This is a genomic window from Glycomyces harbinensis, from assembly GCF_900101745.1.
GTDB lineage: Bacteria > Actinomycetota > Actinomycetes > Mycobacteriales > Micromonosporaceae > Glycomyces > Glycomyces harbinensis.
Window position 1 is genome coordinate 339,537 of record NZ_FNAD01000002.1, and the last position, 115,343, is coordinate 454,879.

The 115,343-nt window shown below is 70.6% G+C and carries 102 protein-coding genes and 2 pseudogenes (2 of these 104 cut by a window edge); 44 read left to right on the forward strand and 60 right to left on the reverse strand.

All coding sequences use genetic code 11. The features are described from left to right. On the forward strand, positions 1-845 hold the 3' portion of the coding sequence (locus tag BLQ63_RS05210; protein ID WP_091029603.1) for an AraC family transcriptional regulator. 31 nt of this gene lie to the left of the window's left edge; only the last 845 of its 876 coding nucleotides appear in the window; its start codon lies beyond the left edge, outside the window; its stop codon occupies positions 843-845. 254 nt (positions 846-1,099) lie between these two features. On the opposite strand, the gene truB is transcribed toward BLQ63_RS05210, so the two are convergent. The 4 genes from truB to BLQ63_RS05230 form a co-directional block, all read right to left on the reverse strand. After that, positions 1,100-1,999 (reverse strand): tRNA pseudouridine(55) synthase TruB, encoded by a 900-nt coding sequence (gene truB, locus BLQ63_RS05215; RefSeq protein ID WP_091029606.1) that lies wholly within the window; start codon positions 1,997-1,999, stop codon positions 1,100-1,102. 226 nt (positions 2,000-2,225) lie between these two features. Continuing rightward, positions 2,226-3,569, reverse strand: coding sequence for an MATE family efflux transporter (locus BLQ63_RS05220; protein ID WP_091029610.1), 1,344 nt, complete (start codon positions 3,567-3,569; stop codon positions 2,226-2,228). Then, the gene (gene rbfA / locus BLQ63_RS05225; protein WP_091029614.1) at positions 3,566-4,021 is read right to left on the reverse strand and encodes a 30S ribosome-binding factor RbfA; all 456 of its coding nucleotides are present in this window, start codon (positions 4,019-4,021) and stop codon (positions 3,566-3,568) included. The genes BLQ63_RS05220 and rbfA overlap by 4 nt, the downstream gene beginning before the upstream one ends. A 90-nt stretch (positions 4,022-4,111) precedes the next feature. Further along, on the reverse strand, positions 4,112-4,408 hold the full coding sequence (locus tag BLQ63_RS05230; protein ID WP_091029618.1) for a DUF503 domain-containing protein: 297 nt from the start codon (positions 4,406-4,408) through the stop codon (positions 4,112-4,114). Positions 4,409-4,565: 157 nt separating this feature from the next. Here BLQ63_RS05230 and BLQ63_RS05235 point away from each other — a divergent pair, with 157 nt between their 5' ends. The 3 genes from BLQ63_RS05235 to BLQ63_RS05245 all read left to right on the forward strand — a co-directional run bounded on the left by BLQ63_RS05235 (position 4,566) and on the right by BLQ63_RS05245 (position 7,156). Beyond that, positions 4,566-5,108, forward strand: coding sequence for a DUF6069 family protein (locus BLQ63_RS05235; RefSeq protein ID WP_091029621.1), 543 nt, complete (start codon positions 4,566-4,568; stop codon positions 5,106-5,108). Positions 5,109-5,184: 76 nt separating this feature from the next. After that, positions 5,185-6,447 carry a sensor histidine kinase gene (locus BLQ63_RS05240; RefSeq protein ID WP_091029624.1) on the forward strand — a complete coding sequence of 421 codons (1,263 nt, stop codon included), beginning with the start codon at positions 5,185-5,187 and terminating at the stop codon, positions 6,445-6,447. A gap of 61 nt (positions 6,448-6,508) precedes the next feature. Beyond that, on the forward strand, positions 6,509-7,156 hold the full coding sequence (locus tag BLQ63_RS05245) for a response regulator (protein WP_091029629.1): 648 nt from the start codon (positions 6,509-6,511) through the stop codon (positions 7,154-7,156). A gap of 83 nt (positions 7,157-7,239) precedes the next feature. Here the strand turns inward: BLQ63_RS05245 and BLQ63_RS05250 are convergent, their stop codons facing one another. The 5 genes from BLQ63_RS05250 to rimP all read right to left on the reverse strand — a co-directional run bounded on the left by BLQ63_RS05250 (position 7,240) and on the right by rimP (position 13,648). Continuing rightward, entirely contained in the window at positions 7,240-8,691 is a 1,452-nt protein-coding gene (locus BLQ63_RS05250; RefSeq protein ID WP_091029635.1) for a methyltransferase, read from the reverse strand. 20 nt (positions 8,692-8,711) lie between these two features. Then, the gene (infB, locus tag BLQ63_RS29565; protein ID WP_091029638.1) at positions 8,712-11,645 is read right to left on the reverse strand and encodes a translation initiation factor IF-2; all 2,934 of its coding nucleotides are present in this window, start codon (positions 11,643-11,645) and stop codon (positions 8,712-8,714) included. A gap of 95 nt (positions 11,646-11,740) precedes the next feature. After that, the gene (locus tag BLQ63_RS29750; protein WP_342673916.1) at positions 11,741-12,070 is read right to left on the reverse strand and encodes a YlxR family protein; all 330 of its coding nucleotides are present in this window, start codon (positions 12,068-12,070) and stop codon (positions 11,741-11,743) included. Positions 12,071-12,077: 7 nt separating this feature from the next. After that, positions 12,078-13,112, reverse strand: a complete 1,035-nt coding sequence (gene nusA, locus BLQ63_RS05265; RefSeq protein WP_091029644.1) for a transcription termination factor NusA — start codon at positions 13,110-13,112, stop codon at positions 12,078-12,080. 74 nt (positions 13,113-13,186) lie between these two features. Continuing rightward, positions 13,187-13,648 (reverse strand): ribosome maturation factor RimP, encoded by a 462-nt coding sequence (rimP, locus tag BLQ63_RS05270; RefSeq protein ID WP_091029651.1) that lies wholly within the window; start codon positions 13,646-13,648, stop codon positions 13,187-13,189. Between the two features lie 82 nt (positions 13,649-13,730). Here rimP and BLQ63_RS28270 point away from each other — a divergent pair, with 82 nt between their 5' ends. From BLQ63_RS28270 to BLQ63_RS05290, 5 genes are all read left to right on the forward strand, one after another. After that, a complete protein-coding gene (locus BLQ63_RS28270) occupies positions 13,731-14,132 on the forward strand; it encodes a hypothetical protein (protein ID WP_177154798.1) in 402 nt (133 codons plus the stop codon). Then, on the forward strand, positions 14,129-14,542 hold the full coding sequence (locus tag BLQ63_RS28275; protein ID WP_177154799.1) for a DUF4439 domain-containing protein: 414 nt from the start codon (positions 14,129-14,131) through the stop codon (positions 14,540-14,542). Before BLQ63_RS28270 ends, BLQ63_RS28275 begins: the two co-directional genes overlap by 4 nt. A 125-nt stretch (positions 14,543-14,667) precedes the next feature. After that, positions 14,668-15,270, forward strand: a complete 603-nt coding sequence (locus BLQ63_RS05280; protein ID WP_091029655.1) for a PadR family transcriptional regulator — start codon at positions 14,668-14,670, stop codon at positions 15,268-15,270. Between the two features lie 20 nt (positions 15,271-15,290). Continuing rightward, positions 15,291-16,010: an ABC transporter ATP-binding protein gene (locus tag BLQ63_RS05285; protein WP_091029657.1), complete on the forward strand. Its 720-nt coding sequence runs from the start codon at positions 15,291-15,293 to the stop codon at positions 16,008-16,010. After that, positions 16,010-18,805, forward strand: coding sequence for an FtsX-like permease family protein (locus BLQ63_RS05290; RefSeq protein ID WP_091029660.1), 2,796 nt, complete (start codon positions 16,010-16,012; stop codon positions 18,803-18,805). The genes BLQ63_RS05285 and BLQ63_RS05290 overlap by 1 nt, the downstream gene beginning before the upstream one ends. Positions 18,806-18,954: 149 nt before the next feature. On the opposite strand, the gene map is transcribed toward BLQ63_RS05290, so the two are convergent. The 10 genes from map to BLQ63_RS05340 all read right to left on the reverse strand — a co-directional run bounded on the left by map (position 18,955) and on the right by BLQ63_RS05340 (position 31,303). Continuing rightward, positions 18,955-19,851: a type I methionyl aminopeptidase gene (gene map, locus BLQ63_RS05295; protein WP_091029663.1), complete on the reverse strand. Its 897-nt coding sequence runs from the start codon at positions 19,849-19,851 to the stop codon at positions 18,955-18,957. Between the two features lie 369 nt (positions 19,852-20,220). Continuing rightward, the gene (locus BLQ63_RS05300) at positions 20,221-20,802 is read right to left on the reverse strand and encodes a hypothetical protein (protein ID WP_218125068.1); all 582 of its coding nucleotides are present in this window, start codon (positions 20,800-20,802) and stop codon (positions 20,221-20,223) included. Positions 20,803-20,980: 178 nt separating this feature from the next. Next, positions 20,981-22,162: a flavodoxin-dependent (E)-4-hydroxy-3-methylbut-2-enyl-diphosphate synthase gene (gene ispG / locus BLQ63_RS05305; protein WP_091029669.1), complete on the reverse strand. Its 1,182-nt coding sequence runs from the start codon at positions 22,160-22,162 to the stop codon at positions 20,981-20,983. A 28-nt stretch (positions 22,163-22,190) separates the two neighbouring features. Continuing rightward, positions 22,191-23,453 carry a site-2 protease family protein gene (locus BLQ63_RS05310; protein ID WP_091030211.1) on the reverse strand — a complete coding sequence of 421 codons (1,263 nt, stop codon included), beginning with the start codon at positions 23,451-23,453 and terminating at the stop codon, positions 22,191-22,193. A gap of 15 nt (positions 23,454-23,468) precedes the next feature. Continuing rightward, entirely contained in the window at positions 23,469-24,653 is a 1,185-nt protein-coding gene (gene dxr, locus BLQ63_RS05315) for a 1-deoxy-D-xylulose-5-phosphate reductoisomerase (protein WP_342673917.1), read from the reverse strand. Between the two features lie 35 nt (positions 24,654-24,688). After that, positions 24,689-25,534, reverse strand: a complete 846-nt coding sequence (purU, locus tag BLQ63_RS05320) for a formyltetrahydrofolate deformylase (protein WP_091029676.1) — start codon at positions 25,532-25,534, stop codon at positions 24,689-24,691. Positions 25,535-25,685: 151 nt separating this feature from the next. Beyond that, positions 25,686-26,999: an ABC transporter substrate-binding protein gene (locus BLQ63_RS05325; RefSeq protein WP_091029679.1), complete on the reverse strand. Its 1,314-nt coding sequence runs from the start codon at positions 26,997-26,999 to the stop codon at positions 25,686-25,688. 44 nt (positions 27,000-27,043) lie between these two features. Then, positions 27,044-27,928: a carbohydrate ABC transporter permease gene (locus tag BLQ63_RS05330; protein ID WP_218125069.1), complete on the reverse strand. Its 885-nt coding sequence runs from the start codon at positions 27,926-27,928 to the stop codon at positions 27,044-27,046. Then, positions 27,921-28,922 (reverse strand): carbohydrate ABC transporter permease, encoded by a 1,002-nt coding sequence (locus BLQ63_RS05335; protein WP_091029687.1) that lies wholly within the window; start codon positions 28,920-28,922, stop codon positions 27,921-27,923. The genes BLQ63_RS05330 and BLQ63_RS05335 overlap by 8 nt, the downstream gene beginning before the upstream one ends. A 215-nt stretch (positions 28,923-29,137) precedes the next feature. Continuing rightward, positions 29,138-31,303, reverse strand: a complete 2,166-nt coding sequence (locus BLQ63_RS05340) for an MMPL family transporter (RefSeq protein ID WP_091029692.1) — start codon at positions 31,301-31,303, stop codon at positions 29,138-29,140. 155 nt (positions 31,304-31,458) lie between these two features. Here BLQ63_RS05340 and BLQ63_RS05345 point away from each other — a divergent pair, with 155 nt between their 5' ends. Further along, on the forward strand, positions 31,459-32,229 hold the full coding sequence (locus tag BLQ63_RS05345; protein WP_091029695.1) for a TetR/AcrR family transcriptional regulator: 771 nt from the start codon (positions 31,459-31,461) through the stop codon (positions 32,227-32,229). A gap of 90 nt (positions 32,230-32,319) precedes the next feature. On the opposite strand, the gene BLQ63_RS05350 is transcribed toward BLQ63_RS05345, so the two are convergent. Next, positions 32,320-33,876, reverse strand: coding sequence for a Rieske 2Fe-2S domain-containing protein (locus BLQ63_RS05350; RefSeq protein ID WP_091029698.1), 1,557 nt, complete (start codon positions 33,874-33,876; stop codon positions 32,320-32,322). A 131-nt stretch (positions 33,877-34,007) separates the two neighbouring features. On the opposite strand from BLQ63_RS05350, the gene BLQ63_RS05355 reads away from it, so the two are divergent. Continuing rightward, positions 34,008-34,226, forward strand: coding sequence for a DUF2631 domain-containing protein (locus tag BLQ63_RS05355; RefSeq protein ID WP_091029701.1), 219 nt, complete (start codon positions 34,008-34,010; stop codon positions 34,224-34,226). Between the two features lie 1,851 nt (positions 34,227-36,077). On the opposite strand, the pseudogene BLQ63_RS29755 reads toward BLQ63_RS05355, so the two are convergent. The 7 genes and pseudogenes from BLQ63_RS29755 to rpsB all read right to left on the reverse strand — a co-directional run. Beyond that, positions 36,078-36,350 (reverse strand): annotated as a pseudogene (locus BLQ63_RS29755) (DivIVA domain-containing protein); the annotation flags it as partial. A gap of 21 nt (positions 36,351-36,371) precedes the next feature. Beyond that, positions 36,372-37,520 carry a dual-specificity RNA methyltransferase RlmN gene (gene rlmN, locus BLQ63_RS05365; RefSeq protein ID WP_091029703.1) on the reverse strand — a complete coding sequence of 383 codons (1,149 nt, stop codon included), beginning with the start codon at positions 37,518-37,520 and terminating at the stop codon, positions 36,372-36,374. Between the two features lie 100 nt (positions 37,521-37,620). Further along, positions 37,621-38,547 (reverse strand): phosphatidate cytidylyltransferase, encoded by a 927-nt coding sequence (locus BLQ63_RS05370; RefSeq protein WP_091029707.1) that lies wholly within the window; start codon positions 38,545-38,547, stop codon positions 37,621-37,623. Continuing rightward, positions 38,547-39,104, reverse strand: coding sequence for a ribosome recycling factor (frr, locus tag BLQ63_RS05375; protein WP_091029710.1), 558 nt, complete (start codon positions 39,102-39,104; stop codon positions 38,547-38,549). Before frr ends, BLQ63_RS05370 begins: the two co-directional genes overlap by 1 nt. A 120-nt stretch (positions 39,105-39,224) precedes the next feature. Beyond that, positions 39,225-39,950: a UMP kinase gene (pyrH, locus tag BLQ63_RS05380; RefSeq protein WP_091029714.1), complete on the reverse strand. Its 726-nt coding sequence runs from the start codon at positions 39,948-39,950 to the stop codon at positions 39,225-39,227. Between the two features lie 182 nt (positions 39,951-40,132). Further along, on the reverse strand, positions 40,133-40,945 hold the full coding sequence (gene tsf, locus BLQ63_RS05385) for a translation elongation factor Ts (protein WP_091029716.1): 813 nt from the start codon (positions 40,943-40,945) through the stop codon (positions 40,133-40,135). An 11-nt stretch (positions 40,946-40,956) separates the two neighbouring features. Beyond that, on the reverse strand, positions 40,957-41,832 hold the full coding sequence (gene rpsB / locus BLQ63_RS05390) for a 30S ribosomal protein S2 (RefSeq protein ID WP_091029719.1): 876 nt from the start codon (positions 41,830-41,832) through the stop codon (positions 40,957-40,959). Between the two features lie 443 nt (positions 41,833-42,275). On the opposite strand from rpsB, the gene BLQ63_RS05395 reads away from it, so the two are divergent. The 4 genes and pseudogenes from BLQ63_RS05395 (at position 42,276) to dprA (ending at position 46,237) form a co-directional block, all read left to right on the forward strand. Continuing rightward, positions 42,276-42,959, forward strand: coding sequence for a M23 family metallopeptidase (locus BLQ63_RS05395; RefSeq protein ID WP_091029721.1), 684 nt, complete (start codon positions 42,276-42,278; stop codon positions 42,957-42,959). Positions 42,960-43,177: 218 nt separating this feature from the next. Next, a pseudogene (locus BLQ63_RS29760) lies at positions 43,178-43,396 on the forward strand (YraN family protein); the annotation flags it as partial. A gap of 67 nt (positions 43,397-43,463) precedes the next feature. Beyond that, entirely contained in the window at positions 43,464-45,005 is a 1,542-nt protein-coding gene (locus tag BLQ63_RS05405; RefSeq protein ID WP_091029725.1) for a YifB family Mg chelatase-like AAA ATPase, read from the forward strand. A 68-nt stretch (positions 45,006-45,073) separates the two neighbouring features. Next, the gene (gene dprA / locus BLQ63_RS05410) at positions 45,074-46,237 is read left to right on the forward strand and encodes a DNA-processing protein DprA (RefSeq protein WP_091029728.1); all 1,164 of its coding nucleotides are present in this window, start codon (positions 45,074-45,076) and stop codon (positions 46,235-46,237) included. A 346-nt stretch (positions 46,238-46,583) separates the two neighbouring features. Here dprA and BLQ63_RS05415 read toward each other — a convergent pair whose 3' ends face one another. Next, on the reverse strand, positions 46,584-47,813 hold the full coding sequence (locus BLQ63_RS05415) for a hypothetical protein (RefSeq protein WP_091029731.1): 1,230 nt from the start codon (positions 47,811-47,813) through the stop codon (positions 46,584-46,586). Between the two features lie 81 nt (positions 47,814-47,894). Continuing rightward, a complete protein-coding gene (locus BLQ63_RS05420) occupies positions 47,895-48,926 on the reverse strand; it encodes an SIS domain-containing protein (RefSeq protein WP_091030216.1) in 1,032 nt (343 codons plus the stop codon). Between the two features lie 348 nt (positions 48,927-49,274). Between BLQ63_RS05420 and BLQ63_RS29935 the strand changes: the two genes are divergently transcribed. Together BLQ63_RS29935 and BLQ63_RS29575 are read left to right on the forward strand one after the other, a co-directional pair. Continuing rightward, positions 49,275-49,349 carry a 50S ribosomal protein bL37 gene (locus BLQ63_RS29935; protein WP_419774937.1) on the forward strand — a complete coding sequence of 25 codons (75 nt, stop codon included), beginning with the start codon at positions 49,275-49,277 and terminating at the stop codon, positions 49,347-49,349. Between the two features lie 83 nt (positions 49,350-49,432). Continuing rightward, positions 49,433-50,029: a TetR/AcrR family transcriptional regulator gene (locus BLQ63_RS29575; RefSeq protein WP_091029734.1), complete on the forward strand. Its 597-nt coding sequence runs from the start codon at positions 49,433-49,435 to the stop codon at positions 50,027-50,029. A 16-nt stretch (positions 50,030-50,045) separates the two neighbouring features. Here the strand turns inward: BLQ63_RS29575 and rsrA are convergent, their stop codons facing one another. The 4 genes from rsrA to BLQ63_RS05445 all read right to left on the reverse strand — a co-directional run bounded on the left by rsrA (position 50,046) and on the right by BLQ63_RS05445 (position 52,884). Then, positions 50,046-50,348 carry a mycothiol system anti-sigma-R factor gene (rsrA, locus tag BLQ63_RS05430; protein ID WP_091029737.1) on the reverse strand — a complete coding sequence of 101 codons (303 nt, stop codon included), beginning with the start codon at positions 50,346-50,348 and terminating at the stop codon, positions 50,046-50,048. Then, positions 50,345-51,133, reverse strand: a complete 789-nt coding sequence (locus BLQ63_RS05435) for a sigma-70 family RNA polymerase sigma factor (protein ID WP_245680855.1) — start codon at positions 51,131-51,133, stop codon at positions 50,345-50,347. Before BLQ63_RS05435 ends, rsrA begins: the two co-directional genes overlap by 4 nt. 510 nt (positions 51,134-51,643) lie before the next feature. After that, positions 51,644-51,997: a WhiB family transcriptional regulator gene (locus BLQ63_RS05440; protein ID WP_091029740.1), complete on the reverse strand. Its 354-nt coding sequence runs from the start codon at positions 51,995-51,997 to the stop codon at positions 51,644-51,646. A 146-nt stretch (positions 51,998-52,143) separates the two neighbouring features. Then, a complete protein-coding gene (locus BLQ63_RS05445) occupies positions 52,144-52,884 on the reverse strand; it encodes an SOS response-associated peptidase (protein WP_091029743.1) in 741 nt (246 codons plus the stop codon). A gap of 166 nt (positions 52,885-53,050) precedes the next feature. On the opposite strand from BLQ63_RS05445, the gene aroA reads away from it, so the two are divergent. From aroA to hisN, 3 genes are all read left to right on the forward strand, one after another. After that, positions 53,051-54,379 carry a 3-phosphoshikimate 1-carboxyvinyltransferase gene (aroA, locus tag BLQ63_RS05450; protein WP_091029746.1) on the forward strand — a complete coding sequence of 443 codons (1,329 nt, stop codon included), beginning with the start codon at positions 53,051-53,053 and terminating at the stop codon, positions 54,377-54,379. After that, complete coding sequence (gene rsgA, locus BLQ63_RS05455; protein WP_091029748.1) at positions 54,379-55,413, forward strand: ribosome small subunit-dependent GTPase A; 1,035 nt, start codon at positions 54,379-54,381, stop codon at positions 55,411-55,413. The genes aroA and rsgA overlap by 1 nt, the downstream gene beginning before the upstream one ends. Positions 55,414-55,513: 100 nt before the next feature. Further along, entirely contained in the window at positions 55,514-56,314 is an 801-nt protein-coding gene (hisN, locus tag BLQ63_RS05460) for a histidinol-phosphatase (RefSeq protein ID WP_091029751.1), read from the forward strand. 48 nt (positions 56,315-56,362) lie between these two features. Here the strand turns inward: hisN and BLQ63_RS05465 are convergent, their stop codons facing one another. Beyond that, positions 56,363-57,331, reverse strand: coding sequence for an acetylxylan esterase (locus BLQ63_RS05465; RefSeq protein WP_091029754.1), 969 nt, complete (start codon positions 57,329-57,331; stop codon positions 56,363-56,365). Positions 57,332-57,631: 300 nt separating this feature from the next. Here BLQ63_RS05465 and BLQ63_RS05470 point away from each other — a divergent pair, with 300 nt between their 5' ends. Both BLQ63_RS05470 and BLQ63_RS05475 read left to right on the forward strand, forming a co-directional pair. Further along, on the forward strand, positions 57,632-58,636 hold the full coding sequence (locus BLQ63_RS05470) for a pectate lyase family protein (RefSeq protein WP_091029761.1): 1,005 nt from the start codon (positions 57,632-57,634) through the stop codon (positions 58,634-58,636). Positions 58,637-58,809: 173 nt separating this feature from the next. After that, positions 58,810-59,760: a pectate lyase family protein gene (locus tag BLQ63_RS05475; RefSeq protein WP_091029764.1), complete on the forward strand. Its 951-nt coding sequence runs from the start codon at positions 58,810-58,812 to the stop codon at positions 59,758-59,760. A gap of 88 nt (positions 59,761-59,848) precedes the next feature. Here BLQ63_RS05475 and BLQ63_RS05480 read toward each other — a convergent pair whose 3' ends face one another. The 6 genes from BLQ63_RS05480 to gcvT form a co-directional block, all read right to left on the reverse strand. Then, complete coding sequence (locus BLQ63_RS05480; RefSeq protein WP_177154800.1) at positions 59,849-60,967, reverse strand: Gfo/Idh/MocA family protein; 1,119 nt, start codon at positions 60,965-60,967, stop codon at positions 59,849-59,851. Next, complete coding sequence (locus tag BLQ63_RS05485; RefSeq protein WP_091029770.1) at positions 60,964-62,322, reverse strand: mannitol dehydrogenase family protein; 1,359 nt, start codon at positions 62,320-62,322, stop codon at positions 60,964-60,966. Before BLQ63_RS05485 ends, BLQ63_RS05480 begins: the two co-directional genes overlap by 4 nt. Then, a complete protein-coding gene (locus BLQ63_RS05490; RefSeq protein ID WP_091029773.1) occupies positions 62,310-63,614 on the reverse strand; it encodes an enolase C-terminal domain-like protein in 1,305 nt (434 codons plus the stop codon). Before BLQ63_RS05490 ends, BLQ63_RS05485 begins: the two co-directional genes overlap by 13 nt. 4 nt (positions 63,615-63,618) lie before the next feature. Next, positions 63,619-65,106: a glucuronate isomerase gene (gene uxaC / locus BLQ63_RS05495; protein ID WP_091029777.1), complete on the reverse strand. Its 1,488-nt coding sequence runs from the start codon at positions 65,104-65,106 to the stop codon at positions 63,619-63,621. Between the two features lie 8 nt (positions 65,107-65,114). Further along, on the reverse strand, positions 65,115-66,425 hold the full coding sequence (locus tag BLQ63_RS05500) for a Gfo/Idh/MocA family oxidoreductase (RefSeq protein ID WP_091029780.1): 1,311 nt from the start codon (positions 66,423-66,425) through the stop codon (positions 65,115-65,117). 171 nt (positions 66,426-66,596) lie between these two features. After that, complete coding sequence (gene gcvT, locus BLQ63_RS05505) at positions 66,597-67,706, reverse strand: glycine cleavage system aminomethyltransferase GcvT (protein ID WP_091029784.1); 1,110 nt, start codon at positions 67,704-67,706, stop codon at positions 66,597-66,599. Positions 67,707-67,785: 79 nt separating this feature from the next. Between gcvT and BLQ63_RS05510 the strand changes: the two genes are divergently transcribed. Next, positions 67,786-69,243, forward strand: coding sequence for a leucyl aminopeptidase (locus BLQ63_RS05510; RefSeq protein ID WP_218125072.1), 1,458 nt, complete (start codon positions 67,786-67,788; stop codon positions 69,241-69,243). 225 nt (positions 69,244-69,468) lie between these two features. On the opposite strand, the gene BLQ63_RS05515 is transcribed toward BLQ63_RS05510, so the two are convergent. Further along, the gene (locus BLQ63_RS05515; RefSeq protein ID WP_245680856.1) at positions 69,469-69,792 is read right to left on the reverse strand and encodes an oxidoreductase; all 324 of its coding nucleotides are present in this window, start codon (positions 69,790-69,792) and stop codon (positions 69,469-69,471) included. Positions 69,793-70,015: 223 nt separating this feature from the next. Here BLQ63_RS05515 and lpdA point away from each other — a divergent pair, with 223 nt between their 5' ends. From lpdA to BLQ63_RS05535, 4 genes are all read left to right on the forward strand, one after another. After that, a complete protein-coding gene (gene lpdA, locus BLQ63_RS05520) occupies positions 70,016-71,404 on the forward strand; it encodes a dihydrolipoyl dehydrogenase (RefSeq protein ID WP_091029795.1) in 1,389 nt (462 codons plus the stop codon). A 27-nt stretch (positions 71,405-71,431) separates the two neighbouring features. After that, positions 71,432-73,156 (forward strand): 2-oxoglutarate dehydrogenase, E2 component, dihydrolipoamide succinyltransferase, encoded by a 1,725-nt coding sequence (gene sucB, locus BLQ63_RS05525; protein WP_091029798.1) that lies wholly within the window; start codon positions 71,432-71,434, stop codon positions 73,154-73,156. 218 nt (positions 73,157-73,374) lie between these two features. After that, positions 73,375-73,806, forward strand: a complete 432-nt coding sequence (locus BLQ63_RS05530) for a hypothetical protein (protein ID WP_091029802.1) — start codon at positions 73,375-73,377, stop codon at positions 73,804-73,806. Between the two features lie 253 nt (positions 73,807-74,059). After that, a complete protein-coding gene (locus BLQ63_RS05535; protein WP_091029805.1) occupies positions 74,060-75,028 on the forward strand; it encodes a phosphotransferase in 969 nt (322 codons plus the stop codon). A gap of 81 nt (positions 75,029-75,109) precedes the next feature. On the opposite strand, the gene BLQ63_RS05540 is transcribed toward BLQ63_RS05535, so the two are convergent. The 3 genes from BLQ63_RS05540 to BLQ63_RS05550 are packed head-to-tail and all read right to left on the reverse strand — an operon-like array spanning position 75,110 to position 76,361. Beyond that, positions 75,110-75,604: a WXG100-like domain-containing protein gene (locus BLQ63_RS05540; protein WP_091029809.1), complete on the reverse strand. Its 495-nt coding sequence runs from the start codon at positions 75,602-75,604 to the stop codon at positions 75,110-75,112. Next, positions 75,604-75,936: a WXG100 family type VII secretion target gene (locus BLQ63_RS05545; protein ID WP_091029812.1), complete on the reverse strand. Its 333-nt coding sequence runs from the start codon at positions 75,934-75,936 to the stop codon at positions 75,604-75,606. Before BLQ63_RS05545 ends, BLQ63_RS05540 begins: the two co-directional genes overlap by 1 nt. Continuing rightward, positions 75,933-76,361, reverse strand: coding sequence for a YbaB/EbfC family nucleoid-associated protein (locus BLQ63_RS05550; RefSeq protein ID WP_091029815.1), 429 nt, complete (start codon positions 76,359-76,361; stop codon positions 75,933-75,935). The genes BLQ63_RS05545 and BLQ63_RS05550 overlap by 4 nt, the downstream gene beginning before the upstream one ends. A 181-nt stretch (positions 76,362-76,542) precedes the next feature. Between BLQ63_RS05550 and BLQ63_RS05555 the strand changes: the two genes are divergently transcribed. The 5 genes from BLQ63_RS05555 to BLQ63_RS05575 all read left to right on the forward strand — a co-directional run bounded on the left by BLQ63_RS05555 (position 76,543) and on the right by BLQ63_RS05575 (position 83,301). Then, positions 76,543-77,361 (forward strand): class I SAM-dependent methyltransferase, encoded by an 819-nt coding sequence (locus BLQ63_RS05555; protein ID WP_091029819.1) that lies wholly within the window; start codon positions 76,543-76,545, stop codon positions 77,359-77,361. 82 nt (positions 77,362-77,443) lie between these two features. Beyond that, positions 77,444-77,698: a hypothetical protein gene (locus tag BLQ63_RS05560; protein WP_091029822.1), complete on the forward strand. Its 255-nt coding sequence runs from the start codon at positions 77,444-77,446 to the stop codon at positions 77,696-77,698. A gap of 116 nt (positions 77,699-77,814) precedes the next feature. Further along, positions 77,815-78,444, forward strand: coding sequence for a flavin reductase family protein (locus tag BLQ63_RS05565; protein WP_091030227.1), 630 nt, complete (start codon positions 77,815-77,817; stop codon positions 78,442-78,444). A gap of 55 nt (positions 78,445-78,499) precedes the next feature. Then, entirely contained in the window at positions 78,500-80,161 is a 1,662-nt protein-coding gene (locus BLQ63_RS05570; RefSeq protein WP_281187583.1) for an FAD-binding dehydrogenase, read from the forward strand. A gap of 281 nt (positions 80,162-80,442) precedes the next feature. After that, positions 80,443-83,301, forward strand: coding sequence for a transglycosylase domain-containing protein (locus tag BLQ63_RS05575; RefSeq protein WP_091029829.1), 2,859 nt, complete (start codon positions 80,443-80,445; stop codon positions 83,299-83,301). Between the two features lie 137 nt (positions 83,302-83,438). Here BLQ63_RS05575 and BLQ63_RS05580 read toward each other — a convergent pair whose 3' ends face one another. Further along, entirely contained in the window at positions 83,439-84,695 is a 1,257-nt protein-coding gene (locus tag BLQ63_RS05580; protein ID WP_091029832.1) for an amino acid deaminase/aldolase, read from the reverse strand. 107 nt (positions 84,696-84,802) lie between these two features. Here BLQ63_RS05580 and BLQ63_RS05585 point away from each other — a divergent pair, with 107 nt between their 5' ends. The 8 genes from BLQ63_RS05585 (at position 84,803) to BLQ63_RS05620 (ending at position 95,634) form a co-directional block, all read left to right on the forward strand. After that, complete coding sequence (locus tag BLQ63_RS05585) at positions 84,803-86,110, forward strand: D-arabinono-1,4-lactone oxidase (protein WP_091029836.1); 1,308 nt, start codon at positions 84,803-84,805, stop codon at positions 86,108-86,110. A 58-nt stretch (positions 86,111-86,168) separates the two neighbouring features. Further along, positions 86,169-86,942, forward strand: coding sequence for a pyrimidine reductase family protein (locus BLQ63_RS05590; protein ID WP_245680857.1), 774 nt, complete (start codon positions 86,169-86,171; stop codon positions 86,940-86,942). A gap of 105 nt (positions 86,943-87,047) precedes the next feature. Further along, complete coding sequence (locus BLQ63_RS05595) at positions 87,048-88,337, forward strand: RNA-guided endonuclease InsQ/TnpB family protein (RefSeq protein ID WP_218125074.1); 1,290 nt, start codon at positions 87,048-87,050, stop codon at positions 88,335-88,337. Between the two features lie 34 nt (positions 88,338-88,371). Next, entirely contained in the window at positions 88,372-90,096 is a 1,725-nt protein-coding gene (locus tag BLQ63_RS05600; protein ID WP_091029842.1) for an ATP-binding protein, read from the forward strand. Between the two features lie 11 nt (positions 90,097-90,107). Then, the gene (locus BLQ63_RS05605) at positions 90,108-91,262 is read left to right on the forward strand and encodes an exonuclease SbcCD subunit D (RefSeq protein ID WP_091029846.1); all 1,155 of its coding nucleotides are present in this window, start codon (positions 90,108-90,110) and stop codon (positions 91,260-91,262) included. Next, positions 91,263-93,695: an AAA family ATPase gene (locus BLQ63_RS05610; protein WP_091029850.1), complete on the forward strand. Its 2,433-nt coding sequence runs from the start codon at positions 91,263-91,265 to the stop codon at positions 93,693-93,695. 177 nt (positions 93,696-93,872) lie between these two features. Beyond that, entirely contained in the window at positions 93,873-94,640 is a 768-nt protein-coding gene (locus BLQ63_RS05615) for a carbonic anhydrase (RefSeq protein ID WP_091029854.1), read from the forward strand. Between the two features lie 70 nt (positions 94,641-94,710). Continuing rightward, complete coding sequence (locus tag BLQ63_RS05620) at positions 94,711-95,634, forward strand: hypothetical protein (RefSeq protein ID WP_091029858.1); 924 nt, start codon at positions 94,711-94,713, stop codon at positions 95,632-95,634. A 94-nt stretch (positions 95,635-95,728) separates the two neighbouring features. On the opposite strand, the gene BLQ63_RS05625 is transcribed toward BLQ63_RS05620, so the two are convergent. The 7 genes from BLQ63_RS05625 to BLQ63_RS05655 all read right to left on the reverse strand — a co-directional run bounded on the left by BLQ63_RS05625 (position 95,729) and on the right by BLQ63_RS05655 (position 101,350). Then, positions 95,729-96,427 carry an aggregation-promoting factor C-terminal-like domain-containing protein gene (locus tag BLQ63_RS05625; RefSeq protein ID WP_218125075.1) on the reverse strand — a complete coding sequence of 233 codons (699 nt, stop codon included), beginning with the start codon at positions 96,425-96,427 and terminating at the stop codon, positions 95,729-95,731. A gap of 319 nt (positions 96,428-96,746) precedes the next feature. After that, positions 96,747-97,766, reverse strand: a complete 1,020-nt coding sequence (locus tag BLQ63_RS05630) for an HAAS signaling domain-containing protein (protein WP_091029862.1) — start codon at positions 97,764-97,766, stop codon at positions 96,747-96,749. A gap of 39 nt (positions 97,767-97,805) precedes the next feature. Continuing rightward, entirely contained in the window at positions 97,806-98,192 is a 387-nt protein-coding gene (locus tag BLQ63_RS05635; protein ID WP_091029865.1) for a hypothetical protein, read from the reverse strand. A gap of 10 nt (positions 98,193-98,202) precedes the next feature. Then, positions 98,203-98,541 carry a PadR family transcriptional regulator gene (locus BLQ63_RS05640; RefSeq protein WP_091029867.1) on the reverse strand — a complete coding sequence of 113 codons (339 nt, stop codon included), beginning with the start codon at positions 98,539-98,541 and terminating at the stop codon, positions 98,203-98,205. 102 nt (positions 98,542-98,643) lie between these two features. Then, positions 98,644-100,110 (reverse strand): glutamate--tRNA ligase, encoded by a 1,467-nt coding sequence (gltX, locus tag BLQ63_RS05645; RefSeq protein ID WP_091029870.1) that lies wholly within the window; start codon positions 100,108-100,110, stop codon positions 98,644-98,646. Further along, complete coding sequence (locus BLQ63_RS05650; RefSeq protein ID WP_091029872.1) at positions 100,103-100,894, reverse strand: fumarylacetoacetate hydrolase family protein; 792 nt, start codon at positions 100,892-100,894, stop codon at positions 100,103-100,105. Before BLQ63_RS05650 ends, gltX begins: the two co-directional genes overlap by 8 nt. A gap of 114 nt (positions 100,895-101,008) precedes the next feature. Next, entirely contained in the window at positions 101,009-101,350 is a 342-nt protein-coding gene (locus BLQ63_RS05655; protein WP_091029875.1) for a hypothetical protein, read from the reverse strand. Positions 101,351-101,541: 191 nt separating this feature from the next. Between BLQ63_RS05655 and BLQ63_RS05660 the strand changes: the two genes are divergently transcribed. Continuing rightward, a complete protein-coding gene (locus tag BLQ63_RS05660) occupies positions 101,542-102,675 on the forward strand; it encodes a PQQ-binding-like beta-propeller repeat protein (protein WP_143014772.1) in 1,134 nt (377 codons plus the stop codon). Between the two features lie 156 nt (positions 102,676-102,831). Here BLQ63_RS05660 and cimA read toward each other — a convergent pair whose 3' ends face one another. The 7 genes from cimA to rimO all read right to left on the reverse strand — a co-directional run bounded on the left by cimA (position 102,832) and on the right by rimO (position 109,970). Further along, positions 102,832-104,463 carry a citramalate synthase gene (cimA, locus tag BLQ63_RS05665; RefSeq protein ID WP_245680858.1) on the reverse strand — a complete coding sequence of 544 codons (1,632 nt, stop codon included), beginning with the start codon at positions 104,461-104,463 and terminating at the stop codon, positions 102,832-102,834. A gap of 279 nt (positions 104,464-104,742) precedes the next feature. Then, the gene (locus tag BLQ63_RS05670) at positions 104,743-105,519 is read right to left on the reverse strand and encodes an LPXTG cell wall anchor domain-containing protein (protein WP_091029883.1); all 777 of its coding nucleotides are present in this window, start codon (positions 105,517-105,519) and stop codon (positions 104,743-104,745) included. Between the two features lie 55 nt (positions 105,520-105,574). Then, positions 105,575-106,375 (reverse strand): phage shock envelope stress response protein PspM, encoded by an 801-nt coding sequence (pspM, locus tag BLQ63_RS05675; RefSeq protein ID WP_091029887.1) that lies wholly within the window; start codon positions 106,373-106,375, stop codon positions 105,575-105,577. An 18-nt stretch (positions 106,376-106,393) separates the two neighbouring features. Beyond that, positions 106,394-107,260: a PspA/IM30 family protein gene (locus tag BLQ63_RS05680; RefSeq protein WP_091029892.1), complete on the reverse strand. Its 867-nt coding sequence runs from the start codon at positions 107,258-107,260 to the stop codon at positions 106,394-106,396. A 148-nt stretch (positions 107,261-107,408) separates the two neighbouring features. After that, a complete protein-coding gene (locus BLQ63_RS29580; protein WP_091029894.1) occupies positions 107,409-107,843 on the reverse strand; it encodes a helix-turn-helix domain-containing protein in 435 nt (144 codons plus the stop codon). Positions 107,844-107,898: 55 nt separating this feature from the next. Next, the gene (gene pgsA / locus BLQ63_RS05690; RefSeq protein ID WP_245680859.1) at positions 107,899-108,480 is read right to left on the reverse strand and encodes a CDP-diacylglycerol--glycerol-3-phosphate 3-phosphatidyltransferase; all 582 of its coding nucleotides are present in this window, start codon (positions 108,478-108,480) and stop codon (positions 107,899-107,901) included. Further along, positions 108,477-109,970, reverse strand: coding sequence for a 30S ribosomal protein S12 methylthiotransferase RimO (rimO, locus tag BLQ63_RS05695; RefSeq protein WP_218125077.1), 1,494 nt, complete (start codon positions 109,968-109,970; stop codon positions 108,477-108,479). Before rimO ends, pgsA begins: the two co-directional genes overlap by 4 nt. Positions 109,971-110,217: 247 nt before the next feature. Between rimO and BLQ63_RS05700 the strand changes: the two genes are divergently transcribed. After that, positions 110,218-111,303, forward strand: a complete 1,086-nt coding sequence (locus tag BLQ63_RS05700) for a hypothetical protein (protein WP_091029897.1) — start codon at positions 110,218-110,220, stop codon at positions 111,301-111,303. A 49-nt stretch (positions 111,304-111,352) separates the two neighbouring features. Here BLQ63_RS05700 and BLQ63_RS05705 read toward each other — a convergent pair whose 3' ends face one another. After that, positions 111,353-113,896, reverse strand: a complete 2,544-nt coding sequence (locus BLQ63_RS05705) for a DNA translocase FtsK 4TM domain-containing protein (RefSeq protein WP_091030246.1) — start codon at positions 113,894-113,896, stop codon at positions 111,353-111,355. A 77-nt stretch (positions 113,897-113,973) separates the two neighbouring features. Between BLQ63_RS05705 and BLQ63_RS05710 the strand changes: the two genes are divergently transcribed. After that, positions 113,974-114,675, forward strand: a complete 702-nt coding sequence (locus BLQ63_RS05710) for an SDR family oxidoreductase (RefSeq protein ID WP_091029900.1) — start codon at positions 113,974-113,976, stop codon at positions 114,673-114,675. A gap of 186 nt (positions 114,676-114,861) precedes the next feature. Then, positions 114,862-115,343, forward strand: the 5' portion of a protein-coding gene (locus tag BLQ63_RS27690; protein ID WP_143014775.1) for a hypothetical protein. It continues 196 nt past the right edge of the window; the window shows 482 of its 678 coding nt (coding positions 1-482); the start codon lies at positions 114,862-114,864; its stop codon lies off the right edge, out of view.

Here is a 115,343-nt window from a genome sequence, read left to right on the forward strand (position 1 = left end):
AGCCGGCGCCGTTCGCGGGCCGGGGCCCGGCCCCCTCGGTCGAGATCCTGACGCTCTCGCGGCTGCGCGCGAGCGCGGCGAGCGAGCTGGCGCGGCCGTTCCGTCCCGACCGGCACTGCCTGGTGACGTTGACGTCCGGGGCGCTGCGGCACTCGGTGGACTTCAAGGAGCACCACATGGGTCCGGGCCAGTGGCTGTGGGCGCGGCCGGGGCAGGTGCAGCGGTGGGGCGCGCTCGACCGCGCCGAGGGCACCGTCGTCCGCTTCGCGACGGGCTTCCTCGACCCGGACACGGCGATCGGGGTGTGCGCCGACGATCCGCACGCGCCGGTGCTGCGCGTGCCCGCGAGCGAGGACCACGCGCTGCTGCGGGCGGCGACCACGCAGTTGCAGTGGGAGCACTCGGCGGACCGGCTGGCGGCGGAGACGCGGCAGCAGGTGCTGCGGCATCTGCTCGCGGTGCTGGTGCTGCGGGTGGCGGGCCTGCCGGGCGCGGTGGCCGGGCCGGAGCCGAGCGAGGTGTACCTGGCGTTCCGGGACGCGGTGGAGCGCGACTTCGCGAACACGAGGCGGCTCGCGGACTACGCGGCGGCGCTCGCGTACTCCCCCAGGACGCTGTCGCGGGCGACGCTCGCGACGGCGGGGATTCCGGCGAAGGAGTTCATCGACAAGCGGGTCGTGTTGGAGGCCAAGCGGATGCTGGCGTGCTCGGCGATGCCGGCGGCGAGGATCGGGCAGCGCCTGGGGTTCTCGAGCGCCACGAACTTCAACAAGTTCTTCGCCCAGCGCACCGGCATGACGCCGATCGCCTTCCGCAGCGAAGCGGCCGCACTGAGCGCCGACTGAGGCCACCGGGGGCGCCGAGAAGCGGGCACCGCAGTAGTCCACCGGGCCCTCGGGGTTGGGCCCCCGGTTCGCAAGAGTGCCCGAGGGGTCCGACAATCCCGCCGGTCGCGTTGTTCGAAGACGCGGCCCGATCCCGGGCGTCGAATGCCGGGCACCTCGAAAGCCCATTGGGGCCTCGGGGTTGGGCCCCCGGTTCGCAATGGTGCAGGAGGGGTCCGACAGTTTCGCCGCTTCGCGGCGGCGCCGCCCTGCGGTTACGACGCCGCGGCGAAGACCGTTTCCGGTTTCGCCTGGCCGTCCCGTTCGGTCATGACCGCCAGCAGGTCGCCGTCTTCGCTCAGCACCGCGTAGCGGCCTTCGATGCCGGCCGGTTCCAGCGCCTTGCCGTACGACAGGGCCTTCGCCTCGGGTTCGGTGGCGGTGCGGACCGGCATGAGCCTCGCGGCGGCCTCGCCCATCGTGAGCGCGCCCAGCGGCTCCGCCGCCTCCGCGCGCTCGGCCAGCGCCTCCAAGGTCGCGGCCGCGTCCAGGCCGAAACCGCCGATCCTGGTGCGGCGCAGCGCGGTCAGGTGGCCGCCCACACCGAGCGCGTCGCCGAGGTCGCGCGCGATCGCGCGGATGTACGTGCCCGACGAGCAGGAGACGTCGATGTCGACGTCGACGAAGGCGCCCTCGCGCCTGATCGCGCCGACCTCGATCGCGGCGATGGTGACCCGCCGGGCCTTGAGCTCGACCGTCTCGCCGTCGCGCACCCGCTTGTAGGCGCGCTGCCCGTCGATCTTCACGGCGCTCACGGCGCTCGGAACCTGGTCGATCGCACCGGTCATCGCGGCGAGCCCGGCGCGGATCGCCTTGTCGGCGACCGCGGCGGCGTCGGCGCTCGCGGTGACCTCGCCCTCGGCGTCGTCGGTCACGGTGGCCTGGCCGAGCCGGACCGTCGCCAGATAGGACTTGTCCAGGCCCGACACGTACGTCAGCAGCTTCGTGGCCTTGCCGACCGCCACGATGAGCACGCCGGTGGCCATCGGGTCGAGCGTGCCGCCGTGGCCGACTTTCCGCGTGCCGCAGAGGCGCCGCATCCGGGCCACCACCCCGTGCGAGGTGATGCCCTGCGGCTTGTCGACGACGATGAGGCCCGGCTGCGCTGTGGTCACGGTCGTACACGCTAACGGGCCCGTGTCGCACGCGGCGCGGCGGTGCCTACTGGTGGCGGTCGAGGGACTCCTGGAGGGCTCGCAGTGCTTCGGCCTTCTCCTCGTCCCACGATTCGGGACGGACGCGGCGCTTCCGTCGAGGCGATGAATCAGTCTTCATCCTCGATACCTTAACGAACGTTCAAGCGCCCCGATACGGCGAAACCACATGGTGGGACAGAGAAGATCAGGCCCTCTCGGCCCCGGTGACGGCCCAGGCACCGGACCGCAAGCGCCACAGGATGAGTCCGAGCCGCACCAGCATGTAGACGGCGATGCCGCCCCAGATGCCGGTCAGGCCCCAGCCGAAGACGAGCGTCAGCCACGTGAACGGCAGCCCGCTCGCGATCGAGATGACGGTCATGTTCCGCATGAACCGCAGGTCGCCCGCGCCGATGAGCACGCCGTCGAGCGCGAACACGACGCCCGCGACCGGCAGGAGCAGCACCAGCCACGGCCAGATGTACCCGAGCTGCTCGTGGACCGAGGCGTCCTTCGTGAACAGGTCCGGCAGCACCGGCAGGAGCGCGAAGATCAGCACCAGGAAGACCACCCCGTAGCCGACGCCGACGACGGTGATGCGCTTCGCGGAGGCCCGCGCGGTGTCGGGGCGGCCCGCACCGAGGTCGGCGCCGATGAGGGCCTGCGCGGCGATCGCCACCGCGTCGAGCGCCAGCGCGGCGAAGAACCACAGCTGCATGCCGATCTGGTGGGCGCCGAGGGCGGCCGTGCCGACTCTGGCGGCCACGGCGGCGGCCGAGAACGAGCTCACCTGGAACGCGATGCCGCGGACGATGAGGTCGCCGTTGGCGACCAGCTGCTTGGACATGAGCGGCCAGTCGAGGGCGAGGCTCACGCGTTCGCGGCGCAGCGCGAGGAGGAACAGGACGCCGGAGATGGCCTGCGCGACGGCGTTGGCCCACGCGGAGCCGACCAGGCCGAGACCGGCGGGGTAGACCAGGACCGGGGCGAGGACCGCCGAGAGCAGGAACGAGACGGACACGAACCACATGGGGCGCTTGGTGTCCTGGACGGCGCGCATCCAGCCTTGGCCGGCTCCGGCCACGAGCAGGAAGGGCGCGCCGAGGATCGCCACGCGCAGCCATTCGGCGGCGGCGGCCTCGACGGCGGGGTCGTCGCCCATGAGGCCCGCGAGGGGGCCGGCGAAGATCTCGATGGCGACGATCATGAACAGGCCCGCGGCCAGCGCGAGCCAGGTGCCCTGGACGCCTTCGGCCACGGCGCCGGCCCGGTCGCCCGCGCCGTAGCGGCGGGAGGCGCGGGCGGTGGTGCCGTAGGCGAGGACGGCGCCGACGAGCGGCGCGAGGCCCATGATGACGCCGCCGAGGGCGAGGCCGCCGAGCGGGACGGCGCCGAGGTGGCCGACGACGGCCGTGTCGATGAGGAGGTAGATGGGCTCGGCGGCGAGGACCACGAGCGCGGGGAGCGCGAGCGAGGCGATGCGCCGGTAGGAGGCGGGGGCCGGTTTCGGCGGTGCCGGGGCCGGTTCGGCCGGGGTGGCCGGGTTCACTTGGGGGGCTCTTCGGCCGCCTCGTCCTCGTCGTCGTCCTCGTCGACTATGTACGGGTTGGCGTCGCCGGCGTAGGCGGCGCCTTCGGCGATCTTGTGGACCTCCGCGTCGGCGGCGGCGGCCTTGGCGAGCAGTTCCTCGATCCGGTTGGCCTGGTCGGGGACCGTGTCGGCGACGAAGAGGATCGACGGGGTGTGGCGCATGCCCAGGGCCCGGCCGACGGTGGTCCGCAGGTGCCCGGTGGCGCGCTCGAGTCCGGCCGCGGAGGCCTTGACCTGCTCGTCGTCGCCGAGGACGGTGTAGAAGACCGTGGCCTCGCGCAGGTCGGGGGTCATGCGGGCGTCGGTGATGGTGACCATGCCGACTCTGGGGTCCTTGAGTTTGCGCACCGCCTGGGCGGTCAACTCCATGACCCGCTTGGACACCTGGGCCCGCTTAGCCGCGTCTACCATCGCTCTTCTGCCTTCCGCTCGTCGCGCGCCTCGGTTCGGGTGCGCCTTGTTCGGCCGCGCGCCGCTTCGGCGCGCCGCTACTGGTCGGGACTACTCGTCCTCGGGGCCGATCATGCGCCGTCGGGCGCTGAGCAGCTCCACTTCGGGGCGGCCCGCGATGTGGTGCTCGCAGGCGTCGAGGATCTCCCGCACGTGGCCGTGGTCGCCGGCCACTGCGGCGACGCCGATCGTAGTGCGTCCGTGAATCTCCTGGTCGCCCACCTCGGCGACCGCCACTTCGTACTTGCGCAGCGAGGCGACGATCGGGCGCACGTAGGAGCGCTTTGCCTTCAGGGAACGGGAGTCTTCCGGGAGGAGGAGGTCGAATTCTGCGCATCCGGTGAACACCGCTCAAGGTTACGCGCCGGGGCCGACATCCCCAAGATCTTTTAACCCGCCCGAAAACACCGGTTTCGCGACGTCCGTCACGGGTAACTGCCAACATGAGCCCGAAAGCGAGCCGGACCGTACCGTCGCTCGCCGGCTGCGCGGAGAGGGAGGAACCATGTCGGCACCGCAAGGCGGCTGGGACCGGAACTACGAGGAACCGACGAGGCCGTACCCGCCGGTGACGGAGCCGAAGGGCGCGCATCGCTCGGCCGTGGACGCCGGGAAGCTGTGGGCCGGGGGCTTCGGGACGGCGGTGGTCGCCGCGCTGGTCGCGCTCGTGGGCATCCTGCTGGTGCGCGGGGTCCTGGGCATCCACATCCTCTCGCCCTCCGACGCCGGGGCGTACGGCGACGCCACCACGACGACTTACGCGTTCGGGGCGTTCGCGGCCGCGATCCTGGCCACGGGCATGCTGCACCTCCTGCTGCTGCTCATGCCGCGGCCGATGAGCTTCTTCAACTGGATCATGCTCCTGGTCATCGCCGTGGGCGTGCTCATCCCGTTCACGGTGGTCGCGGAGCTGGAATCGCAGTTCGCGACGGCCGCGCTGAACTTCGTGATCGGCATCTGCGTGATGAGCCTGCTGAACTCGGTCTCGGGGATCGCCACGCGCGCCGCGCGGGGCCCGGCCGGCGGCGAGGGCATCGGACTGCCGTAGGGGTAGGGCTGTCCCTACCTACAAGACGGCGGACGGCCGGGTCGCTTCGGGCGCCCGGCCTTCCTAGTGTTGAGGCATGCGTAAAACCCTGCGGCAATTGGGCGTCGACACCGGCTACCTGCTTTCGATGTTCTTCATTGCCTTGCCCGCCTTCATCATCAGCATCGTGGGCTTCTTCCTGGGCCTCGGTACGGCCGTCATCTGGATCGGCGTCCCGATCGCGGCCGCGACCCTGTTCGCGATGCGCGGCATGGCCGCGGCCGGGCGCGCCCAGCTCCCGTTCGTGCTGCGCCGCGACGTCGCCCGACCGCGCTACAAGCAGGCCCGCGAGGGCAGCTCGGGGCTGCGCCGGTACCTGACCGTGCTCACCGACGGGCAGTCGTGGCTGAACCTGCTGTGGGCCGTGGCGGTGTTCCCGGTGGCGATCGCCGGGTTCGTCATCACGGTCGTCTGGTGGTGCGCGACCGCCGCGACGCTGCTGTACCCGCTGTACGCGTGGATCATCGACGCCGCGGTCGGCCCGAACAACGACGACGGCCTCCACTACGCGACCGAGTGGCTCGGCTGGGGCACCTCGTACTTCGCCAGCTCCGTGCTCGCGGTCATCGGCGGCGTCATCATGGCCCTGCTGATCGTCCCGGTCCTGCGCGGCATGGCGATGGCCGAGGCGCTCATCGGCAAGGGGATGCTGACCTCCATCAGCGGCCTCCACGAGCGCATCGACCAGCTCGCCGAGTCGCGGGACGCGGCCACCTCGGCCGAGGCCGACGCGCTGCGCCGCATCGAGCGCGACATCCACGACGGGCCCCAGCAGCGGCTGGTGAGCCTGGGCATGGAGCTCGCCCGGGTCCGCCGCCAGCTCGCGGTCAACCCCGAAGCGGCCCAGGAGACGCTGGACTCGGCCATCTCGCAGACCCGCGAGACGATCGACGAGCTGCGGGTCCTCTCGCGCGGCATCGCCCCGCCGATCCTCACCGACCGCGGCCTGGAGGCCGCCCTGGCAGCCCTGACGGCGCGCTCGCTGGTGCCCGTCGAGCTCGAGACCGACCTCAACGGCCGCTACCGGGCCGCGGTCGAGAGCACGGTGTACTTCGTGACCGCCGAGTGCCTCACGAACGTGGCCAAGCACTCCCAGGCGACCAAAGCGACGGTGTCGGTCGAGGACTGGGGGGATAGGCTGGTGCTCTCGGTCGGCGACAACGGCGTCGGGGGCGCGCACGTCTCGAAGGGACACGGGCTCTCGGGCCTGGCCGACCGCGTCAAGGCCGTCGAGGGGCAGTGGACAGTCGACTCTCCCGACGGCGGTCCGACCGTGATCGTCGTGGAGGTTCCGTGCTAGTGACTTGCGTTCACCCCGTTCGGGGACAGGGCTCGCGCCCTGTCGGCTGGACGGGGTGGCTGTGCGCGTAGTAGTGGCCGATGACGCGGTGCTCATCCGGTCGGGGCTGGTCAAGCTCCTGCAGGAGTTCGGCTGCGAAGTGGTCGCCGAGGTCGGCGACGGCGACGCCCTCGTGGAGGCCGTGGCCGAGCACCGGCCCGACGTGTCGGTGGTGGACGTGCGGATGCCGCCGTCGTTCACCGACGAAGGGCTCAGGGCTGCGACGCGCGCCAGGGAGCTCGTCCCGGGCGCGCCCGTGCTCATCCTGAGCCAGTACGTGGAGGTCTCCTACGCCGACGACCTCCTGGCCGACGCGCGCGGCGCGGTCGGTTACCTGCTCAAGGACCGCGTGATCGACGTCGACGACTTCATGGACTCCCTCAAGCGCGTCGCGGGCGGCGGCACGGTCTTCGACCCCGAGGTCGTCAGCCAGCTGATGGTCCGCCGCCGCAGGAACGACCCCGTCGCGACCCTCACCCCCCGCGAGAAGGAAGTGCTCGGCCTCATGGCCGAGGGCCACTCCAACAAGGCGATCGGCAAGAAGCTCTTCATCTCCGACGGCGCCGTCGAGAAGCACATCCGCAACATCTTCACCAAGCTCGCGCTCAGCAGCGAGGACGGCGACCACCACCGCCGCGTCAAGGCGGTCCTCGCCTACCTGCGCTCCTGACCGGCCCCCGGGCGGAAGGGGCTCGGGCGAGCACGGTCGACCGCTGAACGTTCCGCCGGGCCGCGTCGCGGTCCGGCGGCGCCTCATGCGAGGCGCAGGAATCCGCGCTCGACGAGGCGGCGGATCACGGGGTACAGCTGCGCGAAGAGCATCGCCGGCTCGGCCCCGTACGTGTCGGCCAGCAGCTGCACCTGCAGGCGCACGTCGGCTTCCCCGTTGCAGGCGCCCATGAACGCCACGATCAGCGGGTCCACCGCTTCGGCGTAGCGCATGCCGTCCGACTGCTGGAGCCACTGCCGGTCGACGTCCCAGCCCTCGCCGCCGACCTGCGCGGTCTGCTGGAGCACCGTGCCGTCGGCGACGCGGAGCCTGGACCCCCACAGGGCCTCGGGTTCGAGTCCGTTCTCGCGCACCGCGAACCACTCCCCCACCCGGGCGCTCCACGGGGTCTCGACCGCGTGGCGGACCTCCTCGCAGACCACTTCGCTCGCACCGTCGACGCCGCGGACGGCGACGAATCCGAAGCCGACGCCTTCGACGTCCTCGGCGTCGAACCAGTCCAGCCAGGCGGCGGCCTGCTCGGCGTCGTGGCTCTCACCGGAGTCGCGCTGCCAGGTGCGCACGTAGTCGAGCGGGTCGAGGACTTCGCGCTCGAGGGCCCACACCCGTGCGCCCTCGTCGGGGAACCAGTCCGCGACGCGCTCGGACCAGTCCCGGCCCCGGACGTGCAGCCAGTTCGCGAGGAACAGCATGGTGCCGTCCGGGCGCAGCAGTCCGGTCGCGGCGGCGGCGAGCTCGGCGGCGATGCCGTCGGCCGCCCGGCCCCCGTCCCGGTAGGTCCAGCCGCCGCCGGGCGTCCCCACCACGAACGGCGGGTTCGCGACCACCAGGTCGAAGCGCCGGCCGGCGACCGGTGCCAGCAGGTCGCCTTGCAGCAGTTCGAGTTCGAGGCCGTTGACCCTGGCGTTCAACGCCGCGAAGGCGATCGCCCGCCCGCTCAGGTCCGTCGCGGTCACCGACGCGCCGCGGGCCGCCAGGGCGAGCGCCTGGACGCCGCAGCCGGTACCGAGGTCGAGGACGCTGCGCCCGTCGTGGGACGCGGCGCCGTTCGAGGCGAGGTCGAGCAGCAGCTTCGAGGCGCCGCCGATGCCGAGCACGTGCTCGCGGGAGCGGCCGCCGGTCGTGTTCGGCAGCTGGTCGGAGAACAGGAGCCGGTCGCCGTCGAACTGGGCGCCCCAGCCGGCGGTCACCGCGTCCCCGTCGGCGACGAGCAGGCCGCACGCGAGGGCCTCGTCGAGTCCCAAGGGCGCGAAGGCCTTCGCCGCCGCCTCGGCCGGGACGGGCACGCCGACCACGAACAGGCGGGCCCACACGCCCAAACGGTCGTCCCCGCACCGGGCGAGCAGCGTCCGGTAGTCGCCGCGGTCGGCCGCGGCCAGCGACGCCGGGCCGTAGACGGCCGACAGCGCGGCCCGGCTGAAACCCTCACGGGCCTCGCCGAGCCGCGCCGCGGCTTCGTCTTGGAGCAGTCGCACCTAGTTCCCTGCGGTCCCAGTTAGTCGCGCGGCTTCTCGCGCATCTCGAAGGCTTCGATGATGTCGCCCTCTTCGATGTTGTTGTAGTTCTTCAAGGTGATACCGCCCTCGAAGCCCTCGCGGACCTCGGCGGCGTCGTCCTTGAACCGGCGCAGCGACGCGACCGTCGTCTCGGCGACGACGTTGCCGTCGCGCATGAGGCGGACCTTCGCGTTGCGCTTGATGATGCCGGAGGTGACCAGCACACCCGCGATGTTGCCGAACTTGGAGGAACGGAACACCTCGCGGATCTCGGCCGTACCGAGCGCCGCCTCTTCGTACTCGGGCTTGAGCATGCCCTTGAGCGCGGTCTCGATCTCCTCGATCGCCTGGTAGATGACGGTGTAGTACCGGACGTCCACGCCTTCGCGCTCGGCCATGTCGCGAACGCGACCCTCGGCCCGAACGTTGAAGGCGATGATCGTCGCCGACTCGCCGTCGCCCGCCGCGGCGAGGTTGACGTCGCTCTCGGTGATCGGACCGACGCCGCGGTGGATGACCTGCAGCTGCACTTCCTCGGGGATCTCCAGTGCGACCAAGGCCTCTTCGAGCGCCTCGACCGAACCGGCGCCGTCGCCCTTGATGATGAGCGAGAGCGTGGTGCGCTCGCCCTCGGCGATCTTGTCCATGAGGTTCTCGAGCGTGGTGCGCGAGACGCGGGACGCCTGCTGCGCCGCGCGGCGGCGAGCCTGCCGCTGCTCGGCGATCTGGCGGACCATCCGGTCGTCCTCGGCGGCGAGGAACACGTCCCCCGCCATCGGGACGGACGAAAGACCCTGCACCTGCACCGGGAACGACGGGGTCGCCTCGGTGACGCGGTGGCCGTCGGCGTCGTGCATCGCCCGGACGCGGCCGTAGGCCCCGCCCGCGACGATCGAGTCGCCGACGCGCAGCGTGCCCTTCTGGACCAGGACGCTCGCGACCGGGCCGCGGCCCTTGTCGAGGTGCGCCTCGATCGCGATGCCCTGCGCGTTGCCCTCTTCCGACGCTTCCAGTTCAAGGGAGGCGTCGGCGGTGAGCAGCACCGCTTCGAGCAGGTCCGCGATGCCGATGCCCGGCTTGGCGGCCACGTCGACGAACATGGTCTGCCCGCCGTACTCCTCGGCGACCAGGCCGTACTCGGTCAGCTGCTGGCGGACCTTGCCCGGGTTGGCGTCCGGCAGGTCGGTCTTGTTGACCGCGACCACGACCGGGGCGCCGGCGGCGCTGGCGTGGTTCAGGGCCTCGACGGTCTGCGGCATGACGCCGTCGTCCGCCGCGACCACGAGCACCACGATGTCCGTGACGTTCGCACCGCGAGCACGCATGGCGGTGAACGCCTCGTGGCCCGGGGTGTCGATGAAGGTGATCGCGCGGTCTTCGCCCTCGTGCTCGACGTGGACCTGGTAGGCGCCGATGTGCTGGGTGATGCCGCCCGCTTCGCCGGCGACGACGTTGGTCTTGCGGATCGCGTCCAGCAGCTTCGTCTTACCGTGGTCGACGTGGCCCATGACCGTGACGACCGGGGGACGCGCGACGTAGGTGTCCTTGTCCTCCTCGTCGAGGTCGATGCCGAACTGCGAGAGCAGCTCGCGGTCCTCTTCCTCGGGGGACACGATCTTGATGTCCCAGTCGAGGTGGGCACCGAGCAGCGCGAAGGTCTCCTCGGACACCGACTGCGTCGCGGTCACCATCTCGCCCAGGCCGAACAGCTCCTGAACGAGCGTGCCCGGCAGGGTGCCGATCTTGTCGGCGAAGTCGGAGAGCGACGCGCCGCGGGCGAGGCGAATGGTCTCGCCGTTGCCTCGGGGAGCGCCCGACTGCATCCTCGGCGCTGCGAGGTTGTCGAACTCCTGGCGCCGCTGACGACGCGACTTGCGGCTCTTGCCTCGCGGACCGCCGCGACCGAACGCGCCCGCGGCACCGCCGCCGCGCGCCTTGCCGCCGCCGCCTGCGCGACCGCCGCCACCGCGGTACGGGGCCGGCGTGCCGGTCGAAGGACCGGAACCGCCCGCGCCGCCGGCGCCGCCTGCGGCACCGCCGCCGGAGCCGCCGAACGTGCCGCGGTAGTTGCCGCCGCCCCCACCGGGACGACCGCCACCGCCGCCGGGACGGCCTCCGCCGCCACCGGGGCCGCCGCGACCGCCGCCGCGGGCACCGCGTGCGCCGCCGCCGTCACGACCGCCGCCGGCCGGACGACCGGGCATCATGCCCGGGTTCGGACGCGGAGGCATCATGCGCGGGCTCGGACGGGGACCGCCCGGGCGCTCGGAGCCGCCTTCGGCGGCCGGACGCGGCTTCGCGCCGGCGCCTCCGACGCCGAACGGGTTCTTGGGACCCGGCTTCGGCGCACCCGGACGGGCGGCCGGAGCGGGCTTGGGACCGGGCTTGGGCGCCGCCGCGGCGACTCGCGCCGCGTCGGCCTGCTCCTGCTGACGCTTGAGCAGCTCCTCGGCGCGCTTCTGCTCCGCGGCCACTTCGATGTCGCGGGCGCTGGCCGGCTTGATCTCGGGCTGGGGCGCGACCGGAGCGGGCTTGGGGCCCGGCTTCGGCGGCGCGGCGGCCACACCCGGCTTCGGGGCGGCCTTCTTCGCGGCCTTGCGCGCCTCGGCTTCGGCTTTCGCCTCGGTCTTGGCGTCCTTCGCGTCGACCTTGGCCTTCGCGATCTTGGACGGGCTGGGAGCCGCGGGACGGGGGCCCTTGGGGGCCGCCGCCTTCACGGGCTCGGGCGTCGGGGATTCGTTGTTCCCGGCCGACGCTGCCGGGGCGCCCTGTGCCGCGTCGTATTCGTTGCGCAGTCGACGCGCCACCGGCGCTTCGACGGTGCTCGACGCTGACTTCACGAACTCGCCCATGTCGCCGAGCTTCGAGAGCAGTTCTTTGCTCGTCGTGCCCAGTTCCTTGGCAAGTTCATGTACGCGGGGCTTTGCTGCCACTGCACTCCTCACATTCGAGGTCGTACGGGCAGCGCCCGCCGACCTCAGCTTTCCACTTGCAACCAGTTCATCGGGAGAACTTCATCGCGTGGTCTTCATTCGGTCCATACCTGCTTTTCGTGTGCGGGAGTCGGCCTCTCGGCCGACTCCGACTCGACAAGGGTTCGCACCGCGGCGACGTCCACGGTTCCTTCGATCCTGAGGGCCCGGGTGAACGCACGCTTACGAACTGCCTGGTCAAGGCAGTTCGAGTCGTGGTGCACATGGGCTCCGCGGCCGCTGAGGCGGCGATGCGGGTCCGGAACCAACAGGTTCTGGGAACCCTCGATGCGTTGAACGACGACGCGCAGCAGCTCGGAAGCCGATGCGCGTCTGCGGCACCCCACACAGGTGCGGACTACCGCTGCGTCACGTTGCGATCCGATGTTCAGTCTACCTCCCGGACCGCCGGCCGCCACCGGCCGGGCCGGTCTCCTCCTTCGAGGCGCCCGACACATGCGCGTCGGACTTGATGTCGATGCGCCATCCGGTCAGCCTCGCGGCGAGTCGCGCGTTCTGTCCCTCGCGTCCGATCGCGAGCGACAACTGGTAGTCGGGGACGACGACTTCAGTGGACCTCGTGGACTCGTCCACGACCCGTACCGACAGGGTCTTCGCGGGGGAAAGGGCGTTGGCGACGAAGCGCGCGGGGTCGGCGTCCCAGTCGACGATGTCGATCTTCTCGCCGCCGAGTTCGCTCATGACGGCGCGCACGCGCGAGCCCATGGGGCCGATGCACGCGCCCTTGGCGTTGACGTCCTTCGTTGTGGCGCGCACCGCGATCTTGGAACGGTGACCGGCCTCACGTGCGATCGCCGGAATCTCCACGGCGCCCTCGTCGATCTCGGGGACCTCGAAGGCGAAGAGCTTCTTCACGAGGGCGGGGTGGGTGCGCGAGAGGGTGATCTGGGGGCCGCGGGCGGTGCGGTTGACCTGGATGACGATGGCGCGCAGTCGCTTGCCGTGCTCGTAGTTCTCGCCGGGGACCTGCTCGTTGAGGGGCAGGGTGGCCTCGATCTTGCCGAGGTCGACGGTGACGATCCCGCGCTCGTTGCGCTCGCCGTGGGCCTGGACGACGCCGGTGACGATGTCGCCCTCCTTGCCGGAGTACTCGCCGTAGTTGACCTCGTCGGCGGCTTCGCGCAGCCGCTGGAGGATGACCTGCTTCGCGGTCTGGGCGGCGATGCGGCCGAAGCCCTCGGGAGTGTCGTCGCGTTCGGAGACGACCTCTTCCTCTTCGTTCAACACTGGCACCAGGACATTGGCGATGCCGCTGTCGCGGTTCACCACTACTCGCGCGCGCTCATCGGCCCCGGGGGTGTGCTTGTAGGCGGTCAGCAGCGCCGATTCGATAGCGCCGAGGATTGTCTCGAAAGGGATGTCGCGCTCGCGTTCCAGCGACCGCAGCGCGGCCAGGTCGATATGCACCCGTTCTCCTTAAGTCTTGAGTTGTCCTCACCGCGGCCGTTCAAGGCGTGCGAGCCGCGCATCCGTACGGACGCTCATCTCAGCTCGATCTGCACCTTGCCGGGCCCCAGCTCGGCATAGGTAGCCGAGCGGCGCACGCCGTCGGCTTCTAGTTCAATCCCCCGCTCGCTGGTCGCCGTGACGCGCCCTATGAAGGGCTCCTCCCCGATTTGCACGGCTACCAAGCGCCCAATATTACGCCGCCAGTGCCGAGGCTCGGTCAGCGGACGGTCCACCCCGGGCGACGACACTTCCAGGGTATATGCGGCCTCGGCGAAGGGCCCGCCCGTGGACTCGGCCTCGTCCAGGGCCTTGGAGCAGGCTTTCGAGACGACCGCCACATCGTCCAGTGAGATCCCTCCGTCCTTGTCCACAAGGACCCGGACGAGCACCCGCCGGCCGGCTTTGGTGACCGTCAGTCCTTCGAGGTCGAATCCGACCTTGGCGACGGCCGGAGCCAGGATCGCCGCTACTTCCGCTTGCCGCTCTGCACCCATGCGCACACCTCTCCTATTGCCTAATTCGCCGAGGTTAACCGCCCGAAGTCAGAATGGAAAGGCAGCCTGGGAAACTTGGTGCGTGTTCACGACCCGACGCGGACTCCTGATCGGGGCGGTCGCTTTGGCGGCCGCCGGGTGCACCAGGGAGACAGCGCAGATCATCACCTCCGACGCGGACCTCACCACCGCACTCAACACCGCACGATGGCTGGCCGCGGCCGCCGACGCGCTGGATTTCGGCGACCTCGCCGAGGACCACCGCGCCCATGTAACCACTTTGGAGCGGCTGCTTCGGCCCAATGTCGTCCCCGTAGTGGAGGACCTCGGGCAGCTGCCTGCCGACGACGCGGCACTGGCCGAGGCGGAGGCGACCGGCAGCCGCCAGGCCGCCGACGCGTGCCTCGCCACCGAGTCCGACTTCGCGGTCGTGCTCGGCGAGATCGCCGCGTCCCGCGCGGCGCACGCGGCGGTGCTCGCATGACGGCGGTCGACACCGGTCTGGCGGCCGAGTACGCGGCGATCTACGCCTACGGCGCGATGGCCGTCCATCTGGACGGCGACCCGCGAACCCTGGCCGAGGCCCTGGAGTCCGAGCACCGCTCGCGGCGCGACGCGCTGCTGGACTACTACGACGCGCATGGGCTCGAAGCGGCGCCGTCCCAGGCGGGGTACGACATCGAGCACGTCGAGGACGCCGCCGGGGCCGAGGCGGTCCTGCTCGCCGTCGAGCTGAACGTGACCACGGCGTGGCGGTCGGGCGTGGCCGCGACCGAGCCGACCGAGCGCGAGATCAGCATGCGGATGTACGCCGACTCGGCGGTGTCGCTGGCGCGCTGGAGACTCGCCGTCGGTCAGCCCTTCGCCGACCCGTGGCCGGGTCGCCCGGAGTAGCGAAACCGGGGTTCACCTGCGGAACGCCTGATATCCATACCCCGTATCCATCGAATGCATACCTGTTATGCCATACTCGGTATCTCTTCACGGTGAAGAGACCCAGTAGCGATGCGAGGTCACACATGAGTGTCAAGCACAGCCTGCTGGCGCTGCTCGAACGCGGGCCCGCCTACGGCTACCAGCTGCGGGCCGCCTTCGAGAGCGCCACCGGCAACACCTGGCCGCTCAACATCGGGCAGGTCTACACCACCCTCAACCGGCTCGAGCGCGACCACCTCGTCGAAGCCCTGCCCGAGAACGACTCCGGCCAGCGCCCCTACCGGATCACCGAATCCGGCCGCCACCACCTCGCGGGCTGGTTCGCCTCCCCCGTGCAGGCCGCCGACCGGCCCCGCGACGAGCTGACGATCAAACTCGCCCTGGCCGTGACCACCCCGGGGGTGGACGTCGCCGACGTCATCCAGCGCCAGCGCAGCGCGACCCTGCGCCTGCTCCAGGAGTTCACGCGGCTCAAGGCCGCCGAGGACCACGCCGAACTGGCGTGGCGGCTCGTCCTGGAGTCGATGATCTTCCGCGCCGAAGCGGAGATCCGCTGGCTCGACCACACCGAGGCCGTCGTGGCGAGGTCCGACCTCCCCGCGCCGTCCCCTTTCGCGATGGACAGCGCCGACCCGGGCTCGGCAACCGTCGCGAGCCCTGACTTCGACCAGTCCGAATCCCGCTGACTAGAGAAACGGTGACCCCCATGACCGTCCTGCATCTGAACGGCGTGAGCCGCGTCCACGGGAGCGGCGAGAACGCCGTCAACGCCCTGGTCGACGCCGAGCTCACGATCGCCGCCGGCGAACTCGTCGCCATCATGGGCCCCTCCGGGTCCGGCAAGTCCACGCTCTTGAACCTCGCCGGCGGGCTCGACGCCCCGACCTCCGGCCAGGTCCTCGTCGAGGGCACCGTCCTCGCCTCCCTCAACAAGAAGCAGCTCGCAGGTCTGCGCCGCCGCAGCATCGGCTACGTCTTCCAGGACTACAACCTGGTGCCGAGCCTGACCGCCGCCGAGAACGCGGCCCTGCCGCTCGAGCTCGACGGCATGAGCGCGGGCAAGTCCCGCAAGCTGGCGCTCGCCGCACTCGAGGAGGTCGGCCTCGACGTCAAACAGGGCGACCGCTTCCCCGACGAACTCTCCGGCGGCCAGGCCCAGCGCGTCGCCATCGCGCGGGCCCTCATCGGCGACCGGCGGCTCGTGCTCGCCGACGAGCCGACCGGCGCGCTCGACTCGACCACCGGCGAGGAGGTCCTCAAGCTGCTGCGCGCCCGCTGCGACGCCGGGGCCGCGGGCCTGCTGGTCACCCACGACGCCCGGCATGCCGGGTGGGCCGACCGCATCGTGTTCCTGCGCGACGGCCGCATCGTCGACACCTCTGCGCCGCTCGCCGACGCCGACGCCCTCCTCGAAGGAGTCGAGTGATGTTCGCGAGCCACCGCCTGGCCTTCAGGATCGCCCGGCGCGAGGCGATGCGCTACAAGGGCCGCTCGGCCCTGTCGATCGCGCTGCTGGGCCTGCCGCTGCTGGGCGTCGCGATCGGCGCCACCGCCTACGACACCTCGCAGCTGTCCGTCGCCGAGACCGCCGAGCAGTACCTCGGCGAGAACGAGGCCTACATCGAGCTCGCCCTCCCCGGGGTGCCGATCACCCAGTACGACTGGGACTCCCAGTACTTCTACTGGGACTCCGAGGGGGACGAGGACGCCGGCAGGGCCCTCACCGAGACCGAGATCCTGGCGGCGCTCCCGGTCGGCTCGCGGCTCGCCCCTTACGGTCCGTACAGCGGTTCCGGGGAACAGGTCGACGTCGAGACCCCCGACGGGCTCGGCCAGATCGACACGCTCGGCTACAACCTGGCCGACGAGGCCTACGAGGCCTCGGGCATGGAATACGTCGAGGGCTCGATGCCCGGCCGCGGCGAAGTGGTGATCAGCGCCGCCGCCGCCGACTACCTCGGGCTCGGCGTCGGCGACGAACTCGTCGTCGACAAGGGCGTCGGCACCGACGAGCACGAGGTCAGCGGGATCGTGGAGTTCCCCTGGGACCTCAACGGGCGCTTCGCTATCGGGGCCGTCTTCCCGGGCACCGCCGAAGGATGGCTGGTGGACACGCCCGAGCCGCTGACCGACGACCAGGCCCTCGCCCTCAACGGGCTCGGCATCGGCGTCTGGTCGCAGGCGCACATCGGGAACCCGCCGCCGCTCCCTCCTGGGGCCGAGGATCTCTCCTACTCGGGCTCGGATGAGGCGTTGACCCTGATCTACGGCCTGATCGTGGTGGCCGTGGTCATGGAGGTCGTCCTCCTGGCGGGCCCCGCGTTCGCGATCAGCGCGAGGCGGCGCACCCGCGAGTTCGCGCTCATGAGCGCCACCGGCGCGACCCCGGCGCAGATCCGCAACACCGTCCTGGCCGGAGGGCTCCTGTTCGGACTGCTCGCCGCCCTCATCGCGGTGGCCCTCGGGATCGCCGTGGTCGCATTGGCCATGCCGCTGCTGGAGCAGTTCGTCGGGCACCGCAGCGCGGGCCTGAGGGTGCTGCCGCAGCTCCAGGGCGCGCTCGTGGGCGTCGCGGTCGCCACGGGCCTGCTGTCGGCGCTCGCCGCCGCCATCAGCGCCTCCCGCATCAACGTGGTCGCGGCCCTCATGGGCCGCACCCCCGGCCGCAAGGGATCGAAGCGCTGGCTGGTGGTCGGCCTCGCCATGGTCGGCGCGGGCATCGCCGCGGGCCTGGCAGGGCTTTCCATGTGGAGCCTGCCGCTCATGGCCGCGGCGATCATCCTCGCGCAACTGGGCCTGGTCGCATGCACGCCGGCGCTGCTGGCGCTGACGGCGAGACTCGGCCGCTGGATGCCGCTGTCCCCGCGCATGGCGATGCGGGAGGCCGGTCGCAACCGCGGATCGGCGGCCCCGGCCATCGCGGCCGTGCTCGGCGTCGTCGCCGCCGGCATGTGCTTCTCCATGGTGGTCACCGCCGACGCGGAGCGCAACCTGGAGAAGCAGGAGCAGATCCTGAGCCAGGACGCCATGACGCTGACGCTCATGAACAACACCGGCGAGGGGGTCCCCGATTGGGAGGCCGCGCTCGCCGAGACCGAGCCGGTGCTCCGGGCCGCACTGCCCGACCTGCGCCTCACGTACCTCCCGGAGTACTCCGGTGAAAGCGCCTGCGAGGCGCTCCCGGTGGCCGAGGGCGAGGACCCCGACTGCAGTTGGACGCTGACCCGGCCTGAGGACAACGAGTGCTCGTACTGGTCGGCCGACTACGACTCCGAGGAGACCGAGCGGGCGGCCGTCGAGGCGGCCCGTGAGGACCCGCGGTGCGACGAGAACATCGACTCCCAGTGGTACTCCGGCGGCGATTTCCCCGTGTCGACCGATCCGGCGATCGTCCAGGCGTACACCGAGCTCGAAGGCGAGGAGCTCGACGAAGCGGTGGCGGTGCTGGAGGCCGGCGGCGTCTTGACCGCGGACGAGTGGTCGCTGACCGACCAGGGGACCGTGGTGCTCCAGCAGGAGATCACGATCTGGGACGAGAACGGCTCCTCGACCGAGCCTCAGCAGACGTTCGTGGAACTGCCCGCGTTCCTCGTCGACAAGGGCCAGCTCGGCTACCAGCAGTTGCTCCTCAGCCCCGGCGCCGCCGAGGAGATGGGGATGACCGAGTCGCTCTGGCAGCGCAAGTACCTGATCGAGACTTCCGCCGACACCGATTCGGGGCTCACAGAAGCGCTCACCGCCGATCTGGGTCAGGAGGTCGTGGACGGGGCCGTCTGGGCGCAGTTCGAGATCACGGACTACCGCGACCCGTTCACGTTCTACTTCGTCCTGGCGGTGACCGGGCTGTGCGCGCTGATCGCCTTGGGGGCCACCGCGGTCTCGACCGGGCTCATCATCGCCGAGCAGCGCCGCGACATGACCACGCTCGGCGCGGTCGGGGCCCCGCCGGGGCTGCGCAAGCGGTTCGCGATGTGGCAGACGGTGATGATCGCGCTGTTCGGCGCGGGGCTCGGCACGGTCGCGGGTGTCATCGGCTACGCGCTGATCCGCGAGGCGCTGAACCGGCCGCTCCAGTACGGCTACCCGTTCGATACGCTGTACGGGTGGGAGCTGCCGTGGGCGGCCATCGGGATCACCGTGCTGGCGGTGCCCCTGATCGCCGCGGTCGGGGCGCTCGTGTTCACCCGGGCGAGGCTGCCCAGTGAGCGGCGCCTGACTTAGCACGCGAAGGGGAAGGGCCCGCCGGTCTCGGCGGGCCCTTCTCGTCGTTCGGGGAGGCGGCGCCGGCTCAACCCCTCGGAGACGTCATCTCTCTGACCGGCGCCGCCCCGCCTCAGCTTAGGAAGCGGGTGCCACCGGGCGGGGGTCCGTTACCGCTGTCCCTCAGGGGTTCCGGCGGGTTCGCCGCTGGTGGGCAGGGTGAGGATCTCGAAGCCGTCGTCGGTCACCAGGAGGGTGTGCTCGAACTGGGCGGTCCATTTGCGGTCGCGGGTGACGGCGGTCCAGCCGTCGTCCCACATCTCGTGGTCGGCGGTGCCGAGGTTGATCATCGGCTCGATCGTGAAGGTCATGCCGGTCTCGATCTCGACCTCGAGTCCGGGGTTGTCGTAGTGCGGCACGTAGAGCCCGGAGTGGAAGGCGGTGCCGATGCCGTGGCCGGTGAACTGGCGGACGACGCCGTAGCCGAAGCGGTCGGCGTAGGCCTCGATGACCTTGCCGACGACGTTGAGCCGGCGGCCGGGCTTGACGGCCTTGATGCCGCGCCAGGTGGCCTTCCAGGTGCGCTCGACGAGGTCGCGGGCCTCCTGGGAGACGTCGCCGGCCAGGAAGGTGGCGTTGCAGTCGCCGTGGACGCCGCCGATGAACGCGGTGATGTCGATGTTGACGATGTCGCCGTCCTGCACCACGGTCGAGTCGGGGATGCCGTGGCAGATGACCTCGTTGAGCGAGGTGCAGCAGGACTTGGGGTACTCGCGGTAGCCGAGCGTCGAGGGGTAGGCGCCGAGGTCGCACAGGTATTCGTGGACGAGCGCGTCGAGCTCGTCGGTGGTGATGCCGGGCGCCACGGCCTTGCCGGCCTCGACGAGGGCGTCGGCGGCGATGCGGCCGGCGAAGCGCATCCGCTCGACGGTCTCGGCGTCCTTGACCTCGGTGCCGGTGAACGGGGAGGGTGCGGGCCTGCCGACGTACTCGGGCCGCTCGATGGTCGAAGGGACGCTCCTGCGGGGGCTCTGCCTGCCTGGGCGCAGTGCGGGACGGGATTTCATCGGGCAAGACTAGCCCGGGCGGTCCCGGGAACCTGCGGGACCGTTACCGAGACGACGCCGAGAAACCCGCGGCACCGCGGCGAAAAGCTCTTGCGTTTCGGGACGCCAGGCAGCATCCTGTTCAGACCGGCAGGCCGTGTTCGCGCAGGCCGGGACCCGCGGACTCTCCTACCGAGCCGACGCGGGGCGCCGCTCCCGCGGGAGTGCCGCCGACCGGTTCCCGCCGGAAGGGCGGTGTACGACACCTCTCGCGGTCGAGCGCCCCGCCTGTCCAACCCAGGCGGCGTGCAGCCGCCCCGCGTCGGCTCACCACACCTGCGGCACGAAGGCCCGCGAGCCCCGAGGGGTCGCGGGCCTCGAACGATCCGGTCAGGCTGCTTCGAGCTCCTTCGTCGGCTCCTCGGAGTCGGCCGCCGCGGCCGCCTGCTCCGGGGCGCTGACCTCCTGGGCCAGCCGCTCCCACAGCATCCCGCCCGAGTGCGCGAGCGCGCCGATGATCGAGGGCACGAACGGCAGGACCCAGTCGGCGAGGAAGCCCTCGTGCGGCATGTTCAGCACGAGCATGGCCGAACCGGCGCACAGCAGGCCCTGGAGGGTCCCGCGCCAGGCGGCGCGGGTGCCGTCGATGACGGCCTCGCGGCGCTCGGTCGCGGGGTCGTGGAACTCCGAGAGCCCCGCGGCGTCGCGGCGGCCCAGGTAGGCGCCGACGACCGCCAGGACGGCGGTGCCCGCGATGACGGCGGCGAGGAGGCTGTTCTTGGTGACCACGTAGATCAGGGCGAACAGGAGACCGCCGCCGAGGACGGTCAGGACGCCCCGGATCCAGTCGACCTTCTCGCCGGGGTACCAGTAGTACTTGGTGACACCCTCGGATATCTGGCGTTCGAACTTCCCCATGTCGATGGCTCCCCTTTCGCGGGCGCAGGCGACCGGCAGGCGCCTTACAGGCACGAAAGTCATTATGCGGGGCCCCGTCCGGCCGTCTGGCCGAATCCCCCGAGTCACCGATGTGCAATTTCGCACAAGACGCGCGTAATGTCGGATTTCAGGTCGAACGGGGGCGCGGTGAACTGGTGCTGCGTTCCAGCGTAGTCAAGGCGGGGTCGTCACCGAGTCGGCGATCCGACAGCTAGTGGACCTTGACGACCGGTCCGACGAGTCCCCTGAGCTCCTCGGGCAGTTCGGCGCCCATCTCCTCGGCCAGCTTGAGGGCCTCTTCGATGAGCGTCTCGACGATCTGCGACTCGGGCACGGTGCGGATGACCTCGCCCTTGACGAAGATCTGGCCCTTGCCGTTGCCGCTGGCGACGCCGAGGTCGGCCTCGCGGGCCTCGCCGGGGCCGTTGACGACGCAGCCCATGACGGCCACGCGCAGCGGGACCGGCAGGCCCTCGAGCCCGGCGGTGACCTGCTCGGCGAGGGTGTACACGTCGACCTGGGCCCGGCCGCAGGAGGGGCACGAGACGATCTCCAGGCCGCGCTCGCGCAGGCCCAGGGACTCCAGGATCTGGTTGCCGACCTTGACCTCCTCGACCGGCGGGGCCGAGAGGGAGACGCGGATGGTGTCGCCGATGCCCTCGGCCAGCAGGGCGCCGAACGCGGCGGCGGACTTGATGGTCCCCTGGAAGGCGGGCCCGGCCTCGGTGACGCCCAGGTGCAGCGGGTACTCGCACTGCTCGGACAGGAGCCGGTAGGCCTTGATCATGACGACCGGGTCGTTGTGCTTGACCGAGATCTTGATGTCGCGGAAGTCGTGCTCCTCGAACAGCGAGGCCTCCCACAGCGCCGACTCGACCAGCGCCTCCGGGGTGGCCTTGCCGTACTTCTGGAGCAGGCGCTTGTCGAGCGAGCCGGCGTTGACGCCGATGCGGATCGGGGTGCCCGCGTCCTTGGCGGCCCGGGCGATCTCCCCCACCCGGTCGTCGAACTGCTTGATGTTGCCCGGGTTCACGCGCACGGCCGCGCAGCCGGCGTCGATGGCCGCGAAGACGTACTTGGGCTGGAAGTGGATGTCGGCGATGACCGGGATCTGCGACTGCTTGGCGATGACCTTGAGCGCGTCGGCGTCGTCCTGGGTGGGACACGCGACGCGGACGATCTGGCATCCGGTGGCGGTGAGTTCGGCGATCTGCTGGAGCGTCGCGCCGATGTCCGAGGTCCGGGTGGTGGTCATCGACTGGACCGAGACGGGGGCGCCGCCGCCGACGAGCACGCCGCCGACGTTGAGCTGCCGGGTCGTGCGGCGGGGTGCGAGCGGTTCGATCTCGTGATCGTGGCGCTTGGTGGGGATACCGAGGTTCACTGCGGTCATGTGGCTAGTTTCCACCTTGATTCGCGGGTTAGTTGAAGATAGTGATCGGGTTGACGATGTCAGCCGTGATCGTCAGCAGCATGAAGCCGCCCAGGAGGACGATCACAGCGTAGGTCAGCGGCATCAGCTTGAGGTAGTCGACACGCCCCGGGTCGGGCCGGCCGCGCTTGGCGGCCACCCACGAGCGGGCCTTCTCGTACCAGGCGATGGCGATGTGCCCGCCGTCCATGGGCAGCAGCGGCAGCAGGTTGAAGATGCCGATGAAGTAGTTCAGGACCACCAGGAGCATGAAGAACATGGCCCACTGGTCGTACTGGACCATCTCGCCGCCCAGGCGCGAGGCGCCCACGACGCTCACGGGCGAGTCGTCGCTGCGCTCGCCGCCGAAGATCGCGTCCCACAGCGGCGGGATCTTCGAGGGCAGCTGCCCCAGGGCGATGAAGGTCTCCTTGAACATGTCGCCGGTGTAGGCGACGGTCTCGCCGACGCCGTCGATCGCGCCGACGGCCGTGGTGGGGCTGACGGCGGGGTCGGTGTAGACGAAGACGCCGAGGCGGGCGACGGTCTCGGTCCCGCCGTCCTCGGTCTCGGCTTCGGCGGCGTACGGGGTGACCTCGACGGTGCGCTCGGTCCCGTCCCGCTCGACGGCGACCTCGACGGGCTCGCCGGGGGTCAGGTCGGAGACGGCCGCGAGGAGGGAGTCCCAGTCGGTGACGGCGGTCCCGGCGACCGCGGTGACGGCGTCGCCGCTCTCGATCCCGGCCGTCCAGGCCGGGCCCTCGATCTGGCCTTCGGCGCAGTCGCCGGCCGCGGCGTCGGTGCCAGTGGCGGCCACGCATTCGGCGACGGCGACCGTGGCGGTCTCCTGCGACTCGGCGACCTGCTCGGCGTACGCGGGGTTGGCGACGACGCCGACGAAGGAGACGAGGATCCACAGGGCGACGAAGCCGAGGATGAAGTGGGTGACCGAGCCGGCGGCGAGCACCACGGTGCGCTGCCACAGGGGCTTGCGCCAGAACACGCGCTTCTTGTCCTTCTCGGTGACCTCCTCCTCTTCCTCTTCGAGGGGGGTCATGCCGACGATCTTCACGAAGCCGCCCAGGGGGATGCCCTTGACGCCGTATTCGGTCTCGCCCTTGCGGAAGGACCACAGCGTGGGGCCGAAGCCCACGAAGTAGCGGGTGACCTTCATGCCGAAGGCCTTCGCGGTGAGCATGTGGCCGGCCTCGTGCAGGCTCACGGAGATGAGGATCGCCAGCGCGAACAGGATGATCCCGATGGTGTAGGCCAGCAAGTCTGTCTCCTTCTAACGCTCGGTCGCGTCCAACATTAGCCGTCGGGCGCTCGACCTCGCCCAGTTCTCCGCTTCGAGTACGTCTGCGACACTTTCGGGTCGGCCGAACTCCGGGGCGGCGTCGAGGACCGCCGCGATGGTGTCGACGATGCCGAGGAACGGGAGGCGCCCGTCGCGGAACGCGGCGACGGCCTCTTCGTTGGCGGCGTTGTAGACCGCGGGGCTCAGTCCCCCGGCGCGCCCGGCGTCCTTGGCGAGCGCGATGGCGGGGAAGGCGGTCGCGTCGAGCGGTTCGAAGCGCCATTCGGCGGCCTCGGTCCAGTCGACGGGGCGGGCGGCGCCGGGGAGGCGGTCGGGCCAGGCGAGGGCGTGGCCGATGGGCAGGCGCATGTCGGGCGGGGAGGCCTGGGCGATCGTGGAGCCGTCGGTGAACTCGACCATGGAGTGGACGACCGACTGGGGGTGGACGACGACGTCGATCCGGTCGTAGGGGATGTCGAAGAGCTCGTGGGCCTCGATGACCTCGAGGGCCTTGTTGACCATGGTCGCGGAGTTGATGGTGACGACCGGTCCCATGGCCCAGGTGGGGTGGGCGAGGGCCTGGTCGAGGGTGACGTCGGACAGCTGTGATCGGGTCTTGCCGCGGAAGGGCCCGCCGGAGGCGGTGAGCACGAGTTTCGCGACGCGTTCGGGCGTTCCGGAGCGCAGGCACTGGGCGAGCGCGGAGTGCTCGGAGTCGACGGGGACGAGCTGGCCGGGTGCGGCGGCGTCGCGCACGAGGGGGCCGCCGGCGACGAGGGATTCCTTGTTGGCAAGGGCCACTTGGCGTCCGGCCTTGAGGGCGGCGAGGGTCGGTGCGAGGCCGATGGATCCGGTGATGCCGTTGAGGACGGTGTGGCAGGGCCAGGTGGCGAGTTCGCTCATGGCCGAGCGCCCGGCGAGGAGCTTGGGCATCTTGAAGCCGCCCGCGGTCCAGTCGCGGTCCTTGGCGGCGGCGAAGAGGCGCAGCTGGACGGCTTCGAGCTGGGTGGCGTCGGCGACGGCCACGACGTCGACGCCGAGCGCGACGGCCTGTTCGGCGAGGGCGGCGGGGTCGGACCCGGCCGCGCCGATGCCGACGATGCGGTAGTGCTCGGGATTGGCGCGGACGATGTCGACGGCCTGGGTGCCGATGGAGCCGGTGGAGCCCAGCAGCACGATCTCGCGTTGGTCGGTCACGGCGTCATTATGCGCTAGCGAAAAACCACGGTCTTGTGGCCGTTGAGCAGAATCCTGTCGTCGAGGTGTGCTGCGAGGCCGCGGGCGAGGCAGGTCGACTCGAGGTCGCGGCCGGCGGCGACGAGTTCGTCGGGGCTGTGCGCGTGGTCGACGCGGGCGACCTCCTGGTCGATGATGGGGCCCTCGTCGAGGTCGGCGGTGACGTAGTGGCAGGTCGCGCCGATGAGCTTGACGCCGCGGGCGTGCGCCTGGTGGTAGGGCTTGGCGCCCTTGAAGCTCGGCAGGAAGGAGTGGTGGATGTTGATGATCCGCCCGGGCAGCTTCGCGCAGAACTCCGAGGAGAGGATCTGCATGTAGCGGGCGAGGACCACGACGTCGATGTCCTCGGACTGGACGAGGTCGAGGATCCGCTGCTCCTGGGTGGCGCGGCCCTCGGGGCCGACCGGGAGGTAGTGGAAGGGCACGCCGGAGGAGGCGGCCAGGTCGGCCCAGTCGGGGTGGTTGGAGACCACGGCGGCGGCCTCGCCGTGGAGGGCGCCGATGCGGAAGCGGTAGAGCAGGTCGTTGAGGCAGTGGCCCTGCTTGGAGGCCATGACGAGCACGCGGGGCTTGACGGCGCGGTCGTGGAGGCGCCAGTCCATGTCGAATTCGCGGGCGATCTCGGCGAAGCCGACGGCCAGTTCGTCGCGGGCGGCCGCGGTCCGGAACTCCACTCGCATGAAGAAGCGGCCCGATCCGTGCTCGGAGAACTGCTGGGAGTCCTCGATGTTGGCGTCGCGGCGGGTCAGGAAGCCCGAAACGGCGTACACGATGCCGAGGCGGTCGGGGCACGAGAGCGTGAGCACGAACTGGCTGGTCATCCCAGCAATGATACGGAGGGCTCCGCTGCGGCGGCAATCGACGTCGGTCGCGTCCCGAATGTCGCCCGAGGCCGCCGGACGCCGGGTATGGGCGGGGGCGGGCCCGGTGCCGCTTGTCGCCGCGGCCGGGCCCGCCCCCTCGTCGATCGCCTTATGCGGCGCCGATGGCCGCGTTGGTCTGCTCGATGAACGCCGCGGTGGTCTCCTCCACCGTGGTGTCGCCGAAGATCAGCGTCTCGAAGACGCCGAGCATGATGTCGGCGGCGCCTCCGGAGCCGATCGGGGGCACCGGCGGGCCTTCGGCCAGGTCCGGGGTGATCGCCGCGATGTAGTCGGCGCCGAGCTTCTGGTCCGGCGGGAGGGCGGGCAGGATGCGCTCGCGCTGGGCGGTGTTGGCCGGGAGGCCGCGGTCGCCCAGGCACAGGTCGATGGACTCGTCGCTGTTGAGCAGGAAGTCCACGAGCTTGGACGCGGCGGCCTGGTCCGAGGTGGTCCGCGAGATCGACCAGTACATGGCCGACTTGAGGTAGAGGCCCGGCTGGGCCCCGGTGGACTCGCCGGGGACGCGCAGCAGCACCAGGTCGGAGCCGAGCACGGACTGGATGGCGCCGATCTGGTTGGTCCAGTAGAACTCGGTGACGCCGGCGCCGGTGGCGAGGGGCGCCTGGTCCTGGCCGGCGGCGAAGGCCTCGACGATCTTGCTGGGCTCGGGGATGCCCCCGGCGTCGCGCAGGTCGACGACCATCTGCCACCACTCGTTCATGGTGGCCTCGGTGAAGCCGAGCTTGCCGTCGTCGGTGTAGAGGCTCTCGCCCTTCTGGCGCGCGAACACGTTGAACAGCGACTCGTTGCTGAAGGAGATGGCCGAGTTGCCGATGGCGTCGCCCTGGGCCGACAGGTCGGTGACGAACGTCGTGAAGTCGGCCCACGACCATGCGGTGTCGTCGGGCATGGTCAGGCCGGCCGCTTCCACGAGTGCCGGGTTGACCAGGAGCGCGAAGGCGTTGACGCCGGTGGCGATGCCGTAGGTCTTGCCGTCGAACTGGCCGGTCTTGAGGGTGTTCTCCTCGATGTTCGACAGGTCGATGTCGAGGTCGTCCAAGGCGAGGAGGGCGTTCTTGTCGGCGTAGTCGCGCAGGTAGCGCTCGTCCTGCTGGAGGACGTCCGGCGAGTTGTTGCCCGAGACCGAGACGTTGAGGGCGTCCCAGTAGGCGTCGAACTCGTTGGGGCTGGGCTTGATCGTGATGCCGTCGTTCTTGGCGAGGAAGGCTTCGATGATCTGCTGGGTGTACTCGTGGCGGGGGTCGGAGCCCCACCACCAGAAGTCCAGCTCGCCGTCGCCTTCATCGGCGCCGCCGCCGTCGCCGCCGCCGCAGGCCGCGAGGAGGGGTGCGGTTGCGGCGCCGAAGATCCCGGCCTTGCCGAGCGTTCTCCGCGAGACGCCCGAGGGGTTGGTCGACTTCATCGTCTGCGTCCTTTCAGGACTGTGAGAGGGTTGGTTGCCGAATGTTACTTGATGCCGGTGGTGGCGATCCCCCGGACGAGGTATCGCTGGCCGGCGAGGAAGAACCCGAAGATCGGGCCCAGGGCGACGATCGACATCGCGAACAGCGCCCCCCAGTTCGTGGTGCCCGTGGAGTCCATGAAGAGCCGCAGGGCGAGGGGCACGGTCTGGAGGTCGACGTCCCGCAGGTAGATCAGCTGCGAGTAGAAGTCGTTCCACGTCCAGATGAACGTGAAGATGGCGGTCGTCGCCAGCGCGGGCATGCACAGCGGCATGATGATGCGCAGGTAGGTGCCCCAGTACCCGCAGCCGTCGATCGAGGCGGCCTCGTCGAGTTCGCGCGGCAGGCCGCGGATGAACTGGACCATGAGGAACACGAAGAACGCGTCGGTCGCCAGGAGCTTGGGGACGATCAGGGGCCAGAAGGTGTCCACCCAGCCCAGGTTGTTGAACAGGATGTACTGCGGGATGATCACGACGTGGATCGGCAGCATGATGGTGCCGAGCATGACCGCGAAGAGCATGCCGCGCATGGGGAAGCGCAGGCGCGCGAAGGCGTAGGCGGCCATCGAGCAGGAGACCAGGTTGCCGACGATGGAGCCGGCGACGATGATCATCGAGTTGAAGATGTACTTCTCGAACGGGTGCGGCAGGGCGTTCCAGCCCTCGGAGTAGTTGCTCCACTCCCATGTGGAGGGGATCAGGCCCGGGTCGGAGAAGATCTCCTCGATCGGCTTGAAGCTGGCCGAGAGCATCCACAGCAGCGGGTAGATCATGACCAGCGCCGCGATGATGAGCACCAGGTGGAAGACGAAGCGCTTGATGCCGCCCGCGACCGCGCTCCGCTCGGAGCTGCGGCGTGCCGGGGCCGGAGCCTTGGTCTCAGTCATTGTCGCCATAGAACACCCAGAATTTCGACATGAGGAAGTTGAGCGCGGTGAAGATCGCGATGATGGCCAGGAGCAGCCAGGCGATGGCCGAGGCGTAGCCCATGTCGAACTGGGTGAAGCCCTGGTCGTAGAGGTACAGCGTCAGGAACAGCGTCGAGTCGGCCGGGCCGCCCTTGCCGCTGGAGACGATGAACGCCTGGGTGAACGACTGGAAGGAGTTGATGATCTGGAGCACGAGGTTGAAGAAGATGATCGGCGTCAGCAGCGGGAGCGTCACGTTCACGAAGCGGCGCAGCGGGCCGGCCCCGTCCACCTTGGCGGCCTCGTAGTACATGGTGGGGATCTGCCGCAGGCCCGCCAGGAAGATGATCATCGGTGAGCCGAAGGTCCACACGTGCAGGATGATCAGCGTCCCGAGGGCGTAGTCGGGGTGGGAGACCCAGCCTTCGCCCTGGATGCCGAACATCGCCAGGAGCTGGTTCACGAGGCCTTCGGTGCCGAAGACCTGGCGCCACATGATCGCGATGGCAACCGATGCCCCAAGGAGCGAGGGCAGGTAGAAGATCGAGCGGTAGAACGACATCCCGCGCAGTCCCCGGTCGAGGACGATCGCGAGCAGGAGCGCGGCCGCCAGTTGCAGCGGGACCGAGACGAACGTGTAGATCGCGGTGACCTTCACGGACTGCTCGAGGCGCGGGTCGTCGAGCATCCGCTGGTAGTTCTCCATGCCGACCCACTCGCCGTATCCCAGGCTGTAGTCGGTGAAGGACAGGTAGAACGAGGCGACCATGGGGCCGATGGTGATGGCCAGGAGGCCGATCAGCCACGGGGACATGAAGCTCAGGGCGGCCCAGCGCTCGCGCGAGCGGATGGTGGTGCCGATGCCCCGGCGGCCCCGGTCGGGGCTCGGGGCGGGTGCGCCGGCGGGCGGCCCGGGAGGGGCGCCCGAGCTGCGCGGCTTCGGGCGCACCACAGCGACATCGTTGTCGGACATAAGGTATTGGGACCTTTCGGAGGGGGTTGACTCCTAGATCACACCAGGCTATGCAACCGCTTGCCGCTTGTCAACAGCTCAACTTAAATTCTTGAATATCTTTTGTGTCAGGGGCCCAACAAATATCCCAAGGACGGAACGCGCCCCTTGCGCCACGCGCGGACGGCGAACGGCCCGCCCGAGTGGTCTCGGGCGGGCCGTCGGTTTCCCGGTGGTCAGACCTTGGCGTGCTCGCGCTCCTCGACGGGCGCGGGCGCTTCGTCCGTCTCCTTGATGCCGTACTTGGCGTAGAGCCGGCCGAGCGGGCCGGGGACCCACCAGTTGGCGCGGCCCAGCAGGCGCATCGTCGCGGGCACCAGCAGCATCCGCACCACGGTGGCGTCCAGGAAGATCGCGATCGCCATGCCCAGGCCGATCATCTTCATGAACGTGATGCCGCTGAACGCGAACGCGCCGACCACCACGATGAGGATGAGCGCCGCGGCGGTGATGATCGAACCGGTGGACTGCATGCCCCGCAGCACGGCCGCGCGGTTGTCGGCGCCCATGTCCCACTCCTCGCGCACCCGCGAGAGCAGGAACACCTCGTAGTCGGTGGCGAGCGCGAACAGCAGCGCGATCATCAAGAGCAGGTTCGACGGGTCGATGTAGCCCGAGGGCGTGAACGCGAGCAGCTCCGAGAGGTTGCCCTCCCCGAAGATCCACACCACGATGCCCAGGGCCGCGCCGAGCGAGACCGCGTTCATCAGGACCGCCTTGATCGGCAGCACGATCGAGCCGAAGGCCAGGAACAGCACCACCATGGTCACGATGACGATGTACCCGAGCATGTACGGCAGGCCGTCGGCGACCGCCTCGAACATGTCGACCCGGTCGGAGGCGCCGCCGGTGATGAACAGGTCGGCGCCCGCGACGTCGATCGCGCGGGAGTCCTCGATGAGCTCGCGGGCCTCGGCGCTGAACGGGTCGAGGTCGTAGAAGACGTTGAGCAGCGTGGCGTCGGCGGTCGGCTCCTGCGCGGGCAGGACCTCGTCCACGTCATCGAGCGCCGAGAGCTCCTCGGTCGCCTCGGCGACCGCGGTCTCGTCGCCCACGACCATGACCTGGAACTGCTCCTCCTCGCCGCCGGGGAAGTCCGAGGCGAGCGTCTCGGTGACCACCCGCGACTCGGCGTCCTCGGGCATGTCGCGCTCGTCGACGCCGCCGAACTGGATGTCCAGGATCGGGCTGGCCAGCAGCGCCATGAACGCGAGCACCGGCAGCAGGACCAGCACGGGCCGGCGCATGACGCCCGAGGCCAGCGCGTGCCAGAAACCGGTGTCGGTCTTGGGCTTCGCGTTGCGCCGCCAGGGCAGGCGGCCCTTGTCGACGCGGTGGCCGAGCAGGTAGAGCAGCGCCGGCAGGGCCACGAGCGCCGAGAGCATGGCGACGGCCACGGCGGACATGACGCCGTAGGCGATGCCGTGCAGGAACGGCACGTCGACCAGGAGCAGGCCGCCCATCGACAGGACGATGATGACGCCCGAGACCATCACGGTGCGCCCGGCCGTGGCGACCGTGTTGAGCACCGCCACACGCTTGCTCCGCCCGTGGGCCAGCTCTTCGCGGAAGCGGCGCAGCACGAACAGCGAGTAGTCGATGGACATGCCCAGGCCGATGATGGTGATGACGTTCGCGGCGAAGACCGAGACGTCGGTGAACTCGGCGATCACCCGGGTGATGGCGAAGCCGCCGAGGATCGACATGCCGCCGATGAGCAGCGGCAGCGAGGCCGCCACGAGGGCGCCGAAGACCACGATCATGATGAGCAGCAGCAGCGGCATCGAGATCATCTCGGCGATCTCGAGGTCGTGCTGGACCTGCTCGTTGAGGTCGGCGAAGATCGCGGCGCCGCCGCCGAGGGTCACCTCGAGGTCGCCGGTGTCCCCGGCCCCCCGCAGCTCCTCTTCGATCTCGGCGTAGATGCTGGAGGTCTCGTCGTCGGAGGCGCCCGCGAGCGAGACGGCCGCGAAGGTCGAGTGCCCGTCCTCGGACACGAACGCCGGCGACCGGGTGCTGAAGAACGAGTCGACGCCCTCGACGTCCTCGATGCCGTCGATGTCGGCGACGGCGCCCTCGACCGCCTCGGCGAAGGCGGGATCGTCGACGGTCATCGAGTCGGAGGTGTACAGGACCACGACGTCGGCGCCGATCGGGCCGAACTCCTCCTCGATCGCCTCCGCGTCGCGCACGGTCCGGGAATCGGAGGAGACGTAGCCGCCGTCGGTGAACTCGTCGAAGACGCCCAGGCCCCAGGTCGCACCGATGGCGAAGACGCCCGCGATGCCGACCAGGATGAGCCAGCGGGCCTTGATGACCGCGCGGCCTAGCAGGGAATACATATGCTTCTCCTCTTGAGAAGGCCGTGACCGCTGGTGCTGGAGTACCGCCCGGCGGTAGGATGGTGACTGTTGATTAATTAGCTAACGGTGTTCACTTTAATGAACGCCCCTCGTAGAGTCAACGCCGTTAACAGAGTTGTGACAAGAGGAGAGCAGTGACTTCCAACACCGCGGGTGGCCCGACCCGCCGCGAGCGGATGCGCGCCGAGACCATCGCCGAGATCAAGGCGAGCGCCCGGAGCCAGCTCCAGGAGCACGGCCCCAGCGGGATCTCCCTGCGCGCCATCGCCCGCGACGTCGGCGTCACACCGGCGGCGCTCTACCGCTACTTCGACAGCCTCGACGCACTGCTGATCCAGTTGTGCTGCGACTTCTACGACGAACTTATCGCCGCCACCCGCGAGGCGATGGACGCGGCACCGCCCGGGGCCCACCTCGATCGGATGAAGGCCTGGGTCTGGGTCTTCCGCGGCTGGGCGGTGGGGCACCGCCGCGAGTTCGAGCTCATGATCTCCTACCCCGAGGGCAACAGCGCCATGACCATCGACGGGCGCCGCGCCGGGCAGGCCGCCGAGGACATTGACCCGGTCACCCAGAAGTCCCTGGAGCACTCGCGGCTGTGCGGACACGAGCTCGCCGCGTTCTGGAAGCAGACCGAACGCGAAGGCGGCGGCGACCCCGGCGGCCCGGCGATGCCCGAGGTCTCCGACGAGCTGGCGAGCGAGCTGCTCGACCAGTGCGCCGTCTTCATCGTCGGCGAGCCCGTCCCGCTCCCGTGGATCTTCAGCTTCACCTCGGCGTGGGTGAGGGTGTTCGGACTGGTGGTCATGGAGACCTTCGGCAGCCTGCCCGTCCGGGAGAACGTCGACGAGTACTACAAGACGCAGATCATGATGATGCTGCGGGACTTCGGCTTCGACGCCTGACACGCGAAGGGCCGGAACGCATCGCGTTCCGGCCCTTCGCGAACGTGCTGCTCGGCGGGCGCCTCTTCAGCCGGGATGCTCCGGCTGGGCTCATTCGTCCTCGGCGCGAGCGCTTCGGATGTCGTGCCCCACCGAGGTCATGCACTTGCCGGACTTGAGGTTCCACTTCCAGCCGTGCATCTGGCAGGTGAGCACGCCCTCCTCGACCTTGCCGAAGACCGACAGGTCGGCCTTGAGGTGCGGGCAGCGGCGCTGGAACTGCCAGCCCTGCACGGTGATGTCCTCGTCGTCGGGGCGCTGCTCGGCGTACCAGCCCTCGGCGTACTGGAGGCGCTCCTCGGAGAGGCACTTGAAGAACGCGTACACGTACTCGTTGTACTGCCCGATGCGCGCGGCGGTGAACCGGCAGGACAGGAACAGCGAGTTGACCCAGTCGACCTCGCGGATGTGGAGCAGGTGCTCGATGAGGCGCCGCTCGGTGCGGAAGCGGTAGCGGACCTTCCCGCCGTCGTCGGGGTAGATCGTGCGCTCCAGGAAGTCGAACACGATGGACTCGACGACCTCCTCGGAGCCGGGCGCGGTGAGGTCGAAGCGGACGGGGCCGCCGATGCCGGTGGCGATGTGCTCGGCCGAGGCCATGAGCGGCTCGATGCGCTCGCGCAGGGTGGCGAGGACGTCGATCTCGGGGTGGGACCAGGAGGCCTTCTCCGCGGCGATGCGCGGCTGCATGCGCTCCTTGAACTCGTCGAGGTGCTGCTTCTTGTTCGCGAACCACTCGCGCAGGTCCTCGACGGGGTGCTCGACCGAGCCGGTGCCGTCGTGCTTGACCTCGGCGACCGAGCCGGGCAGCAGGATGATGTTCCGCTCGTGGCCCTGCTCCTCCAGCCAGTCCACGTAGGACATCTGGTCGGGGAAGATGTTGCCCTCGTCGCCGAAGACGTCGTTGAACTGGTACAGGTCGTCGTCGAGGAAGCAGGGCGGGCCCGCGATCGGGAAGACCCAGTCGCCCTTGACGTCGTCGATGTAGCGCAGCGAGCGGTCGAAGCCGCGCTCGCGCTTCTGCTTCCCGAAGGCGCGCTTGGCGCTGTCGGGCAGCTCGTAGACCATTGGGAACCAGATCGCGCCGGAGAACTGGAGCAGGTGGGCGTGGATCTTGCCGTGCTGGAGGAAGACGCCCATGTCGGTGGGGCGGGCGTCGTTCTGGTTGAGCAGGCGCGTGCCGTCGGCGTCCTCGACCCACAGTGAGGAGTCGCCGATGGGGCCGTCGGTGGGGCTGGTGAGCGCCTGGATCATGACCTTGACGCCGCCGGGGAGTTCGACGATCTCCTCGGAGACGGTCTTGATGAACTTGTGGAAGCCCAGGGCCCGCAGCTCCGACTCCAGTTCCGCGGTGGGGTACTCCGGCAGCAGGACGGTGGTGTCCTTGCTGATGTGCTTCGTGAGGTTCTCCTCGTCGAAGTGGTCCCGGTGGAGGTGGGAGACGTAGAGGTAGTCGGCCTGCCCGAGGGTGTCCCAGTCGAGCCGGGAGTTGTCGGGGAAGGGGAACCAGGACGCGAAGTACGCGGGGTTCACCCAGGGGTCGCACAGGATCGATCCCGCGGCGGTCTCGATGAACATGCTGGCGTGGCCAGTACCGGTAATTCGCACGGTTACCCTTCCGGAGGCACGAGGACGACGACGGCTCAACTCTACAAGTCACAGCTCGGGCGGGGCCGGGACGTTCACGCATGTGGCGTGCGAGACTGTCTGCGACCACCGGAGAGGTTGGAGGAGTTCACATGGCTGCCGAAGAGCAGATTCTCTCGCCCGATCAGCGCAAGCCCACCAGCCGCAAGGCGCTGTACACCGCGCTCGGCGTCGGGATCGTCATCAACCTGGCGTACCTGTTCGGCAACCACCAGGGCTGGGTCGAGGACGCGTTCCTCATCATCACCGCCGCGGTGCTGCTCAGCGTCATCGTCTCCGATGCGTGGATGCGCAAGACGGGCCTGCGTTAGGGTCCGACACCGACCCGAAGTGAACCGGCCGCATCGCGGCCGGTTTTGTCGTCTCCTTGGGGCGCAGAGTGAAAGGGGGCGGGGCCGCGTTCGCGGCCCCGCCCCTCTCGCATCGTCTCGGCTTGCGGCTCAGTGCATCATGCCGCGGCGGGCGAACATCTCGCGGACCTCGCGCAGTGCCGAGTCCACTTCCGCCTCGAAGTAGCCGCCCTGCACCAGCGAGAACTGGCTGGTGTCGAGCTCGCGGTCCGACAGGGGCATGGCGTTGCGGCCGGTCATGGCCGCGGAGACCGCGTCGAACATCTGGTCCACCTGGCCGGGGTCGTAGCCCGAGCCGAAGCGGCGCGGCTGGAAGGCCCGGCGCAGCTGCTCCAGTCGCTGCACGTCGTCGGGGGTGAACGGGGAGTCCGAGGCGCGCATCTCGGTGGTCATCTCCTCGCGGCCGTGGCGGCCGGGGGCCTCGAACGCGCCGCGGCCCTCATAGGGGTTGCGGCGGCCGAAGTCCGGCGGCGAGGCCGCGCCGCGGGGGGCGGAGCCGCCGAAGCCGGTGTCGGCCGGTCCCGGCGGGGGCGGCGCGAAGCCGTTGTCGGCGGGGCCGGGAGGCGGGCCCGCGGGCGCGCCGAAGCCGCCGGTGGGCTCGTGGGTCGCGCCCCGGTCGTAGCCGCCCTGCATGGGCGGGCTCGGTGCGGCCGCACGGCGGCCGTATCCGGTGTCCTCCTGCGGCGCTTGGTTGCCGAAGCCGCCGTACTCGCGCCCGCGCGGGGCGCCGTAGGGGTCGGACTGCTGCGGCTCGGGCCGGCCCATCGGGGCCTGGCCCATGCCCGGCACCATGCTCTGCGGGATCGCCTGGGTGGGCGCGGCCGGCGGGATCGGTTCGGGCTCGGGCTGGTTGTAGCGCCCGGCCTGCGGGATCGAGCCGGTCGGCGGGCCCTGGTGGCCCATGGGGCCCTGGGGCATCGGCGGCACGGCCGCGCGGCGGCTGCCGGTGTCGCTGAACTCGTCGTCGTAGGCCGCGCCGAACCCGGGTGCGGGATCGGGGCCCGGACGGCGTCCCGGGGCCTGGCCGTAGGCGCCGGGGGCGTCGTTGGGGCCGTAGCCGCCCGGGGCGTCGTTCGGCACGAAGCCGGCGCGCCGGGGGTCGGACTGGAGCGGCAGCTGCTCGGTGGCGCCGTGCGGGATCGGGCCGGCCTGCGGGCCGTCGTGGCCGGTGCGCGGGCCGGGCTGCGCGGGCGGCGCGAAGTCGCCGCGCACCGGTTCGGGGCCGCGGGGGCCGCCGTAGACGCCCGGCTCGGGTCCGCCGCGGGGGCCGAAGCCGTTGGCGCCGCCGCGCGGGGCGGCGAACTCGTCGCGGCCGAAGTCGCCCTGGCCGGGGCCGAACTCGTCGCGGGGGGCGCTGAATTCGCCTTGGGCGGGACCGAAGTCGTCGCGCGGGCCCGGGCCGAAGTCGCCCTGGCCGCGGCCGAAGTCCTGGCCGCCGCCGGCGCCTCGTCCGCCGAAGTCCTGGCCCGGTGCGCCGCGCTTGGCGAACGGGTCGTCGTAGTCGTCGCCGGGCGGGCCGGCGAGGAAGCCGAAGCCCTCGTCGTCATCGCCGCGCAGGTCGCCGAAGCCGTCGGGGTCCGGGGGTGCGGCCGCTGCCCGGGCGGCGCCGCGTCCGCGGCCGACCGGTTCGGGTGCGGGCGGCGGGGGCGCCATCTCGCGGGCGGCCATCATGTCGTGCGCGGGGATCGCCTGCGTCGCGGCGGGGATGACCTGGGTCGCCTGCGCCTCGGGGGCGCGGCGCGCGCCGGGGGCCGCCTGCATCGGGGGCTCGTCGTAATTGCGCGCGGGGGCGGTGGCGTCGGGCTTGCCGTAGTCGGGGGCGGGGGCGGTGCCGAGGACGCCGCGCTCCTCCAACTCGGCGAGCTGCCTTGCGACCCGGTCGAGGTAGACGTCCACCTGCCACTCGTCGTAGCCGCCGAAGCGGACCCGGAAGACGACGTCGTCGACCTCGTCGGCCGACACGGGGCTGCCGACCGGCTCGCCGGCCAGTGTCGCCTCCACGCGGTCCAGGAACGCGTCGACTTCGTCGACCTTGTAGCCCCGGCTCAACGCCCGGCGCCGGAACCGGTCACCATGACTCGCCACTACCAAGCCACCCTTCTCCGCCTAATCCGCGGCGCCGGCGGCGCCGCCCGGCTTCGCACCGGCGCGACCGGGGGTACCGGCCTCCCGGACCGAAGCGGCCAGCTGCCCGCAGGCGCCGTCGATCTCTTGGCCGCGCGTATCGCGCACCGTCGTGGACACGCCCGCGGCTCGCAGCCGCCGAACGAACTCCGCCTCGACCGGTTTGGGACTCGCGTCCCACCGGCTCCCCGGCGTGGGGTTCAGAGGGATCAGGTTCACGTGGACGAGTTTGCCCGCGAGCAGCTTCCCAAGGAGGTCTGCGCGCCAGGGCTGGTCGTTCACGTCCCTGATCATCGCGTACTCGATCGAAACACGACGTTTCGTCACCCGAGCGTACTCCCAGGCCGCCTCCAGAACCTCGGCGACCTTCCAGCGCGTGTTGATCGGGACGAGCTCGTCGCGCAGCTCGTCGTCGGGAGCGTGGAGCGAGACCGCCAGCGTCACCGGCAGTCCCTCCTCGGAGAGCTTCTTGATCGTGGGCACCAGGCCGACCGTGGAGACGGTGATGTTGCGGGCCGACAGCCCGATCCCGTCGGGCACGGGCCCGGTGATGAGGTGCAGGGCGTTCTTGAGCCGGGCCCAGTTGGCCAGCGGCTCGCCCATGCCCATGAAGACGATGTTGGACAGGCGCCCCAGGCCGCGCTCGGCCGCGATGCGCGCGGCGGCGACCACCTGGTCGACGATCTCGGCGGTGGTGAGGTTGCGGTCGAGGCCGCCCTGGCCGGTGGCGCAGAACGGGCAGGCCATCCCGCAGCCGGCCTGGGAGGACACGCACGCGGTCACCCGGTCGGGGTAGGCCATGATGACGCTCTCGACGAGCGCGCCGTCGTAGAGGCGCCAGACGGCCTTGACGGTCTTGCCGTCGTCGCAGGAGTCGACCTTGATCGGCTGGAGGAGCTGCGGGAGCAGCGCCTCGCCGATGGCGTCGCGCGAGGCGGCCGGGAGGTCGGTCATGAGTGCCGCGTCGCCGACGTGGCGGCCGAAGTACTGCTGGCGCAGTTGCTTGGCGCGGAAGGCGGGCTGTCCGATCTCGGAGAGAACGGACTGGCACCCGGCCAGATCGAGGTCGGCGAGGTGGCGGGGCGCAGCCTTGCGAGGGCGCGGTTCGGTCAACGTGAGTGCTACAGACATGTCACGACCTAGTCTCGCATGACAGGCACCGGACTCGCCAACCCCGGATCGCGGAATTCACCCCGGGCCCTCCTTCATCGGATACACCAATCAGGACACATCACCCGAGTAGGTAACGGAACCACACATAGGCCACTGGTGCCACCATGAGGATCGAGTCGAGACGGTCCATGACCCCGCCGTGGCCGGGGATGATATTGCTCATGTCCTTGATGCCGAGGTCCCGTTTCAGCAACGAGACGGACAGGTCCCCCAACGTAGCGGCCAGGGCCACGCACACGCCGAACGCCACGCCCAGCGGGAACGAGACGCCGAAGAACGCCCAGAGGGTGATCGAGCCGCCGAGGGCGGCGAGGACGATGGAGCCGCCCAGGCCCTCCCAGGACTTCTTGGGGCTGATGCGCGGGGTCATCTGGTGGCGCCCGAACAGGACGCCGGCGATGTAGCCGCCGGTGTCGGAGCAGACGACGGCGAACAGGTAGATGAGGACCTGCGCGGCGGCGCCGTCGATGAGGCGGGCCGAGTCGTTCTCGGAGGTGGCCAGGAGCATGACGAACCCGGCCAGGAACGGGACCTGGATGAGCACGAGTGCGGCGGCGGGGATGTCGGTCCGGTAGCCGGTGGCGCCTTCGGAGAGCCGCCACACGAACAGGGCGGCGACGCCGACGGCGGTGCCGAGCAGGAGGCCCGTGGCCCCGCCGAACCAGGCGAGGACCACGATGAGCACGCCGGCGGCGGCCAGGGGGATCACCGGGACGTTCTTGCCGCCCTTGCGCATCGCGGTGCCGGTCTCCCAGCAGGCGACGGCGATGGCGACGACGGCCAGTCCGAGGAAGGCGACGGGCTGGATCAGGAGGGAGGCCAGGACCACCGCGGCCATGCCGAGTCCGGCGCCGATGGCGACGGGGAGGTTCCGGCCGGCCTTGGGTTTGCGGTCCTGGGGGTCGGTCTCGGCGGCGCCGGGCCCTCGCTCGTCCTGGGACGGCCGGGGGCGACGGCCGGGCGAACCGTCGGGAATAGCGCTCATCAGATCTCGAGCAGCTCGGACTCTTTGGAGGCCACGAGCTCGTCGACGTGTCCGGTGAAGCGACCGGTGAGATCGTCGAGCTCCTTCTCGCCGGAGCGGCCCTCGTCCTCGGAGACCTCGCCGTCCTTGACGGCCTTGCCCATCTCGTCCTTGGCCTTGCGGCGGACGTTGCGGATGGCGATCTTGGCGTCCTCGCCCTTGGTGCGGGCCACCTTGATCATCTCGCGGCGGCGCTCCTCGGTCATGGGGGGCAGGTTCAGGCGCAGCTGGGTGCCCTCGTTGGAGGGGTTGACGCCGAGGTTGGAGTTGCGAATCGCGTCCTCGATGTCCTTCATCTGGGAGGCGTCGAAGGGTTTGACGATCACCATGCGCGGTTCGGGGATGGCGATGGAGGCGACCTGCGGGATCGGGGTGGGGGCGCCGTAGTAGTCGACGGTGATCCGGTTGAACATGGCGGAGGAGGCGCGGCCGGTGCGAATGACCGCGAATTCCTCCTTGGCGTGCTCGATGGCCCGCTCCATCTTCTCCTCGGCTTCGAGGAGGGTGTCGTCGATCACGGTGTTCTCACAATCTCTCGCGGCTTGACAGCACTTCTGACCGTACCGTCCCGCTGTCGGTCCTCGGTGGCGTGGATGTCCTCAGCGCGGCCGAATCCGTGCCCGGCCCCAGTGCGCGCCTCAGTCGTCGGCGGCGTGGATGAGGGTGCCGAGCTGCTCGCCGACGATGGCGCGCCGCAGGTTCCCGTCGTCGTCGGCGCCGAAGACGAGCATCGGCAGGCCGTTGTCCTTGCAGAGGCTGAACGCGGCCTGGTCGACGACCATGAGCTCGCGCTTGAGGGCCTCGTCGAAGGTGATGTCGTCGAGGCGCTGCGCGGCGGGGTCGGTCTTGGGGTCGGCGGTGTAGACCGCGTCGACGCCGTTCTTGCTGACGAGGACGACCTGCGCGCCGATCTCCAGGGCCCGCTGGGCCGCGACGGTGTCGGTGGAGAAGTACGGCATGCCGGCGCCGGCGCCGAAGATGACGACGCGGCCCTTCTCGAGGTGCCGGATCGCGCGCAGCGGCAGGTAGGCCTCGGCGACCTGGGCCATGGCGATGGCGGTCTGGACGCGGGTGTCGACGCCTTCCTTCTCCAGGAAGTCCTGGAGGGCGAGGCAGTTCATGACGGTGCCGAGCATGCCCATGTAGTCGGCGCGGGCGCGGTCCATGCCGCGGCGCTGGAGTTCGGCCCCGCGGAAGAAGTTGCCGCCGCCGACGACCACGGCGACCTGGACGCCCGCGGCCACGCCGGCGGCGATCTGGCGGGCGACGCCCTGGACGACGTCGGGGTCGACGCCGACCTTGCCGCCGCCGAAGGCCTCGCCGGACAGCTTCAGCACGACTCGGCGATACGTGTCTTCACTCATGGCACTCCCCTGCTCTGCGTGCGGCCCTGCGGCCGCGCTGCGGATGACCGTACTGCTCTGGACCGATCGCGCTGACTGATGCGGTGCTTCGCCCGGGCATGGAACGGGGCGGCGGCCTGCGCCGCCGCCCCTTCCCGTGCTTACGGCTGGAGCCAGTGTAGTCCGCTCGCGCGGACCGCTCGCTACTCCTGGCCGACTTCGAAGCGGATGAAGCCGGTGACCTCGGTGCCGGCCTCGGCCAGCACCTGCTTCACGGACTTCTTGTTGTCGAGGACCGAGGTCTGCGAGAGCAGGACGAAGTCGCGGAAGTAGGCGTTGACCTTGCCTTCGACGATCTTGTCCCAGGCGCGCTCGGGCTTGCCCTCTTCCTTGGCCGTCTCCAGTGCGACGCGCTTCTCGCCCTCGATGATCTCCGAGGGGACCTCGGCGCTGTCGAGGTACTTCGGACGCATCGCGGCGGCCTGCATGCCGGCCTGGCGGGCGGCTTCGGCGTCACCGGTGTAGGAGACGATGATGCCGACGGCCGGCGGGAGGTCGGCGGCCTTGCGGTGCATGTAGACCGCGACGTCGCCGTCGAGCGAGCCGACGCGGCCGACGACGAGCTTCTCGCCGAGCTTGACGGACTCGTCCTGGACGACCTCGGCGACGGTCTTGCCGCCCAGGTCGGCCTTGGCGAACGCCTCGCTGTCGGCGGGGCGGACCTCGTCGGCGAGCTCGACCAGGGTCTGGGCGAGTTCGATGAACGCGCCGTTCTTGGCGACGAAGTCGGTCTCGCACAGCAGCTCGAGCAGGGTGTTGCCGGACTGGGCGACCAGGCCCTGGGCCGTGGTGCGCTCGGCGCGCTTGCCGACGTCCTTGGCTCCCTTGATGCGCAGGGCCTCGAGGGCGGCGTCGTAGTCGCCGTCCGCGGCTTCGAGGGCCTTCTTGACGTCCATCATCCCGGAGCCGGTGGCTTCCCGGAGCTTCTTGACGTCAGCCATCGTGAAGTTGGCCATTGCTCCCCTTCTTACTTCTCGTCGGTGGTCTGCTCGCCGGCCTCGGCCTCGGCGGCCGGGGTCTCGACGGCAGGAGTCTCGGCCTCGGCCTCGGCGGCCGGGGCTTCGGCGGCCGGGGTCTCGGCGGGCTTCTCGTCCTCGACGAGGAGTTCCTTCTCCCACTCGGCGAGCGGCTCGCCGTCGGCCTTCTCGCCCTGGCCGCCGGAGCGGGCCAGGAGGCCCTCGGCGACACCGTCGGCGATGATCTTGGTCAGCAGCGCGACGGAGCGGATCGCGTCGTCGTTGCCGGGGATCGGGAAGTCGACCTCGTCGGGGTCGCAGTTGGTGTCGAGGATCGCGACGATCGGGATCCCGAGCTTGCGGGCCTCGTCGACGGCGATGTGCTCTTTCTTGGTGTCCACGATCCAGATCGCGGCCGGGGTCTTCTCCATGTCGCGGAGGCCGCCGAGCGTGCGCTCGAGCTTGTCCTTCTCGCGCATCAGCTGGAGCATTTCCTTCTTGGTGCGGTTGGCCGCGCCGTTGGTCTCGATGATCTCGAGTTCCTTGAGGCGCATGAGGCGCTTCTGGATCGTCTGGAAGTTGGTGAGCATGCCGCCCAGCCAGCGGTGGTTCACGAACGGCATCCCGACGCGCAGGGCCTGCTCGGAAACGGCCTCCTGGGCCTGCTTCTTGGTGCCCACGAACAGGACCTCGCCGCCGTCGGCGACGACGTTCTTGACGAACGAGTGGGCCTTGACCGCGTAGTCGACGGACTGGCGCAGGTCGATGATGTAGATGCCGTTGCGGTCGGTGAGGATGAACCGCTTCATCTTCGGGTTCCAGCGGCGGGTCTGGTGGCCGAAGTGCACGCCGCTCTCGAGCAGCGCCCTCATGGTGACAACCGACACGGTTGTAGTCCTTTCGTTCCCTGGTTCGTTCGCGGGAGGCGTCCGAAGTCCGGACGTCCCGCGCCTGGCGCCCGCCTCCGGCGATCTGCAACCGGGAAGTCCCGGACCTGGGAGATCGCTAGGGCCGGACCGGATCCACCGCAGTGCGCCCGTGAAGGGCGAACGATGGAGGTCGGGCCGCGGCGAGCGCGCGAAGTCGGTTCGGCGCGCGAGAGCGCCGATCCGCTCCCATCAGTGTACTTGGGGCGATGGAACCGCCGAGAACGCGGTGGAGTGCAGTGACAGAGGCAATCCGAGGCCGGGGCCTCCGCCGCCCGGCGAGGAACGCAGACCGCTCGATACCGCTCGAAGCGTTCAGGCAGGCAGGAAGGCCGCAGACGGAGTTATCCACAGGCTCAGAACTTTTTCTTGTCGATACCGGGCGGCCGCGCGAGTATTGAGTCATGCGACAACTACACAACGCGATGATCGTCAGTCTCATAACCGCGTCGCTCCTGGCGGCCCTGACGATCGCAGTCCCCGCCATCGCCGCGCCCGCACCGGCGCACCGCACCCCGACCGCCGAATCCGGCGCACCGGCCCTTCCCGCGAACCGCGGCCCCTGGCGGCCGCCGGTCGCCGGCCTCGACCTCCTCACCGGCTTCGATCCGCCGCCGCTGCCGTGGCTGCCGGGGCACCGCGGGGTCGACCTCGCCGCCGCCGGCGCACAGGCCGTCCTGGCCGCCGGGGCGGGAACCGTGGTCTTCGCCGGCGACCTCGCCGGGCGCGGCGTCGTGAGCATCGCCCACCCCGGCGGCCTGCGCACCACCTACGAACCGGTGGAACCGCTCGTGGCAACCGGCGAGGCGGTGAGCGCGGGCCAGACCATCGGCACCCTCCAACCGGGCCACGTCTCCTGTCCGAACGCGGCCTGTCTCCATCTGGGCCTCAAACGGGGGCCGCTCTACCTCGACCCGCTGCTGCTCTTCGGCGCGGGAAAGGTCCGGCTCCTCCCCCGGCCGGGCCACACGGCACCGGCGGCCGAACATCAGCGGACGGCGAAGTCCCAGACCAGCGCAGCCGCAATGCCGCGGGCTCCTGAGATCTCGGCCGCCCGGCTCGCTCAACGCATCGGAACCACGCCATGAACACCGCATCGGCCGGCCGGTGCACACCGGCGAGCCCCCGGCCCGGTCCCGCGGCGAACGCATCGGCCGTCACCGCCGTGGACGGCCGGTCACTCCCAACGCTCACCGGGACCGCACCGCGGCCGGGCACCGACCAGACGAACCTGCGCGACCTCAGCCCTCACGCGCTCGGCCGGCTCGGCGAACGGCTCGCGGCCGCGCATCTGCAGCGCCACCACATGCAGATCCTCGCCCGCAACTGGCGGCACCGCCTGGGCGAACTGGACCTCATCGCCCGGACCGCGGACACGGTCGTCTTCTGCGAGGTGAAGACCCGCCGCTCCAGCAGCCACGGCGGACCGCTCGGCGCCGTCGACGGCGAGAAGGTCCACCGGGTCGAGAAGCTCGCCCGCGCATGGCTCCGGGAGCACTGCCGGCCGGACCAGCCCTGGCGCGTCGACCGGCTCGCCCTCACGGTCACCGGCGCCCGCCGCGTCGCACTCGAACACCACCAGGGGGACCGCCGTGGGTTACGCGCGCACCAACACCGTCTGCATGATCGGCGCGACCGCCGTCGCGGTCACCGTGGAGGCCTCGGTCTTCAAGTCCTCCTCGAAGGGCGCCGACACGGTCCGCATGTCCGGACTGCCCGACAACGTGGTCAACCAGGCGCAGACCCGGGTGCGGTCCGCGATGGCCAACTCGGCGCTCCGCTTCCCCGACCGGTCCGTGAGCGTCAACTTCGGGCCCGCGTCGGTGCCGACCACCGGCTCGGCCGCCGATCTCGCACTGGCGCTCACCATCATGTGCGCCGCCGACACACTGCCGGTCGAGAAGCTGGACGACACGGTGCTCCTGGCGGAGCTCGGCCTCGACGGCAGCCTCAGGGCGGTACCCGGAACACTGCCGGCGCTCATGGAGGCCCGCAGGATCGGGATGCGCAAGGCGATCGTCTCCCCCGAGAACGCCGCGGAGGCGGCACTGGTGGCCGACCTCGCGGTCGTGGCCCCGCGCGACCTCGCGACCCTGGTCGCCTGGATCTTCGGGCAGGCCGAACTCGAACCCGTGACACGCTCTGCCACCGCACCGCCGGCGCCGCTGGCGGACCTCGCCGACGTGCGGGGCCAGCCGACCGCGCGCCGGGCACTGGAGATCACGGCCGCCGGGGGCCACCACATGCTGATGGTGGGCCCCCCGGGCGCGGGCAAGACGATGCTGGCCGAGCGGCTGCCGTCGATCCTGCCGCCGCTGGCCGACGCCGAAGCGGTCGAGGTGACCTCCCTGCACTCGCTGCGGGGCAGGTTCACCGGCGGCGCGGCCGAACTGCTCCACTACGCGCCGTTCGAAGCGCCGCACCACTCGATGACCATGCAGGCCTTGGTGGGCGGCGGCCACGGCCACATCGGGCCCGGCTCGCTCGCCCTGGCGCACCGCGGCGTCCTGTTCATCGACGAGGCACCCGAGTGGAGCAGGCCGGTGCTCGACGCCCTGCGCCAGCCGCTGGAGTGCGGCGAGGTGCGCATCAGGCGGGCCAACACCTCGGTCAGCTACCCCGCCAAGGTGATCCTCGTGCTCGCGGCGAACCCGTGCCCGTGCGCGCCGAACAAGCCGCAGGACTGCGTCTGCAAGCCGACGGCGAGACGCGGCTACCTGCAGCGGATCTCCCGACCGCTGCTGGACCGGATCGACCTGCGGGTGAACCTGCCCGCGGTGCCGCCCTCGGCGATCCTCGCCGAGGTGTCGGAGGCGGAGCCGTCCGAGTCGGTGGCGAAGCGCGTCGCGCGGGCCAGGGAGGCGGCGGCGACGCGCTGGGCCGAGGCCGGCGAGCGCTGGCAGCTCAACAGTGAAGTACCCGGCCCGGCGCTGCGCTCGGACCGGTGGCGGCTTCCCGTCCCGGTGCGGCGGACCGTGGATGAACTTCTGATGAAGGAACGCATCACCGCACGCGGGTACGACCGGGTGCTGAAGCTCGCCTGGACGATCGCCGACCTCCGCGAGCACGACCGGCCGACCGCCGAAGACATCACGGCCGCAAGCGAACTGCGCCTGGGATACACGCTGAGCTGACCGATGGTCCACTTGAGATCCAGACCGACGTCACGACTGTCCGCCGTCACCGGCGCCGAGGAGGAACCATGACCAATCTGCCGAACGATCCCCGCCTCGCTCTGATGCTGCTGTCCTCGATGGTCGAGCCCGGGGACGCCGACCTGGACGACCTGGTCGAGGAGACCGGGCCGATCGAGGCCGTGAAGCGCCTCTGGGAGGGCGACGTCGCCGAACGCCTGCGGCGCCTGACTTCCGCGATGGTCGCCTGCACGTTCGACCCGGCCGACAGGGCGGCCCAGATCGCGGCGGCCACGGAGGCGTGCGGCGCCAGGGTGCTGGTCCCCGGCGACCCGGACTGGCCTGAGCAGCTCCGCGACCTGCTCCTGGTCTGCGACGCGGACGAACCGCACGTGCGGCCGCCGCGGTGCCTGTGGGTGCGGGGCAGGCACGACCTGGCCGCGTTGTGCAGCAGGTCGGTGGCGATCGTGGGGTCGCGGGCGGCCACGGAGTACGGGCAGCATCTGGCCGACGATCTGGCGGCCGACCTGACGGAGGCGGGCTGGACCGTGGTCTCGGGCGGCGCCTTCGGGATCGACCGGGCGGCGCATCTGGGGGCGATGGCCAGGGGCGGCGCGACGGTGTCGGTGCTCGCCTCGGGTGTGGAGCTGCCGTACCCGAAGGCGAACGGCCCGATGTTCGATCTGATCGTGGAGCGGGGGCTCCTGGTGAGCGAGTGGCCGCCGGGTTCCTCGGCGATGAAGCACCGCTTCTTGACGCGGAACCGGGTCATCGCGGCGCTGTCGGCCGGAACGGTGGTCATCGAGGCCGCCAACAGGTCGGGGGCGCGCAACACGGCGCGGCATGCGGCGGAGCTGGGGCGGGTGCTGATGTTCACGCCGGGACCGGTGACGTCGTCGCTGTCGGCGGGGGCGCATCAGCTCGCGAGGGAGCCGTGGGAGGCGCGGCTGGTCACCAGGGCCGAAGAGGTGATCGAGGACTTGACGGGCATCGGGGGCCCGCTGGCGACCCCGCCGCCACCGCAGCGGCGGCCCTTCGACCGGCTGACGGAGATCGAGTCCCGCCTGGTCGAGGCGCTGCCGAGGGGTTACGTGGTCGAGGCCGCCCGCTTGGCGGCGGCGGCCGGGGTGCCGACGGAGACCGCCGCGGAGACGCTCGAACACCTGCGAAGGTCCGGCTGGGTCGATCGGATAGACGACCGCTGGCGCCTCGCGAGAGGAGGCGCGGCCTGACCGGACCCGAATCCCGTCAACGCCGGCGAGCCCGATCAGCGAAAGGAGCAACGACCTGAACCAACCGAGGGCCCCTCCCGCGAGGAGAGGCATCGACCGATCCGATCCGACCCGGCAACGCCGACCAGTGAAAGGAGCACCCGTCTGAACCGACCAAGAGCACCGCCCGCGGGCGATAACCGGAGCGAAGGCCGAGTCATGACCGGCCAGACCCGAGCATCCCGCGTCGGCGCGACCGACAAATGACCGAACGCGGTGCACCGCGAACAAGATTCGAGGGGTGGGTGGGGTGGGGGCGGGGGGGGAGGGCCCCCGGGGGGGGGGAAGCGCAAAGAGGGCGGCGGACTCAGCTCGCGGCGGGATTCTCGGCGGTCGGGTAGTTGATGGTGACCGTGTGCGGGTTCTCGAGCTCGCCCAAGGGGGCCCAGCATTCGTAGACGCCGCGCTCGACGCAGGTCGCGTCCGTCGACATGATCGCCTCGATGTCGGGCTGGCTCAGCCGCAGCCGCACCCAGTCCTCGTTGCGGCCGAGCGCGAGCACTTCCACGTCGCGCCAGCGCGCGCGCGTGTAGAACCGCTGCGGATGCGTGACCGGGCTGCGGCTCACGGCCCCGCGCGTATAGGCGTTGAATCCGTGGCCGGGGTCGGCGGTCACCGGGACCCGTTGGCCCTCATGGTCGCCCACGAGTCCGGCGTGGACCGAGGGGTCGACGCGGAACAGGGCCCGGCCGGTCTCCAGGCCGGGGATGCGGTTGACCAGGTCGCGGTGGCGGGCGCCGGCCATCCGGTTCCACACGTTCGTCTGCGGCTGGTACTGGAACAGCGCGATCTCGGCGCCGTCGGCGGTGTAGGCGAGGATTTCGGCGCGCGCGGTCAGCGGCAGGTCGGCGAGGCCCGCGGTGGTGAATTCGGGGATGAGGTGGGTGCCGCTGGGCAGGAACCCGGTCCCCAGGATCATCGATCCGCGCCGTTCGCGCCCGGGGATGCCGACGAGTCCGGGGTAGTGGCTCGCCTCGGTGCTGGTGTAGTCGCACGCGGCGATGGCCTTCCAGCGCAAGGTGAACGACGTGTCGCGCACGTCGTCGGGGTCTCCGGAGAGGACGATGCGGTCCTCGGGGGCCCGCAGGTGGGCGACGTCGAACTCGCGGAAGCAGACGCCGCTGACCAGGGGTGCCGCGGTGAGCTGCTTGGCGACCTGGTGTCGGCTGAGCGGCTTGACCATGCGGGTGCCGGTGTTCACGAACGCGGTGGTGCGCACGGCCGAGACGAGGGCGCGCTCGGCGGGGCCGATGCGCGGGTTCTGGCTGTAGCGGTGGACGGTGGCGGCGTCGGCCCCGGGCATGACCGGGACCGACACGGGCGCGACTCCCGCAAGCAGGAGTTCGCCGCCGCTGCTCTCCACTTCGGACGCGTGGACGTAGCGGTGGAAGGTCTTCCCGCTGGGTTGGAAGCCGGGTTCGCGGGTGTCGGCGTACAGCTCGAATGCGGCGCCTCCGGCGATCGCACGCGCCCGATATCGCCTGTCGTGCCAGACGATCTCGGTGGTGCCGGTCGACGCGGCTGGTGGGGCCTGCATGACGCAGAGTTTACGGAGACGGGTGAACGAGGGAGTGAACCCGAGGTGAACAACCGCGAATGCGACCCCGCGGAGCTGGGCTCATACCGTTTCGGTGACCTTCTTGAGACCCCTTGGGGCGTCGGGGTTCTCGCCGCGTTCGATGGCGAGATGGAGCGCGAGCTGCTGGAGCGGGAGGATGTCCAGGAGTGCGGCGATGCGCTCGTCGACGGCCGGTGTGGCGAGTCGGGCGCTCTGGCCGGGCACGTCGGCGGCGCCGACGATGACGACGTCGGCGCGCTGCTTGCCGAGTTGTGACAGGACGTTCCACATGGCGTGGCCGCCGGGTCCCGAGCCGACGACGGCGAGGACGGGGACGCCGGGGTCGGTCATGGCGAGCGGGCCGTGGAGGAGGTCGGCGCCGGAGAAGGCGAGCGAGGGCAGGTAGGAGGTCTCCATGAGTTTGAGGGCGGTCTCGCGGGCGGTGGGGTAGGCGTAGCCGCGGCCGGTGGTGACGAAGCGGGAGGCGAAGCGGTAGCGCCCGGCGAGTTCCTCCGCGCCGGCGTTGTCCAGGACGCCTTGGGCGAGTTCGGGGAGCTTGTCGAGTGCGGCGGCTTCGGCGGTCTCGAGTCGGCCGGTGCCGGTGCGGACGCCCTCGATGAGGAGCAGGAGGGTGAGCAGTTCGGCGGTGTAGGTCTTGGTGGCGGCGACGGCCCGCTCGTGTCCGGCGCGGACGTCGAGGTGGAGTTCGGCTTCGGCGGCGAGTCGCGACGCGGGGTTGTTGGTCACGGCGAGGGTGAGGGCGCCGGAGGCGCGGGCGGCGGCGACGACCTGGGCGAGGTCGGGTGAGCCGCCGGACTGTGAGACGGCGATGACGAGGCTGTCGGACCAGTCGGGGCGGGCGTCGTAGACGGTGACGACCGAGGGGCTGGCGAGGCTCGCGGGCAGGCCGAGGCGGATCTCGGTGAGGTAGGCGCCGTAGAGGGCGGCGTGGTCGGAGGTGCCGCGGGCGGTGAACACGATCGACCGGGGGCGCCGTTCGGCGATGATCTTCGCGATCCGGGCGATCTCGGTGGCGCCGTTGTCGAGCACGTCGGTGAACACGCCGGGCTGCTCGGCGATGTCGGCCGCCATGCCGGCGCCCGCGGGGGGCTGCTCGCGGGACGCGTGGCGGTCCCGTTCGGCGGTGTCGGTCTCGACGGCTCCGGCTTCGTCGGTGGCGCCGACCTGGGGCTGGTTCACGGGGCACTCCTTGTGGAACGGATACTGCTAAATATTAAATAAACCTTCATAATGAAGCGTAGTCGACCGCGTCCACGCCCGTCCACCATCCCACGCCGCGGGCGCGCGGCGCCCGTCATCGCGGCCGCCCGTCACTCCCAACACTCCCCTGAGTGCAACCACACGTCAACGCCCTCGGGACGGTCCCGCAGATGCCGGTAAGGTTGGTCTCTGCATTGTCCACCGAGCAGAGGAGGAGCCATGGCGAAAGCATCACGCAAGCGCAAGGCCCGTAAGAAGAAGTCCGCTAACCACGGGAAGCGGCCGAACAGCTAGCGCTTGGCGGGGCAGGCGGCCCGTGGCCGCTACTGCCCCGCGACCGCACTAGTCGAGCACGGACAAGAACGAGACTTGCCCACATGACCGAATCGCAGCGCGACGCGCGCGAGCAGAGCCAGCCGAGCACCCGCGAGCGGATCCAGCAGACCGCGATCGCGCTCTTCAGCGAGCACGGCTACGAGCACACCTCTCTCAGGGAGATCGCCGAGCACCTCGGCGTCACCAAGGCCGCCTTGTACTACCACTTCAAGACCAAGGAAGACATAGCGGCGAGCTTCTTCGAGTCCTACGCGGTGGACCTCGACCGCATCAGCGATTGGGGTGAGACGCAGCCGCGCGACCTCGCGACCCGCACCGAGCTGCTGCGCCGGTACGCGGAGGTCATCCGCGCGCACGTGCCGGTCCTCAAGTTCATGCAGTACAACCAGGCCGCACTGACGCGGCTGGACCGCATGTCGGTGTTCCGGATGCGCCAGCGCCGTCTCCACGCGCTGCTGGTCGAGGCCGACGCTCCGCTCATCCACCGCCTGCGGGCGTGGGACGCGCTGACGACGCTCTACAGCAACTGGATCACGTTCCCGCGGGGCGAGGACTCCGAGCAGGAGATCCGCGACGCCTCGCTCCAGATCTCGATCGGGATGGTCGAGGCCAACGACGCCGACAGACCGGCGGGCTGAAGGCGATCGGGCGCGGTCAGCGGTCGCGTTCGGCGACTTCGCTGAAGATCTCGCTGACCTGCTCGATCGCACTGAGCTTCTGGCGCAGGCGGGCCTTGACCTCGTCGGGCGCCTTCTCGTTGCTGCAGCAGCGGTGCACGATGGTGCGCACCTCCTGCTCGATGCCGTATTCGGACAGGCAGGGCGAGCATTCGTCGAGGTGGTCGCGGATCACGCCGCGGCGGACGTCGGAGCATTCGGCGTCGAGGTAGAGGTAGACCTCTTCGAGGACCTCGCGACAGTCGAGTTTGGGCTTCTCCGGCGGCTCTGCGCTGGTCACTGCTGTACCTCCCGTGCGGGCGACAGTCCACGGTCGGCGGCGTAGGAGCTGAGCAGCTGGCGCAGCTGCCGCCGGCCCCGGTGCAGGCGGGACATGACGGTGCCGATCGGCGTGCCCATGATGTCGGCGATCTCCTTGTAGGAGAAGCCTTCGACGTCGGCGAGGTAGACCGTCAGGCGGAAGTCCTCGCCGAGGCGCTGGAGGGCGTCCTTGACGTCCGAGTCCGGCAGGTGGTCGAGCGCTTCGGTCTCGGCCGAGCGCAGACCGGAGGCCGAGTGGGACTCGGCGTCGGCGAGCTGCCAGTCGGTGATCTCGTCGGTGGGCGAGGTCAGGGGCTGGCGCTTCTTCTTGCGGTAGGTGTTGATGTACGTGTTGGTGAGGATCCGGTACAGCCACGCCTTGAGGTTGGTGCCCTCGCGGAACTGGTGGAACTTGGAGTAGGCCTTGAGGTAGGTCTCCTGCACCAGGTCTTCGGCGTCGGCGGGGTTGCGCGTCATGCGCAGCGCAGCGCCGTAGAGCTGGTCGAGCAGGGGCATGGCGTCGCGTTCGAACCGACCGCGCCGCTCCTGGGTGCTCTCGTTGCCTGCCTCGGTCACCGTGTCCCTCTCGTCGGCTCCTTCCGAGCCTACGGCAGGGGTGCGGGCGAGGTCGCCGGAAATGCGGGCGGCCGTGACGCCGCCGACCATGTCGGGGGTGGTGTCGCCGCCGAGGGACGGTGACCATTCGGGGCCGCTCAGGAGCGCGGCGAGGCGCTCGTCTTCACGTCCGCGGACGGTGGTGGTCATGCGATCGCTCCTTGCTGTACAGGTGCTCGGCTCTGCGGGTCCCCGTCGCCGTGGCGGGGCGTCAATCCGATGAGCCGGTTCGGAGACTCGCACCGATCAACATCGTCTGTGACGGGTTCATTCCGCGCTCGGCGGAGCGGCGGCAGTCGCTTTCGACACAGCCGGGAGCATTGGGCACGTGATATCGGGTGAAGTATGCGAATTCCGTAGATTCACCCTAAATTATTACTTTGTGGAGGGAACCGATAACTTTCGGTGCAGGCGGTCGTTATCGTGGGTGGACCCGGAAGGGTCTCGATCGCGTCGGGCAACCGGCGCGTGAACTCCCAGTGCCTGCCCCGGGCCGGCGGACATGACACCGCCGCCGGTCCGGGGAGGCTTCGGCCCTCCCCGTCTGCAACGTCGCCGAACCGCGAATCCATGGCACGCGCCGCCCCGCAGGGGTCCGGACACCGAAAAGCCGCGATTCGCCGGGGCGGGCGGTCGCGGCCGTCGGTTCGGCGGGGGCGGTTACGCGCCCACCGCGAGGGGGTTGACTTCTTTCCAGACCTCGATCATGGCCCGGCGCTCGCGGGGCGCGGTGGCACCCCAGACGCCGTGGCGGTCGCGGGCCTCCAGCGCCCGGACCAGGCAGGGCGTGCGCACCGGGCAGGACGCGCACATGGCGAGCGCCTCCTCGATGGGCTCGCGGGGCTCGGGGTACATGACGTCGGGCTCGACTTCGGCGCAGTTGCCGCGACGGAGCCAGTCGTCGCCGCTCATCCGATAGTGGCCTCGGATGATCTCGTTGCGGTATTCGGCGGCATCGAGCAGCCGGGGGTCTCTCCGGGCTCGAGCCACCTCCTCGGGGCGGATTCGCCGCATTGCTGCCTCCCTTTTTCCCTCCGCCGCAGGCTCCTCCCTCACGGAATGACCCGTTTTGGGAAGCGATTCCCTTCAGCCTGCGACGGCTTGTACACGAAAGACCGACGACTCGGGGTACAGATACCGTTGGGCTATAGTGATTGACTTCACATTCCTGGGAGTGTGGAGGGCCCTTCCTCGCCTCCGACCGGCTCGATCAATTCGGGTCCCTCGTTGCCGGCGCGTCCCACGGCGCGGCCGACCTTGCGGATCTCCAGTTCGTCGGGCAGCGAGGGGACGGGACCGGCGAGCAGCTCGCCCTCGTCGGCGTCCTCCTCCCCCAGCCAGGCCGAGAACCGTTCGGGCGGAAGCACATACGGCATCCGGTCGTGGATGGTCTCCATCGCCTCGCCCATGGCCGGGCAGGTGAGGATCGTGAAGGTGAGCAGGTTCAGGTCGCCCTGCCGCGCGGCCTGCGGGTCCCGCTCCTCGTCGATGCGCCACACGTCCCACAGCCCCGCGAAGACGACGCCGCCCGGACGGGTGAAGAAATAGGGCTGCTTGCCGCCGCCGGGGAGCTTGCGCCACTCGTACCAGCCGTCGGCCGGGACCAGCGCCCGGCGGGAGGCGAAGGGCCGCTTGTAGGCGCGCGAGGAGGAGACGGTCTCGATGCGGGCGTTGAACATGCGGTTGCCGATGGCGGGGTCGGAGGCCCACGGCGGGACCAGTCCCCAGCGGGCCAGCTCGACTACGCGCTCGCCGCGCGACTTCGACCGGCGCACGAGCGGGGCCTGCATGGTGGGCGCGATGTTGTATTTGGGGACCCAGGCGCCGGCGATGAGGTCGTCCGCGTCGAAGAGGGCGGCCATGCTGGGGCTCGACTTGCTGTTGGCATACCTTCCGCACATGCCCTCACCGTAACCGCCGCCACCGACAATCCGGCTCATCAATTCCGGGCGCGGGACCTCAGTGGAGGAGACTCCCGCGCGAACGGCCTCCTCGGCGGCCCCCGGATGCGCCACCCCGTCGCGCCGAGGACCCGGCGCCGAGCCGGACACCCCCTAGAATGGCGGCGTGAACGCAACCGCCGCCCCCAAGAAGCGCCGCTGGGCGACCCCGTACGCCGAGGCCGAGCTCGACGCGGTCGTGCGCGTGCCCGGCTCGAAGTCGATGACGGCCCGGGCGCTCATCCTCGCCGCGCTCGCCTCCGGCCCCTCGACGGTCCGGCGCCCCCTCATCGCGCGCGACACGCTCCTCATGGTCGAAGGGCTGCGCGCCATCGGCGTCGCCGTCGACACCGGCGACGACGACCTGTGGACCGTGGCACCCGGACCGTTCAAGGGCCCCGCCGAGGTCGACTGCGGCCTCGCCGGGACCGTCATGCGCTTCCTGCCGCCCGTCGCGGCCCTCGCCGACGGCCCCGTGGCCTTCGACGGCGACCCCCACGCCCGCGAGCGGCCCAACGACGGCGTCATCCTGGCCCTGCGCGACCTCGGCGCCGAGATCGCACTGGGCGCCGGCGACCGCCTGGCCCTCCCGTTCACCGTCAACGCGACCGGCGCCGTCAAGGGCGGCGCCCTCACCGTCGACGCGTCCAAGACCTCGCAGCTGGTCAGCGCCCTGCTCATGGCCGCGCCCCGCTTCGAGCAGGGCCTGGACCTGCGCCACGTGGGCGACCGGCCCGTCCCCAGCCGCCCCTACCTCGACATGGTCGTGCAGATGCTCCGCCAGGCCGGGGCCGACGTCGACGACTCCGAGCCGGACCGCTGGCGGGTCGCCCCCGGCGAACTCCAGGGCCGCGAATGGGTCATCGAACCCGACCTCCAGAACGCCGCCCCGTTCCTCTTCGCCGCCGTCGCCACCGGCGGCCGCGTCACCGTCGAGGGCTGGCCCACCGAGACCACGCAGGCCGGCGACCGGGTCCGCGACGTCATCTCGCGCCTGGGCTCCCGCGTCGAATGGAGCCGCGGCGGCCTCACCGTCGTCGGCTCCCCGAGCCTCATCCCGACCGAGCTCGACCTCGCCGACGCCGCCGAGCTCACCCCCTCCCTCGCGGCGCTCTTCGGCGTCAACCAGGGGTCCTTCGCGATCCGCGGCGTCGCCCACATCAGAGGCCACGAGACCGACCGGATCTCGGCCCTGGTCACCGAACTGCGCAAGATCGGCGCCGACGTCGACGAGTTCGACGACGGCCTGCGCGTCAACCGCGGCGGGCACACCGCCGGCACCTGGGCCACCTACGCCGACCACCGCATGGCCCACGCCGGAGCCGTCGCCGGACTCGTCATCCCCGGTCTCGTGCTCGACGACGTCGCCTGCGTCTCCAAGACCTGGCCCGACTTCGCCGAGGCCTGGGAGGACGCCGTCCACGGCAGGACGCGATCGGAAGGGACCGAGGCCTAGTGCCGGGACCGGGCTGGAACGACGACGCCGACCTCGACGATCTCGACGACGAGGAGTGGGACGAGGACGACGTGCGCGTCCGCGCCAACCGCCGGTCCCGGCCGCGGACCAAGATCCGCCCCAAGCACGAGCACGCGGTCGAGGGCTTCGTCACCGCCGTCGACCGCGGCCGCTACACGTGCCTGGTCGAGGGCGTCGTCGTCACGGCCATGAAGGCCCGCGAGATGGGCAAGGCGTCCATCGTGGTCGGCGACCGGGCCATGCTCGTCGGCGACCTCACCGGCGGCCCCGGGACGCTCGCGCGCATCGTGCGCCTGGTCGAGCGGCACGGCGAACTGCGCCGCTCGGCCGACGACGAGACCTCCAACGAGCGCGTCGTCGTCGCCAACGTCGACCAGCTCGTGGTCGTCGCCAGCCTCGTCGACCCGCCGCTGCGCTACGGCTTCGTGGACCGGTGCCTCGTCGCCGCCTACGACGCGGCCGTCCACCCGGTGCTGTGCCTGACCAAGCACGACCTCGCGCCCGAACTGGTCGCCGAGGTCCGCGCCTACTACTCCCAGCTCGACCTGACGATCGTGACCACCGAGCCCGACGCGCCCCTCGACGAGCTCACGGCCCTGCTGCGCGACAAGGAGAACGTGTTCTTCGGCCACTCCGGCGTCGGCAAGTCCACCCTCGTCAACCGGCTCGTGCCCGGCGCCGGCCGCGCCGTCTCCGAGGTCCGCTCCATCGGCAAGGGCTCCCACACCTCCACCAGCACCGTCTCCTTCGCGCTGCCCGGCGGCGGCTGGGTCATCGACACGCCCGGCGTGCGCTCCTTCGGGCTCGCGCACGTCACCGCCGACTCGATCCTCAAGGCGTTCCCCGAACTCGAAGCGGTCGCGCAGGACTGCCCGCGCGGCTGCACGCACACGCCCGAGATCGGCGACTGCGCCCTCGACGCCGCCATCGGACCCGAGGACCCGCGCGCGGGACGCCTCGCCTCCTTCCGCCGCGTCCTCTCCTCCATCAACGAGGCCGACACCAAGAACTAGGGCGCGCCCCCAGCATCGGGAGGGCCGAAGTCCGAGTCGTTCACCTGGTGGCCGCCTCGCCGGGCACGGGCCCGGGGCGGCGCCTCAGTAGGATGAGCCCATGCCCACCTCCAGCTACAACGACGATCTCGGCCTCGCGCACCTGCTCGCGGACAGCGCCGCCCAGGTCGGCAACAGCCGGTTCCGGTCCTCCGACCTGCAGGTCTCCTCGAAGCCGGACATGACCGAGGTCACCGACGCCGACACCACCATCGAGGAGGTGCTGCGCTCGACCCTGAGCCGCGCCCGCCCCCGCGACGGGGTCTTCGGCGAGGAGTACGGCGACAACCCCGGCGCCTCGGGCCGCAAGTGGGTCGTCGACCCGATCGACGCCACCCGCAACTACGTTCGCGGCGTACCGATCTGGGCCACGCTCATCGCCCTGTTCGACCGGGGCGAGCCCGTCGTCGGCGTCGTCAGCGCCCCCGCGCTCGGACGCCGCTGGTGGGCGATGAAGGGCGCGGGCGCCTTCGCCGGGCGCGACCAGCGCGCCGGGAAGCGCATCCACGTCTCCAAGGTCGCGAAGCTCTCCGACGCCTCGGTGAGCATCTCCTCGATCACCGGCTGGACCAAGCTCGACCGGCAGGGCGCGATGCTCGGGTTGCTCCACGAGGCGTGGCGCGAACGCGGCTTCGGCGACTTCTACTCGTACTGCCTCCTCGCCGAGGGGGCCGTGGACATCGCGGCCGAACCCGAAGTGGCCCTGTGGGACCTCGCTCCCCTGGCGCTCATCGTGGAGGAGGCCGGCGGGACGTTCACCGACCTGCGCGGGCGCCCGGGCCCCGACGGCGGGTCCGCGCTGGCGACGAACGGCGTCCTGCACGAGCAGGCCCTGGAGCGGTTGAAGATCCGGGAGCTGTAGACGCAGCGAAGGGGGCGCGGCCTGCTGGCCGCGCCCCCTTCTCGTCCGCTACCGGAGTCCGGCGAGGAACTTCAGGTGTTCGCCCTTGACGTGGATGCCGCCGCCCTCGTGCTTGTTCCACGGCCACACGGTGATCCGCTTGTCGCCCTGCCAGAGGTTGTAGGCCGCGAACACCGTCGACGGCGGGCAGACGTCGTCCATCAGGCCCACCGAGTAGAGCGCCGGAGCCGTGCCCCGCGCCGCGAAGTGGATGCCGTCGAAGTAGTTCAGGGTCCCGAAGACCACGTCCTCGCGCAGGCGCTGGCCCGAGAGGAACTCGACGATCTCCTGGTAGGGGAAGGCGTCGGTGATGGTGACGGCGCGGCGGAAGTGGGTCAGGAACGGCACGTCGATGATCGCGCCGGCGAGGTCCCCGCGCAGGCCGCCGACGGCCTGGGTGATGCCGCCGCCCTGGCTGCCGCCCGCGACCACGATGCGGTCGGGGTCGATCCCCTCGATGCCCTTCACCGCGTCGACAGCGCGGTAGGCGTCGGTGAAGACGCGCCGGTAGTAGTAGTGCTCGGGCGACTCGAGGCCCTGGGTCATCCAGCCCTTGTTGGTGGGTCCGGTGGTCCCGTACGGGTCGCCGGTGTCGCCCGGCTGCCAGTTGCCGTAGCCCTGGCCGCGGGTGTCCATGACGAAGTGCGCCCAGCCGGCGGCGGGGACGAGGGTGTGCGCCCACGGGAGGGACCGGCCGCCGGAGTAGCCGATGTACTCGACCACGCACGGGAGCGGGCCCTCGACGCCCTTGGGCTTGACGAGCCAGGCCTTGATGGGGTGGCCGCCGAACCCGGCGAAGACCACGTCGTGCACCTCGACCTGGACCAGGCCGGTGTCGACCGGTGCGAGCCGGACGTCGAGGTCGTGGCCTGCGGCCTCGGTGAGCGTGGACTTCCAGAACTCGTCGAAGTCGGCCGGTGCGGACACGTCGGGCCGGTACTCGCGGAGCTGTTCCAGGGGGAGGTCGAAAAGAGCCATGAAGAGTTTGTAGCACGACCCAACAAATAAGTCCACCTACCGGAAGGCGTTTACCAGACCTCGGGAACGAGCCTACCGGAAGACGCTCGCGAACGCCAGATGACTACGCAGCGTTGAAATGTGGCTTTAGAGCGTTATGTGGCAGACACGGGGGCGACGGTCCCGTCGAGATTCGCCGGAAACCGCCACCGCAATCGCTTGCCTTCTCCGTCGAACCGGGGTAGCGTATCGATACATTTCAATGCATTCCCGGCTTAAGCCGGGAATGCGACCAATCCGACAAACGAGAGGAACGCAATCGTGAGCACCAACCCGGCAGTGCCGCGCGTCAAGCGGCGCGTGCTCCTCGCTTCCAGTGCGGGCGCTGCGGCGGCCGCGAGCGGACTCGGCGTCTGGGCGGCCCAGAACGCCGGCGCCGAGAGCAATACGGCTGAAAGCGGCGCTACGGCAACCGATGTCGGCGCGCTGCAGAGCGTCGTCGGCTGGGCGAGCCAGAACGGGGGCGTCTCCGGCGGCTCCGAAGAGGTCGCCGTCTCCAGCGCCGACGAGTTCCTGGCCGCGATCGGCGAGGGCGGCCTCATCGTGCGCCTGAGCGGATCGATCAGCATCTCCGGCATGAACGACGTCGCGTCCGACACGACGATCGTCGGCGCCTCCGGCGCCCGGATCACCGGTGGCGGCCTGGACGTCTCGGGGCAGTCGAACGTCATCGTCACGAACCTGACCTTCGACGACTGGGACGACGACGCGATCAACGTCCAGGAGTCCTCGACGAACATCTGGGTCCACCACAACACCTTCGGGGTGGGCTACGACGGCTGCGTGGACGTCAAGCGCGGCTCGGACTTCGTGACGGTGGCCTGGAACCGCTTCGACGGCCACGACAAGAACATGCTCCTGGGGCACTCGGACGACAACGGGGGCCAGGACGAGGGCCACCTGCGGGTGACGTACCACCACAACTTCTTCAACGGCACGGGCCAGCGGAACCCGCGCGTGCGCTTCGGCGAGCAGGTCCACGTGTTCAACAACTACTACAAGGACATCGGCTCCTACGGCATCGCGACCACCCAGGACGCGGGCGTGATCGTGGAGGCGAACTACTTCGAGAACGTCGAGGAGCCCACGCACATCGGCGAGGGCGATTCGAGCGACGGCCGCCTGGTCGCGTTCGACAACGTGCTCGACGACTCCGGTGAGATCCTCACCAACGGTTCGGTGAACACCGATCTGCCGTACAACTACTCGGCGGACCCGGCCGACCAGATCCCCGGGATCGTGGAGGGCGGCGCGGGGGCGGGCTAGTCCCGCCAGTATCAGCGCTTGCCAACCGCACGACGGGGCCGACGAATCATCGCCGGCCCCGTCTCTTTCTATTTTGGACCGAGGCCTTGCAACCGGTGTCCAAGGAGGTTTACCGTCGACATAGAGCTTCATCTATATGTTGGGGCTCCTCCTCCATCGAAAGGACCTCGTCAATGTCGACGATCAGCATCCACGCCAGGCGGGCCCTCGGGCTCCTCGTGGTCGTGGCACTGGCCACCCTGTCGCTCAGCGTCTTCAACCCGGCACCGGCGCTGGCGCAGAGCGGCGTCACCGGATACGCCTCCATGAACGGCGGCACCACCGGCGGCGCCGGCGGCCCCAGCACCACCGTCTCCTCCGCGTCGGCGTTCACCTCCGCGGTCGCCGGGTCCAACGCCAAGATCGTCCGCGTCAGCGGCACCATCGCCCTGTCCGGCATGGTCAACGTCGGATCGAACACCTCGATCATCGGCAACTCGGGCGCCACCCTCACCGGCGGCGGGCTCAACTTCGACTCCGACCGCAACGTCATCGTCCAGAACCTCCGGTTCAACAACTGGAACGACGACGCCATCAACGTGCAGGACGAGTCGACGAACCTGTGGTTCGACAACAACACCTTCGGCACCGGCTACGACGGCGCGCTCGACATCAAGCGCGGCTCGGACTACATCACGGTCTCCTGGAACCGGTTCAACGGCACCGACAAGACGATGCTGCTGGGCCACTCGGACTCCAACGGCGGCCAGGACATCGGCCACCTGCGGGTCAGCTACCACCACAACTGGTTCAACGGCACCAACCAGCGCACCCCCCGCGTCCGGTTCGGCTCGACGGTCCACGTCTACAGCAACTACTACGTGAACATCGGCGCCTACTGCGTCGCCACCACCGAGAACGCCGGCGTCCTCTTCGAAGGGAACTACCTGGAGAACGCCAACGACGCCGTCCACATCGGCGAGGGCTCCTCCGACCCCGGCCGGATCCTCTCCCGCAACAACCACCTGGTGGGCACCTCGACACCGCAGTCGAGCGGCTCGGTCTCCGGCGTCCCGTACGGCTACTCGCTCGACACGCCGTCGAACGTGAAGTCCATCGTGACCGCCAGCGCGGGCGCCTCCTGATCACCACCGGCCCCGCAGGTCTCGACCTGTAGGGCTCGGGCCTCCGGGAACGGTCCCCGGAGGCCCGTCTCGCGTGCGACCCGGCGCCTCAGGCCCAGGGCAGGGCGAGTTCGCTGAAGAGCCTGCCGCCCTTGGCCGCCGCTTCGACGGCCTTGTCGGCGCCCTTGAGGATCGTGACCGTGTCGTCCTCGACGCGTTCGAGGTGCGCGGCGTCGACCAGGCGCGGGACGGGCGAGTTCAGGACCGTCTCCAGGACGCCGGTGAAGGTCTTCGCGCGCCGCAGCCCCGAGATGAGGCCCACGCCCCGCTGGCGGTGCGCGAGGAGGTTGTCGAGGAGGTCGGTGCGCCCGTAGGGCTTCGGCTCGGACTCGCCGGGAAGTCGCAGCCGGTCGGTCGGGTATTCGAACCAGGCCTCGCCCTCGGTGCCGCGCACGTAGACGTCGCCTTCGACCTTCTCGTGCCCGCACAGGGTCACGGCCACGGTGATCTGCACGCCGTTGAGGTTGACGCCGCGCCACACCGCGGTGTCGTCCACCTCGATGTTCTCGCGGGTGCGCAGGCGCTCCAGGTCGATCGGGCCGGCCAGCGGCCAGTCCCCCGCGAGGGCGATGGCCTCCTGGGAGGCGTGCGCGAACGGGTTGGCGAGGGCGCCGTCGGCGACCAGGACGCCGTTGACCTCCCGCTTTCCGGCCCATGGGGACCGGCGGTAGTACGAGTCGGGTCGGCGCCAGGAGCCGGCGACGCCGACGGCCTGGACTTCGCCGAGCCTTCCGGCCTCGACGGCGTCGCGCAGGGCGTTGAAGCCGTGGGAGCCGAGGGCCTGGAAGCCGACCTGGACGTTGCGGCCGGTCTCGGTCATGACCTCGTAGAGCCGCTTGTACTCCTCGAGGTTCGCGACGGGGGGCTTCTCGAGGTAGACGTCGCTGCCGTGGCGCATGGCGGCGCTGGCGATCGGCAGGTGGGTCGGGGGCGGGGTCGCGATGACGACCACGTGCGGGTCGGTTTCGTCGAGCAGCTTCTGGTAGTCGTCGAAGACGGGGATGTCGCCGAGGGGGATGTGCTCGTCCTCGTGGATCTCGGCGGTGTCGCAGATGCCGACGAAGGCGATCTCGCCGCGGCGGCGGCGCGGTTCGAGGTTCTGCCGGTGGTGCAGGCCGTAGCCGTTGGCGCCCACGAGGGCGATGCGCGGCGTGCTCTTCTCGGTCACAGGTGCTCCAGGGTGGTGGCGACGCCGTGCCGGTCGAGTTCGCGCAGCCATTTGGCGGCGGCCCGGCGCAGCTGGTGGTCGTCGGCGACGGTGGCGGGGACGATCCGGTCGAGTCCGAGGATCGCGTCGATGCGCGCGGCCGGGTTGGTCCCGGCGGCGGACAGGCTCTGGCGGATGACGTCCTTGAGCGGGTCGTCAAGGGGCAGTTCGGCTCCCGAGTCGCTGCGGCCAGCGCAGAAGCGGGTCCAGGCGGCGAGCGGGAGCGCGATGAGGTCGCGGTCGACGCCGGCTTCGCCGAGGTCGGCGATGGTGGCGAAGAGGCGCTGCGGGAGCTTCTGGGAGCCGTCCATGGCGATCTGGACGCACCGGTGCCTGATGCCGGGGTTGGCGAACCGTTCGAGGACGCTCTCGCCGTAGGCGACCGTGTCCTGGCCGTCGGGCGGGGTGAGGCTCGGCGCGATCTGCTCGCCGATGAGCCAGCGTGCGAAGTCCTCGGTCCCGGGGAGGGCGAGGGTCTCGCTGATCGTCTCGACGTCGGCGAGGGCGCCGAGGTAGGCGAGGGTGGAGTGGACGCCGTTGAGGGTGCGCAGCTTCAGGCGCTCCCAGCCGGCGACGTCGTCGGTGAAGGTGGCGTCCCAGTCGGGCCGGGGTCCGGCGAAGTCGTCTTCGATGACCCACTGGGTGAACGGTTCGGCTTCGACGGCGGCGAGGTCGGTGACGCCGAGTTCGTGGAGGGCCCGCTCGTAGGTCGCCGGTGTGGATGCCGGGACGATCCGGTCGACCATGCTGGAGGGGAAGGTGACGTGCTGCTCGGCCCAGGTTCGCGTCGTCGGGTCGAGGAGCGGTTCGACGGCGGCGCGGGTGGTCCTGCCGTTGTCGGGGAGGTTGTCGCAGCACAGGATCGTGAGCGGCGCGCCGTGGGCGCGGGCCCGGCGGGCGAGGCCTTCGGCGAGGAGTCCGGGGACGCCCGCGGGGTCGCGGTAGGCCTTCTCGGTGACGGTGAGGGTGACGACGTGGGTCGTCTCGCTCGCGACGAGGTCGAGGGCGCGTTCGCGTTCGGTCGCGATGTGGAGGGTGTCCACGATGGAGCCGATGACGCGCGTGCGGGCGCCGTCGGGGCCGAGGGTCGCGACGGTGAACAGCCCGTCCTGGTCGGCGAGGGCGTCGATGACGCCGCGCGAGTTCGGGGCGGCGACGGTGATGCCCCAGTCGGTGTCGTCGGTGTAGACGGCCTGGTGGGCGCGGTGGAACGCGCCGGCGCCGATGTGGAGGATGCCGGCGCTGCCGGGGCGGTCCCCGGGGACGCGCACGTCCCCGGGGAGCCGCTTGAGGTTCTCGTTGGCTAGGCGTTCCACGCGGGCCCGTTCGGGAAGGAGAACTCGGCGATGGACTCGTCCTTGAGGGTCACGGAGTATCCGGGCTGCGTGGGCAGCCGGTACCTGCCGTCGACCACGGTGACCGGGTCGGTGTAGTGCTCGTGCAGGTGGTCGACGTACTCGATCATGCGGCCCTCCAGCGTCTTGCCGATGCGAAGGTACTCGAACATACCCAGGTGCTGTACGTATTCGCACAGTCCCACGCCGCCGGAGTGGGGGCAGACCTCGACGCCGCGCTTGGCGGCCATGAGGAGGGTCGCGAGGACTTCGGGGATGCCGCCGACGCGGCAGGCGTCGATCTGGCAGACGCGGATGGCCTCGGCCTGGAGGAGCTGCTTGAAGATGACGCGGTTGGCGGCGACCTCGCCGGTGGCGACGCGGATCGGGTTGACGGCCTTGGCGATCCTGGCGTGGCCGAGGATGTCGTCGGGGTGGGTGGGCTCCTCGATCCAGTACGGGTCGAAGGCCGCCAGGTGCTTCATGTTCTCGATGGCCTCGGGGACCGACCAGATCTGGTTGGCGTCCATCATGAGCAGGCGGTCGGGGCCGAGGACGTCGCGGATGATGCCGGCGCGGCGCACGTCGTCGGCGACGTCGGGCGAGCCCACCTTCATCTTGGCGGCGGTCCAGCCGTCGGCGACGGCCTGCTCGGTGAGGGCCCGGACCTTCTCGTCGGAGTAGCCGAGCCAGCCGACGGAGGTGGTGTAGGCGGGGAAGCCGTCGGCCTGGAGGACCTTGAGGCGGTCCTCGTAGCCGGTGCGGCCCTCGTCGAGGATCGCTTCGGCCTCGGCGGGGGTGAGTTCGTCCTCGATGTGCCGGTAGTCGATCTGGGCGGCGAGTTCGGCGGAGTCCATCTCGGCGAGGAGCCGCCACATGGGCTTGCCCTCGAGTTTGGCGCGCAGGTCCCAGACGGCGTTGACGATCGCGCCGACGGCCATGTGGGTGGCGCCCTTCTCGGGGCCGAGCCAGCGGATCTGGGGCTCCTGGACGATCGAGCGGGAGAACTCGACCGGGTTCGCGAAGATCTCCTCGATGCTCTTGCCCTCCACCAGGTGCGCGAAGGCCTTGACGGCGGAGGCGACGATCTCGGTGCCGCGCCCTCCGGTGAAGGTGAAGCCGGTGCCGGTGGGGCCGCCGTCGGTGTGCAGCTCGACGTAGCAGGCCGAGTAGTCGGCGCGGTTGATCGAGTCCGAGCCGTCGCCGGCGGTCGCGGTCGGGAACCGCACGTCGTGGACTTCGAGGCGTTCGATCCGGGTCCCTGAAAAGGTCATGTGTTTACTCCGGTTTGGGGAAGGACGAGCGAAGTGAGTCGGTTGGGCGGGGCGACGGGTGCGGGCCCAATCCGTAGATCTTGCGGGGGAGGTTGTAGGCGAGGTCGACGGCCACTTCGGCGGCCTCGCTCTCGGTCATGCGGTGCTCGGCGACCAACCGGGCGAGGTAGGCCGCATCGACCCTCCGGGCCACATCGTGCCGGGCCGGGATCGAGCAGAACGCGCGGGTGTCGTCCACGAACCCTGCCGTGTTGTAGAACCCGGCGGTCTCGTGCACGGCTTCCCTGAAGCGGCGCATGCCTTCCGGCGAGTCGAGGAACCACCAGGGGGCGCCGATGAAGACCGAGGAGTAGCCGCCCGCGAGGGGCGCGATCTCGCGGCTGAAGACCGTCTCGTCCAGGGTGTAGAGCACGATCTTGAAGCGCGGGTTGTTGCCGAAGGCGTCCAGGAGCGGTTTGAGGGCCCAGGTGTAGTTGGTGGCGTCGGGGATGTCGCCGCCGACGTCGCGGCCCCATCCCTCGTACAGCCACTGGTTGTGGTTTCGCTCCGACCCTGGGTGCAGCTGCATGACCAGGCCGTCCTCGACGCTCATGCGGGCGAATTCGACCAGCATGTGAGCGGGCAGGAGGCGGTGCTCCCGGCCTTCCAGATCTCCCTTGAGCGCCTTGTGGAAGATCTCGGCGGCCTTCGCCGGATCGTCGAAGGTGAGGGCGGTCCTGTTGCCGTGGTCGGTGGTGGTGGCTCCGGCGGCGATGAAGTCCTGGCGGCGCTTGCGCAGTGCCGCCAGGAAGCCGTCGAACGTGGAGGTGTCCTCGCCGGTGATCTCCCCCAGCTGCTCGACGCGCTCCTTCCAACCGGGCCAGTCGGGTTCGACCAGGTTGTCGGGCCGGAAGGTCGTGATGACCTTGCCGCCCCTGCCGCCCCAGCGGCGGCCGTTCGCGGTCGGGATCGCTTCGAGCGCCGCGTGGGGTTCGAGCGAGTCGATCGGGGACTCGGTGGTCGCGAGCACTTCGATGTTGAAGCGGTCGAACAGGGCCCGGGGCCGGTAGGCGGGCTCGGTGAGCCGCGCGGAGAGGTGGTCGTAGAACTCGTCGGCGGTGTCGGCGCCGAGCTGCTTGTAGATCCCGAAGACCTCCGCGAAGGTGTAGTCGAGCCACATCTTCGAGGGCGTGCCGCGGAACAGGTGGTAGTGCTCGGCGAAGCGGCGCCAGATCGTGCGTCCGTCCACTTCGGAGGGCTCGCCCTTCACCGAGGGGACGCCGAGCTCGTCCGGGGTCACGCCCTGGCTGTAGAGCATCCGAGTCAGGTAGTGGTCGGGGACGACGAACAGGCGCGCCGGGTCGGGGAACGGCCGGTTCTGCGACATCAGTCGCGGGTCGACGTGGCCGTGCGGGCTGACCAGCGGCAGGTCGGTGGTGCGCTGGTGGATCTCGCGGGCGATGGCCCGCGTGCGTTCGTCGGCCGGGAACAGCCGGTCGGGGTGGAGGCCCATCGAAACCCTTACTGCTTGAAGAGGTCGGCGACCACAACCGGTTGCCCGGTCGCGATGGAGACGTTGGAGGCCAGGCCCGCCGCCAGGGCGTTCACGCCGTCCCGGGCGGTGGCCGAGCGCGCGTGGGGGTCGGTGTCGCCGTCGAAGAGGACGCCGAGCATCCGCGCGTCGCCGCCGCCGTGTCCGGCGCGGTTGTACTCGCCGAGGTCGATCTTGGTCGGCTTGGTCCAGAACGGGTGGACGGTGAGCTCGTACCAACCCTCTTCGGCGGCGGCGTGGGTGCCGTGGATGCTGGCGCCGTTGGGGCCCTTGAGGGCGGGGTTGACGTGGTCGTTCTCGACCACGAGCAGTTCGAGCCGGCCCCGGGTGCCGTTGAAGTGGACCCGGTAGCCCTCCCAGGGCGAGTAGGCGGTGAGCCGGTAGGAGAGCGTGACGCCCGAGTCGTAGTCCACGAGGGCCATCATGTCGTCGTAGATGGTGATGCCGGGGGCGAACACGCTCTGGTCGCGTATGTATCCGTCCTGGTCCTCGGCGTCGAGGTACAGGGTCTTGAGGGTCTCGTTCTCGGCCATGTGGAGCGCGAAGGGGTCGTCGGCGGCCTGCGGGGAGCCGTGGACGCGCTCGTAGCCGCGGTCGTGGCCGTTGGTCTTGCCGTTCTCGCCGTAGAAGGCGAGCTTCCCCTTGGCGAAGGCGCTCACGGGGGCGGCGTCGAGCCACCAGTTGACGAGGTCGAAGTGGTGGCCGGACTTGTGGACGAGGAGTCCGCCGGAGTGCTCGGCCTCGCGGTGCCAGCGGCGGAAGTAGTCGGCGCCGTGGCGGGTGTCGAGGAGCCAGTCGAAGCCCACGGAGGTGATCTCGCCGATCGCGCCTTCGCGCAGGAGCTCGGCGACCTTCTCGTGGAGGGGGTTGTAGCGGTAGTTGAAGGTGACGGTGACCGTGCCCTTCGACGCCGCCTCGGCCTCGAGGATCTGCGCGGCGTGCTCGGCGGTCGTGGTCAGGGGCTTCTCGGAGATCACGTGGCAATCGGCTGCCAAGGCGGCGAGGACGTACTCGTGGTGCGTCGCGTCCACCGAGGTGACGATGACCGTCTGGGGCGCGGTCTCGGCCAGGAGCCGGTCGAAGTCGGCGGCGGCGTACGCGGCGGGGGCCGGGAGTCCTGCGTCCTCGACGGCCCTGACGTGGTGTGCGATCCGCTTGGGGTTGGTGTCCGCCAGCGCGACGAGGCTGGTCTTGTCACCCCGCTCGATGATGGCTCTGACGTACATCGAGGCGCGCGATCCGGTCCCGACGATGGCATAGCGGTGCGACTGGCCTGACATGTGACTCCTTCGTCTGCGAGGTTCTGGTAAACGCTATCTGAGAACCTGGCGGCAGACAAGGCCCGGGTCGATCACAACATGTCGATATCTAGTGCATGCGAAGGGACGCAATGCGACTCGTAGTGCACCGCTGCCCGTCTGGCGGGACCGCCCGCGCGTGCGGGACCGCCGCTAGTGCGGGTCGGCGGCGGTGAACGGCGGCTTCACGACGCGCACCGGCAACCGGCGGCCGCGCACGTCCAGCTCGAGCTCGGCCCCGGGCTTGTACGAGGCGTCCAGGAGCGCCAGCGCGATGCCCTTCTTCAAGGTCGGCGCGTGGCCGCCGGACGTCGTCTCGCCGACCTCGGCGTCGTCGGCGGCGGGGTCGAGCACGGTCATGTGGGCGCGCGGGACGCCCTTGCCGGTGGCCTCCAGGCCCCACAGCCGCCGCTTCGGGCCCTCGGCGCGCTCGGCCGCGAGCGCGTCGCGGCCCCAGAACGCCGGCTTGTCCCACCCGATCGCCCAGTTCAGGCGCGCCTGCACCGGCGTGATGTCCGGGCTCAGGTCCTGGCCGTGCAGCGGGTAGCCCATCTCCAGGCGCAGCGTGTCCCTCGCGCCGAGCCCGCACGGGACCGCGCCCGCGACGAGCATCGCGTCCCACAGGTCCCCCGCGGCCTCGTTCGGGACCACCAGCTCGTAGCCGGTCTCGCCGGTGTAGCCCGAGCGGCAGACGATGACGTCGGCGTGGTCGACCAGGTGCTCGCGGAAGGTCATGTACCCGTGGTCGTGCGGCAGGCCCAGGTATTCGAGGAGGCCCGGCGAGTCCGGGCCCTGGACCGCGATCACCGCGAACGAGCGGTGCGCGTCGCGCACCTCGATCCCCTCGGGCGCGGCCTCGCTCAGGCGGCGCGCGACCTCGGCCGTGTTGGCGGCGTTGGGGATCAGGAAGACCTCGTCGTCGCCGAAGCGGTAGGCGATGAGGTCGTCGACCACGCCGCCGGACTCGTCGAGGCACAGCGTGTACTGGGCCCCGCCGTCGCCGATCCGGTCCAGGTCGTTCGCCAGGCAGCGGTTCGCGAACGCCGCCGCGCCCGGCCCGCGCACCCACACCTTGCCCAGGTGCGAGACGTCGAAGACGCCGACCCGGGTGCGCACCGCCTGGTGCTCGGCGAGCACTCCGCTCGGATACTGGAGCGGCATGTCCCAGCCGGCGAACTCGGCGAACTTGGCGCCGTGGGCCGCGTGGCGGGAGTGCAGGGGCGAGGTCAGCAGCGGTGTTGTGAGCTCAGGCGATTCGGACATGGGACAGAGCTTATCGCGCGTCCCAGTGGCTAGGATCGGAGCATTTGGTCCCCGAAAATCGCACAACGAAGGATGGATCGTGACTGATCTGATCAGCGTCTCCGGCGACTTGGCCGCCGCCGAGGCGGCAGTGCTCGTCGTCGGCGTCTTCTCCGGCGAGGACGCCCCCGAGATCCCCGAGAGCGCCGCGGGCGTCGACGCCGCGTTCGGCGGGCGGCTGGCCCACCAGCTCGCGGCCCTCGGCAACACCGGCGGGGCCTCCTCGCTCACGCGCCTGCCCGCGCCCGAGGGCCTGGCCGCCGAGCTCGTGTACGCGGTCGGTCTGGGCGACGCCGAGGACCTGGACGACGAGACCCTGCGCCGCGCCGCCGGCACCGCCGTGCGGGCCGCTTTCGGCAAGGACTCGGTCGCCATCGCCTTCGAGGGCGACCCCGAGGCGACCGCCGTCGGCGCGGCCCTGGCCGCCTACAAGTTCGAGGGGTACAAGACCGAGGGCAACGGGGACGACGCGCCCGCGACCGTCCAGGTCTACGGCGCGGGCGAGGCGGCCCTGCGCAAGGCGGCCGTGCTCGCCGAGAGCGTCGCGCTCGTCAAGGACTGGGCCGACACGCCCGCGAACCTCCTGCGCCCGCCGACGTTCGCCGTCGAGATCGAGCGGGCCGCGACCGCGGCCGGACTGGACGTCGAGATCCTCGACGCCGAAGCGCTCTCCGCGGGCGGGTACGGCGGCATCCTCGCCGTCGGCGGCGGGTCCTCGGCCGACCCGCGCCTGGTCCGCCTGTCCTACCGGCCCGAGGGCGCGGCCAAGCACGTCGCGTTCGTCGGCAAGGGCATCACCTTCGACTCCGGCGGCATCAACATCAAGCCGGGCGCGGGCATGTGGGACATGAAGGGCGACATGGCCGGGGCCGCGGCCGTCGTCGGCGCCACCATCGCCGCCGCGAAGCTCGGCCTGAACGTGGCCGTGACCTGCACCGTCGCGCTGGCCGAGAACCTGCTCTCGGGCACCTCCTTCCGCCCGTCCGACGTGATCACCATCCGGGGCGGCAAGACCGTGGAGGTGCTGAACACCGACGCCGAGGGCCGCCTGGTGCTCGCCGACGGGATCTCGCGCGCCCTGGAGGACGAGCCCGACGCGCTCTACGACGTCGCGACCCTCACCGGCGGCCAGGTCGTCGCGCTGGGCAAGCGGACCATGGGCCTCATGGGCACCGACACCGAGACCGAGCGGGTGCGCCGCATCGGCGAGGAGACCGGCGAGCACGGCTGGGCGATGCCGTTCCCCGAGGACCTGGTCAAGCTCATGGAGTCCCCGATCGCGGACGTGTCGCAGTGCGCGACCGGCCTCAAGCGGGACGGGCACATGATCCAGGGCGGGATCTTCCTGTCGAAGTTCGTGCCCGAGGAGGTGCCGTGGGCGCACCTCGACATCGCCGGGCCCGCCGACTCGGACTCGGCCTACGGGTACATCAGCAAGGGCGCGACCGGCCGTCCGGTGCGCACGCTGGTGGCGCTGCTGGAGGAGTTCGCGGCCTGAGCAGGAGTGGACGGGGCGCGGTTCGCCGCGCCCCGTTCGCGCACCCGCCCGAGGGCACCGCCGCCTTCAGCCCGGCTTCAGGTTCCCCGAGGCAGGGTTGTTGCCGGGGGCCCTCGCTACTACACGCGAGGGTAACTTCGACCGGTTCGGCCTACTGGCGGCGCTGCTGCTCCAGCTTTCGGCGCGGCGCTCCGCGCTCCGCGGCACTTCGTGCCGGGCCGCGCGTCACAATGCTTTCCTCTCGACGCGCTTACGCGCGTCGAAGTCACGCTTGCGCTGCGGATACCCGGTCTTGGCGACCTCGTACACCGGGACGCTGTACTTGCGTCCCATGGCGAACGCCCCCGCCGGGCCGTCGACCCGGCGCCGCGTCCACTCGCCGTCGTGGGCGACGAGCATGACCGTGGTCTCGGTGACCGTGGTCTTCGGCTCCAGATAGGCCTCGACGCCGGTCCGCGTCTTGATGAAGTCGATGAGGTGGCGCTGGTCCACGTTGTCGGAGGCCCTGTCCAGCGTCCCTTTGCCCTGTTTCTTCTTCCGTCCGAACATGCCCACAGTCGATCCTTCCGCACCCTGCGCCGCGTCGAGTTTCAAGCGTACACACGCGCGATCACGCCTGTGTCCAGCCGCACACGAACATGACTTTCCGAAGCCCCTGCCAAGCGGTTGAATGGTGTTGCACACTCCATTCGATCGGGTCTAGTCGTCCACAGCGCCGCGCCCGGTGGAAGGATGGACCGCGAAACTGATGCATCGTTAAGCAGGGAGAGCTATGAGCGACCCGAACGCAGGTTACGACGTAGTAGTCCTGGGCGGCGGCAGCGGCGGTTACGCGACCGCGTTCCGCGCGGCCGGGCTGGGCATGAAGGTGGCCCTGGTCGAGAAGGACAAGGTGGGCGGCACCTGCCTCCACCGCGGTTGCATCCCGACCAAGGCGCTGCTCCACGCCGGCGAGGTCGCAGACACCACCCGCGAAGCCGATCAGTTCGGCATCCTGGCCGAGTTCCAGGGCGTCGACGTCAAGGCCGTGAACAAGTACAAGGACGACGTCGTCGCCAAGATGTACAAGGGCCTCCAGGGCCTGTTCAAGGCCAACAAGATCGATGTGGTCCAGGGCACCGGCAAGCTCGTCGGCCCCAACGCGGTCCAGGTCGACAACGGCCAGACCCTCACCGGCGCGCACGTCGTCCTCGCCACCGGCTCCTACTCCAAGACGCTCCCCGGCCTGGAGATCGACGGCGAGAAGGTCATCACCTCCGAGCACGCGCTCAACCTCACCGAGCTCCCCCGCCGCGCCATCGTCATCGGCGGCGGCGTCATCGGCGTCGAGTTTGCCTCCGCCTGGAAGTCGCTGGGCGTCGAGGTCGAGATCGTCGAAGGCCTCCCCCGCCTCATCGCCGCCGAGGACGCGGACTCCTCCAAGGCCCTCGAGCGGGCCTTCCGCAAGCGCGGCATCAAGTTCCACACCGGCAAGTTCTTCGAGAAGGTCGTCAAGACCGACTCGGGCGTCGAGGTCCACATCCAGGGCGGCGCGGTCGTCGAGGGCGACGTCGTGCTCGTGGCCGTCGGCCGCGGCCCGGTCACCGCGAACCTCGGCTACGAGGAGCAGGGCGTCGAGATCGACCGCGGCTTCGTCCTCGTCAACGAGAACCTCCAGACGAACGTCCCCGGCGTCTACGCCGTCGGCGACATCGTCCCCGGCGTCCAGCTCGCCCACCGCGGCTTCCTGCAGGGCATCCACGTCGCCGAGCACATCGCGGGCCTGAACCCGGCCCCGATCGACGAGGCGGGCATCCCCCGCGTCACCTTCACCGAGCCCGAAGTCGCCTCCATGGGCCTCAACGAGGACAAGGCGAAGGAGCAGTACGGCGCGGAGAAGATCAAGACGGTCAACTACAACCTGGCCGGAAACGGCAAGTCGAACATCCTCAAGACCCAGGGCTTCATCAAGCTCGTCGCGGTCGAGGACGGCCCGATCGTAGGCGTCCACATGGTCGGCGCCCGCATCTCCGAGCAGATCGGTGAAGCGGAGCTGATCTACAACTGGGAGGGCTACGCCTCTGACGTCGCGTCGCTCATCCACATGCACCCGACCCAGAACGAGGCGATCGGTGAAGCGGCCATGCTGCTGGCCGGCAAGCCGCTGCACGTCCACGACTAAGCACGACTACAGGAGTTGAACGAAACGATGTCGACATCGGTAACGATGCCCGCCCTCGGTGAGTCGGTCACCGAGGGGACTGTGACGCAGTGGCTCAAGAAGGAAGGCGACACGGTCGAGGTCGACGAGCCCTTGCTGGAGGTCTCGACCGACAAGGTGGACACCGAGGTGCCCTCCCCTGTGGCCGGCGTGCTGCTGAAGATCGTGGCGCCCGAGGACTCCGAGGTGGAGATCGGCGGCGAGCTGGCGATCATCGGCGACCCGTCCGAGGCGAACGGCGGCGCCCCCGAGGCGCCGGCGCCCTCCCAGGAGCCGCTCCCCGAGCCTGAGCCCGAAGCCGCTCCCGCCGCGGAGCAGGCCCCGGCACCCGCCGCCGAGGAGGCTCCCGCCGCTTCCGGCGGTGCCGCCGAAGGCACCGAGGTGCTGCTCCCCGAACTGGGCGAGTCGGTCACCGAGGGTACCGTGACGCAGTGGCTCAAGGCCGTCGGCGACACCGTCGAGGTCGACGAGCCGCTGCTGGAGATCTCGACCGACAAGGTCGACACGGAGATCCCGTCCCCGGCCGCCGGCACGCTGCTGGAGATCCGCGTGAACGAGGACGAGACCGCCGAGGTCGGTTCCGTGCTCGCGATCATCGGCACCGGCTCCACCGCTCCGGCCGCCGCGCCGAAGTCCGAGCCGACGCCCGTGGTCAAGTCCGAGCCGGAGCCCGCTCCGGCCCAGGAGGCGGGGTCCCCGACGAAGCCGGCTCCGGCCGCGCCCGAGTCGGCTCCGGCTCCCGCCGCCGCGCCTGCCGCTCCCGCGGCGCCGTCCGCGTCGAAGCCCTCGGGCTCGTACGTGACGCCGCTGGTGCGCAAGCTCGCCTCGGAGAACGGCGTGGACCTCGGCGAGGTCTCCGGTTCCGGTGTGGGCGGGCGCATCCGCAAGGAGGACGTCCAGGCCGTCATCGACGCCAAGAAGGCGCCCGAGCCGGCCGCCGCCGCAGCCCCCGCGCCGAAGGCCGCTCCGGCCAAGGCCGAGGTCAGCCCGCTGCGCGGTCGCACCGAGAAGATGTCGCGCCTGCGCCAGTCCGCGGCCAAGGCCCTGCTCCAGTCGATGCAGACCATGGCCCAGCTGACGACGGTGCGCGAAGTGGACGTCACCAAGGTGGCGAAGCTCCGCGCGGCCAAGAAGGACGAGTTCCTCGCGCGTCACGGCGTGAAGCTCTCCTTCCTGCCGTTCTTCTCGATCGCCGCGATCGAGGCCCTGCAGCAGTACCCGATCGTCAACGCCACCATGAACATGGAGGAGAAGACGATCACCTACCCCGAGGCCGAGAACGTCGGTTTCGCGGTGGACACGCCGAAGGGGCTCATCGTCCCGGTCGTCAAGAACGCCGGGGACCTCAACATCCCGGGCCTGGCGAAGCGGATCGCGGAGATCGCCAAGAAGGCCCGCGAGGGCGGCCTGGCACCCGACGACCTGTTCGGCGGGACCTTCACCATCACCAACACCGGTTCGGTGGGCGCGCTGTTCGACACGCCGATCGTGCCCCTGGGCCAGTCGGCGATCCTCGGCACGGCCGCGATCGTCAAGCGGCCCCGCGTGATCAACGACCCGGACCTGGGCGAGGTCATCGCGGTGCGGTCGGTCATGCACCTGACGCTGAGCTACGACCACCGGCTCATCGACGGCGCGGACGCCGCCCGCTACCTCGAAGCGGTGACCAAGCGCATCGAGGAAGGCAACTTCGAGCACCAGCTGGGTCTGTAAGGCCCGACGTCCGAAGGGGCGCGGCGGATCCGAGATCCGCCGCGCCCCTTCGGCATTCCCGTCACTCGCCGCACCGGGCGCCACCTGCGATTCCGCAACGAAATCCGCACAATGCGTGACATCCTCAATTGAGGACACCTACCCGTAACCGTTCTCTCGTGTCTTCGTTGTTCCTACAACCCACCTTTTGTGACCCCATGCGGAAGTAAGGAACTCGAATGTCGATCGAGTACAACGAACTCCTCGCGATGCTGATGGAGACACGTCCCGAATTCGCCACGGAGCTGTACAACTGCTCCGAAGGGCCCGACCTCCCCGACTACGACTCCATCAGCGTCACCCGCCGGACCATCACCCTTCCCCGCCAGCCGAACCGGCTCCGCGTCTGCGTCGCGGCGGCGTACTCGAAGGACGGCGAGCGGCTGCTCGTGCTGCTCTTCGACGCGGTGCTGGAACCCGATGCGGCGCAAGCCGAGTCGTGGCTCCAGTTCATGACGGACGCGCAGCGGGCACTGAGCTGCATGGTCGCCTTCGTGGTCCTGTGCCGGGACGCGAAGACGGCGCACTGGGCCCTGGCGTACAGCGAGGTCGGGGACATCGGCTGCTATGTGCTGCCGGTGGTGATTCCATCCTTGCTCGCGAACGCCTAGAATAGAACCGGTCCCTCGCCGCCGTCCCCACCACGGCGGTGAGGGCCCCTCTCGTTCCAGGGTCCCCAGAGGCCCGCGGCCCGCTCGCATTCCGGGGTCGCCTCGGTCCCGCGGACCGCTCGTTCCAACGTTGTCGGACCCCCGGGGCACCATTGAAACCGGGGCCCCGAAACACCGCCGCCAGGGGCGTCGCCCCTGCCCGCGAACCCGGAAACCACTTGCCCCGCAACCGCCCGCCGCCGACAATCTCCCCATGCCAGCTTTCGACCCGACGGTCCCTTACGACGCCACCGCGGTCCGCGCCACCTGGGAGACCCTCCCGGTGTTCGTGCGAGACCGCGTCATCGACGAGCTCGGCGGCGAGCCCGCCGAGATCCGCATGGCGGGCGGCGGTTTCAGCGGCGGCTTCGCCGCCCGCGTCCGCGCCGAGTCCGGCGCCGAGCTCTTCGTCAAGGCCGCCGGGCCCGACATGTCCTTCGCCCTCGCCGCCTGCCGCCAGGAGGCGCGCGTCAACCCCGCACTGCCCCAAGGCGTCCCCGCGCCGAGGCTCGAGTTCGCGGCCGACTTCGACGACTGGGCCGTCCTCGGGTTCGAGGCGGTCGACGGCCGCGCTCCGACGCTGCCGATGCTCCCGCGCGACCTCGACCTCATGCTCGACGCGTGGGCCGACGCCGCCGCGGCCCTCACACCGGCGCCGCAGGCGCTCCTCGACCTCGGCGTGAGCGCCGACCCGATCGACGACAAGCTCAGGCGGTTCACGTGCGTCGCCGCCGGGACGGCCGACCCGTTCCCGCTGCCGCCGGCCCTCGAAGGGCGCGTCGACCGGCTCGCCGAACTCGACGCGGGGATCGACGACGCCATGGCCGCCGACGCGGTCATGCACTTCGACCTGCGGCCCGACAACATGATCGTGGGCGCCGACCGCGCCTGGATCTGCGACTGGAACTGGGTCCAGGTCCACGCGCCGTGGTTCGACACGGCGTGCTTCCTGGTCGCCGCGCACGGCGACGGGCACGACGCGGACGGCCTCTTCTGGAGGCACCCGACGTCGCAGGGCGTCGCGCCCGAGCAGCTCGACACCGGGCTCGCCGCGATCACCGGCTACTACCTGTCCCAGGCGGTCGATCCGCCGATCCCGCAGGTCTCGCCGTACCTGCGCCGGCACCAGCGCTGGAGCGGCCTGGCGGCCGCCGACTGGCTGGCCCGACGCCAGGGCTGGTGAACGGGAGCCGAGCGGCTCATCGCCCTGGAAGCGGTCCGGCGTCTCGGTGACGAGCTCGTCGCCGCTCCGCCTTGGCGGTTCCTAGGCTTCCATCAGCTTCGTGATGACCTGGTCGATGATGCCGCCGACGATCCTCCGGGCGATCTGCTGGAAGATCGGGATCTGCGCGAGGGACGCGCCGAAGGTGAACGCGGCCTGGGCGATCGCCAGCGCGATCTGCACCGCGAGGATCGCGAGCTGCACGATGATCATGATCTTGAGGGTCAGCACGATGACCGAGGCGACCATGAGGCCGGACCCGCCGATCATCGCGCCGGTAGCGCCCTGGGTGAGGGTGTCGGCGGGGCCGTCCTCGCTCTCCCACCACGCCTTGAACGCTTCGATGTCCTGGCCGATCTGGTCGGCCCACGCCTGCGCGGCGTTGGTGGTGGCCTCGCTCTCGATGTCGGAGAGCTTGCCGCTGAGGTCCTGCCAGGCCTCGCCGGTCTGCATGAGCATGTCCTCGTTCGACGAGGGCCACTCGTAGCCGAGGATGCCGAGGAGGGTCGCCAGCTCGGACGGGATCATGAGCGCCATCAGCCCTTGCCCCCCATGTCGCTCTGGAAGGTCTTGAAGGCCTGGGCGATCTCCTCGTCGGCGGCCAGGTGCTGGATCGCGAAGTCCTGCACGTCGAATCCGGCGTCCTTCATCGACTGCGCCGCTTCCTGGAAGCACTCCATGGCGGCCTCGTAGATCGCCTGGTGCGCGTCGCCGATGAGGCCGCCGATCTCGTCGCCGCCGCAGGCGTCGCCGATGCCCTCGATCGTGGACCGGAACTCCTCGAGGACGGTGTTGAAGGTCTCGGAGGTGCCCTCGATGTTCTTGCCCGCCTTCTCGAGCTCGTCGGGGGTGATCTGGAGGCCGCTCATGGGCGCTCACGCCCTTCGCTCGCCGCGCGCAGCACGCCGGCGTGGGTCTCGGTGAGGCTCGACATGAAGCTCTGGAGCTGCTTCGCGGACTGCTGCTGGATCTCCTCGAGCTTGGCGGAGAGTTCGCCGAGGTCGACGTCGGCGGGGGCGGCGGCCTGGTCGCGCGCAGCGTCGAGCGCTTCGTTGACGGCCCTGGTGATCTCGGCGGCCAGCTGCGCGGGTTCGAGCCGATAGGCCCGGACGTTGGTGATCTCGACGGTCACCTTGCCGTTGAGGGAGGCGGTCGCGATGACGCGGCCGTCGGCGGCTTCGGCCTGAGTGGTCTTGTCCGCGATGGCCTCTTGGGCCTGCTGGCCCGCTTTCACGGCGTCGAGCGCCTGCCCGAGCGCGTCGCCGATGTTCGATGGATTGGGGCCATTGGTCATGATATCCACTTTCGTCGGTCATGGGTCACCCATCGCCCATAGGGGCGATACGCGAGTGTATCCGTCGGGAGCGCACGTCAATGTGGCAAGGGTGTGAACTGCAAAGATCCTGGCCAGAAACATCTCTCAAAATATGGAATCCTTCTCCCATATGATAGAACCCGATCGGTAAGGTCTCCCCATGGCGAAAGAGCATGCGACCTACATCCACGGCCACCACGAATCGGTCCTGCGGTCCCATACCTGGCGGACCGCGGAGAACTCGGCGGCCTACCTGCTGCCGCAGCTGCAGGCCCACCACCGAGTGCTCGATATCGGCTGCGGCCCCGGCACCATCACCGCCGATCTGGCCGAGATCGCCCGCGAGGGGCACGTGACCGGCGTCGACTTCGTGGCGGACATCCTGCCGAAGGCGGCGAAGGAGGCGGCGGACCGGGACCTGTCCAATGTCGCCTTCGAGCAGGCCGACGTCCACCGGCTCCGGTTCGACGACGACACCTTCGACGTCGTCCACGCCCACCAGGTGCTCCAGCACGTCGGCGACCCGGTTCAGGCGCTGCGGGAGATGCGCCGGGTCGCGAAGCCCGGCGGCGTGGTCGCGGCGCGCGACAGCGACTACGCGGCGTTCACCTGGTTCCCCGAACTGCGGGGGCTGGACGACTGGCTCGCACTGTACGAGCGGGTCGCGCGGGCGGGCGGCGGCGAGCCGGACGCCGGCCGGCGGCTGAAGGCATGGGCGCTGCGGGCCGGCTTCGACGAACCGCAGGTCACCGCGACCTCCTCGACCTGGACCTTCGCGGACCAGAACGACCGGGAGTGGTGGGGAGGCCTGTGGGCCGAACGGTCGCTGCACTCCGACTTCGCCAAGCAGGCCGTCGCGGGCGGTTTCGCCACAGCGGAAGCGCTGCAGGCGATCTCGGGCACCTGGACCGAGTGGTCGGTCGATCCGGAGAGCTGGCTGATGATCCCCCACGGAGAAATCCTCTGCCGCGTCCGGTGACGAGGACGGAACTGTCGGTGGTCGTCCCTACACTTGCGGCACCGAGGCCGGCGGCCTCGGCACAACTGCACGGGAGGACTCGATGGAAGCGACCGAACGTCCCGAACTCGACCGTCTCGCCGAGGCCATCACGGCCGTGGCCGGCATCCGCGAACGCATCCCGCTCACCGACCTGCTCCGCGAGATGGCCCTGAACATCCTGATCCTGGCCCGCATCGCATCGAGCCGGATCGCAGACGGCCGAGACCGAGAAGAAATAGAGTCGGCCACCGACCACCTGGTGAGCGGCCTGCGCCACGCCGCCTGGCAGCACCCGCACCCGCCGCCGAACCCTTGACGCTCCGGCGGGCCGGCGGCGTCGGCCCGCCGGCCGAACGCCGCGTCGTTCGGTGGCCAGCGGTTCGGGCCCGGGGCGGGTTGGGTTGAGGCCTTCCTTTCGGGTTGGAGGCCCTCGTGCATGTGAATCTGGATCTCAAGGTGCTGTACTTCGGAACGCCGGTGGTGCTGATCGGTACGCGCAACGCGGACGGGTCGGCGAACCTCGCTCCGATGTCCTCGGCCTGGTGGCTGAAGCAGTCGTGCATGATCGGGATGGGGAACCGGTCCAAGACCACCGAGAACCTGCTGCGGGAGCGGGAGTGCGTGCTCAATCTGGCCTCCGCCGACATGGCCGCAGCCGTCGACCGGTTGGCGCCGTTGACCGGCACGTTCCCGGTTCCGCAGGCCAAGGCCGCCAAGGGGTATCGGTACGAGGCCGACAAGTTCGGGGCGGCCGGGTTGACGCCGCAGGCCTCCGAGCTGGTCGGCGCTCCCCGGGTCGCCGAATGCCCGATCCAACTCGAGTGCGTCGTCGACGCGGTCCACACCTTCGCGGAGACGGCCAGCGCCGTCGAGGTGCGGGTGGTGCGGGCGCATGTCGAGGAGCGTCTCGTGATCCCCGGGACCGACCACGTCGACCCGGTCGGGTGGGACCCGCTGATCATGAAGTTCTGCGAGTTCTTCGGCCGCGGGGAGTACGTGCACCCCTCGCGGCTCGCCGAGGCCTGGCGGATGCCGCACCAGGGTTTGACACCGACCGGTTGACGCGGGGTCGCGGTCCTGATATACCTCCCCTACGCGTCAGTAGGCGCCGTATCTGCTGCTTGGGAAGGCGCGGGCGATGGACAGCGACGTCATCGTGGTCGGAGCGGGATTGGCCGGGTTGACGGCCGCCGCCGAGCTGGTTCGGCTCGGGAAGACCGTCACACTGCTGGACCAGGAGGGCGAGCAGTCCCTCGGCGGCCAGGCGTTCTGGTCGTTCGGGGGGTTGTTCCTCGTGGACTCCCCCGAGCAGCGCCGCATGGGCGTCAAGGACTCGCACGATCTGGCCTGGCAGGACTGGCTCGGGACCGCCGGGTTCGACCGGCCCGAGGACGAGTGGCCCCGCAAGTGGGCCGAGGCCTATGTCGACTTCGCCTCCGGGGAGAAGCGGGCTTGGCTGCACGCCATGGGCGTTCGGTTCTTCCCGGTGGTCGGCTGGGCCGAGCGCGGGGGCTACACGGCCGAGGGCCACGGGAACTCCGTGCCGCGCTTCCACATCACTTGGGGCACCGGCCCGGGCGTCGTCGAGCCGTTCGCTCGGCGGGTCCGGCGGGCGGCCGAGGACGGGCGGCTCCAGTTGAAGTTCCGCCACCGGGTCGACGGTCTGACGGTGACCGACGGGGTCGTGACCGGGGTGTCGGGGACGCTCCTGTCCCCCGACGAGTCGGCGCGGGGCGTCTCGACGAACCGGGAGGCCCTGGGCGAGTTCTCGCTCGGCGCCGAGGCCGTGGTGGTCACCTCGGGCGGCATCGGGGGGAACTTCGACCTGGTGCGCGAGGCCTGGCCCGAGCGGCTCGGGAAGGCGCCGAAGCGCCTGATCTCGGGGGTGCCCGCGCATGTCGACGGGCGGATGCTCGGGATCGCCGAGAGTGCCGGGGCGAGCCTGATCAACCGGGACCGGATGTGGCACTACACCGAGGGCATCGAGAACTGGGATCCGATCTGGCCGCATCACGGCATCCGGATCCTGCCGGGGCCGTCGTCGCTGTGGCTGGACGCGACGGGGAAGCGCCTGCCGGCGCCGCTGTTCCCGGGGTTCGACACCCTGGGGACGCTGGAGCACATCATGACCACGGGCCACGAGTACACGTGGTTCGTGCTGACGCAGAAGATCCTGGAGAAGGAGTTCGCGCTCTCGGGCTCGGAGCAGAACCCGGATCTGACGGGCAAGAACGTGAAGCTGCTGCTCAAGCGGGTGCTGCCGGGCGCTCCGGGCCCGGTGGAGGCGTTCAAGAAGCACGGTGCGGACTTCGCCGTGGCCGCGACACTGCCCGAGCTGGTGGCGAAGATGAACTCGATCACCGGGGAGAATCTGCTGGACTTCGCGACGGTGAAGACGGCGGTCGAGGCCCGCGACGCGGAGATGTCGAACAAGTTCACGAAGGACTTGCAGGTCACGGCGTTGCGCGGGGCGCGGAACTACCGGGGCGACAAGCTGATCCGGGTGGCGACGCCGCACCGGCTGCTGGACCCCAAGGCCGGGCCGCTGATCGGGGTGCGCCTGAACCTGCTGACACGGAAGACCTTGGGCGGCTTGCACACCGACTTGGACGGGCGGGTGCTGCGCCCGGACGGGGAGCCGCTGCCGGGCCTGTTCGCGGCCGGTGAGGCGGCCGGGTTCGGCGGCGGCGGGATGCACGGGTACCGGTCGCTGGAGGGCACGTTCCTGGGCGGGTGCCTGTTCTCGGGGCGCCAGGCCGCGCGGGGGGTCGCGAAGTAACCGAATGCGCGTTCAAACGCATACCGTCCCAAAGCATCCGGGGGTGTCCGGTTCGTCCTCGACGTGCCTGATGGGCCTTGCGGCGGCAGTCTAAGGTGGGCGATAAGCGGCCTTCCTCACCCGCGAAACCGAGCGCTCCTCGCTGACCGGGTGTGTTCCGCTAACATCCAAGATTCTGCGGGTGTCCGCCGAGCCCTACACCACTCTCGGCGGTGCTCGCCGAAGCCGACTCGGGGCCGCGCACCGAGGACCGGCACCTCACAACTCGTGGATGGTTGAGCATGAGCGACTATTACCGCCCCAACCCGGACCCCTCGGCCAAGCCGCCGAACGCGTTCCAGGGCGGGAGCGCCGGTCCGACCGGACCCGCAGGCCGCGCCGTACCCGGCAGGCCCCCCGCCCCCATGGGCGCTTCACCGGGTCGGCCCATCGGGCCCGCCGGGCCCGGAGTGCCGGTCGGGCCCGGAGCGCCGGTGAGCCCCGGAGCCCCCGCGGGCGGCTACGGCGACGCCTCCGGGAGCGCGCCTGTGCGCGGCAGCGTCGGCCGGGCCTCGGTGGTCGGGGCCGCACGCCCCAAGCCCGAGGCGGGCGCGACGGGCCCGGGCCGCAAGAAGAAGAAAAAGAAGATGTCGACGCGGCGGCGCCGCGTCTATGCGGCCCTCATCATGGTGTGCCTGATGATGCTGGGCGCGATCACCGTGGCCGGGTCCTGGTTCTTCGAGAGCGTGCCCCCGCCCGAGGACCTCGCGTTCGGCGAGTCCACGACGTTCACCTACAAGGACGGCTCGACGCAGGTCGCGGGCTACGGCGAGTACACCCGCAAGCTCGTCGACGATTTCGAGGAGCTGCCCGACCAGGTCATCTGGTCGCTGCTGGCGCTGGAGGACAAGGACTTCTTCGAGCACGAGGGCGTGGACTACAAGGGCACCATGCGGGCCCTGGTCAACAACATCACCGGCGGCGACACGCAGGGCGCCTCGACCATCAGCCAGCAGTACGCGGGCATGGTCTCGGCGATCCGCGACGACATCTCCTACGGCCGCAAGGCCAAGGAGGCCGTCATGGCGATGAAGCTCGAGCAGCAGTACTCGAAGGAGGAGATCCTCCTCCACTACCTGAACCTGAACTTCTACGGCCGCGGCACCTACGGCATCGAGGCCGCCGCGCAGACCTGGTTCGGCGTGGGCCTCGAGGAGCTCACCTGGGGCCAGGGCATGATGCTGGTCATGCAGGTCAAGGCCGGTGACGGCTCGTTCGACCCGCGGATCGCCGCGGAGGGCAGCACGGCGCCGGTGGACCGCTGGACCCACGGCATGGAGACCTTGCTCACCCTGACCGACGACCTCAACGACGAACAGCTCGCCGCGGTCCAGGCGGAACTGGACGCCGGGATGCCCGAGACCCTCGACGCCCTGAAGAACCCGGGCTCGTGGGGCCACGACACCCCCACCGGCTTCATCACCAACCCCACCGACGGCTACGTCTGGGACGAGTTGGAGAGCCGCTACGGCCTGACGCAGAACGACTTCTACGGCAAGGACGAGAACACCGGCGGCTACACCGTCCAGCTCACCATCGACCAGGAGATCCAGAACGTCGCCTACGAGACCGCCAGCCGAGGCGACCTCAAACGCCAGAAGGACGGCGACAACTACGTCGACGACAACGGCGAGGTCGTGACCGAGCGGGCCGAGGCCGCCGAGTACGTGAACGACGACGGCTTCTTCGAGTTCGAGAACGACAACGAGGAAGCCGCGCTCTACGAGTACAACCCGTCGATGGCCGACGCCGTGGTGGCCGTCGAACCGGGCACCGGTCGCGTCCTCGGCTACTACGGCGGGGACAACGGCCTCGGCATCGACAAGGCCGGCATGGAGAACCCGCACCCGCCCTCGTCGACGTTCAAGATGGTCACCGCGGCGACGGCGATCAAAGAGGGCGCCTCGATCGAGTCGTGGTGGAACTCCGACTCGCCGCGCGAGTTCGAGGGCCGGGAGACGCCCGTCTCCAACGCGGGCCGGACCGAGAACACCGACATGACGCTGACCGACGCGGTCCGCAACTCCCGGAACACGCCGATGTACGCGATCGCGGAGAAGTGGGGCGCGACGACGATCCTGGAGACGGCCATCGAGATGGGCCTGCGGTCGATGCAGAACACCGGCAACGGGGACATCTACCGGTTCTACATCGAGAGCGACGGCACCATCACCTACTCGGTGCACAACACCGTCGAGTTGGAGGACGGCTCCTTCGTCACCGACGTGAACGGCAACATCGACCCGCTGGCGTCGGTCAACGGCTACGACGACAACGAGAACCCGGTCCGCACCCCCCTGGACCTGGAGGACCCCCGCAGCCCGTTCGACTTCGAGATCGGCTTCGGCCAGTTCCCGACCTCGGTGCTGGACATGGCGAGCGTCTACGCGACCCTCGCCAACGACGGCACCTACAACGAGACGCACTTCGTCGAGGCCGTCTACGACCGCGACGGCAACAAGGTCGAACCGGTCCGCGGCCTGGAGGAGACTCCGGCGCTCGACGTGGACATCGCACGCGACCTCCAGTGGGTCGGTTCGGAGATCGACGGCGACGGCGGCGCGATCGACCGGCCGTACACCGGCAAGACCGGCACCTGGGAGGCCACGGCCGAGGGCTACGACGACGCCAACGCCCACACCTGGTACATCGGCGCCATCCCGCAGCTGAGCATCGCCACGTGGGTCGGCAACGCCACGGCCGAGTCGGCGCCGCTGCTGAACAAGGAGGGCGGCACCGACAACCTCTTCGGCGGCACCCTGAGCTATCCGGTCTGGAAGCAGTTCATGGAGGGGGCCATCGAGGTCAAGGACTACGAGTCCGAGGGCTGGGAGCCGGTGACGATCCATCCGGGTTCGGCCATTGTGGACGACATCGTCAACGAGGACGGCACCATCGACGCCGACAGCCCCTACTGCGCCCTGAACGCGGGCGACTCCCGCTGCGGGAACCAGAACCACGGCGGCGGTGGCGGTGGCAACAACGGCGAAGAGTGCGACGCGATGTCCGAGTGGCTGGGCCTGTGCGAACCCGGGGGCGGCGGCGGTGGCGGCGGCAACGGGAACGGCAACGGCAATGGCGGCGGTGACGACGACGACTGAGCCGCGGCGCCGCGTCTGAGCGATGACGTGCGAGGGCCCGGCGGGACGGTGAGCGTCCCGCCGGGCCCTTCCGTCGTCACCGGCACCGCGGTCAACGCGGCACCGCGGTCAAGACACCGGCGCGCTTCGCAAGGCGCTCAGGCGAAGGCGCGGCCCTCGCCGCGGTACGTCGGGACCTCGTCCACGACCTCGCCGCCCGAGACGAGGTGGATCGAGTTGACGCGCTCGGCCAGCTCGCCGGCCTTGGCGTGGCGCATCCACACCCGGTCGCCGATCGCGAGTCCGTCGGCGGCCTTGCCGCGCAGGGGCGTCTGGACCTCACCGGCGCCCTCGGTCTTGGAGTAGCGCATCCCGGCGGGGAACGTCGGCTTCGGGAGCCGGTCGGGACCGGGCACCCCGGAGGCGATCCAGCCGCCGCCGAGGGCGGTCACCATCCCCGGGCGCGGGCGCCTGACCACCGGGAGCGCGAAGAACGCGGCCGGGATCGGGCGGATCGACCGGTACCCGTCGAACAGCGCGGGCGAGTACAGGCCCGAGCCGGCCGCGATCTCGGTGACCGACGGGTCGACGGCGGTCGAGATGACCGAGCCGGTGCCGCCGCCGTTGACGAACTCGAGGTCGGCGACGCTGCGGACGGCGGCGACGGCCTCGCCGCGGCGCTCGGCCAGTTCGGCCTTGGAGATCCGCTGCATCAGCCGCACCAGCGGATAGCGCAGGGCCGTGGCGCTGAAGGCGTCCTGGATGCCCGCGATCTGCCCTTCGTAGCCCATGATGCCGACCAGGTCGACGCCCGGGCGCTTGTCGATCTCGTGCGCCATCTCGATGGCCTGCTCGGGCGTGTGCACCGGCGACCGGTGAGCGCCGAGGTGGACGCGCCCGCCGAGCAGTTCGAGGGAGACGTCCAGCTCCAGGCACAGCCGCAGCGGCCGGGACGGGTTCGGCGCCACGTGGCGCTGCAGGAAGTCGAGGTGCTCGACCGAGTCGACCATGAGGGTGATGCGCCGCGCCAACTCGTCGTCGCCCGCGAGCGCGCGCAGCGCGTCGGTGTCGGCGGTCGGATAGGCGACCACGATGTCCCCGAACCGCCCGTCCTCGTCGTCGCCGGCGAGCCACAGGGCCTCGGGGAGCGTGTAGCCGAGGACCCCTTTGAACCCCGGCTGCCCCAGGGCCCGGCGCATGAGCGCCCGGGACCGCAGCGATTTGCTCGCCAGGCGCAGCGGTTTGCCGATCGCGTTGCGGCGCAATATGGCCGCGTTCGTGTCGAAGGCGGCGAGATCGACCACGGCGAACGGCGGCTGGAGACCCCTGGTGGCGCGGCCCAACTCGGCGAAGCGGTGGTCGAGGCCGCCGAGACCGGGCGGGGCATCGGTCCTCGTAACTCCCTGATAGCCCATCCGACTTCCCTTCCGCAGGTCATGTGGGGTTAGATGAAAGCTACCGTGAAGTACACCTCATCTTCAAGCGGAGTCGGTAAGGGAGCGCCGTTATGGGAACTGCCGCGATGGGATCCTCGCCCTGGCAGAACTGGTCGGGCACCGAGAGCGCCGAACCGGCGCGCACCGTCAGACCCGGCAGTGCCGACGAACTCGCCGACGCGGTGACCGCCGCGGCCGAGGACGGCCTGCGCGTCAAGGCGGTCGGCGCCGGCCACTCCTTCAGCGGCATCGCCGTCCCCGACGGGGTGCGCCTCGACCTGGGCGCGCTCGACCAGGTGGTGTCGGTCGAGCAGCGCACGGGCCTGGTGACCGTGGAGGCCGGGATGCCCCTGTGGCGGCTCAACGAGATCCTCGACGCGCACGGCCTGGCCCTGGAGAACATGGGCGACATCGACCGGCAGACGATCTCCGGCGCGATCTCGACCGGGACGCACGGAACGGGCGACCGGTACCGGGGTTTCGCCTGGCAGGTCAAGGGTTTGAAGCTGGTCCTCGCCGACGGCTCGATCGTACAATGTACGGAGTTCGAGCGGCCGGAGCTGTTCGCCGCCGCCCGCCTCGGGCTCGGCGCGATCGGCGTGATCACCGAGGTCACGCTCCAGTGCGTCCCGGCGTTCCGCCTCAAGGCCGTCGAGCGGCCCGAGCGGTTGGACGCGGTGCTGGAGGGCCTCGACGAGCTCGTGTCCGAGAACGACCACTTCGAGTTCTACTGGTTCCCGCACACCGAGCGGACCCTGACGAAGCGGAACAACCGCTACGCGATGTCGGAGCCGAACCGGTCGCCGAGCGCCCTGTCGTACTGGTGGAACGAGGGTTTCACCGAGAACGCCCTGTTCGAGGCGAGCAACCGGGTCGGCGCGAGGTTCCCGGGGATGGTGCCGGGCCTCAACCGGCTGGCCGGGCGCGTCTGGAGCGCCCGCGAATACACCGACGTGTCGCACCGGGTCTTCGCCTCGCCGCGGTCGGTGGTCTTCCGTGAGATGGAGTACGCGCTGCCGCGCGAGGCCCTGCCGGACGTGCTGCGCGAACTCAAGCTGACGGTCGAGCGCGAGGACCACACGGTCTCGTTCCCGGTGGAGGTGCGCTTCGCGGCCGCCGACGAGATCTGGCTCTCGACGGCGCACGGGCGCCGGACCGCGTACGTGGCGGTGCACCAGTACCACCGGCACGACCACGAGCGGTTCTTCGCGGACTGCGCGGCGATCTTCGACGCGGCCGAGGGGCGCCCGCACTGGGGCAAGATGCACTCGCTGGACGCGCAGGCGCTGACCAAGCGCTACGAGCACTTCGAGGACTTCCTGCGGGTGCGCGGCGAGACCGACCCCGACCGCCGCTTCGCGAACCCGTACCTGGACCGGGTCCTCGGCCCCTGACCCGGCCGGGCCGCGTCGCCGGCGACGGGTTGTCGGTCCCGTGGGCTAGGTTGTGGCCGTGGCACAGGTGCGGTACCGAAAACTCGATGAACTGACCGACGACGAGGTCTACGCGGCGTACGAGCCGCCCGAGCCGGACTGGCTGCGGGTCAACTTCGTCTCCAGCGCCGACGGCGCGGCGACCCTCGAAGGGCTCTCCGGCCCGCTCTCGGGTGCGGAGGACAAGCGGGTCTTCAAGGTCCTGCGGGCGCGCTGCGACGTGCTCCTGGCGGGTTCGGGGACCGTGCGCGCGGAAGGGTACGGGCCGCTGGTGCTCTCGCCCGATCGCTCGGCCTGGCGCCGGGCGCGGGGCCTGCCGGAGGTGCCCGTGATGGCGGTCGTCTCGCGCACGGCCGCGCTCGACCCGGCCGCGGGGATCTTCACCGAGGCGCCGCGGCGTCCGATCCTCATCGTCCCGGCGGACCTGCCGTCCGACCGCACGGCGCCGTTCCGGGAGGTCGCGGACGTGATCGCGCTCGGCACCGGCGCGGTCGACCTCGCCGCGGCCGTCGCGGCCCTGCGCGAGCGGGGCCTGCGCCAGATCCTGTGCGAGGGCGGGCCGCACGTGTTCGGGGACCTCATCGCGGCCGACCTGGCCGACGAGCTCGACCTGACGCTCGCGCCGAAGCTGGTGGGGCCCGGGCCGATCCGCATCGCCGCGGGCCACGGCGACGCGGCGGGCGAGCGGCCCGCGGCCTCTGAGGCGATCCCGCTCGAGCTGCGACACGTCCTCGAAGCCGGAGGCAACCTCATCCTGCGCTACGTGCGTTCCTCCCGGGGCTCCGCTCTTTGAGACGGGGTCGTACGACGCCGGTCGCCCGCCCGAACGCCTCATGAAGCGGGACTGGTCGAACCGCAGGTCTGTATGGCTGTCGTACCCGTCGCCTAGGGTTTCGGTGTGCTTCTCCGGTATCGATTCCGCCTCTACCCGACGCGCCCACAGCGCATCGCCTTGTCGCGGGCGTTCGGGTGCGCGCGGGTGGTGTTTAACGACACAGTGGCCGCGAGAAGACTCGCCCACGCGGAGGGCCTTCCGTACCCGACCAGTGCAACGCTGTCGAAGCGTTTGATCACCGAAGCGAAGCGCACCCCGGAGCGGGCGTGGCTGGGCGAGGTATCAGCGGTGGCGCTTCAGCAGGCCCTGGCGGACGCTGATCAGGCTTTCAGGAACTTCTTCGCCTCGCTCAAAGGCCGACGGCAAGGCTCCCGGATGGGGCCGCCGCGGTTCAAGCGCCGCACTGGCACGCAGTCGATCCGGTTCACTCGCAACGCCCGGTTCGAAGTGTTGGCCAACGGAAGGCTTCACCTGCCGAAGGTCGGGGATCTCAAGGTCGCGTGGTCGCGGGACCTGCCCTCCAAGCCGTCCTCGGTCACCGTGCTCATGTCGCCGACCGGGAAGTACTACGCCAGTTTCGTCGTCACCGTCGAGGACGGGACCGACTTCCCGGGCCTGCTTGCCGACCCTGAAGCAGAGACCGGGATCGATCTCGGGCTCAAGGACTTCGCGGTCCTTCGCGGCGGCAAGGTCATCGAGAACCCGCGATTCTTCGCCCGCCTGGAGCAGAAACTGAAGAAGGCACAGCGGGCCTTGTCCCGCAAAGCCAAGGGATCACAGAACCAGGCGAAGGCCCGTCTGCAGGTCGCGAAGATCCACGAGAGGGTCAAACAGGCAAGGTCCGACTGGATCGACAAGCAGGTCAAGACGATAGTCGCCGAGAACCAAGGCATCTATGTCGAAGACCTGGGAGTCAAGAGCCTCTCGCGCGGTCGGCACTCGAAGTCAATTCAGGACGCGGCGTTCGGGATGTTCCTGACCCGGCTCGAGTCCAAAGCGAATAGGGCCGGGCGAACCTTCGTGAGGGTCGACCGGTTCTTCCCCTCCACGCGCCTGTGCTCGGCGTGCGGTGCGCTCACCGGCCCGAGGGGGCTGGAGGGCCTGAAGGTCCGGGCCTGGGCGTGCGGGTGCGGGGCGTTCCACGACCGTGACGCCAACGCCGAGATCAACATCCGCCGCGAAGGCAAGCGTATGGTGGCCGAGGGACACTCGGACACTCGAAACGCCTCTGGACAGGACGTCAGACCAGGGACACTTGGCAGACCTGGAAACCCCCGAAAGGGGAAGAACGAGGAACCCGACCGTAGCCGGTCCGCGACTGCGGACCGCAAGCCGGGAATCCCCGCCCATTGAGAGCGGGAAGGATGTCAAGTGCGAGGATCAAGCGATGAGTGAATCGGTGGGCCGCGTGCTCGGCACGGAGGACGCGACGCCCCTGTCGTTCTGGGTCGGCGTCGGCCCGGAGTCCTACGCCCAGCTCGACGACGTGCTCACCACCGAGCGCCAGGTCCCCGGGATCGGCACCGTCCGCATCTCGGGCGTGGTCACCGCGGTCCGCTCGCGCCACGAGGGCGCGCAGTTCGACTCCGACGTATTCGACATCGCCGGGGGCCTCCTCCCGGCCCAGGTGCAGGAGGCCGCCGAGGTCACGGTCACCCGGGTCGAGCCCGAGGTGTTCGTGCCCCCGCGCCCCGGCGCCGAGGTCCAGCGCGCCTCGGGAGAGGACCGCGACCGGGCCCTGTACTTCGACGGCATGAGCCGCCAAGTGCCCCTTGGGTTCTCGCGGGACGGCCAGCCGGTGTTCCTCAACCCCGACTTCCTCGACGGCACCCGCGGCGCGCACGTCTCGATCTCGGGCATCTCCGGCGTCGCCACGAAGACCTCGTTCGCGACCTGGCTCCTGTACTCGCTGCTGCACTCGGGCGCCCTCGGCGCCGAGGCCGCGAACACCAAGGCGCTCATCTTCAACGTCAAGGGCGAGGACCTGCTGCTCCTCGACCACGACAACACGAAGATCGACGACTCGATCCGCGACACGTACCGGCGCCTCGGCATGGAGCCCGGCGCGTTCAAGTCCGTCGAGGTCCTCGCCCCGCCGCGCGAGGGCGACGCCAACGGCGTCCCCGACGTGGCCTGCCGCTCCACCGGCGTCGACGCGTTCTACTGGACGCTCTCGGAGTTCTGCCAGCTGAGCCTGCTGCCGTTCGTGTTCGCCGACGGCGACGACGACCGCCAGCAGTACACGATGGTCGTCCACCAGGTCGCCGCCCGGCTGCGCAAAGAGGCCCGCCCCAAGGACAACGGGGCGGTCGCGCTCGACGGGCGGCTGCTCACCTCCTACCGCGACCTCGTCGACCTCATCTGCGAGCGCCTCGCCGACGACGAGACCCGCACCGAGTGGGCCGGGTCGGCGATCGGCCTGGGCACCGTCAACGCGTTCATCCGGCGCCTCATCGCCTCCGGGCGCGACATCGGCCGCCTCATCCGCGGCGACCTGCCGCCCCGCGGCCTCGCCCTCGCCTCCGACGCGCAGGTCACCGTGGTCGACCTGCACAACCTGCCCGACCGGGCCCAGCGCTTCGTCGTCGGCGTCGTGCTGCGCACCGAGTTCGAGCGCAAGGAGAAGGCCGGGTCGGCCCGGCCGCTCCAGTTCGTCGTCCTCGACGAGCTCAACAAGTACGCGCCGCGGGAGGGCACCAGCCCGATCAAGGACATCCTGCTCGACATCGCCGAACGCGGCCGCTCGCTGGGGGTCATCCTCATCGGCGCCCAGCAGACCGCATCCGAAGTGGAGCGGCGGATCGCCTCGAACTCGGCGATCCGCGTCGTCGGCCGGCTCGACGCCGCCGAGGCCACGCGCCCCGAGTACGGCTTCCTCACCCAGGCCCAGCGGATGCGCGTGCTCATGGCCAAGCCCGGCACCATGTTCGTGGCCCAGCCCGAACTCCCGGTGCCGCTCGTGGTGAACTTCCCGTTCCCCGCCTGGGCCACCCGCCCCGCCGAAGCCGGCTCCGCGCCCGCCACCGCGCGGCCGGGCCGCTCGATCTCAGCGACCGCCAGGGTCGACCCGTTCGACCTCGCCGGCGACGACGAAGACGACATACCGTTTTAGGAGCGCGAGCCTTGCGGATTCTGCACACTTCCGACTGGCACGTCGGCGTCACCATGAAGGGCCGATCGCGCCTGGACGAGCAGCGCGCCGTCTTCAAGCAGATCGTCGACGTCGCCAGAGACGAACAGGTCGACCTGGTCATCGTGGCCGGGGACCTGTTCGACACCGCCTCGCCCTCCAGCGAGGCCCAGAAGCTCCTGACCGCCGCGCTCTCGGCCCTGCACAAGACCGGGGCCGAAGTCGTCGTCATCGCCGGGAACCACGACAACGGCAGGGCCCTCGACGCGCTGCGCGAGTGGGCCCACGCCGCCGGCATCCACCTGCGCGGCAGCCTCGGCAAGGCCGCCGACCACCTCGTCACCGGGGCCACGCGGGACGGCGAGCGCTGGAAGATCGCGGCCCTGCCGTTCATCGCCCAGCGCCACGCCGTGCGGGCCGCCGAGCTGTTCGAACTCGGCGCGGCCGGCGCCGAGGCGAACTACGCCGACCACCTGCGCCGGCTCGTCGCCGCGCTCACGCAGGACTTCGGCGCCGACACCGTCAACCTGTTCACCGGTCACCTCACCGTCGTCGGCGGCAAAGTCGGCGGCGGCGAGCGCGAGGTCCACACCGTGGCCGACTACGCCGTGCCCGCCGCGATCTTCCCGCCCACGACCAGCTATGTCGCCCTGGGCCACCTGCACAAGGCGCAGGCCATCAACGGGCCCTGCCCGATCCGGTACTCCGGCGGGCCCCTCGCGGTCGACTTCGGCGAGGAGGACCACACGCCGAGCGTCACGATCGTCGACGCGTCCGCCGGGATCCCCGCGCGGGCGCGGACCGTCCCGCTCACGGCCGCCGTCCCGCTCCAGACCGTGCGCGGCACCCTCGCGGACCTCGCGAAGGCCAAGGTGGACGAGCGGGCGTGGCTGCGGGTGTTCGTGACCGAGCCGGCCCGCGCCGGACTGCGCGGCGAGGTCGCCGACCTGTTCCCGCGCGCCGTCCAGATCCACATCGACCCGGTGATGCGCATGGACGCCGCGACCCCGCGCCAGCGGCGGTCCGGGCGCAGCCCCGGCGAGCTGTTCACCAGCTACCTCACCGAGAACGGCCACGACGACCCGGCCGTGGCCGGGCTGTTCGCGAAGCTCTACGAAGACACCCAGACCGTCGCCGAGGAGGCCTAAGTGCGTCCTATCCGACTGGACCTCCAGGGATTCGGCTCCTACACCGGGTCCGAGACCTTCGACTTCACCGACACCGATTTCTTCGCGCTCACCGGGCCCACCGGCGCCGGGAAGTCCACCGTGCTCGACGCGATGTGCTTCGCCCTGTACGGGCGCACGCCGCGCTGGCGCGTGAACACGACGCAGAACGCCATCGCGCCCTCGGCCGTCGAGGGCCGGGTGCGGCTCGTGTTCGCCGCCGCCGGAACGAACTACGTGGCCACCAGGATCCTGCGGCGCGACCGCAACGGCAAGGTCAAGACCACCACCGCGGCGCTGGAGCAGCTGCCCGGCGGCGTGAACCCGGCCGACGACGGCGAGCTGGTCGAAGGGCTCGGCAAGGCGCTCGCCGGAAGCCCGAGCGAGGTCAGCACCGCGGCCGAGCGCGTGATCGGGCTGCCGTTCGAGCAGTTCACCAAGTGCGTGCTCCTCCCCCAGGGCGAGTTCGCGGAGTTCCTGCACGCCTCGCCCGCCGACCGGCGCAAGATCCTCGAGAACCTCCTGGGCCACAGCGTCTACCGGCGCGTCCAGCAGCTCGCCGGGGCGAAGCGGGACGCCGCGACCACGGCGATGAAGACCCTCGAAGCGCAGCTGGCGCGCGTCCCGGTGGTGTCCGACGCCGAGATCGCCGCGGCCGCCGAACGCGTCGAGCAGTTGGAGAAGCTCACCGAACCGGTGCGGGACAAGGCGACCGCGCTCGACGGGCTCGCCGCCGCGGTCGAGACCGCGCGCCGCCGCTTGAGCGAGGCCGAGTCGAACCTCGGATCGCTGACGTACATCAAGCAGCCCGAAGGGGTCGTCGACATCGCGGCCCAGATCGCGAGCGCGAACGGCGCCGTGACCGAGAAGGCCGCCGAGGTCGAGGCGACCGAGGCCGAGGACGACCGGCTCCGGACCGAACTGGACGGACTCGACCTGGCGCTCATCGAACGCCAGATCAAGGCCTGGGCCGAACTGGGCGAGACCGAGTCGAAGCTCAAGACCGGCCAGGAGCTGACCGAGGAGCTGCGCGACCAGTTCGCCGAGGCCAAGGAGCTCGAGGAGGCCGCGTCCGAAGAGGTCGAGATCCAGCACGCCTCGCTGCACAAGATCCGCATGGCCGAACTGGCCGGGACCCTCAGGGCCGGCCTGGAGGTCGGCGACGAGTGCCCGGTCTGCGACCGCCCGGTGGAGACCGTGCCCGAGCACGACCTGTCGGAGTCGATGCAGCAGGCCGAGGAGGCCTCGCGCACCGCGACGAACGAGTTCCGGGACGCGCAGGCCGCCGTGGTCGCGCTCCAGACGAAGCTGGAGAACTACGAGGAGCGGCTCACCGAGCTGCAACTGGCCCAGCGGCGGCTGAAGAAGAAGCTCGAAGACGTCCCCGAACCCGCGGCGCTGCAGGCGAAGCGGGCCTCCTCGGAGGAGGCGCGGCAGCAGCTGGCCGGGACCGGGGCGGCGCTCAAGGCCGCGCGGCGGGCCCTGCGGGAGGCCGAGAAGCGCAAGGCGGCCGTGGACGAGCGGCGGCAGCGGGCCTGGAAGGAGTTCCAGCACGCGCGCGACCAGGTGGCCGTGCTCGGCCCGCCGGCCGCCGGCGACGACCTGGCCGCGAGCTGGGCGAACCTGACCGACTGGGCCGCGGCGTCGCTGGAGCGCGCGGAGGCCGAGCGCGAGGCCGCCCGCACCGAGCTCGCGAGCCTGGACGGGCGGGCGGGGACGCTGCGGAAGGAGCTGCGGTTCGCCTTGGGCGAGTTCGACGTCGACGTGCCGCGTTCGGGCACCGGCGGGGACTACGTCGGCCGCCACGCGGCCGCGGTCGAGTCGGCGCGGGCCGCCTCGGCGCGGCTGGTGGAGACGCGGAACCAGCGCGTCGACCTCGACGCCGACACCCGCAAGTACCAGCACGAGGCGGAGATCGCGAAGGCGCTCGCGTCCCACCTGGAGGCGCGCCGGTTCATGGAGTGGCTGCTGAGCGAGGCGCTGGACGAGCTCGTGGCGGGCGCGACGCTGATGCTCAACCGGATCACCGGCGGCCAGTACGACCTGATCTACCGCGACCAGGACTTCTGGGTGGTCGACCATCACGACGCGGACATGGCGCGCCCGGCGCGGGGCCTGTCGGGCGGCGAGACGTTCGCGGCGTCGCTGTCGCTGGCGCTCGCGCTGAGCGACCAGCTCGCGAGCCTCGCGCGGCACGGGGCGTGCCTGGAGTCGATCATCCTGGACGAGGGCTTCGGGACGCTCGACCCCGAGACGCTCGACGCGGTGGCGACCACGCTGGAGGCGCTGACGCTCTCGGCCGGGCGGACCGTGGGCCTCATCACCCACGTGCCGGAGCTGGCCGAGCGGGTGCCGGTGCGGTTCCGGATCACCAAGGACGCGAAGGGCTCGCACGTGGAGAAGACCTGGAGTTAGGCCGGGCCCGGACCTGGCGCGCGAGGGACGTCCTCGGTCGCGGCGCGGACCCCCGCCGCCGACGGTCGAAGCGCCATGCGCCCGCGCTGACGGCCGGTGAGGGACCCGACTGTGCCGCAATGTACTCGCGGCCGGTTCACCGTCCGTTCAACGCGGACGCGGGAGTACTACAGGAGCATGAGCACATTGCACCTTCGCGGCAGCCGCCGCAGACTCCTCACCGGCGCCGGCACCGTGGGCGCCGGCGCGATCGCCCTCCTCACCCTCGACGCCTGCGGCGGGGGCGGCGGCGAGGGCGCCGCCGCCCAGACCGCTCCCGACGCACCCGACCTGACCGGCCTCGAATCGGCCGAGGACATCTGGCAGGCCCTCCTCGACGGCAACCGGCGCTGGGCCGACGGCGCGGCCGTCCACCCCCACACCGACGAGGACCTCCGCGAGGAGCTGGTCGAAGGCCAGGCGCCCCGCGCCGCGGTCTTCACCTGCGTCGACTCCCGCGTCGCGCCCGAACTCGTCTTCGACACCGGACTGGGCGACCTCATGGTCACCCGCACCGCCGGGAACGTCTTCGACCCCCTGGTCTCCGAGTCCGTCTCCTACGGCCCCGCCGCCCTGGAGGCCCCGCTGCTGGTCGTCCTCGGACACCAGAAATGCGGGGCCGTCACCGCCGCCCACGAGGCGCTCCTGGCCGAGGTGGAGGGCGCCGAGCCCGAGGACCACGGGTACGCGCTCCCCGAGACCGTCAACGCCCTGCGCCCGGCCTACGAGGCGGCCGCGGGCGGGCCAGGGGACCCGGTCGACGCCATGATCGAGGCGAACGTCCTGTTGACCGTGGAGGCGCTCAAGGCGCACCCGAACCTCGCCGAGCGGGTCGCCGACGGCGCGCTCACCGTGGTCGGCGCCGTCTACTCGCTCGAGACGGGCCTGGTCGCCGAGGTCTCCTGACCGCGGGGCGCGCGGGCGTCGACGCTGAGCAGTACGCTGGGCCGCAACCGTTCCGGAAAGTTGGTGCGCCTTGCAGATCACCGTCGACGCCTGGGACCCGTCCTTCGCCGACAATCCCGAGTCGCCCTCGAGCAAGAACCAGGCGATCGTGGAGCCCTCGGTCGAGCTCGATCCCGCCGACTGGCGGCCGATCGACGCGCCCGCGAACGGGCCGCGGCGGATCGTCGTGGTCGACGGCGTGCGCCGCGTCGATGCGAGGGTCGAACTCATCGACGACGGGGAGCGCTGGCCGGGCGTGTGCGTGTCCTGGGCCGCGGGAGCGGTCGCGTGCGATCTGGACGGCAGGAACTCGGCGGTCACCGAGGCGGCCGTGGAGCGCGGCCTGTTCGCCGCCGTCGACCCCGGCGCCGACTTCGGGCGCTATCCGCACCGGGAGGTCGAGTCCGCCGACCCCGCCGAGCTCATCGGCGCCGCGCAGGCGGCGATGGCCGAGCTGGAGGCGAAGGTGGCCTCCATGGTCGCGATGGACGCCGAGCTGTCGGTCCTCGACGGTCCGCTGCGCGGGCGCACCCGGCTGCCGAACTCGGTGGGCTACATCAAGAGCCATCAGCGCGCCTACCTGCCCAAGCAGCTCAACGTGGTCGTGGAGCGGCTCAAGCCGGGCCAGCGGACCCCGGTGTTCCACCTGACCTCGGGCTGGCCGCGCTACACCTGGTACCTGCGCCTGCCCGGCACGTCCTCGCGCGGCTGGGCCGGGGTCGCCCGGATCGAGGCCGCGACCGACCTCTCCGAGGAGGCCGCGATCGCCCTGGCGGACGCCACGGCGGCGTCGCTGCCGCCGCTCGGCTCGGCCGCGCACAAGGACGCGCGAGCCCCGCAGAACCTCACCCCGATCGCCGGGCTCGAACGCCGGCTCAAGCGGATGCTCGGCGACCCGCGGCTGCTCCTGCGCTCGGTGCGCGCCGCGTCCCTGGAGACCGGCGGACCGTCCTAGCGCCGCTCCCGCCGGAGAACGACGGGAGGCCCCGGCGCGATGCGCCAGGGCCTCCTCGGGTCAGCGAACTCCGGGGTCCGCGTGAAATGCAGGTCTAGTACCAGCCGTTGGACTCGCTGTGCGCCCAGGCGCCGCACGGGCTGCCGTAGCGGCCCTCGATGTACTCCAGGCCCCAGGCGATCTGGGTGGCCGGGTTGGTCTCCCAGTCGTCGCCGTTGGCGGCCATCTTGTCGCCGGGGAGCGACTGCGGGATGCCGTAGGCGCCCGAACCGGAGTTGTAGGCGGACTCGTCCCAGCCGGACTCGCGGTCCCACAGGCTCACGAGGCAGCCCACTTCGTCCATGCCCCAGCCGGCGTCGAGGGTCATGGTGCAGCCGATGGCCTTGTTGCCCGAGTACTCGGAGCAGTCGCCGGAGACCTCGACGGAGGTCCCGGAGTCGTCGGAGGAGTCCTCGACGGGCGCTTCCTCTTCCTCCTCCTCGACGGGGACCTCGGCGGCCTCGGCCTTGGCGGCGGCGGCCGTGCCGCCCTCCTTGACCGGGAGGATGCTCTCCATGGGGTCGACCTGGTCCCACTGGCGGTCGGCGTCGCCGGCGTCGGCGACGATCTCGGCCGCGAGCAGATCCTGGGCGGTGGGGTCCTCGGTGTTGATGATCGCGGCGCTGGCGCTGCTGGCGGTGCCGAAGGCGACCAGGACGGCGACGCCGGACGCGAACACCCGGGTGCGCACGACGTGCCGCAGGCCGCCGGGTCGGCGGTCGTCGGATCGGTGCCTCGCTCGGGAGGGCTTCATGCGGGTAAACATCGGGGTAACCCTAGAGACCCGCGATCGCGGAACCGTACCGCTCGGTAACGGCCCCAACACGGCACATTGCACGCCGCGAGCGAAGCCATCGGGTGACCGTCTCGTCCGATAGCGCCCCTATCGCGCGTTCCGCGGCAAAGGCCGGAAACCCGGGCGATCGGGCTCCCCCGAACGGCCCATTGACGCCCGCCGCGGCTCCCTACCTTCTTCCACTTAGGTCCACCGAGATCAACGTCACAACCGCTCGGATCGGACGCGAAAGCGGCCCCGCCGGTCGGCGGGGCCGCTGCCGTACGCCATGAACCGGCTACTCCGTGGTGGGTCCGTCGGCGGTGGGCGCCGCGGACTCCTCCGTGGTCGAGGAATCGTCGGTCGCCGCGCCCTCCGGCGGCGCCGACTCGGACGGGTCGGCCGTCGGCTCCTCGTCCTCGGGGACGCACAGCGGGTACTGGTATCCCAGGTCGACGTCCGGCTCCGCGGTCATCGCGTCGTAGGGGCCCTCGACCGTGAGGTCATCGGCCGTGGGGGTCTCGAACGGGTTCGACGGGGGCAGCGAGCACAGGGTCGGATCGCCGATGTAGAGCGGATTGCCGTACTCGTCGAGGAGGTACACCCCGGTGAGGAGTTCGCCGTCCGCGCTGTACGGGTAGACGTCCTCGGGTCCGTAATACCCGTACTCGTCGACGAAGGCGCCGTCGTCCACATAGTCGTAGCCGATGTAGGTGGACCCCAGGGCGCTCGCGGCGGCGACCCAGAGCAGGGCCAGCCCGCCGAGGTTCAGCGCCCACCGGCCGGCGGGGCGCCACGCGGTCGAGCGGGTCCCCAGTCGCACGGAGCACCAGATGAGCACGAGCGAGAGCACCGCGAGCCAGAAGAGGGTCACCGCCGAGAACAAGTAGGCGCCCAGCAGCGAGTTGCCGACGTACACCGCGACGACGCCCGCGCCCGCGAGGCCTCGCAGGACCCACCATGCGGGCCGCAGGGACTTCCAGAACTCCAGGAACGGTCCCGCGCCCGCACTGACGGTGTACCGGTCGGCGAGACCGCCCACCCGGGCCAGCGCGGCGGTGACCTTCTCCCGCGCCGGTGCGTTCCCTTGCGCCGCATCGATCTCGGCGGCCTCGCGCAGTTCGCTGGCGTAAGCCTCGGGGGACCCGAGGCGTTCGGCGAGGGTCGCGCCCGGCTCGAGGTCGGCCGCCACTTCGGTCAGGTGCGTCTCGAGGTCGGCGAGGAGGTCCTCGCGAACGGGTGCGGGGAGGTCGGCGAGGTGTCGCCGGACCGCGGACTCGTAGTCCGCGACCTCGTCGGCCCGGGGTGTGTCGGTCATTGGTCTGCCCTTCTTGAAAACCGTGGATGCCGGCCGGCGTCAGCGGGCCAGGCCGGTGAAATACGCGATGGCCAGGAAGACGCACCAGGCGCCCGCGGCTATCAGGACGGCGGTGATGAGTCCGTGCAGAGCCCACCAGCCCGGTCGGAGGGTCGCGGCGATCGCGGCGGCGCGGCCGGTCCACTCGCCGCGGTACAGGCGCGCGGCGAGTCCGGCGCGTCGCAGCTCGACGGTGTCGCGCAGCCGCGTGGCGCAGTGCTCGGCGCTGCCGAGCCGCAGGTCCGGGGATTCGCCCGGGGCGAGCGCGGCGGCGGCCTCGGCGAGGCGGGCCCGGAGGTCGGCGCGGACGTGGTCGGGCAGGTCGGCGAGGTGGCGCTCGACGGAGGCCTGGTAGGCCGCGATGGGATGGGGGGTCATCGTGGTCATGGCGGGTTCCTTACTCGGGGGTCCCGGGCCGGGGGGTGTCGAACAGGGCCTGCATCTTGTCGCTCACGTCGACCCAGGCGTCCTGCATCTGGCGGAGGTACTTCGTGCCGGGCTCGGTGAGCGCGTAGTACTTGCGGTGCGGTCCGGCGTCGCTCGGCTGCACGTAGGTGGACAGGTATCCGGCCCGGTAGAGGCGGCGGAGCGTGCCGTAGACCGAGGCGTCGCCGAGCTCGTCGAACCCGGCCGCGCGGAGGCGGTGCAGGATCTCGTAGCCGTAGCCGTCCGCGGTCTCCAGGACCCGCAGCACGATGATGTCGAGCAGGCCCTTGAGCAGTTGCGATCTATCCACGCCTTCCACAGTACCATGCAATGCACAGTACTGCGTTACGGCAAGTCCCTGGAGACGGCGACGGCCCCGCCTCGCGGCGGGGCCGTTCCTCGTTGCGGCGCTTTAGAAGGTCGCGAGCGCGGCGCGCAGGCGCGCCAGGCTCACGTCCCTGCCGAGCAGCTCCATCGACTCGTACAGCGGCGGCGAGACGGTCTTGCCGCTGATCGCCACGCGGACGGGGCCGAACGCCTTGCGGGGCTTGAGGCCCATGCCGTCCACGAGGGCGCCCCGCAGGGCCTCCTCGATGGCCGCGGTGGTCCACTCGACGCCGTCGAGGGCCGCGATCGACGCGTTCAGGACGTCCGCCGCGTCGTCCTTGAAGGTCTTCTTCGCACTGTCCTCGTCGATCGCGACCTCGGTGCCGCAGAACAGGAAGCGGAGCATCTCCACCGCCTGCGAGAGCGTCGTGCACCGCTCCTGCACCAGCGGGACCGCGACCTGGAGGACGTGCGCCTCCTCGGGGGTCGGCTCGGCGCCGACCAGGCCGGCCTCGGCCAGGCGCGGGAGCAGCATGCCGGTCAGCTCGGCCGGGTCGACGCCGCGGAAGTGGTCGGCGCAGATCGCGTCGAACTTCTTCTCGTCGAACCTCGCCGGGTTCGACTTCACGTCGTGCAGGTCGAAGGCCGCCAGGAACTCCGCGACGGTGAACACGTCGCGGTCGCCCGAGATCGACCAGCCGAGGGTCGCCACGTAGTTGAGCACGCCCTCGGGCAGGTACCCGGCCTCCTTGTACTGCAAGAGGTTCGAGCGCGGGTCGCGCTTGGACATCTTCTTGCCCCGCTCGTCCACGATGAGCGGCAGGTGCGCGTACTCGGGCACGCCGTCGGCGAGGCCGAGGTCGACCAGCGCGCGCCACATGACGATCTGGCGCGGCGTCGAGGGCATGAGGTCCTCGCCGCGGGTCACCATGTTGACCTTCATGAGCGCGTCGTCGACCGGGTTGGTCAGGGTGTACAGCGGCGAGCCGTCGGCGCGGGCGATCACGTAGTCGGGCACGGTCCCCGCGGGCGTGGTCACCTCGCCGCGCACCGCGTCCTGGAACGCGATGTCCTCGTTCGGCATCCGCATCCGGTAGACCGGCTTGCGGCCCTCGGCGCGGAAGGCGGCCTTCTGCTCCTCGGTGAGGTCGCGGTCGAAGTTGTCGTAGCCGAGCTTCGGGTCGCGGTTCGCGGCCTTGTGGCGGGCCTCGACCTCCTCGTTCGTGGAGAAGGCCTCGTAGGCGTAGCCGCCTTCGAGCAGGCGCTCGATGACGTCGGCGTAGACGTCGAGGCGCTGCGACTGCCGGTAGGGCGCGTAGGGCCCGCCGATGTCGGGGCCCTCGTCCCAGGTCATGCCCAGCCACGAGAGCGCCTCGAGCAGCTGCAGGTAGGACTCCTCGGTGTCGCGCGCCGCGTCGGTGTCCTCGATGCGGAACACGAACTCGCCGCCCTTGGCCCGGGCGTAGCCCCAGGAGAACAGGCAGGTGCGCACCAGGCCCACGTGCGGCGTCCCGGTGGGGCTGGGGCAGAAGCGCGTGCGGACTTTACTCACTGGGAACCACCTTGTTGGAGAGCGTGCCGATGCCGGCGACGGAGACCGCGACGGTCTCGCCGGCCTGGAGCGGCCCGACGCCGGCGGGCGTGCCGGTGAGAACCACGTCGCCCGGCAGCAGCGTCATGATCTGGGAGACGTAGGCGACGAGCGCGGGCGGGTCGAAGACCATGTCCTTGGTCGAGCCGAGCTGGCGGACCTCGCCGCCCACCTCGCAGCGGATCTCGGTGTTGGCGATGTCGGCGCCGTTCTCGAGCGGGTCGGTCTCGATCCAGGGCCCGAGCGGGCAGAACGAGTCGAAGCCCTTGGCGCGCGTGAACTGCACGTCCTGCTGCTGGAGGTCGCGGGCGGTCACGTCGTTGGCGCAGGTGTAGCCGAAGATCGAGCCCTTCGCGGCCTCGCGGTCGAGGCCGCGGGCGCCGGGCAGGCCGATGACGACGGCGAGCTCGGCCTCGTGCTCGACCTGGTCGGAGACGGCCGGGAGCCGGATGTGCTCGCCGGGGCCGATGACCGAGGTGGAGGGCTTGAGGAAGATCAAGGGCTCCTTGGGGACCTCGTTGCCCAGTTCGGCGGCGTGCTCGGCGTAGTTGCGCCCCACGCAGACCACTTTGGACGGGAGGATGGGCGCGAGGAGGCGCACGTCCTCCAGCGCCCAGCGCTGGCCGCTGAGTTTGATCTGCGCGAAGGGGTGGCCCTCGATCTCGGCGGCGGTGGCCCCCGGGCCCTCCCCTTCGAGGATGGCGAACGACATGCCGGTCGGTTGAGCGATCCGCGCGATCCGCACAGTCGGCCCCTCTCTGAGACTGGTTCGAAACCTTGCGGGCCCAGCTTAGTTCGGGGTCGGGCGGGATCGGACGCACACCGGACGCGGAGCGTTCCGGTCACTGCGCCGGTCGGGCTACCTCAGGAGGAGGAACAGCACGACGATGACGAGGGTGCCGATCAGGGCGCCGACGACGACGCCCATGCCCAGGCGCCGGACCTTCCCGAACATGCCGATGAAGAAGCCGAGCACGCAGGTCAGCGGCGCGGCGACGAGGAGCGAGAGGGCGGTGGCGCCGAGGCGGACCTTGACGGTCTCGCCGATGTCGCCGACGAGGACGAAGCCGAGCGCGACGGCGAGGACCACGAGGATCACCAGGCCGAGGAAGAAGCCGGAGCCGAAGCGGCGCCGTCCGTACACGGCCGAATCCGCGGCACGGGCGGCCGCGCGGGCGCGATCGGTCTTGTAGGAAGTCACCTTTCAACTGTAGTACGGCTCGGCCAGGTCCTGGGTGACGGCGTTCGCGGCGTTGCGGTGCCGCGTCGCCCCCGACGCGGTCCGTTGTGGATTCGGCCCCGTGTGTCGGCCCGCACCCCCGGTTCGGGTGACGCGCCGTCCCGAATGCCCGGCGAGTCGCCAGGCGCGTGCAAGACTGCCGTATGCGCCGAATGATCACACTTTTCGTATTGCTCGGGGCCGTCTTCCTCACCCAGACGCCTGCCGGAGCGATCGACTCGAGCCTGCCGCAGGCCACCGCGTCGTTCAACGACCAGGTGTACAAGGTGGCCTACGACGGCGACATCGTCTACTCGGGCGGGATCTTCACCCGCGCCCGCAACACCGACGGGAAGTTCTCCGACCGCACCTACCTCGCGGCGGTCAATTCCAAGACCGGCGCGCTCCTGCCGTTCGCGCCCGTCCTGGACGGTCCGGTCCACGAGGTCAAGACCGCCGGCGGCTACCTGTACATCGCCGGGAAGTTCACGCAGGTCGACGGGGTGGCCCGCTCGCGCGTGGCCCGCTTCGACCTCGACACCGGGAAGCTCGACACCGCCTGGCAGGCCAAGCCGTCGGCCACGGTCTACTCGATCGAGCCGGTCGGCTCCACGGTCTACCTGGGCGGCACGTTCACCACGGTGGGCGGGTTCGCGCAGCCGCGCCTGGCGGCCGTGAGCGCCACCGACGGCAAGCCGGTCACCGGCTTCACGCCGCAGGTCGGCGAGGGAGCCGTGCGCGACCTCCAGTCCGGCCACGGCCGCCTGTACGTCGCCGGGGCCTTCAGCCTCCTGGGCGGCGACAAGAAGTACGGGAAGCTCGGCGCGGTGCATCCGACGTCGGGCGCGGTCGACACGGCGTTCGTCTCCAAGGTGTACGTGCTCACCCGGGAGGTCGTGGTCGCGGGCGACCGGGTCTTCGCGGCGCTCGACGGGCGCGGCGGCGAGATCCGCGCGTTCAAGACCTCGGGCGAGACCCTGTGGTACCAGGCCGTCGACGGCGGCATGCAGACCGTCGAGGTGTGGGGGAACTCCGTCATCGGCGGCGGCCACTTCGACAAGGCCTGCGTCACCAACCACGCCGGCCCGCTGGGCCAGTGCGTGGACGGCGTCAAGGCCGAGCGCGGCAAGCTCCTGGCCGTCGACATGAACGGGCAGCTCCTGGACTGGAATCCGGGCGCGAACGGCGTGGTCGGCGCGTGGGACGCCACGGCGAACCCGTCGGGCGCGAACCTGGCCGTCGGCGGGTCGTTCACGACCTTCGGCGGCGGCACGACCGAGCAGAAGCGCCTCGCCGTCTTCGACTGACCCGCAGCGTGAAAGGGCCCGTCCGTCTCGGTGGTTCGAGTCGGACGGGCCCTTCTTTCCACCCTCCCGCGCGATCGGCGCGGGCCGGGCTGCGGCGCGGCCTCGTGGGCCGGCCCCGTTCGGTGTCGCTTGTGGCGTGTCGGTGGGAGGGACGTCTCAGCGGCGGTTGAGGCCGTAGGCGAGGCCGTCGGACAGGGCGTTCCAGGAGGCCTCGATGAGGTTGGGGGCCACCCCGACGGTGGTCCACTCGGACTCGCCGTCGCTCATGGAGACCAGGACGCGGGTGACCGCGTCGGTGCCGGTCGAGCCGGCGAGGATGCGGACCTTGAAGTCGGAGAGCGTGAGCTCGGCCAGGCGCGGGTGGCGCGCGGCCAGGGCGCCGCGCAGCGCGGCGTCGAGGGCGTTGACCGGCCCGTTGCCCTGGGCGGTGGCGATGACGCGCTCGCCGTCCACGTCGAGCCGCACGGTGGCCTCGGCCACCGTGGTGCCGTTGGGGTCGTGGTCGACGATGACGCGGTAGGTCTCCAGGGCGAAGGGCCGGGGCAGGCCGCCTTCGACCTCGTCGCGGACCAGCAGCTCGAAGGACGCGTCGGCGGCCTCGAAGGACCAGCCCTTGGATTCGAGCTCCTTGACGCGGCCGGTGATCCGGTCGAGGGCGCCCTTGTCGCCGGAGAGGTCGATGCCCAGTTCGCGGCCCTTGAGCTCGACGGAGGCGCGCCCGGCCATCTCGGTGACGAGGATGCGCATGTCGTTGCCGACGACCACGGGGTCGACGTGGTTGTACAGCGCCGGGTCGGCCTTGATCGCGGAGGCGTGGATGCCGGCCTTGTGCGCGAACGCGGCGTGGCCGGTGTAGGGGGCGTGCTCGTCGGGGGTCATGTTCGCGATCTCGGCGATGGCGTGGGAGATGCGGGTGAGCTTCCCCAGGCCGCCGTCGGGCAGGACCTTGCGGCCGAGCTTGGTCTCCAGGTTCGCGATGACGCTGAACAGGTTCGCGTTGCCGGGGCGCTCGCCGTAGCCGTTCGCGGTGCCCTGGACGTGCATGACCCCGGCCTGTACGGCGGCGAGGGTGTTGGCGACGGCGCAGCCGGTGTCGTTCTGGGCGTGCATGCCGAGGCGGACGCGCTCGGCGGGGAGGACGGCCTCCAGGCGGCGGCGCAGCTCGGTGACGGCCTCGGTGATGTCCGAGGGGATCCGCCCGCCGTTGGTGTCGCACAGGACGACCGCTTCGGCGCCGGCTTCGAGGGCGGTCCGGACGACGAGGGTCGCGTACTCGGGGTCGCTGCGGAAGCCGTCGAAGAAGTGCTCGCAGTCGATGAAGACCTGGCGGTCGTGCTCGCGCCCGGTGCGCACCGAGTCGCCGATCATCGCGAGGTTCTCTTCGGCGGTGGTGCGCAGGGCCTGCTCGACGTGGCGCATGTCGGACTTGGCGACCAGGCACAGGACGGGGGCGCGCGAGTCGAGGAGGGCGCCGAAGCCCGGGTCCTCGGCGGCGCTCGATCCGGCCCGGCGGGTCATGCCGAAGGCGACGAGCTTGGCGTGCTTGAAGTTCAGCTCCTCGGCCGCGCGGGAGAAGAACTCGGTGTCCGAGGGGATCGCGCCGGGCCAGCCGCCCTCGATGTAGTCGACGCCGAGGTCGTCGAGGAGTTCGGCGACGGCGAGCTTGTCGGCGACGGAGTAGCGCAGGCCCTCCATCTGCGCGCCGTCGCGGAGCGTGGTGTCGAAGACGTGGAAGTCCCCGCCACGATGGTCATCCGAGCCGCCGGCTTGCGGGTCTGATTGCGTCACTTGGTGCTCCAGGTTCTGTATGTCATCGGCGCCGCCGCTGCGCAGCCGACCTGAACGTTCGTTCGCCCTGAACGAAAAAGACCCCCTGCGGGCGCAGGAGGTCTGGCGTTCGGCGGCGGCATCTATCGAAGGTGCTCCGCGGAACGCCCGCAGCTAATCATGAGCTGGAAGGTCACGAATCGAAGTATGCCACCGGCCATGGGGGCGAGCCAGAATTTCCCGCATCGTGGGATTCAGTGTGTCGCGTTGAGGAGTCGGCCGGTGGCGCAGCAGGATCGGCTACCAGTGCCCGCGCAGGGCCCGGCGGCGCTGCCGCCACAGGACGAGCGCGGTGCCGCCCGCGAGGGCGATCGCGCCGGCCCCCACGGCCGCGCCGACCGCGGCCCCGGTCTGCGGCAGTTGCGGTGCGGGAGCGGGAGACTCCTGCGAGGGCGCCTCCGAGGGCGACGCGGAGTCGGAGGGGGTCTCGCTCGGCGGGCTCGAGGGCGGGACGTCGGGCCCGGCCGCGAACAGCCACTCGTGGGAGTGCCTGCTCTCGGACACGTCGAGGGCGAAGACCTCGGCGCCTCCGGTGGGGACGCCGCTGTGCTCTTCCCTTGCGGGCGCGCCGGTCTCGGAGGCCGCCTCCTCGCCGGCCTCGTCGTGCTCGAGCCCCATCAGGTAGCCCTCGGGCGTGGCGAAGCGGTAGTCCGCGTTGGCGGGGACGGTGTCGTAGACGACCGACCAGGGTTCGGCGTCGGCGCAGTCGACCAGGTCGAGGCGCGCGTGCACGCCGTCCGACAGGCCTCCGGCGTCCAGGCACTCGCCGCTCTCGTGGTGGACGAGCCGGTACTCCCCGAGCGGCGTCAGCGCCTCCTCCGCGACCGGCTCCAGGACCCACAGGGAGCCCTCCTCGCCCAGATGGGCGCCCCGGTCCTCGTCCCAGGCCAGCGGGAACTGCGGAAAGTCCTTGAGGTGGATGAGCACCGGACCGGACGGGATCTCCTGGGCCGAGGCGGGCGCGGAGGAGAGGACGACGGCGGCCGCCGCGACGGCAGGGAGCAAAAGGAACTTCACAGCCGAATTAGATCAAATGAGACATGCTCGGGTCATCGGCCCGCGCATCGGGCGCTCAAGCGGTGGCGTCGCGCCGGGGGTCGATGCGGCCGTGGATCTCGCTCGCGGCGTCCCCGGCCGCGCGGAGGCGGTCGGCGGCGTCGGTGAGCAGGTCCATGGTCTCGTCGGCTCGGTGGTCGGTCAGGGCCTGCTGCAGCCCGATCGACCCGGCCAGGCACTCCCCCGCCGCGCTGACCATGTCCTCGTAGGCGGCCACGCCGGCCTCCAGGCGGGCGACCATGCGCGCGAGGTTCGCCTCCATCCCCGCGTGCCTGGTCTCGGGCGCGACGGCCATGGCCTGCTCGACGTCCTTGACGCCCAGTGCGAGCCGGTACAGGTCCTGCCCGGCCTGCGCGGCCCCGGCGAGGATCGCGACCGCCTCGGGATGGCCGTCGAGGCGCTGCGCCATCTGCTCGGCGGCGATCGAGGCCTGCTCCAGCCGCTCGTACGGGCGCAGGGCCCGGCTGCGGCGGAACTGGGCCTTGATGCGGCCGCGGCGGATCGCCTCGGCGGTCTCGCCGAACAGGCCCCGGGCCTCTTTGGACAGCCTCGCGGGGCCGTGGATCTCGAGCGAATCGCGTTCGGACGCGGGCAGGGCCCGGGCCAGGCGGCGGTAGTCGAGCCAGCGCACCACGGCCATGGCGCTGGAGAAGCCGGCGACGGTGATCCAGACGCCGTCGATCCCGCTGGGCCCCAGGTACGGCGTGAAGAACGCGCCGCCGGCGACCGAGCCGCCGGCGACGGTGGTCCAGAACTTCGCCGAGGACAGACGGGCCCGCAGGCGCTTGAATGCGCGCTTGCGGGCCTTGGCGTCCACGGAAGGGGCTCCTCTTGACTAGCTGTTGGTCTTGTCGGCGGCCTTGTCCGGCTCCGCGGTGCCCTCGTCGTTGCCGAGGGAGGCGCGGATGTCGGCGAGGCGGGCGTTCGTGGCCGACTCCTTGGACTCGATCGCGGGACCGGCCTTGGGGCCCGAGAGCTGGTCGCCCTCGAGCGAGGCGCGGATCTGCTCCAGGCGGGAGACGCCGGCCATGTCGCGCGTGGCCCGGTTGACTTCCAGGAGGCGTCCCTCGACCGAGTTGGAGGCGAGTTCGGCGCGGCCCATCGCGTTGGAGTAGCGGCCCTCGATCTTGTCGCGGATCTCGTCGAAGTTCGGCACGTTGCCGGGGGCGGCGGTCTGCGACATCGACTCGAGCGAGGAGGCGATCGTCTCCTGCATCTTGGCCTGCTCCAGCTGCCCGAGGAGCTTGGTGCGCTCCTGGAGCTTCTGCTGCAGGATCATCTGGTTGTTCTCGACGGCCTTCTTGGCCTGGTCGGCGGCGGTGAGCGCCTGGTCGTGCATCACCTTCATGTCCTCGAGGGACTGCTCGGTGGAGACCAGCTGCCCGGCGAGGATCTCAGCGGTGGACTCGAACTGCTGCGCCTTCGCCTCGTCGCCGTCGGCGCGGGCCTTGTCCGAGAGCACGAGCGCCTGGCGCGCCTGCGCCTGGAGCCGCTCGACCTCGGACATCGATCGATTCAGCTTCATCTCCAGCTGGCGCTGATTGCCGATCACCGAGGCGGCCTGGCCCACCAGCGCCTGGTGCTGCTTCTGCGCTTCCTCGATCGCCTGCTGGATCTGGATCTTGGGGTCGGCGTGCTCGTCGATCTTCGCACCGAAGAGCGCCATCATGTATTTCCAGCCCTTGACGAACGGATTGGCCATTATCGGGGTCCTTCCGGTGGAGCCTTGGCGAAGCTCGCGAGCCATAGATTAGCAATGCAACGCCGACCTGCCTCTAGTGTCGGACATGGGCGCCACCTCTGCGGGACACGGTGACGCCTCAATCGCAAAACTACATCATCGGTCGCGTTCAGGCTGCCGCGCGGACCACCGAATCGGTCACCTCGCCCCGGCGGTGCCGAGAACGGACCTGCGCGATGGAAGCGGGCGACGACGGCGACGTGTGACGGCGGCGGCGCTGGGACTCCTCGGCGAGGTCCTTCTCACGCGGCAGCAGCATCGCGACCTGGCGGCTCTGCGCGTCGCGGCCCGAGGACGCGGCCTCGCCGCGCTCGTGGGAGGCGACTTCGCGCGAGACCTCGGCGAGGACCTCGGACAGGCGCACCTGGAGGGCGCCGCACACCGAGGCCAGGAGTTCGCTCGACGGCTCCTTGTGGCCGCGTTCGATCTCGGAGAGGTAGCCCAGGCTCACGTTGGCCTGCTTCGAGACGTCGCGCAGCGTCCGCTTCTGGGCGCGGCGGCGGCGCCGCAGGGTCTCTCCCAGCAGTTCCCGCAACAACACCATGAGACTCTCCTCCGCGCCGCAATAGCTCAAGTGAGCGTAAGTGGGTCCTGCAAGCCTAGCTCGTTCGCTTCGGCCCGCTCTCCCTCGATTTGAATGCTTTCCAGAGGTAATCCATTCCCGTCAGCACTGTGAGGATCAGCGCGGCGCCCATCAGCCACAGGCCCACGCCGTCGAGCGGGGGCGGCCACGGGAACAGGTACCAGGACACCGCCGTGATCTGCAGCACCGTCTTGAGCTTGCCGCCGCGGTCGGCCGACATCACCACGCGGCGCACGACCGTCATGCGCCACACCGTGATCCCCAGTTCCCTCACCAGGATGACCACGGTGATCCACCAGGGGAGGTCGCCGTAGTAGCTCAGGAGCACCAGCGCCGTCCCGATGAGCGCCTTGTCGGCGATCGGGTCGGCGAGCTTGCCGAAGTCGGTGACGAGGTTGCGCGAGCGCGCCAGCCAGCCGTCGACGAAGTCGGTCGCCGAGATGAACACGAACAGCACGCACGCGGCGATCCGCCAGCCCGAGTGCTCCATGCCCGACAGGGCCACGAACACCGCGAAGACCGGCACCAGGAAGATCCGGGCCACCGTCACCACGTTCGCGATGTTCCACGGTGAGACCGGCTCCTCCTGAGTGGTCACCAGGCCTCCTCGACGATCTCCGCGACCAGGTCCACGCCGTGGGAGTCCACGACCTTCGCGGTCACGAAGTCGCCGACCTCGAGGCCGTCGACCTCGCCGACGAGCGCGATCGTCCCGTCGACCTCGGGCGCCTGGTGGGCGCCGCGCCCGTCCACGCCGTCGTCTTCGACGGCCTCGACGAGGACCAGCATGGTCTCGCCGACGCGCTCGGCGGCGCGCTGGCTGACCAGCTCGTCGACGAGCATGGACACGCGGGTGTGGCGGTCGGCGACGACGTCCTCGTCGACGTGGCCGTCGAGGTCGACCGCTTCGGTGCCGTCCTCGTCGGAGTAGGCGAAGACGCCGGTGGAGTCGAGGCGGGCCTCTTCGAGGAAGCCCATGAGCTCCTCGACGTCCTCCTCGGTCTCGCCGGGGAAGCCCACGATGACGTTGGTGCGGGCGCCGGCGAGCGGGTCGACGTCGCGGATCTGCTTGAGCACGGCCAGGAAGTTCTCGGTGGAGCCGAAGCGGCGCATCCGGCGCAGGACCTTCGCGGAGGAGTGCTGGAACGACAGGTCGAAGTACGGCACGACCTTCTCGGTGCGCTGCATCGCCTCGATGAGGCTCGGGCGCAGCTCGGCGGGCTGCAGGTAGGAGAGGCGGATCCACTCGATGCCGTCGATCGCGGACATGCCCTCCAGCAGGTGCTCGAGCGCCTGGGAGTCGGCGAGGTCCTTGCCGTAGGAGGTGGTGTTCTCCGAGACGAGGTTGAGTTCCTTGACGCCTTCGGAGGCGAGCCAGGCGGCCTCGGCGAGGATCTCCTCGGGGGTGCGGGAGACGAACGAGCCGCGGAAGGACGGGATCGCGCAGAAGGTGCAGCGCCGGTCGCAGCCGGAGGCGAGCTTGAGGTTCGCGACGGGCCCGTCGCTGAGGCGCTTGCGGACCACCGCGAGGTGCTGCGGGGCGCCGGCGGCGAGCGCGGCGCCGTCGGCCTGGGCGGCGCGCGAGTGGCCGGGGACGACCGCGGCGGCGCTCTGGCGCGCGGCCGGGGCCAGCGGCAGGAGCTTGCGGCGGTCCGAGGGCTGGTGGGACTCGATGGTGCGCCCGGCGAGGATGTCGTCGAGGCGGGCGGCCATGTCCGGGTAGTGGTCGAAGCCGAGCACGGCGTCGGCCTCGGGGAGGCTGTCGGCGAGTTCGCGGCCGTAGCGCTCGGCCATGCAGCCGGTGGCGACGACCTTCGCGCCCGTCGCGGAGGCGTCCATGAGGACGTCGATGGACTCGGTCTTGGCCTGCTCGATGAAACCGCAGGTGTTGACCATGACGACGTCGGCGTTCTCGCCGTCGTCGCTGAGGGTCCAGCCTCCGGCGGCCAGGCGCGCGGCCAACTCCTCGGAGTCGGTCTCGTTGCGGGCGCAGCCGAGCGTCAGGAGCGCGACGCTCTTGCCGGCGGGCGCGGCGTCGCCGTCGGATGCGGTCGGGGCCTGGGAACGGGTCGAATGAGCTGGAGACACCAGGAAAGCGTACCTACCGGCGCCCCGGATGCGCCCGCGCGGCGGGCAGGGCCACACTCCGGACTGTCGGTACAGTGGCGGACCTTACGTCCCGGCCCGGCCGGCTCGTCCGCTCCGGGCGGCGCGGACGGCCCGGCTGGGGCGATTGCGCCGAATGCGACGCGGACAATCCGGGCCATTCATGTGCCGTCTGCGCAGGGACAACATCGGTTCACAACCCATTGCGGCCATACCTTAGGCTTGTTCCATGTCCCCCAAAGACATCGCCCCCGCCAGCCCCAACGCCGCCCGACGCACCGCCTTCGCGGTGCTCGCGGCCGCCGCCGCGCTGTCCGTGTCCGCCTGCGGCGAAGCCCCGACCGGCACCCTCCACACCCGTGCCGGCTACACGGTCACCAGCGACGAAGTGCCCGTCTCGGTCTGCCCGGCCGAAGGCGAGCACCGGTTCGCCGGCGACGAAGGCCTGCTCGTCGGCGCGCACTTCGCGCTGCGGGTCGAGTGCGTGGCCTCGTTCGCCGAGATCCCCGCGGACTTCCAGCTCGAGTACGTCCTCGGCGAGAACGTCCAGCTGTACTCCCCCGAGCCCGGCTACGAGTTCACCCTCGTCCAGTTCGCGCCCGACCCCGGCAAGGCCCCTCCGTTCACCGTCAACGACGGCGGGGACCTCTCGGCGACCCTGAAGGTCGGCGACGAGGAGTGGGACTTCAACGGCGCGGTGCCCGCGCCCGGCGCGGTCTACCTCACCGTCGCGAAGAAGGACGCCCCGATCTCGCTGGAGGTCGTGGACGCCGAGCGGACCCAGACGATCGACATGCGCGAGCGCACGCGCACGGGACTGATCGAGGCGCTCTACAACGGGTCCACGAACATCGTGAACACCGACGTGGTCGAGAACTCCGTCGACGGCTACACCTCCACCGGCAGCTACGAGTACTGGTTCGACGACTGGCAGTACTCCACGCAGTTCACCGTCACCCGCGAGGTCTTCGAGCCCGACACGGGCTGGGTCGCCGAACCCGACCGCGCCCGCCTGGGCATCACGTTCGGCTGGCTCCACTCCGGCAGCGGCCTCGAATGGTCCATCGACCCCGAAGAGGCCCTGAAGGTCTCCGGGCCCGAGGGGGCGCTGACGGCGACCGCGGTCGACCACGTCGACGAGGACTGGAGCGACGGCATCTGGCGGACCTACACCCTCCAGTACGACGTGCCCGCCTCGGCGCTCGCGTTCGAGCTGAAGTTCCACCCCGAGGGCCCGGTCCAGTGGCCCGAGGAGGACATCTCGCTGCCGATCACCGGCGACAAGACCCACGACATCAGCGTCAGCTTCGAATAGGCGCACGGAAGAGGGCCGGTCCGACACGGACCGGCCCTCTTCCGTGCGCTCATTCGCCCCTGATGGAGGCGAGCACGCCGTCGAGGTCGCTGGGCTGCACCAGCACGTCGCGGGCCTTGGTGCCCTCGGAGGGGCCGACGACGCCGCGGGTCTCCATGAGGTCCATGAGCCGCCCGGCCTTGGCGAAGCCGACGCGCAGCTTGCGCTGGAGCATCGACGTCGAACCGAACTGGGTGGTGACCACCTGCTCGACGGCCTTGCACAGCAGGTCGAGGTCGTCGCCGATCTCCGGGTCGATCTCGCGGGTCGGCCCGTCCCCGGCGGTGACCTCTTCGAGGTACTGCGGCTCCATCTGCGACTTGACGTGCTCGACGATCGCGTCGATCTCGTCGTCGGCGACCCACGCGCCCTGGATGCGCTCGGGCTTGGAGGCGCCCATCGGCAGGAACAGGCCGTCGCCGCGGCCCACGAGCTTCTCGGCGCCGGGCTGGTCGAGGATGACCCGCGAGTCGGAGAGCGAGGACGTCGAGAACGCCAGCCGCGAGGGCACGTTCGCCTTGATGAGGCCGGTGACGACGTCGACCGAGGGCCGCTGCGTGGCGAGCACCAGGTGGATCCCGGCGGCGCGCGCGAGCTGGGTGATGCGCACGACCGACTCCTCGACGTCGCGGGCGGCGACCATCATGAGGTCGGCGAGCTCGTCCACGATCACCAGCAGGTACGGGTGCGGGCGCAGCTCGCGGCCCGAGGCGGGGTCGGTCTTGAGCTGGCCGGAGCGGACCTTGCGGTTGAAGTCGTCCACGTGCCGCACCCCGGCGCGGGCGAGGTCCTCGTAGCGCATGTCCATCTCCTTGACGACCCACTGGAGGGCGTCGGAGGCCTTCTTCGGGTTGGTCACGATGGGGTGCACCAGGTGCGGGACGCCCTCGTAGTTCGACAGTTCGACCCGCTTGGGGTCGATGAGCAGCAGGCGCACCTGCTCGGGCGTGGCGCGGACCAGGATCGACGCGAGCAGGCTGTTGATGCACGAGGACTTGCCGCTGCCGGTGGCCCCGGCGATGAGCAGGTGCGGGGTCTTGGTCAGGTTGGTGAGGATGTAGCCGCCCTCGACGTCCTTGCCCAGGGCCACGATCATCGGATGGTCGTCCGATTCGGCGGTCTTGGAGCGCAGGACGTCGCCCAGGGCGACGTCGTCGCGGTCGGTGTTCGGGATCTCGACGCCCACCGCGCTCTTGCCCGGGATCGGGTTGATGATGCGGATGTCGGAGCTCTTGACCGCGTACGCGATGTTCTTGGACAGCTGGATGATCCGCTCGACCTTGACGGCCGGGCCGAGCTCGACCTCGTAGCGGGTCACGGTGGGGCCGCGCGTGAAGCCGGTGACCGCCGCGTCCACTTGGAACTGCGCGAAGACCTCCTGCAGCGCGGCGATGACCACCTCGTTGGCCTTGGAGCGCTTCTTCGCGGCCGGGCCGGTCGGGAGGAGGCTCATCGACGGCAGCCGGTAGTCGCCGTCCACCACGGCCGTGCCCCCCTCGGAGAGGGTCGGCTGCTCGATCCGCTTGGGCGGCGGCGAGTGCTTCGGCGGTTCGCGGACGGGCTCGGGCTCGGCGAGCGGCGTCGAGTCGCGGGCCGACACGTGCTCCGAGTTCAGCTCGGGCACCTCTTCGGGCGTCAGGCGCGGCAGCACCGTGGTGGCGCGGTGGACCCGGCGGGCCTCCTCCTCCTTGAGGCGCTTGGCCTCGCGGCTCTCGGCGCGCGTCATCCGCTCCTCGGGCTCGCCGTCGTCGTCATAGGTCTCGACCCTGCCGGTCGCGAGGTCCCACAGGTGGCCGAGCTTGGCGGGCACCTGGTTGATCGGCGTCGCGGTCGCGACGAGGACCCCGAACAGGAGCAGGAGCACCAGGAGCGGGAAGGCGACGTAGGCGGAGACGCCCGCGGCGACCGCGCCGCCGACGATCCAGCCGATCTGCCCGCCCGCGGCCATCCGCTCGCCCATGTCGGAGGGCAGGCCCGAGATCAGGTGCAGCAGGCCGAGGCTGGAGAGCCAGATCGCGCCCCAGCCGACGAGCGCGCGCCCGTGCGCCTCTTCGGGCGGGCGCTGGCGCATCACCCGCAGGCCCCACAGGACCAGGAGGACGGGGAGCGCGCGGGTCGCCAGGCCCAGCAGCCAGTCGAGGATGAACGCGAACCGCTCGCCGACCGGCCCGGCCACGTCGAACCAGACGGCGCACGCGAGCACGATCGCGACGGCGACCAGGAACAGGCCGAGGCCGTCGCGGCGGTGCGCGGGGTCGATCTCGCGGGCGGTGGCCGCCTCTTTCCCGACCGAGCGGGCCATCCAGCCGGTGGAGCGGGCGGTGCCCACCCACAGTCCCTTCAGGCCCAATCCGAGCGCTTCGAGCGGGCCGGGCACATGGCGCTTGGGCGGCGCCTTCTTCGCGGGGCGCCTGACCGCCTTCTTGGCGGTCTTCTTCGCGGTCTTCCTGGCGGCGGGCTTCGCGCTCTGGCGGGATGCGGACGCGGCGGGCTTGCGCCGCGCGGCCGGCGCACTCCCCTTGCGGGCCGTGCCCTTGCCGTTCGTCCTGGCCATCATGGTGCATACGTTACCGCCCGCACGCCGCTCGGCGTTGCGGTGAAGGCGCTTACGGGAGCGGCTAATGTGACGGCATGTCAAAAACGATCCTCGTGACCGGGGCGGGCCGCGGACTCGGGCGAACCCTGGCCCAGCGGCTCGCCGGCGGCGGCGACGCGGTCGTCGCGCACGCGCGCACCGCGGCCGCGCTCGACGGCGTGCCGCACGAGCGGGCGCTCATCGCGGACCTCAGCGACCCCGCGAGCCTCGCGGGCGCCGTCGCGGCGGCCGGGATCGATCGCCTGGACGCGGTGGTGCACAACGCCGGGGTGCTCAACGTCGCCGCCGTGGGCGAGGAGACCCTCGAATGGTGGCAGCGCACGCTCACCGTCAACGTGATCGCGGCGGCCGAGCTGACGCGGCTGCTGCTTCCGGCGCTGCGCGAGGCCAGGGGCCACGTGCTGTTCCTCAACTCGGGCGCGGGGTTGAACGCGGCGCCGCGGCTGAGCTCGTATGCGGCCAGCAAGCACGCGCTGAAGGCGCTGGCGGATTCGCTGCGGGCGGAGGAGCAGGCGAACGGGGTGCGGGTGACGAGCTTCTATCCGTCGCATTTCGACACGGACATGCAGCGCGGCCTGCGCGACCAGTACGGCGCCGAGTACGACCCCGAGCGGGCGATGAGCACCGAGACGGTGGCGAAGACCATCGTGGACCTGCTCAACCCCCCGGCGGACATGGTGGTCAACGACCTGCGGGCGGAACCCCCGAACCCGCTCCCGATCAAGCCCAGAAACTAGCAAATCCGCATATATGCTGATAAATCCCCCTTAAGGGACCCCTGGCGCAAAAATAGCGCGCAGGTACGACATCGCCGCCCGCGCGCCGGAGGCGAGCGGCCTTCGCGAATGGCGCGGGCCCTTTAGGATGCGAACGCTGACACCCCCGTCCGGCAATCAGACGTCCCAGTGAAGGGTGACCCGCCCGTGAGCGAACACGCAGCCCAGCAGCCGCAGTACCAGTCCTACCCCCAGCCGGGCCCGCCCGCGCAGAGCGGGTTCCTGCCGAGCGGCCCCGACCGCCCGACCCCCGTCGGACTCGGCATCGCCGGCGTCGGACTGCTCCTCCTCGCCGTCGGCTCCCTGATCCCCCAGGTCTCGCTCAGCGGCAGCGACGCCGACGACATCGGCGGCTACGGCCTCGAGACCGCCGGCGTCAGCCTCCCCGGCCTGTCGCCCGCGCTGATCCTCGTCGTCCTCGTCGGCTGGGCCGCGGCGGGCGTCAAACCGAACCTCCAGTGGGCCGCCAAGCTCGGCGGCATCGGCCTCGCGGCCATCACCGCGGCCGCCGCGCTGCACCCCGTCATCGAGCTCAACGGCGTCTTCGGCTCCGACGCCTGGGAGGACGCCGACATCAGCGCCAGCGCCGGCGGCGGCATCTGGCTGTTCATCCTCGCGGCCGTGCTCCT

Excerpts from the sequence above, each read along its gene's own strand:
- BLQ63_RS05435 (WP_245680855.1), bottom strand. The coding sequence starts at position 51,133 with ATGACCACCACCGTCCGCGGACGTGAAGACGAGCGCCTCGCCGCGCTC.
- BLQ63_RS05540 (WP_091029809.1), bottom strand. The coding sequence starts at position 75,604 with ATGGCGCTCATGATCCCGTCCGAGCTGGCGACCCTCCTCGGCATCCTC.
- BLQ63_RS05535 (WP_091029805.1), top strand. The coding sequence starts at position 74,060 with ATGCCAGCTTTCGACCCGACGGTCCCTTACGACGCCACCGCGGTCCGC.
- BLQ63_RS05370 (WP_091029707.1), bottom strand. The coding sequence starts at position 38,547 with ATGAGCGCTATTCCCGACGGTTCGCCCGGCCGTCGCCCCCGGCCGTCC.
- BLQ63_RS05490 (WP_091029773.1), bottom strand. The coding sequence starts at position 63,614 with ATGACCTTTTCAGGGACCCGGATCGAACGCCTCGAAGTCCACGACGTG.
- BLQ63_RS05290 (WP_091029660.1), top strand. The coding sequence starts at position 16,010 with ATGTTCGCGAGCCACCGCCTGGCCTTCAGGATCGCCCGGCGCGAGGCG.
- lpdA (WP_091029795.1), top strand. The coding sequence starts at position 70,016 with ATGAGCGACCCGAACGCAGGTTACGACGTAGTAGTCCTGGGCGGCGGC.
- map (WP_091029663.1), bottom strand. The coding sequence starts at position 19,851 with ATGAAATCCCGTCCCGCACTGCGCCCAGGCAGGCAGAGCCCCCGCAGG.
- BLQ63_RS05615 (WP_091029854.1), top strand. The coding sequence starts at position 93,873 with ATGAGCACATTGCACCTTCGCGGCAGCCGCCGCAGACTCCTCACCGGC.
- BLQ63_RS05575 (WP_091029829.1), top strand. The coding sequence starts at position 80,443 with ATGAGCGACTATTACCGCCCCAACCCGGACCCCTCGGCCAAGCCGCCG.
- BLQ63_RS05475 (WP_091029764.1), top strand. The coding sequence starts at position 58,810 with ATGTCGACGATCAGCATCCACGCCAGGCGGGCCCTCGGGCTCCTCGTG.
- BLQ63_RS05555 (WP_091029819.1), top strand. The coding sequence starts at position 76,543 with ATGGCGAAAGAGCATGCGACCTACATCCACGGCCACCACGAATCGGTC.
- BLQ63_RS29575 (WP_091029734.1), top strand. The coding sequence starts at position 49,433 with ATGACCGAATCGCAGCGCGACGCGCGCGAGCAGAGCCAGCCGAGCACC.
- rlmN (WP_091029703.1), bottom strand. The coding sequence starts at position 37,520 with ATGTCTGTAGCACTCACGTTGACCGAACCGCGCCCTCGCAAGGCTGCG.
- dprA (WP_091029728.1), top strand. The coding sequence starts at position 45,074 with ATGACCAATCTGCCGAACGATCCCCGCCTCGCTCTGATGCTGCTGTCC.
- BLQ63_RS05325 (WP_091029679.1), bottom strand. The coding sequence starts at position 26,999 with ATGAAGTCGACCAACCCCTCGGGCGTCTCGCGGAGAACGCTCGGCAAG.
- BLQ63_RS05635 (WP_091029865.1), bottom strand. The coding sequence starts at position 98,192 with ATGACCACGATGACCCCCCATCCCATCGCGGCCTACCAGGCCTCCGTC.
- BLQ63_RS05395 (WP_091029721.1), top strand. The coding sequence starts at position 42,276 with ATGCGACAACTACACAACGCGATGATCGTCAGTCTCATAACCGCGTCG.
- BLQ63_RS05560 (WP_091029822.1), top strand. The coding sequence starts at position 77,444 with ATGGAAGCGACCGAACGTCCCGAACTCGACCGTCTCGCCGAGGCCATC.
- BLQ63_RS05440 (WP_091029740.1), bottom strand. The coding sequence starts at position 51,997 with ATGCGGCGAATCCGCCCCGAGGAGGTGGCTCGAGCCCGGAGAGACCCC.
- BLQ63_RS05625 (WP_218125075.1), bottom strand. The coding sequence starts at position 96,427 with ATGAAGCCCTCCCGAGCGAGGCACCGATCCGACGACCGCCGACCCGGC.
- sucB (WP_091029798.1), top strand. The coding sequence starts at position 71,432 with ATGTCGACATCGGTAACGATGCCCGCCCTCGGTGAGTCGGTCACCGAG.
- BLQ63_RS05710 (WP_091029900.1), top strand. The coding sequence starts at position 113,974 with ATGTCAAAAACGATCCTCGTGACCGGGGCGGGCCGCGGACTCGGGCGA.
- uxaC (WP_091029777.1), bottom strand. The coding sequence starts at position 65,106 with ATGGGCCTCCACCCCGACCGGCTGTTCCCGGCCGACGAACGCACGCGG.
- BLQ63_RS05335 (WP_091029687.1), bottom strand. The coding sequence starts at position 28,922 with ATGTCCGACAACGATGTCGCTGTGGTGCGCCCGAAGCCGCGCAGCTCG.
- BLQ63_RS05585 (WP_091029836.1), top strand. The coding sequence starts at position 84,803 with ATGGGATCCTCGCCCTGGCAGAACTGGTCGGGCACCGAGAGCGCCGAA.
- BLQ63_RS05420 (WP_091030216.1), bottom strand. The coding sequence starts at position 48,926 with ATGGCGGCCGACATCGCCGAGCAGCCCGGCGTGTTCACCGACGTGCTC.
- BLQ63_RS05240 (WP_091029624.1), top strand. The coding sequence starts at position 5,185 with ATGCGTAAAACCCTGCGGCAATTGGGCGTCGACACCGGCTACCTGCTT.
- BLQ63_RS05340 (WP_091029692.1), bottom strand. The coding sequence starts at position 31,303 with ATGTATTCCCTGCTAGGCCGCGCGGTCATCAAGGCCCGCTGGCTCATC.
- BLQ63_RS05285 (WP_091029657.1), top strand. The coding sequence starts at position 15,291 with ATGACCGTCCTGCATCTGAACGGCGTGAGCCGCGTCCACGGGAGCGGC.
- BLQ63_RS05580 (WP_091029832.1), bottom strand. The coding sequence starts at position 84,695 with ATGGGCTATCAGGGAGTTACGAGGACCGATGCCCCGCCCGGTCTCGGC.
- BLQ63_RS05545 (WP_091029812.1), bottom strand. The coding sequence starts at position 75,936 with ATGAGCGGCCTCCAGATCACCCCCGACGAGCTCGAGAAGGCGGGCAAG.
- BLQ63_RS05705 (WP_091030246.1), bottom strand. The coding sequence starts at position 113,896 with ATGGCCAGGACGAACGGCAAGGGCACGGCCCGCAAGGGGAGTGCGCCG.
- BLQ63_RS28275 (WP_177154799.1), top strand. The coding sequence starts at position 14,129 with ATGACGGCGGTCGACACCGGTCTGGCGGCCGAGTACGCGGCGATCTAC.
- BLQ63_RS05280 (WP_091029655.1), top strand. The coding sequence starts at position 14,668 with ATGAGTGTCAAGCACAGCCTGCTGGCGCTGCTCGAACGCGGGCCCGCC.
- rbfA (WP_091029614.1), bottom strand. The coding sequence starts at position 4,021 with ATGGTAGACGCGGCTAAGCGGGCCCAGGTGTCCAAGCGGGTCATGGAG.
- BLQ63_RS05445 (WP_091029743.1), bottom strand. The coding sequence starts at position 52,884 with ATGTGCGGAAGGTATGCCAACAGCAAGTCGAGCCCCAGCATGGCCGCC.
- BLQ63_RS05515 (WP_245680856.1), bottom strand. The coding sequence starts at position 69,792 with ATGTTCGGACGGAAGAAGAAACAGGGCAAAGGGACGCTGGACAGGGCC.
- BLQ63_RS05235 (WP_091029621.1), top strand. The coding sequence starts at position 4,566 with ATGTCGGCACCGCAAGGCGGCTGGGACCGGAACTACGAGGAACCGACG.
- pyrH (WP_091029714.1), bottom strand. The coding sequence starts at position 39,950 with ATGAGTGAAGACACGTATCGCCGAGTCGTGCTGAAGCTGTCCGGCGAG.
- BLQ63_RS05700 (WP_091029897.1), top strand. The coding sequence starts at position 110,218 with ATGTCCCCCAAAGACATCGCCCCCGCCAGCCCCAACGCCGCCCGACGC.
- BLQ63_RS05550 (WP_091029815.1), bottom strand. The coding sequence starts at position 76,361 with ATGACCAATGGCCCCAATCCATCGAACATCGGCGACGCGCTCGGGCAG.
- purU (WP_091029676.1), bottom strand. The coding sequence starts at position 25,534 with ATGACCAGCCAGTTCGTGCTCACGCTCTCGTGCCCCGACCGCCTCGGC.
- hisN (WP_091029751.1), top strand. The coding sequence starts at position 55,514 with ATGCCCACCTCCAGCTACAACGACGATCTCGGCCTCGCGCACCTGCTC.
- BLQ63_RS05630 (WP_091029862.1), bottom strand. The coding sequence starts at position 97,766 with ATGACCGACACACCCCGGGCCGACGAGGTCGCGGACTACGAGTCCGCG.
- BLQ63_RS05660 (WP_143014772.1), top strand. The coding sequence starts at position 101,542 with ATGATCACACTTTTCGTATTGCTCGGGGCCGTCTTCCTCACCCAGACG.
- BLQ63_RS05465 (WP_091029754.1), bottom strand. The coding sequence starts at position 57,331 with ATGGCTCTTTTCGACCTCCCCCTGGAACAGCTCCGCGAGTACCGGCCC.
- BLQ63_RS05330 (WP_218125069.1), bottom strand. The coding sequence starts at position 27,928 with ATGACTGAGACCAAGGCTCCGGCCCCGGCACGCCGCAGCTCCGAGCGG.
- BLQ63_RS29580 (WP_091029894.1), bottom strand. The coding sequence starts at position 107,843 with ATGGTGTTGTTGCGGGAACTGCTGGGAGAGACCCTGCGGCGCCGCCGC.
- BLQ63_RS05415 (WP_091029731.1), bottom strand. The coding sequence starts at position 47,813 with ATGCAGGCCCCACCAGCCGCGTCGACCGGCACCACCGAGATCGTCTGG.
- BLQ63_RS05500 (WP_091029780.1), bottom strand. The coding sequence starts at position 66,425 with ATGTCAGGCCAGTCGCACCGCTATGCCATCGTCGGGACCGGATCGCGC.
- tsf (WP_091029716.1), bottom strand. The coding sequence starts at position 40,945 with ATGGCCAACTTCACGATGGCTGACGTCAAGAAGCTCCGGGAAGCCACC.
- gcvT (WP_091029784.1), bottom strand. The coding sequence starts at position 67,706 with ATGTCCGAATCGCCTGAGCTCACAACACCGCTGCTGACCTCGCCCCTG.
- ispG (WP_091029669.1), bottom strand. The coding sequence starts at position 22,162 with ATGACCGCAGTGAACCTCGGTATCCCCACCAAGCGCCACGATCACGAG.
- rimP (WP_091029651.1), bottom strand. The coding sequence starts at position 13,648 with ATGGGTGCAGAGCGGCAAGCGGAAGTAGCGGCGATCCTGGCTCCGGCC.
- BLQ63_RS05600 (WP_091029842.1), top strand. The coding sequence starts at position 88,372 with ATGAGTGAATCGGTGGGCCGCGTGCTCGGCACGGAGGACGCGACGCCC.
- BLQ63_RS05530 (WP_091029802.1), top strand. The coding sequence starts at position 73,375 with ATGTCGATCGAGTACAACGAACTCCTCGCGATGCTGATGGAGACACGT.
- BLQ63_RS05355 (WP_091029701.1), top strand. The coding sequence starts at position 34,008 with ATGGCTGCCGAAGAGCAGATTCTCTCGCCCGATCAGCGCAAGCCCACC.
- BLQ63_RS05680 (WP_091029892.1), bottom strand. The coding sequence starts at position 107,260 with ATGGCCAATCCGTTCGTCAAGGGCTGGAAATACATGATGGCGCTCTTC.